Origin of the sequence: Nocardioides gilvus (assembly GCF_003194605.1) — a bacterium.
Taxonomy (GTDB): Bacteria; Actinomycetota; Actinomycetes; order Propionibacteriales; family Nocardioidaceae; genus Nocardioides; species Nocardioides gilvus.
The window spans coordinates 459,085-569,030 of sequence record NZ_QHKY01000001.1 but is presented as its reverse complement, the minus strand read 5'-3'; the positions used below and the strand labels follow the sequence as shown (position 1 = coordinate 569,030).

General features: G+C 68.5%; 121 protein-coding genes, 6 tRNA genes and 1 other RNA gene (2 of these 128 only partly in view). 79 read left to right on the top strand and 49 right to left on the bottom strand.

Annotated elements, in window-relative coordinates:
- On the bottom strand, positions 1-481 hold the beginning of the coding sequence (locus tag DNK52_RS02775) for a recombinase family protein (protein ID WP_110239280.1). Its footprint begins 920 nt before the window's first position; 481 of the gene's 1,401 nt are visible here — the first part of the coding sequence; it begins with the start codon at positions 479-481; its stop codon lies off the left edge, out of view.
- Positions 482-503: 22 nt separating this feature from the next.
- Between DNK52_RS02775 and DNK52_RS02770 the strand changes: the two genes are divergently transcribed.
- From DNK52_RS02770 to DNK52_RS02740, 7 genes are all read left to right on the top strand, one after another.
- On the top strand, positions 504-1,133 hold the full coding sequence (locus DNK52_RS02770; protein ID WP_239455344.1) for a CpaF/VirB11 family protein: 630 nt from the start codon (positions 504-506) through the stop codon (positions 1,131-1,133).
- Entirely contained in the window at positions 1,133-1,987 is an 855-nt protein-coding gene (locus DNK52_RS02765) for a type II secretion system F family protein (RefSeq protein ID WP_110239276.1), read from the top strand. The genes DNK52_RS02770 and DNK52_RS02765 overlap by 1 nt, the downstream gene beginning before the upstream one ends.
- Entirely contained in the window at positions 1,984-2,952 is a 969-nt protein-coding gene (locus DNK52_RS02760; protein ID WP_110239274.1) for a type II secretion system F family protein, read from the top strand. Before DNK52_RS02765 ends, DNK52_RS02760 begins: the two co-directional genes overlap by 4 nt.
- A 73-nt stretch (positions 2,953-3,025) precedes the next feature.
- Complete coding sequence (locus tag DNK52_RS02755) at positions 3,026-3,229, top strand: hypothetical protein (protein ID WP_110239272.1); 204 nt, start codon at positions 3,026-3,028, stop codon at positions 3,227-3,229.
- A gap of 40 nt (positions 3,230-3,269) precedes the next feature.
- Positions 3,270-3,635, top strand: coding sequence for a TadE/TadG family type IV pilus assembly protein (locus tag DNK52_RS02750; protein ID WP_239455343.1), 366 nt, complete (start codon positions 3,270-3,272; stop codon positions 3,633-3,635).
- 68 nt (positions 3,636-3,703) lie between these two features.
- Positions 3,704-4,114, top strand: coding sequence for a hypothetical protein (locus DNK52_RS02745; protein WP_239455342.1), 411 nt, complete (start codon positions 3,704-3,706; stop codon positions 4,112-4,114).
- A gap of 35 nt (positions 4,115-4,149) precedes the next feature.
- Entirely contained in the window at positions 4,150-4,557 is a 408-nt protein-coding gene (locus DNK52_RS02740; protein ID WP_239455341.1) for a pilus assembly protein TadG-related protein, read from the top strand.
- Between the two features lie 268 nt (positions 4,558-4,825).
- On the opposite strand, the gene DNK52_RS02735 is transcribed toward DNK52_RS02740, so the two are convergent.
- From DNK52_RS02735 to DNK52_RS02720, 4 genes are all read right to left on the bottom strand, one after another.
- Positions 4,826-5,131, bottom strand: a complete 306-nt coding sequence (locus tag DNK52_RS02735) for a DUF3618 domain-containing protein (protein WP_204163340.1) — start codon at positions 5,129-5,131, stop codon at positions 4,826-4,828.
- A gap of 84 nt (positions 5,132-5,215) precedes the next feature.
- A complete protein-coding gene (locus DNK52_RS02730) occupies positions 5,216-5,686 on the bottom strand; it encodes a phage holin family protein (RefSeq protein WP_110239265.1) in 471 nt (156 codons plus the stop codon).
- The gene (locus tag DNK52_RS02725; RefSeq protein WP_110239263.1) at positions 5,683-6,237 is read right to left on the bottom strand and encodes a hypothetical protein; all 555 of its coding nucleotides are present in this window, start codon (positions 6,235-6,237) and stop codon (positions 5,683-5,685) included. The genes DNK52_RS02730 and DNK52_RS02725 overlap by 4 nt, the downstream gene beginning before the upstream one ends.
- Before the next feature lie 117 nt (positions 6,238-6,354).
- Positions 6,355-7,581 (bottom strand): CaiB/BaiF CoA transferase family protein, encoded by a 1,227-nt coding sequence (locus DNK52_RS02720; protein WP_110239261.1) that lies wholly within the window; start codon positions 7,579-7,581, stop codon positions 6,355-6,357.
- 117 nt (positions 7,582-7,698) lie between these two features.
- On the opposite strand from DNK52_RS02720, the gene DNK52_RS02715 reads away from it, so the two are divergent.
- The 9 genes from DNK52_RS02715 to ssrA all read left to right on the top strand — a co-directional run bounded on the left by DNK52_RS02715 (position 7,699) and on the right by ssrA (position 14,923).
- Positions 7,699-8,181, top strand: coding sequence for a CAP domain-containing protein (locus tag DNK52_RS02715; RefSeq protein ID WP_162598565.1), 483 nt, complete (start codon positions 7,699-7,701; stop codon positions 8,179-8,181).
- Between the two features lie 42 nt (positions 8,182-8,223).
- On the top strand, positions 8,224-9,345 hold the full coding sequence (gene prfB / locus DNK52_RS02710; protein ID WP_110239257.1) for a peptide chain release factor 2: 1,122 nt from the start codon (positions 8,224-8,226) through the stop codon (positions 9,343-9,345).
- A 103-nt stretch (positions 9,346-9,448) separates the two neighbouring features.
- Positions 9,449-10,138 (top strand): cell division ATP-binding protein FtsE, encoded by a 690-nt coding sequence (ftsE, locus tag DNK52_RS02705; RefSeq protein WP_110239936.1) that lies wholly within the window; start codon positions 9,449-9,451, stop codon positions 10,136-10,138.
- Positions 10,139-10,263: 125 nt separating this feature from the next.
- Positions 10,264-11,175: a permease-like cell division protein FtsX gene (gene ftsX, locus DNK52_RS02700; protein ID WP_110239255.1), complete on the top strand. Its 912-nt coding sequence runs from the start codon at positions 10,264-10,266 to the stop codon at positions 11,173-11,175.
- 58 nt (positions 11,176-11,233) lie between these two features.
- Positions 11,234-12,490, top strand: a complete 1,257-nt coding sequence (locus DNK52_RS02695) for a peptidoglycan DD-metalloendopeptidase family protein (RefSeq protein ID WP_162598564.1) — start codon at positions 11,234-11,236, stop codon at positions 12,488-12,490.
- A gap of 42 nt (positions 12,491-12,532) precedes the next feature.
- On the top strand, positions 12,533-13,012 hold the full coding sequence (smpB, locus tag DNK52_RS02690) for an SsrA-binding protein SmpB (protein WP_110239251.1): 480 nt from the start codon (positions 12,533-12,535) through the stop codon (positions 13,010-13,012).
- Positions 13,013-13,016: 4 nt separating this feature from the next.
- Positions 13,017-13,916 carry an amidohydrolase family protein gene (locus DNK52_RS02685; RefSeq protein ID WP_239455340.1) on the top strand — a complete coding sequence of 300 codons (900 nt, stop codon included), beginning with the start codon at positions 13,017-13,019 and terminating at the stop codon, positions 13,914-13,916.
- A gap of 30 nt (positions 13,917-13,946) precedes the next feature.
- A complete protein-coding gene (locus tag DNK52_RS02680; protein WP_110239249.1) occupies positions 13,947-14,441 on the top strand; it encodes a thioesterase family protein in 495 nt (164 codons plus the stop codon).
- 112 nt (positions 14,442-14,553) lie between these two features.
- Positions 14,554-14,923, top strand: a transfer-messenger RNA (tmRNA) gene (ssrA, locus tag DNK52_RS02675).
- A gap of 120 nt (positions 14,924-15,043) precedes the next feature.
- Here ssrA and DNK52_RS02670 read toward each other — a convergent pair.
- Positions 15,044-15,964: a hypothetical protein gene (locus DNK52_RS02670; RefSeq protein ID WP_110239247.1), complete on the bottom strand. Its 921-nt coding sequence runs from the start codon at positions 15,962-15,964 to the stop codon at positions 15,044-15,046.
- Between the two features lie 136 nt (positions 15,965-16,100).
- Complete coding sequence (gene arsM / locus DNK52_RS02665; RefSeq protein ID WP_110239245.1) at positions 16,101-16,910, bottom strand: arsenite methyltransferase; 810 nt, start codon at positions 16,908-16,910, stop codon at positions 16,101-16,103.
- A gap of 90 nt (positions 16,911-17,000) precedes the next feature.
- On the opposite strand from arsM, the gene DNK52_RS02660 reads away from it, so the two are divergent.
- Positions 17,001-17,348: an ArsR/SmtB family transcription factor gene (locus DNK52_RS02660; RefSeq protein ID WP_110239244.1), complete on the top strand. Its 348-nt coding sequence runs from the start codon at positions 17,001-17,003 to the stop codon at positions 17,346-17,348.
- On the opposite strand, the gene DNK52_RS02655 is transcribed toward DNK52_RS02660, so the two are convergent.
- The gene (locus DNK52_RS02655; RefSeq protein WP_110239242.1) at positions 17,345-17,746 is read right to left on the bottom strand and encodes an Rv3103c transmembrane domain-containing protein; all 402 of its coding nucleotides are present in this window, start codon (positions 17,744-17,746) and stop codon (positions 17,345-17,347) included. The two genes, DNK52_RS02660 and DNK52_RS02655, sit on opposite strands and share 4 nt — an antisense overlap.
- Entirely contained in the window at positions 17,743-18,627 is an 885-nt protein-coding gene (locus DNK52_RS02650) for a mechanosensitive ion channel family protein (protein WP_239455339.1), read from the bottom strand. The genes DNK52_RS02655 and DNK52_RS02650 overlap by 4 nt, the downstream gene beginning before the upstream one ends.
- Positions 18,628-18,766: 139 nt before the next feature.
- On the opposite strand from DNK52_RS02650, the gene DNK52_RS02645 reads away from it, so the two are divergent.
- The 5 genes from DNK52_RS02645 to DNK52_RS02620 all read left to right on the top strand — a co-directional run bounded on the left by DNK52_RS02645 (position 18,767) and on the right by DNK52_RS02620 (position 23,444).
- Positions 18,767-19,207, top strand: a complete 441-nt coding sequence (locus tag DNK52_RS02645) for a hypothetical protein (protein WP_110239238.1) — start codon at positions 18,767-18,769, stop codon at positions 19,205-19,207.
- Positions 19,208-19,253: 46 nt separating this feature from the next.
- Positions 19,254-19,670, top strand: a complete 417-nt coding sequence (locus tag DNK52_RS02640) for an organic hydroperoxide resistance protein (RefSeq protein WP_110239236.1) — start codon at positions 19,254-19,256, stop codon at positions 19,668-19,670.
- 46 nt (positions 19,671-19,716) lie between these two features.
- Positions 19,717-20,709: a YihY/virulence factor BrkB family protein gene (locus DNK52_RS02635; protein WP_239455338.1), complete on the top strand. Its 993-nt coding sequence runs from the start codon at positions 19,717-19,719 to the stop codon at positions 20,707-20,709.
- A 265-nt stretch (positions 20,710-20,974) separates the two neighbouring features.
- Positions 20,975-22,825: a glycoside hydrolase family 16 protein gene (locus DNK52_RS15945; RefSeq protein ID WP_162598563.1), complete on the top strand. Its 1,851-nt coding sequence runs from the start codon at positions 20,975-20,977 to the stop codon at positions 22,823-22,825.
- A 223-nt stretch (positions 22,826-23,048) separates the two neighbouring features.
- Positions 23,049-23,444 carry a hypothetical protein gene (locus DNK52_RS02620; RefSeq protein ID WP_110239230.1) on the top strand — a complete coding sequence of 132 codons (396 nt, stop codon included), beginning with the start codon at positions 23,049-23,051 and terminating at the stop codon, positions 23,442-23,444.
- Positions 23,445-23,579: 135 nt separating this feature from the next.
- Here the strand turns inward: DNK52_RS02620 and DNK52_RS02615 are convergent, their stop codons facing one another.
- Positions 23,580-26,660 (bottom strand): efflux RND transporter permease subunit, encoded by a 3,081-nt coding sequence (locus tag DNK52_RS02615; RefSeq protein WP_110239228.1) that lies wholly within the window; start codon positions 26,658-26,660, stop codon positions 23,580-23,582.
- A 141-nt stretch (positions 26,661-26,801) separates the two neighbouring features.
- On the opposite strand from DNK52_RS02615, the gene DNK52_RS02610 reads away from it, so the two are divergent.
- The 3 genes from DNK52_RS02610 to DNK52_RS02600 all read left to right on the top strand — a co-directional run bounded on the left by DNK52_RS02610 (position 26,802) and on the right by DNK52_RS02600 (position 30,171).
- Positions 26,802-28,205 carry a M15 family metallopeptidase gene (locus tag DNK52_RS02610; protein ID WP_110239226.1) on the top strand — a complete coding sequence of 468 codons (1,404 nt, stop codon included), beginning with the start codon at positions 26,802-26,804 and terminating at the stop codon, positions 28,203-28,205.
- Positions 28,206-28,309: 104 nt separating this feature from the next.
- Entirely contained in the window at positions 28,310-29,068 is a 759-nt protein-coding gene (locus DNK52_RS02605; protein ID WP_110239224.1) for an SDR family NAD(P)-dependent oxidoreductase, read from the top strand.
- A 104-nt stretch (positions 29,069-29,172) separates the two neighbouring features.
- Entirely contained in the window at positions 29,173-30,171 is a 999-nt protein-coding gene (locus tag DNK52_RS02600; RefSeq protein ID WP_162598562.1) for a DUF3048 domain-containing protein, read from the top strand.
- Positions 30,172-30,181: 10 nt separating this feature from the next.
- Here the strand turns inward: DNK52_RS02600 and DNK52_RS02595 are convergent, their stop codons facing one another.
- Positions 30,182-30,925, bottom strand: coding sequence for a TetR/AcrR family transcriptional regulator (locus DNK52_RS02595; protein ID WP_110239220.1), 744 nt, complete (start codon positions 30,923-30,925; stop codon positions 30,182-30,184).
- A 161-nt stretch (positions 30,926-31,086) separates the two neighbouring features.
- On the opposite strand from DNK52_RS02595, the gene DNK52_RS02590 reads away from it, so the two are divergent.
- The 6 genes from DNK52_RS02590 (at position 31,087) to DNK52_RS02565 (ending at position 35,703) form a co-directional block, all read left to right on the top strand.
- Entirely contained in the window at positions 31,087-31,605 is a 519-nt protein-coding gene (locus DNK52_RS02590) for a hypothetical protein (RefSeq protein WP_110239218.1), read from the top strand.
- Positions 31,606-31,816: 211 nt separating this feature from the next.
- On the top strand, positions 31,817-32,401 hold the full coding sequence (locus DNK52_RS02585) for a YqgE/AlgH family protein (protein WP_239455337.1): 585 nt from the start codon (positions 31,817-31,819) through the stop codon (positions 32,399-32,401).
- Positions 32,402-32,418: 17 nt separating this feature from the next.
- Positions 32,419-32,691, top strand: coding sequence for a DUF3039 domain-containing protein (locus tag DNK52_RS02580; RefSeq protein WP_110239214.1), 273 nt, complete (start codon positions 32,419-32,421; stop codon positions 32,689-32,691).
- Positions 32,688-34,496: a DEAD/DEAH box helicase gene (locus DNK52_RS02575; RefSeq protein ID WP_110239212.1), complete on the top strand. Its 1,809-nt coding sequence runs from the start codon at positions 32,688-32,690 to the stop codon at positions 34,494-34,496. The genes DNK52_RS02580 and DNK52_RS02575 overlap by 4 nt, the downstream gene beginning before the upstream one ends.
- A gap of 19 nt (positions 34,497-34,515) precedes the next feature.
- Positions 34,516-35,004, top strand: a complete 489-nt coding sequence (locus tag DNK52_RS02570; RefSeq protein ID WP_110239211.1) for a PaaI family thioesterase — start codon at positions 34,516-34,518, stop codon at positions 35,002-35,004.
- Positions 35,005-35,061: 57 nt separating this feature from the next.
- Complete coding sequence (locus DNK52_RS02565; protein ID WP_110239209.1) at positions 35,062-35,703, top strand: IclR family transcriptional regulator; 642 nt, start codon at positions 35,062-35,064, stop codon at positions 35,701-35,703.
- 30 nt (positions 35,704-35,733) lie between these two features.
- Here DNK52_RS02565 and DNK52_RS02560 read toward each other — a convergent pair whose 3' ends face one another.
- On the bottom strand, positions 35,734-36,333 hold the full coding sequence (locus tag DNK52_RS02560; RefSeq protein ID WP_239455336.1) for a LysE/ArgO family amino acid transporter: 600 nt from the start codon (positions 36,331-36,333) through the stop codon (positions 35,734-35,736).
- A 70-nt stretch (positions 36,334-36,403) separates the two neighbouring features.
- Here DNK52_RS02560 and DNK52_RS02555 point away from each other — a divergent pair, with 70 nt between their 5' ends.
- The gene (locus tag DNK52_RS02555; RefSeq protein WP_239455335.1) at positions 36,404-37,315 is read left to right on the top strand and encodes a LysR family transcriptional regulator ArgP; all 912 of its coding nucleotides are present in this window, start codon (positions 36,404-36,406) and stop codon (positions 37,313-37,315) included.
- A gap of 18 nt (positions 37,316-37,333) precedes the next feature.
- On the opposite strand, the gene DNK52_RS02550 is transcribed toward DNK52_RS02555, so the two are convergent.
- The 5 genes from DNK52_RS02550 to DNK52_RS02530 all read right to left on the bottom strand — a co-directional run bounded on the left by DNK52_RS02550 (position 37,334) and on the right by DNK52_RS02530 (position 41,177).
- Positions 37,334-38,083 carry an amino acid ABC transporter ATP-binding protein gene (locus tag DNK52_RS02550; RefSeq protein WP_110239205.1) on the bottom strand — a complete coding sequence of 250 codons (750 nt, stop codon included), beginning with the start codon at positions 38,081-38,083 and terminating at the stop codon, positions 37,334-37,336.
- The gene (locus DNK52_RS02545; RefSeq protein WP_110239202.1) at positions 38,080-38,895 is read right to left on the bottom strand and encodes an amino acid ABC transporter permease; all 816 of its coding nucleotides are present in this window, start codon (positions 38,893-38,895) and stop codon (positions 38,080-38,082) included. Before DNK52_RS02545 ends, DNK52_RS02550 begins: the two co-directional genes overlap by 4 nt.
- A 63-nt stretch (positions 38,896-38,958) precedes the next feature.
- On the bottom strand, positions 38,959-39,729 hold the full coding sequence (locus DNK52_RS02540; RefSeq protein ID WP_110239200.1) for a transporter substrate-binding domain-containing protein: 771 nt from the start codon (positions 39,727-39,729) through the stop codon (positions 38,959-38,961).
- Positions 39,730-39,820: 91 nt separating this feature from the next.
- Positions 39,821-40,609 (bottom strand): enoyl-CoA hydratase, encoded by a 789-nt coding sequence (locus tag DNK52_RS02535; protein ID WP_110239198.1) that lies wholly within the window; start codon positions 40,607-40,609, stop codon positions 39,821-39,823.
- Positions 40,602-41,177: a nicotinamidase gene (locus tag DNK52_RS02530; RefSeq protein WP_110239196.1), complete on the bottom strand. Its 576-nt coding sequence runs from the start codon at positions 41,175-41,177 to the stop codon at positions 40,602-40,604. Before DNK52_RS02530 ends, DNK52_RS02535 begins: the two co-directional genes overlap by 8 nt.
- Before the next feature lie 439 nt (positions 41,178-41,616).
- Here DNK52_RS02530 and DNK52_RS02525 point away from each other — a divergent pair, with 439 nt between their 5' ends.
- Positions 41,617-42,264, top strand: a complete 648-nt coding sequence (locus DNK52_RS02525; protein WP_110239193.1) for a hypothetical protein — start codon at positions 41,617-41,619, stop codon at positions 42,262-42,264.
- A gap of 141 nt (positions 42,265-42,405) precedes the next feature.
- Here the strand turns inward: DNK52_RS02525 and DNK52_RS02520 are convergent, their stop codons facing one another.
- On the bottom strand, positions 42,406-43,728 hold the full coding sequence (locus tag DNK52_RS02520) for a nicotinate phosphoribosyltransferase (RefSeq protein ID WP_110239932.1): 1,323 nt from the start codon (positions 43,726-43,728) through the stop codon (positions 42,406-42,408).
- Positions 43,729-43,770: 42 nt separating this feature from the next.
- Here DNK52_RS02520 and clpS point away from each other — a divergent pair, with 42 nt between their 5' ends.
- Together clpS and DNK52_RS02510 are read left to right on the top strand one after the other, a co-directional pair.
- Positions 43,771-44,064, top strand: a complete 294-nt coding sequence (gene clpS / locus DNK52_RS02515) for an ATP-dependent Clp protease adapter ClpS (RefSeq protein WP_239455334.1) — start codon at positions 43,771-43,773, stop codon at positions 44,062-44,064.
- On the top strand, positions 44,064-44,648 hold the full coding sequence (locus tag DNK52_RS02510) for a DUF2017 domain-containing protein (protein ID WP_110239189.1): 585 nt from the start codon (positions 44,064-44,066) through the stop codon (positions 44,646-44,648). Before clpS ends, DNK52_RS02510 begins: the two co-directional genes overlap by 1 nt.
- Here DNK52_RS02510 and DNK52_RS02505 read toward each other — a convergent pair.
- Entirely contained in the window at positions 44,638-45,447 is an 810-nt protein-coding gene (locus DNK52_RS02505) for a glycosyltransferase family 2 protein (protein WP_110239187.1), read from the bottom strand. The two genes, DNK52_RS02510 and DNK52_RS02505, sit on opposite strands and share 11 nt — an antisense overlap.
- 22 nt (positions 45,448-45,469) lie before the next feature.
- Here DNK52_RS02505 and DNK52_RS02500 point away from each other — a divergent pair, with 22 nt between their 5' ends.
- The 3 genes from DNK52_RS02500 (at position 45,470) to DNK52_RS02490 (ending at position 47,212) form a co-directional block, all read left to right on the top strand.
- Positions 45,470-45,892: a M67 family metallopeptidase gene (locus DNK52_RS02500; protein WP_110239185.1), complete on the top strand. Its 423-nt coding sequence runs from the start codon at positions 45,470-45,472 to the stop codon at positions 45,890-45,892.
- A 68-nt stretch (positions 45,893-45,960) separates the two neighbouring features.
- Complete coding sequence (locus DNK52_RS02495) at positions 45,961-46,239, top strand: MoaD family protein (RefSeq protein WP_110239183.1); 279 nt, start codon at positions 45,961-45,963, stop codon at positions 46,237-46,239.
- 22 nt (positions 46,240-46,261) lie between these two features.
- A complete protein-coding gene (locus DNK52_RS02490; RefSeq protein WP_110239181.1) occupies positions 46,262-47,212 on the top strand; it encodes a PLP-dependent cysteine synthase family protein in 951 nt (316 codons plus the stop codon).
- 33 nt (positions 47,213-47,245) lie between these two features.
- Here the strand turns inward: DNK52_RS02490 and DNK52_RS02485 are convergent, their stop codons facing one another.
- Positions 47,246-48,334: an alkaline phosphatase family protein gene (locus tag DNK52_RS02485; protein WP_162598561.1), complete on the bottom strand. Its 1,089-nt coding sequence runs from the start codon at positions 48,332-48,334 to the stop codon at positions 47,246-47,248.
- A gap of 169 nt (positions 48,335-48,503) precedes the next feature.
- On the opposite strand from DNK52_RS02485, the gene DNK52_RS02480 reads away from it, so the two are divergent.
- Genes DNK52_RS02480 through DNK52_RS02470 form a run of 3 tightly spaced genes read left to right on the top strand, consistent with a single transcriptional unit; the run spans position 48,504 to position 51,033 of the window.
- On the top strand, positions 48,504-49,268 hold the full coding sequence (locus DNK52_RS02480; protein WP_110239179.1) for an MBL fold metallo-hydrolase: 765 nt from the start codon (positions 48,504-48,506) through the stop codon (positions 49,266-49,268).
- Between the two features lie 44 nt (positions 49,269-49,312).
- Positions 49,313-50,227, top strand: coding sequence for an ABC transporter ATP-binding protein (locus tag DNK52_RS02475; RefSeq protein WP_204163339.1), 915 nt, complete (start codon positions 49,313-49,315; stop codon positions 50,225-50,227).
- On the top strand, positions 50,224-51,033 hold the full coding sequence (locus DNK52_RS02470; protein ID WP_110239175.1) for an ABC-2 transporter permease: 810 nt from the start codon (positions 50,224-50,226) through the stop codon (positions 51,031-51,033). The genes DNK52_RS02475 and DNK52_RS02470 overlap by 4 nt, the downstream gene beginning before the upstream one ends.
- Positions 51,034-51,120: 87 nt before the next feature.
- On the opposite strand, the gene DNK52_RS02465 is transcribed toward DNK52_RS02470, so the two are convergent.
- Positions 51,121-52,827: a hypothetical protein gene (locus DNK52_RS02465; protein WP_110239173.1), complete on the bottom strand. Its 1,707-nt coding sequence runs from the start codon at positions 52,825-52,827 to the stop codon at positions 51,121-51,123.
- A gap of 185 nt (positions 52,828-53,012) precedes the next feature.
- Here DNK52_RS02465 and rph point away from each other — a divergent pair, with 185 nt between their 5' ends.
- Positions 53,013-53,741, top strand: coding sequence for a ribonuclease PH (gene rph, locus DNK52_RS02460; protein WP_275426133.1), 729 nt, complete (start codon positions 53,013-53,015; stop codon positions 53,739-53,741).
- A 10-nt stretch (positions 53,742-53,751) separates the two neighbouring features.
- Positions 53,752-54,372 carry an RdgB/HAM1 family non-canonical purine NTP pyrophosphatase gene (rdgB, locus tag DNK52_RS02455; protein WP_275426127.1) on the top strand — a complete coding sequence of 207 codons (621 nt, stop codon included), beginning with the start codon at positions 53,752-53,754 and terminating at the stop codon, positions 54,370-54,372.
- Positions 54,373-54,442: 70 nt separating this feature from the next.
- Here rdgB and DNK52_RS02450 read toward each other — a convergent pair whose 3' ends face one another.
- Together DNK52_RS02450 and DNK52_RS02445 are read right to left on the bottom strand one after the other, a co-directional pair.
- Positions 54,443-55,333 carry a bile acid:sodium symporter family protein gene (locus DNK52_RS02450; protein WP_110239167.1) on the bottom strand — a complete coding sequence of 297 codons (891 nt, stop codon included), beginning with the start codon at positions 55,331-55,333 and terminating at the stop codon, positions 54,443-54,445.
- A gap of 94 nt (positions 55,334-55,427) precedes the next feature.
- Positions 55,428-55,509: transfer RNA gene (locus DNK52_RS02445), tRNA-Leu, on the bottom strand.
- 18 nt (positions 55,510-55,527) lie between these two features.
- Between DNK52_RS02445 and DNK52_RS02440 the strand changes: the two genes are divergently transcribed.
- Positions 55,528-56,490, top strand: a complete 963-nt coding sequence (locus DNK52_RS02440; protein ID WP_239455333.1) for an ATP-binding cassette domain-containing protein — start codon at positions 55,528-55,530, stop codon at positions 56,488-56,490.
- Positions 56,487-57,287, top strand: coding sequence for an ABC transporter permease (locus tag DNK52_RS02435; protein WP_110239165.1), 801 nt, complete (start codon positions 56,487-56,489; stop codon positions 57,285-57,287). The genes DNK52_RS02440 and DNK52_RS02435 overlap by 4 nt, the downstream gene beginning before the upstream one ends.
- A gap of 5 nt (positions 57,288-57,292) precedes the next feature.
- On the opposite strand, the gene bcp is transcribed toward DNK52_RS02435, so the two are convergent.
- A complete protein-coding gene (gene bcp / locus DNK52_RS02430) occupies positions 57,293-57,763 on the bottom strand; it encodes a thioredoxin-dependent thiol peroxidase (protein ID WP_110239163.1) in 471 nt (156 codons plus the stop codon).
- A gap of 90 nt (positions 57,764-57,853) precedes the next feature.
- Between bcp and DNK52_RS02425 the strand changes: the two genes are divergently transcribed.
- A complete protein-coding gene (locus DNK52_RS02425) occupies positions 57,854-58,105 on the top strand; it encodes a DUF3618 domain-containing protein (protein WP_110239161.1) in 252 nt (83 codons plus the stop codon).
- Between the two features lie 25 nt (positions 58,106-58,130).
- Here the strand turns inward: DNK52_RS02425 and DNK52_RS02420 are convergent, their stop codons facing one another.
- From DNK52_RS02420 to DNK52_RS02405, 4 genes are all read right to left on the bottom strand, one after another.
- Positions 58,131-59,777 (bottom strand): ATP-binding protein, encoded by a 1,647-nt coding sequence (locus DNK52_RS02420; RefSeq protein ID WP_110239159.1) that lies wholly within the window; start codon positions 59,775-59,777, stop codon positions 58,131-58,133.
- A gap of 171 nt (positions 59,778-59,948) precedes the next feature.
- Positions 59,949-60,215, bottom strand: coding sequence for a metal-sensitive transcriptional regulator (locus DNK52_RS02415; protein ID WP_110239157.1), 267 nt, complete (start codon positions 60,213-60,215; stop codon positions 59,949-59,951).
- On the bottom strand, positions 60,215-60,628 hold the full coding sequence (locus DNK52_RS02410) for a DUF302 domain-containing protein (protein ID WP_110239155.1): 414 nt from the start codon (positions 60,626-60,628) through the stop codon (positions 60,215-60,217). The genes DNK52_RS02415 and DNK52_RS02410 overlap by 1 nt, the downstream gene beginning before the upstream one ends.
- A gap of 151 nt (positions 60,629-60,779) precedes the next feature.
- A tRNA-Lys gene (locus tag DNK52_RS02405) sits at positions 60,780-60,852 on the bottom strand.
- Between the two features lie 287 nt (positions 60,853-61,139).
- Between DNK52_RS02405 and DNK52_RS02400 the strand changes: the two genes are divergently transcribed.
- A complete protein-coding gene (locus tag DNK52_RS02400; RefSeq protein ID WP_110239153.1) occupies positions 61,140-63,257 on the top strand; it encodes a sensor histidine kinase in 2,118 nt (705 codons plus the stop codon).
- Positions 63,258-63,343: 86 nt separating this feature from the next.
- On the opposite strand, the gene DNK52_RS02395 is transcribed toward DNK52_RS02400, so the two are convergent.
- Both DNK52_RS02395 and orn read right to left on the bottom strand, forming a co-directional pair.
- A tRNA-His gene (locus tag DNK52_RS02395) sits at positions 63,344-63,419 on the bottom strand.
- Between the two features lie 40 nt (positions 63,420-63,459).
- Positions 63,460-64,107 carry an oligoribonuclease gene (gene orn / locus DNK52_RS02390; protein WP_204163338.1) on the bottom strand — a complete coding sequence of 216 codons (648 nt, stop codon included), beginning with the start codon at positions 64,105-64,107 and terminating at the stop codon, positions 63,460-63,462.
- A gap of 138 nt (positions 64,108-64,245) precedes the next feature.
- On the opposite strand from orn, the gene DNK52_RS02385 reads away from it, so the two are divergent.
- From DNK52_RS02385 to DNK52_RS02365, 5 genes are read left to right on the top strand one after another with little or no spacing between them, the layout of a single operon-like run.
- The gene (locus DNK52_RS02385; protein WP_110239151.1) at positions 64,246-64,797 is read left to right on the top strand and encodes a MauE/DoxX family redox-associated membrane protein; all 552 of its coding nucleotides are present in this window, start codon (positions 64,246-64,248) and stop codon (positions 64,795-64,797) included.
- The gene (locus DNK52_RS02380; protein ID WP_110239149.1) at positions 64,724-65,497 is read left to right on the top strand and encodes a DsbA family protein; all 774 of its coding nucleotides are present in this window, start codon (positions 64,724-64,726) and stop codon (positions 65,495-65,497) included. Before DNK52_RS02385 ends, DNK52_RS02380 begins: the two co-directional genes overlap by 74 nt.
- Positions 65,497-65,751, top strand: coding sequence for a hypothetical protein (locus tag DNK52_RS02375; RefSeq protein WP_162598560.1), 255 nt, complete (start codon positions 65,497-65,499; stop codon positions 65,749-65,751). The genes DNK52_RS02380 and DNK52_RS02375 overlap by 1 nt, the downstream gene beginning before the upstream one ends.
- Positions 65,752-65,758: 7 nt before the next feature.
- Complete coding sequence (locus DNK52_RS02370) at positions 65,759-66,811, top strand: adenosine deaminase (RefSeq protein WP_239455332.1); 1,053 nt, start codon at positions 65,759-65,761, stop codon at positions 66,809-66,811.
- A 5-nt stretch (positions 66,812-66,816) separates the two neighbouring features.
- Entirely contained in the window at positions 66,817-67,389 is a 573-nt protein-coding gene (locus tag DNK52_RS02365) for a sugar O-acetyltransferase (RefSeq protein WP_204163337.1), read from the top strand.
- Between the two features lie 15 nt (positions 67,390-67,404).
- On the opposite strand, the gene DNK52_RS02360 is transcribed toward DNK52_RS02365, so the two are convergent.
- Positions 67,405-67,740 carry a YnfA family protein gene (locus DNK52_RS02360; RefSeq protein WP_110239145.1) on the bottom strand — a complete coding sequence of 112 codons (336 nt, stop codon included), beginning with the start codon at positions 67,738-67,740 and terminating at the stop codon, positions 67,405-67,407.
- Between the two features lie 87 nt (positions 67,741-67,827).
- On the opposite strand from DNK52_RS02360, the gene DNK52_RS02355 reads away from it, so the two are divergent.
- Complete coding sequence (locus DNK52_RS02355; protein WP_110239143.1) at positions 67,828-68,085, top strand: hypothetical protein; 258 nt, start codon at positions 67,828-67,830, stop codon at positions 68,083-68,085.
- 49 nt (positions 68,086-68,134) lie between these two features.
- Here DNK52_RS02355 and DNK52_RS02350 read toward each other — a convergent pair.
- Positions 68,135-68,207 (bottom strand) — tRNA-Arg (locus DNK52_RS02350).
- 200 nt (positions 68,208-68,407) lie between these two features.
- Here DNK52_RS02350 and DNK52_RS02345 point away from each other — a divergent pair.
- Positions 68,408-69,376: an epimerase gene (locus DNK52_RS02345; protein WP_110239141.1), complete on the top strand. Its 969-nt coding sequence runs from the start codon at positions 68,408-68,410 to the stop codon at positions 69,374-69,376.
- Positions 69,377-69,398: 22 nt separating this feature from the next.
- On the opposite strand, the gene map is transcribed toward DNK52_RS02345, so the two are convergent.
- The gene (map, locus tag DNK52_RS02340; RefSeq protein WP_110239139.1) at positions 69,399-70,175 is read right to left on the bottom strand and encodes a type I methionyl aminopeptidase; all 777 of its coding nucleotides are present in this window, start codon (positions 70,173-70,175) and stop codon (positions 69,399-69,401) included.
- A 156-nt stretch (positions 70,176-70,331) separates the two neighbouring features.
- Between map and DNK52_RS02335 the strand changes: the two genes are divergently transcribed.
- Entirely contained in the window at positions 70,332-70,865 is a 534-nt protein-coding gene (locus DNK52_RS02335) for a hypothetical protein (protein ID WP_110239137.1), read from the top strand.
- Between the two features lie 23 nt (positions 70,866-70,888).
- Here the strand turns inward: DNK52_RS02335 and DNK52_RS02330 are convergent, their stop codons facing one another.
- Positions 70,889-71,452 carry a DUF2231 domain-containing protein gene (locus DNK52_RS02330; protein ID WP_110239135.1) on the bottom strand — a complete coding sequence of 188 codons (564 nt, stop codon included), beginning with the start codon at positions 71,450-71,452 and terminating at the stop codon, positions 70,889-70,891.
- A 164-nt stretch (positions 71,453-71,616) separates the two neighbouring features.
- On the opposite strand from DNK52_RS02330, the gene DNK52_RS02325 reads away from it, so the two are divergent.
- Positions 71,617-72,474, top strand: coding sequence for an SDR family NAD(P)-dependent oxidoreductase (locus DNK52_RS02325; RefSeq protein ID WP_110239133.1), 858 nt, complete (start codon positions 71,617-71,619; stop codon positions 72,472-72,474).
- On the opposite strand, the gene DNK52_RS02320 is transcribed toward DNK52_RS02325, so the two are convergent.
- The gene (locus DNK52_RS02320) at positions 72,446-73,474 is read right to left on the bottom strand and encodes an ABC transporter permease (protein ID WP_110239131.1); all 1,029 of its coding nucleotides are present in this window, start codon (positions 73,472-73,474) and stop codon (positions 72,446-72,448) included. The two genes, DNK52_RS02325 and DNK52_RS02320, sit on opposite strands and share 29 nt — an antisense overlap.
- 153 nt (positions 73,475-73,627) lie before the next feature.
- Between DNK52_RS02320 and DNK52_RS02315 the strand changes: the two genes are divergently transcribed.
- The gene (locus DNK52_RS02315; RefSeq protein WP_204163336.1) at positions 73,628-74,158 is read left to right on the top strand and encodes a TetR/AcrR family transcriptional regulator; all 531 of its coding nucleotides are present in this window, start codon (positions 73,628-73,630) and stop codon (positions 74,156-74,158) included.
- Between the two features lie 30 nt (positions 74,159-74,188).
- Here DNK52_RS02315 and DNK52_RS02310 read toward each other — a convergent pair whose 3' ends face one another.
- Positions 74,189-75,019 (bottom strand): SDR family NAD(P)-dependent oxidoreductase, encoded by an 831-nt coding sequence (locus DNK52_RS02310; RefSeq protein WP_110239127.1) that lies wholly within the window; start codon positions 75,017-75,019, stop codon positions 74,189-74,191.
- A 128-nt stretch (positions 75,020-75,147) separates the two neighbouring features.
- Between DNK52_RS02310 and DNK52_RS02305 the strand changes: the two genes are divergently transcribed.
- The 4 genes from DNK52_RS02305 to DNK52_RS02290 are packed head-to-tail and all read left to right on the top strand — an operon-like array spanning position 75,148 to position 78,579.
- Entirely contained in the window at positions 75,148-76,149 is a 1,002-nt protein-coding gene (locus DNK52_RS02305) for a Bug family tripartite tricarboxylate transporter substrate binding protein (RefSeq protein ID WP_110239125.1), read from the top strand.
- Positions 76,150-76,163: 14 nt separating this feature from the next.
- Entirely contained in the window at positions 76,164-76,664 is a 501-nt protein-coding gene (locus tag DNK52_RS02300) for a tripartite tricarboxylate transporter TctB family protein (protein WP_110239123.1), read from the top strand.
- Complete coding sequence (locus DNK52_RS02295) at positions 76,664-78,190, top strand: tripartite tricarboxylate transporter permease (RefSeq protein WP_110239121.1); 1,527 nt, start codon at positions 76,664-76,666, stop codon at positions 78,188-78,190. Before DNK52_RS02300 ends, DNK52_RS02295 begins: the two co-directional genes overlap by 1 nt.
- Positions 78,187-78,579: a universal stress protein gene (locus DNK52_RS02290; RefSeq protein ID WP_110239119.1), complete on the top strand. Its 393-nt coding sequence runs from the start codon at positions 78,187-78,189 to the stop codon at positions 78,577-78,579. The genes DNK52_RS02295 and DNK52_RS02290 overlap by 4 nt, the downstream gene beginning before the upstream one ends.
- Positions 78,580-78,606: 27 nt before the next feature.
- Here DNK52_RS02290 and glsA read toward each other — a convergent pair whose 3' ends face one another.
- The 8 genes from glsA to DNK52_RS02250 all read right to left on the bottom strand — a co-directional run bounded on the left by glsA (position 78,607) and on the right by DNK52_RS02250 (position 88,172).
- A complete protein-coding gene (gene glsA / locus DNK52_RS02285; RefSeq protein WP_110239117.1) occupies positions 78,607-79,620 on the bottom strand; it encodes a glutaminase A in 1,014 nt (337 codons plus the stop codon).
- 4 nt (positions 79,621-79,624) lie between these two features.
- The gene (locus tag DNK52_RS02280) at positions 79,625-81,460 is read right to left on the bottom strand and encodes an N-acyl-D-amino-acid deacylase family protein (RefSeq protein ID WP_110239115.1); all 1,836 of its coding nucleotides are present in this window, start codon (positions 81,458-81,460) and stop codon (positions 79,625-79,627) included.
- A 42-nt stretch (positions 81,461-81,502) separates the two neighbouring features.
- Positions 81,503-82,468: a hypothetical protein gene (locus DNK52_RS02275; RefSeq protein ID WP_162598559.1), complete on the bottom strand. Its 966-nt coding sequence runs from the start codon at positions 82,466-82,468 to the stop codon at positions 81,503-81,505.
- A 168-nt stretch (positions 82,469-82,636) separates the two neighbouring features.
- The gene (locus DNK52_RS02270; RefSeq protein ID WP_110239111.1) at positions 82,637-83,977 is read right to left on the bottom strand and encodes a uracil-xanthine permease family protein; all 1,341 of its coding nucleotides are present in this window, start codon (positions 83,975-83,977) and stop codon (positions 82,637-82,639) included.
- Between the two features lie 109 nt (positions 83,978-84,086).
- Positions 84,087-84,728, bottom strand: a complete 642-nt coding sequence (locus tag DNK52_RS02265; RefSeq protein WP_110239109.1) for a hypothetical protein — start codon at positions 84,726-84,728, stop codon at positions 84,087-84,089.
- Positions 84,729-84,759: 31 nt separating this feature from the next.
- Positions 84,760-85,437: an enoyl-CoA hydratase-related protein gene (locus tag DNK52_RS02260; protein ID WP_110239107.1), complete on the bottom strand. Its 678-nt coding sequence runs from the start codon at positions 85,435-85,437 to the stop codon at positions 84,760-84,762.
- Positions 85,438-85,483: 46 nt separating this feature from the next.
- Positions 85,484-86,662 carry a 23S rRNA (uracil(747)-C(5))-methyltransferase RlmC gene (gene rlmC / locus DNK52_RS02255; protein ID WP_110239104.1) on the bottom strand — a complete coding sequence of 393 codons (1,179 nt, stop codon included), beginning with the start codon at positions 86,660-86,662 and terminating at the stop codon, positions 85,484-85,486.
- 31 nt (positions 86,663-86,693) lie between these two features.
- On the bottom strand, positions 86,694-88,172 hold the full coding sequence (locus tag DNK52_RS02250; protein WP_338036716.1) for an aminopeptidase P family protein: 1,479 nt from the start codon (positions 88,170-88,172) through the stop codon (positions 86,694-86,696).
- 73 nt (positions 88,173-88,245) lie between these two features.
- Here DNK52_RS02250 and DNK52_RS02245 point away from each other — a divergent pair, with 73 nt between their 5' ends.
- The 5 genes from DNK52_RS02245 to ettA all read left to right on the top strand — a co-directional run bounded on the left by DNK52_RS02245 (position 88,246) and on the right by ettA (position 95,272).
- The gene (locus DNK52_RS02245; RefSeq protein ID WP_110239102.1) at positions 88,246-89,367 is read left to right on the top strand and encodes a PrsW family intramembrane metalloprotease; all 1,122 of its coding nucleotides are present in this window, start codon (positions 88,246-88,248) and stop codon (positions 89,365-89,367) included.
- On the top strand, positions 89,364-91,100 hold the full coding sequence (locus tag DNK52_RS02240; protein WP_239455331.1) for a dynamin family protein: 1,737 nt from the start codon (positions 89,364-89,366) through the stop codon (positions 91,098-91,100). Before DNK52_RS02245 ends, DNK52_RS02240 begins: the two co-directional genes overlap by 4 nt.
- A gap of 147 nt (positions 91,101-91,247) precedes the next feature.
- A complete protein-coding gene (locus tag DNK52_RS02235; protein ID WP_110239100.1) occupies positions 91,248-92,903 on the top strand; it encodes a YfjP family GTPase in 1,656 nt (551 codons plus the stop codon).
- A 150-nt stretch (positions 92,904-93,053) separates the two neighbouring features.
- Positions 93,054-93,536, top strand: a complete 483-nt coding sequence (locus tag DNK52_RS02230; protein ID WP_162598558.1) for a single-stranded DNA-binding protein — start codon at positions 93,054-93,056, stop codon at positions 93,534-93,536.
- Positions 93,537-93,589: 53 nt separating this feature from the next.
- Positions 93,590-95,272, top strand: a complete 1,683-nt coding sequence (gene ettA, locus DNK52_RS02225; RefSeq protein ID WP_110239096.1) for an energy-dependent translational throttle protein EttA — start codon at positions 93,590-93,592, stop codon at positions 95,270-95,272.
- A 145-nt stretch (positions 95,273-95,417) separates the two neighbouring features.
- Here the strand turns inward: ettA and DNK52_RS02220 are convergent, their stop codons facing one another.
- The gene (locus DNK52_RS02220; RefSeq protein ID WP_110239094.1) at positions 95,418-95,912 is read right to left on the bottom strand and encodes a MarR family winged helix-turn-helix transcriptional regulator; all 495 of its coding nucleotides are present in this window, start codon (positions 95,910-95,912) and stop codon (positions 95,418-95,420) included.
- A 97-nt stretch (positions 95,913-96,009) separates the two neighbouring features.
- Between DNK52_RS02220 and DNK52_RS02215 the strand changes: the two genes are divergently transcribed.
- Entirely contained in the window at positions 96,010-96,882 is an 873-nt protein-coding gene (locus DNK52_RS02215) for an acyl-CoA thioesterase (RefSeq protein WP_110239092.1), read from the top strand.
- Positions 96,883-96,917: 35 nt separating this feature from the next.
- On the opposite strand, the gene DNK52_RS02210 is transcribed toward DNK52_RS02215, so the two are convergent.
- Both DNK52_RS02210 and DNK52_RS02205 read right to left on the bottom strand, forming a co-directional pair.
- Entirely contained in the window at positions 96,918-97,292 is a 375-nt protein-coding gene (locus DNK52_RS02210; protein ID WP_110239089.1) for a globin, read from the bottom strand.
- Positions 97,293-97,350: 58 nt separating this feature from the next.
- On the bottom strand, positions 97,351-98,388 hold the full coding sequence (locus tag DNK52_RS02205; protein ID WP_239455330.1) for a mechanosensitive ion channel family protein: 1,038 nt from the start codon (positions 98,386-98,388) through the stop codon (positions 97,351-97,353).
- A gap of 92 nt (positions 98,389-98,480) precedes the next feature.
- On the opposite strand from DNK52_RS02205, the gene DNK52_RS02200 reads away from it, so the two are divergent.
- Together DNK52_RS02200 and DNK52_RS02195 are read left to right on the top strand one after the other, a co-directional pair.
- The gene (locus DNK52_RS02200; RefSeq protein ID WP_110239087.1) at positions 98,481-98,858 is read left to right on the top strand and encodes a hypothetical protein; all 378 of its coding nucleotides are present in this window, start codon (positions 98,481-98,483) and stop codon (positions 98,856-98,858) included.
- Entirely contained in the window at positions 98,836-99,228 is a 393-nt protein-coding gene (locus tag DNK52_RS02195) for a DUF5130 family protein (RefSeq protein ID WP_239455329.1), read from the top strand. The genes DNK52_RS02200 and DNK52_RS02195 overlap by 23 nt, the downstream gene beginning before the upstream one ends.
- Before the next feature lie 74 nt (positions 99,229-99,302).
- Here DNK52_RS02195 and pepN read toward each other — a convergent pair whose 3' ends face one another.
- Positions 99,303-101,879, bottom strand: a complete 2,577-nt coding sequence (gene pepN / locus DNK52_RS02190) for an aminopeptidase N (protein WP_110239083.1) — start codon at positions 101,877-101,879, stop codon at positions 99,303-99,305.
- A 42-nt stretch (positions 101,880-101,921) separates the two neighbouring features.
- Here pepN and DNK52_RS02185 point away from each other — a divergent pair, with 42 nt between their 5' ends.
- On the top strand, positions 101,922-102,560 hold the full coding sequence (locus DNK52_RS02185) for a mycothiol-dependent nitroreductase Rv2466c family protein (protein ID WP_110239081.1): 639 nt from the start codon (positions 101,922-101,924) through the stop codon (positions 102,558-102,560).
- Between the two features lie 9 nt (positions 102,561-102,569).
- Here the strand turns inward: DNK52_RS02185 and DNK52_RS02180 are convergent, their stop codons facing one another.
- Positions 102,570-103,268: a GOLPH3/VPS74 family protein gene (locus DNK52_RS02180; RefSeq protein ID WP_110239079.1), complete on the bottom strand. Its 699-nt coding sequence runs from the start codon at positions 103,266-103,268 to the stop codon at positions 102,570-102,572.
- A 55-nt stretch (positions 103,269-103,323) separates the two neighbouring features.
- Here DNK52_RS02180 and metG point away from each other — a divergent pair, with 55 nt between their 5' ends.
- The 9 genes from metG to tig all read left to right on the top strand — a co-directional run.
- Positions 103,324-105,129, top strand: a complete 1,806-nt coding sequence (gene metG / locus DNK52_RS02175) for a methionine--tRNA ligase (protein ID WP_110239077.1) — start codon at positions 103,324-103,326, stop codon at positions 105,127-105,129.
- An 85-nt stretch (positions 105,130-105,214) separates the two neighbouring features.
- Positions 105,215-105,781, top strand: coding sequence for an LURP-one-related family protein (locus DNK52_RS02170; RefSeq protein WP_110239924.1), 567 nt, complete (start codon positions 105,215-105,217; stop codon positions 105,779-105,781).
- 8 nt (positions 105,782-105,789) lie between these two features.
- Complete coding sequence (locus DNK52_RS02165; RefSeq protein WP_110239075.1) at positions 105,790-106,695, top strand: alpha/beta hydrolase; 906 nt, start codon at positions 105,790-105,792, stop codon at positions 106,693-106,695.
- Between the two features lie 14 nt (positions 106,696-106,709).
- Positions 106,710-107,216: a ribose-5-phosphate isomerase gene (locus DNK52_RS02160; RefSeq protein WP_110239073.1), complete on the top strand. Its 507-nt coding sequence runs from the start codon at positions 106,710-106,712 to the stop codon at positions 107,214-107,216.
- Positions 107,209-108,039, top strand: coding sequence for an Fpg/Nei family DNA glycosylase (locus DNK52_RS02155; RefSeq protein ID WP_110239071.1), 831 nt, complete (start codon positions 107,209-107,211; stop codon positions 108,037-108,039). The genes DNK52_RS02160 and DNK52_RS02155 overlap by 8 nt, the downstream gene beginning before the upstream one ends.
- A gap of 29 nt (positions 108,040-108,068) precedes the next feature.
- Complete coding sequence (locus DNK52_RS02150; protein WP_110239069.1) at positions 108,069-109,163, top strand: PP2C family protein-serine/threonine phosphatase; 1,095 nt, start codon at positions 108,069-108,071, stop codon at positions 109,161-109,163.
- Positions 109,164-109,247: 84 nt separating this feature from the next.
- A tRNA-Gly gene (locus DNK52_RS02145) sits at positions 109,248-109,321 on the top strand.
- A 45-nt stretch (positions 109,322-109,366) separates the two neighbouring features.
- Positions 109,367-109,442: transfer RNA gene (locus tag DNK52_RS02140), tRNA-Pro, on the top strand.
- A gap of 229 nt (positions 109,443-109,671) precedes the next feature.
- Positions 109,672-109,946, top strand: the beginning of a protein-coding gene (tig, locus tag DNK52_RS02135; protein WP_110239067.1) for a trigger factor. 1,099 nt of this gene lie beyond the right edge of the window; 275 of the gene's 1,374 nt are visible here — the first part of the coding sequence; the start codon lies at positions 109,672-109,674; the stop codon falls past the right edge of the window.

Below are 109,946 nucleotides of genomic sequence, written 5' to 3'. Positions count from 1 at the left end.
TCCCGCCCCCGTGCGGGCGACCTGCCTCGGCAATCTCCTGCATCTTGCGGCGTCCGCGTCTGCGCTTGCTGTCGCTCTCGTTGGCGGCCACGGCCGCAAGCACGCGAGCCATCAACATCCCGTCTCCGGTTCCCAGGTCGAATTCGCCGTGGACCGTCCGTAGGTCTGCGACTCCAGCGCGCGCGCAGGTTCGGGCGAACTCTTCGAGTTCGATCGGGCGTCGGTGTAGCCGGTCGATGTGCCACACGATGATCGCGTCTCTGATGCCTTCTTGCAGGTCTTCCAACATTCGCTCGTAGGCCGGGCGTCGCTTGCCGGAGTACGCGCTGATGTCGTCGTCGACGTACTCCTCGGCCACCGTCCAGCCCATCCGCTCCGCCTCGGCTCGGCAGTCCGCGAGTTGCCGCTCGATACCGAGACCCGCTCCCTCGCGGTCCTGTGAGATGCGGGCGTAGATCGCAACGCTGGTCCGTGTGGTCATGAGGTGACACTAAGGCATGGTGGTGAAGACCACCCTGCTGAACTGCCTGGCAGCGGCGATCCCGGGAGGCGACCGGGTGGTCAGCGCCGAAGAGGTGTTCGAGCTGAAATTTCCCCATCCTGACTGGGTGCCGATGCAGACGCGGCAGTCGGGGCTCGAGGGCACCGGCGAGATCCGGCTCCGTGATCTGGTCAAGGAGTCGCTGCGGATGCGTCCCTCGCGCATCCTCGTGGGTGAGGTGCGTGCCGAGGAGTGCATGGACCTCTTGCTCGCGCTCAACTCGGGACTGCCGGGGATGTGTACCCTGCACGCCAACAGTGCGCGGGAGGCCTTGATGAAGATGTGCACTCTGCCGCTCCTGGCGGGGGAGAACATCTCGGCCCGATTCGTCGTCCCCACCGTGGCGAGCTCCGTCGACCTGGTGGTCCACCTCGGTCTCGATGCGCGAGGTGTGCGAAGGGTCAACGAGATCGTCGCAGTCCCGGGGCGGGTCGAGGCAGACATCATCGAGATAGAGCCGATCTTCGAGCGCCGCTCCGACGGGCTCGTCTGGACGGGCGGACTTCCGCACCGCCTCGAACGCTACGAGCGGGTCGGCGTCGATGTGCACAGGTTGCTCAACGCGGGTCCCTCACGCCTCGGTGCGTCCTGATGGGGGCCCTGATCGGCCTGGGGGTCGGAGTGGGAGCCATGCTGATCTGGGCTGCCTTTGCGCTGCCGCGCAGCCCTCGTCCTGACGACGTCAACGCGGGCCGGCTCCAGCACCTTCTCGAGCGTGCTGGGATGGCCCACGTCTCGGTCACCAGCCTCACCGGTCTGTCCCTGCTGTTCGGTTTCATGGCCCTGGTCGTGGTCCAGGTCGTCTCGCGCACCTTCCCGGTCGCCCTGGTCTTCGGGCTCATGGCTTCCACGACTCCGTACGCGACCGTACGTCGTCGTGCTCGGGTGCGGCAGCAGGAGTTCGCACAGGTCTGGCCCGAGGCAGTGGACAACCTCTCCTCGGCGGTGCGGGCCGGGATGTCCCTGCCGGACGGGCTGATCAGTCTCGCCACCACCGGGCCTGAACCACTGCGTGACGCCTTCGCCCAGTTCGGGCTGGACTACCACGTCACCGGCAGGTTCGGGGAGTCGCTCGACCGTCTCAAGGTGCTTCTCGCTGACCCGGTGGGGGACCGGATGGTCGAGGGGTTGCGGGTCGCGCGCGAGGTGGGCGGGGGTGACCTCGGGCGTCTGCTCCGCAACCTCTCCCACTACCTGCGGGAGGAGGAGCGCACCCGATCGGAACTCGAGGCACGGCAGGCCTGGACCGTGAGCGGGGCCCGTATGGCGGTGGCGGCTCCTTGGATCGTGCTGCTCATGATGTCGTTCCAGTCCGACGTGATCACCCACTTCGCGTCGGCAGCCGGTGTCCTGGTGCTGATGGTCGGCGCGGCCGCCTGCTTCGGCGCATACGCGCTGATGACCAGGATTGGTCGACTACCCGTCGAACGCAGGATTCTCGCGTGAGTCCCGCGATGCTCGGTGCCGTCCTCGGCGTGCTCGCCGCTGGTGGTCTGCTGTTGGCCGGGTCACGGGTGGTGGCGATCCGCCGTACGTCTCTGGAGACCAGGGTCTTGCCCTACGTCCGGGAGGCAGCGCGTTCCGGGTCCCCCGCTGCGACTCGTCTGCGGGGTGTCTCGTCCGCGGCCGCGCCGCTCTCCGCTTCTCCGTTGGCAGCCGCGACGGGCATCTTCGGGCCGGTGCTGCGGCGCAGTGCCGACGGGGTCGAGAAGGTGTTGGGTGGGTCCGCCTCGGTGGCGCGACGCCTCGACCGGGCAGGTCTCGGACTCACCGTGCACGAGTTCCGCATTGAACAGGTGGTGTGGGGGCTGGTGGGCTTCGCCGTCGGTTCCGCCTGGCAGATCCTTGCCGCCCTGCGCGGCGGCGGTGGCGTGGTGAGCGGGTTGTTGCTCTGTGCCTGCGCCTTCGTCACCGGGGTGGTCCTGCGAGACCAACGCCTCACGGCTCAGGCAAAGGCACGTGACCGGGCCATCCTGACCGAGTTCCCGGTGCTGGCCGAGCTGCTCGCCCTTGCCGTGGCGTCGGGCGAGAGCCCGGTCGCGGCGCTGGACCGAGTGGTCCACCGGAGTCGCGGTGAGTTGGCCGTCGATCTGGGACGAGTGCTCGGTGAGATCCGTACCGGGGAGCCTGTGGGACAGGCCTTCGAGCGACTGGCCGCAACCAGTGGGGTGCCGATCGTGGCCCAGTTCGCCCAGGGGATTGCCATCGCGGTCGAACGCGGAACGCCGTTGGCCGATGTGCTGCACGCCCAGGCCGCCGACGTACGTGAGGCGGGGCGGCGGGCGTTGATCGAGTCAGCCGCTCGCCGTGAGGTCTTCATGCTCGTCCCGGTGGTCTTTCTCGTTCTGCCGGTCGTCATCCTCTTCGCCCTGTTCCCGGGGGCCGTTGGCCTCCGCCTGACCGCACCGTGACCACCCCGTGAGCGCACGAGCTCTCTCAAGTCCCAGCACGCCACAGACCATCGAACCCGTTCCGGGAGGAACCATGCCCATGCTGCTCCTGACCCACATCCGTCTCCAGGTCGCCCTTCTCGATGCCGTCGGTCGGCGTCGCGACGAACGCGGGGACGTGCCCGGATGGGTGTTGATCGTCGTCATGAGTGTCGGGATCGTGGCCGCGCTCGGGGCGCTGGCCGAGGACCAGCTCACGGTCATTCTCGAACGCGCGCTCAGCAGCGTCGGCAGCTGAGGTGTCACCGAGCAGACGTCGCACCGAGAGAGGCTCGGCGGTGGTCGACTTCGTCCTCGTCACGGTCCTGCTCGTGCCGTTGGTGCTCGGAATCATGCAGGTCGCCCTGGTGATGTACGTCCGCAACACCGTGGCGCTTGCCGCCTCGGAGGGGGCGCGGCACGCCGCCGCCTGGGAGTCGACCCCGCAGGAGGGCCTGGACCGCGCTCGCGACCAGTGGGCTGCAGCCATTTCGTCCCGATTCGTCACTGGGAGTCGCATCGAGACGGTGGACGTGAATGGTGTGGCGGTCCACCGCGTGGTGGCTGAGGTGGTGGTCCCCGCGCTCGGCCTCGGCGGACCAACGGTCGAGTTCGAGGTCTCGGGCAGCGCACTGGTTGAGCCCGACCCGGTCGGTGCGCCGTGAACCGTCTCCTCGCCGGGTGGCGAGTTCGCTCAAGTGCAAGGCGCCGGGACGAACGCGGCAGCGGGATCGTGGAATTCGTCTGGTTGGGGATCGTGCTCCTGGTGCCGATGGTCTGGATCGTGATCTCGGTCTTCGAGGTGCAGCGTGGAGCCTTCGCAGTGAGTTCTGCGGCACGCGCGGCCGGCCGGGCGTACGCGTTGGCCCCCGACGAGGAGACGGGGCTGGCGCGGGCCCGCGAGGTCGCCCGCTTCACGCTGACCGACCAAGGTGGCGATGACATGCCGCTCGAGGTCGAGGTCGACTGCAGTCTCGGACCGGGCAACTGCCTGGCTGGCACGTCGGTGATCACCGTGACCATCACTTCGCACGTCCAACTGCCCCTCTTCCCCGAGGTGCTGCGGGGAGGGGAGACGGGCTTCGCGCTCGAGTCCAGCCATACCGTCCCGATCGGCCAGTACGTCCAAGGGAGAGTGGAGTGAGAAGACCGCGGGGCCCAGCCGACGAACGAGGCAGCGTGGCTCTCCTCATCATCGGGTTCGCCCTCCTGCTCCTCCTGCTGGTGGCCGTCGTCGTCGATGCGTCGGCGGCCTACCTCCAGCGGCAAGGGCTCACGAGCATCGCCGACGGTGCCGCTCTCCAGGGTGCCGACCTGGGTTCGGTGAGTGCGTACACCGAAGGGCTTCCGCAGGGGCGTCTGGGTCAGAGCGCCGCCGCCGTGGATGACGCCGTGGGGGAGTACCTCCTCACCATCGGCGCCTACGAGACCTACCCCGGGCTCAGCCACGAAGCGCGGGTGGACCCCGCGGACGGTGTCGTGACGGTGATCGTGCGGGCCCCTCTGGAACTACCGTTGACCGTCCCTGGCGTGGACGATCCCGTCATCGTGGCGACGGGTCGGGCGGCAGTCACCGTGCTGCGCTGAAGTGCCCGCGTCGGAGGGTCAGCGCCCGACGACGGCGCGCCAGGACTCCGGCTCGGGAGACCCTTCGCCAGCCGTGAGCAGCAGGAACAGGCTCAGGGCCAAACAGGTCGCCGTGACGACGCTTCGTAGGGTGCTCAAGGGTCCTCCAGGAGGGAACGGAGACGACGGTGCAGGCATGCTTGGATCGTCGTCGCCGGAGTAGTACCCAGAACAGAGTGCAACTACTCACTTCTCCCAGAACCGGTCTGACCTCGCTCGAAAAGGATGGTCAGTGACGGCGGCGCCACATCTTGACCACCACCACGGCGAGCAGCCCGGCCACCACAGCGCCACCGAAGGCCAGGGCAGCGGGACGAGGCTGGCCATTGGCGTCGAGCACCTTGGCCAGGGCCCGCTCCTTCGCGTCCTGGGCCCCCGCGGTGGCCCGCGCCTTCACGTCGAGCTTTGCCTGGAGTTGGTCGACCGTGTCGGCCAACCTCTCCCTGGTCTGCTCGATGTCGCGCTGGACCGCCTCCATCTGCGGGTCCGCGTCACCGTCGGTGGTGCCGTTGCCGTTGCCGTTCACGTCCGTCATCACTGCACTCCTGAGGTGGGGCCGAAGGCACGGTGGGTCGTCTCGGGTGGGCCGCAGTCCGGCCCGCGCCGCTCGGTGGTGGGCTCAGTGGTGGGCGCCGGGGTTGCGTACGGCATCGACGTCCTCCTTGACGCTGGCGACCGTCTGGGTGGGCAACGGCGGAGCAGCCGCCTCAACGCGCTTCTTGCCCAGGAGCGCGGCGACGCCGGCCACCAGGAAGAGCACGACGGCGACGATGAGCGCTGCCAGCCAGGCGTCCACCACCAGCGCCAGGGCCAGCACGATCGCGGTGAGCAGGGCCGCAAGGCCGTACAGGGCGATCACCCCGGCCGCGCCGAACATCCCGATCCCGACACCTGCCTTCTTCGCCTTGCCGGAGACCTCCATCTGGGCCAGGCGCAACTCGTCACGGACCAGTTGCGTCACTTCGCTGGACAACTGCGAGACCAGCTGACCGGTGGTCGAGTCCTGGGCTGCGGTGCCCGGCGTCAGTGGGGATGCAGCCCCGGCGGCACTCGCACGGGTGACCTCCACAGGGTCCTCGGGGCGGTTCATTCCGGGCTACCTCCGGGGACGCCCGGCTTGGCGACCGGGTGCGGCGGGAGCTTGTCGGAGGGGCTGTTGACGCCGGAGTCGGCGCCACCGCTGCCGGGGACCGGGCTGGGAGCGGGGGAGGGAGCAGCGGCAGGCGCGTCGACCCCTCCGTGCGTCCCACCCAGGGACACCTCTTCGGGAGTCGGGACGTCCGAGCGGGTGTGCGACCCACCCGCACTGGAGCCGGAACTGGAGCTGGGCGAGGAGTGCGAGCCGGTGCTGGAGGCGGAGTCGTTCTGATCGTCATCGGACTTGCGGCTCACCTTGTCCGCAATGGTCGAGCCGACCGCTCCGGCCTTCTTCGTCACCGTGCCGGCCACGGCTGATCCGGCTGCGCCGGCCTTCTCCTTCGCGAGGTGCTGGGCCTCGTCGGCCTTGGCCTGCACGCGGGGGTTCTGCCACACGTCCTGGGCCTTGCCGACGATCTGCTGGTAGCGCTGGCGCCCGGCCTTCGCGCCCAGGACGTAACCGGCACCCATTCCCAGCACGAATGCGATCCTCTTGGCGGCCATGTTGGTCTCCTGACGTCTGTCGCCGGCGCGGTCAGGGTGACCACTGTGGCGAAGGGCTGACGTCTCGATGCCCCGGTGAGCGCGAACTTATGCCTCCCGCGCCCAGATTTCGGGTCGTCACCGCGTGAGGAGCGTCGCGATCTCGTCCTCTCCGAGCCCCAGCAGGTCGCGGAAGACGTACTCGTTGTCGGCGCCGAGGTCCGGACCCACGTGGTGGACCGGGAGCGACTTCTCACCGAGCACCGGCACGATCCCCGGGAAGGCGACGTGACGGGTCTCGCCGGCCACGTCGACCGGCAGGTGCTGCACCATGTCGCGGGCCAGGAACTGCTCGTCGGTGATGATGTCGGCCCCCGTCATGATCGGTCCGGCCGGGACGTCGGCCTCGTCGAGGACCGCGAGCGCCTCGGCCCGCGTACGACCGCCGGTCCACTCACCGATGGCGTCGTCCAGCTCGTCGCGCCGCTCCCAGCGCCCCTTGTTGTTGACCAGGTCGGGGTCGGCGGCGAGGTCCTCGCGGCCGATCGCACGCATGAACTTGGGGAAGAGGTTGTCGGCGTTGCCGGAGATCACCACGTCGCCGTCCGAACACGGGTAGGCGTTGGACGGGGCGATCCCCTCCATCCGGCCTCCGGTGCGTACGCGCGGCACACCGTGGGCCGACACGTCGGGCACGAGCGACTCCATCATCGAGAAGATCGCCTCGTGCAGCGCCACGTCGACGTGCTGGTCAACGGGCGACGGGGGCTGCTGGCCAGCGGCCCTGGCGACACCGCGCTGGTGCAGCGACATCACCACGCCGAAAGCGGCGTAGAGGCCCGCGATGGAGTCTCCGATGGAGACCCCGACGCGGGCCGGCGGACGGTCGGCCTCGCCGACGAGCTCACGCAGACCGCCGTACGCCTCGGCCACCGCCGCAAAACCGGGGCGCGCCGACATCGGTCCGGTCTGGCCGAAGGCGGAGATCCGCGCAACCACCAGTTCTGGGTTCAGCGCGGCCAGTGTCGCGGCGTCCAGGCCCCACCGGTCCAGGGTGCCGGGACGGAAGTTCTCGATCAGGACGTCACACTTCGCGAGGAGTGCCTTGGCAGCCCGCAGCCCTGACTCAGTGCGCAGGTCCAGCTCGACAGAGCGCTTGTTGCGGTTGATGGTGCGGTAGAGCATCGAGGTGTCCCCGGCGAAGAGTCGCCAGTTGCGCAGCTCGTCGCCCGTACGCGGCCGCTCGACCTTGATCACCTCGGCGCCGAAGTCAGCGAGCAGGCGGGCCGCCGTGGGGGCCGCAATGAAGTTGCCCAGCTCCAGCACGCGGACACCGGCCAGGGGGAGGGAGGAAGGGGCGCTCATGGTCGCGCACTCTAATCGTCGGCGATGATCCTGGAGGCTCGCGCTCAGGGTCGCGGCGACGTATCGTCGGCCCGAAGCCCTGCACGCCCCGCCTCGCGACCCTCTCGGGAGCACGCCGTGACGACCCTCCGCAGCATCCTCGCCAGTGCCTTGGCAACGACCCTCACCGTCGGTCTCCTCGCCTTCGGCCTGAGCGCCCTGACCGCGGCTCCAGCGCAGGCAGCGAGCCCGGCCTCCAAGTACGGCACGGCCGCCGAGAAGGCGACGAACAGGCAACGTGCCAAGCACGACCGGGTGAAGCTCAAGGCCAGCAAGTGCCTGAAGAGGTACGCCAAGAGCCACGCCCGCAAGATGGCCAGGAAGCGCGCCATCTGGCACCAGGACCTGGGCAAGGTGTTGAGCGCGTGCGACATGCGGATGGTCGGTGAGAATGTCGCCGCCGGATACCGGACCGGTCGCTCCGTGGTCAACCAGGGGTGGATGAAGTCCCCCGGGCATCGCGAGAACATCCTGCGCAGGGAGTACCGCCGCAGTGAGGTCGCAGCCGTGAAGGGCGAGGACGGTCGCTGGTACGCCGCGCAGCTCTTCGGCCGGTACTGATCCGCTTCGACACCGTTGCGACCCGCGCCGTAGGGTGAGGGCGTGGCTGGTACCGACTTCGACGCAGAGATCCGCACGCTCAACGCGACCATGAAGACCATCGGTCAGGTCCTGGACCTCGACGCGATGCGTACGGAGATCGCGGACCTCAGCGAGCAGGTGGGATCCCCTGACCTGTGGGACGACCAGGAGAACGCGCAGCGCGTCACCGGCCGTCTCTCCACGCTCAACGGCGAGTTGGAACGCTTCACCTCGCTGACCGACCGTATCGACGACCTCGAGATCATGGTCGAGATGGCCACCGAAGAGGGTGACGAGGAGTCGCTCGCCGACGCCCAGATCGAGTTGGACCGGATCAAGAAGTCGGCCGAGTCCCTGGAGATCCGCACCCTGCTCAACGGCGAGTACGACGCCCGCGAGGCCCTGATCAGCATCCGCGCCGGCGCCGGTGGCGTCGATGCCGCCGACTTCGCCGAGACCCTGATGCGGATGTACATCCGCTGGGCCGAGCAGCACAAGTACGGTGTGGATGTCTTCGAGACCTCCTACGCCGAGGAGGCCGGGCTGAAGTCCGCGACCTTCGCCATCCGGGCTCCGTACGCCTACGGCACCCTGTCGGTCGAGGCCGGGACGCACCGCCTGGTGCGGATCAGCCCGTTCGACAACCAGGGTCGTCGCCAGACCTCGTTCGCTGCGGTCGAGGTGGTCCCGGTGCTCGAGCAGACCGACGAGATCACCATCCCCGACGAGGAGATCCGCGTCGACGTGTACCGCTCCGGAGGACCGGGTGGTCAGTCGGTCAACACCACCGACTCTGCGGTGCGTCTGACCCACATCCCCACCGGCACGGTCGTGAGCTGCCAGAACGAGAAGTCTCAGCTGCAGAACAAGGCCTCCGCGATGGTCGTCCTCAAGGCCAAGCTGCTGGCTCGCAAGAAGGCCGAGGAGAAGGCCCACCTCGACGAGATGCGTGGCGACGTGCAGGCCAGCTGGGGTGACCAGATGCGCAACTACGTGCTCAACCCCTACCAGGTCGTCAAGGACCTGCGCACCGGGTACGAGTCGGGCAACCCGAGCTCGGTCTTCGACGGCGACCTCGACCCGTTCCTGGAGGCCGGCATCCGCTGGCGGCGGGGCGCCGAGAAGGCCGAAGCCGCGAACTGACCCCCCGCCGGGTCGGGTCGCCGCGCCCCCGACGGCGCCAGGCTCTGACGTGCCCCGGCGCGCGTCCCCGAGGCGTTTCGTTGCTCGGCTAATGTCGATCAACGTGATTCGCTTCGAGAAGGTCACCAAGGCCTACCCCGGCCACCCCCAACCCGCGCTCGACCAGGTTTCGGTCGACATCGACAAGGGGGAGTTCGTGTTCCTCGTCGGTTCCTCGGGTTCGGGCAAGTCGACGTTCCTCCGTCTGGTGACCCGTGAGTACCGCCCCACGTCCGGTCGTGTCTACGTGGCCGGCAAGGAGATCAACCGGCTCGCCAACTGGAAGGTGCCCCGGCTGCGACGTGAGATCGGCGCGGTCTTCCAGGACTTCCGTCTGCTGCCCAACAAGACGGTCACCGAGAACGTGGCCTTCGCGCTGCAGGTGATCGGTCGCTCGCGCGCGGACATCAAGACGTTGGTGCCCGAGACCCTGGAGCTGGTCGGTCTGGACGGCAAGGGCGACCGCATGCCCGACGAACTCTCCGGCGGCGAGCAGCAGCGCGTGGCGGTGGCGCGCGCCTTCGTCAACCGGCCCCAGATCCTGATCGCCGACGAGCCCACCGGCAACCTCGACCCCACGACGTCGGTCGGCATCATGAAGCTGCTCGACCGGATCAACCGCACCGGCACGACCGTCCTGATGGCCACCCACGACGCCGGCATCGTCGACCAGATGCGCAAGCGCGTCATCGAGCTCGAACACGGACGTGCGGTCCGTGACCAGGCCCAGGGCGTCTACGGCTCCCAGGCCTGAGACCCAGGCCTGAGACCCAGGCCTGGGTCCCGGGCCCCAGACCCCCACGGCTCGGCTGAGCACCCACCCCCCGACCCCACGTTCGTCCGCTCGACACAGCGGCAATCGAGAGGCACTTTCTTCCCATGCAGTTGCGATACGTCTTCTCCGAACTCGGCCAAGGACTGCGCCGCAACCTGTCGATGCACCTGGCCGTGGTCCTGACCCTCTTCGTCTCCCTGACCCTGGTGGGGATGGGAGTGCTGCTCAACCAGCAGGCCAACAAGGCGGCCGACCACTGGGGCAACCAGCTCCAGATCACGGTGTGGCTGTGCAAGGCCGACGACTCGAACGCCGCCTGCACCGGTGAGGTCACCGATGCCCAGCGCGACGCGGTCATCGCGGTCGTCGAGGAGAACCCCGAGGTCTCCGGGCACCACCTCGAGTCGCGTGAGGAGGCCTTCGAGAAGGTCAAGGAGCTCGTCGGTGCGGAGCGCTTCGAGGGCCCCAACCCGGCGGCCACCGCAGAGGACATGCCGGAGTCGATCTGGATCGAGCTGGAGGATCCGGACGAGTACAAGGGCATCACCTCCGCCGTCACCGGGCTCGACGGTGTCTCCGGGATCCGGGACATGCGCCAGACGCTCAAACCGATCTACGGGTCGATCAACGCGCTGCAGTGGGGAGCGCTTGCCACCGCCGGATTCCTGGTCATTGCTGCCCTGCTGCTGGTCGGCAACACGATCCGACTTGCTGCCTTCGCCCGGCGCAAGGAGATCGGCATCATGCGGCTCGTGGGCGCCTCCACGTTGTACATCGCCCTGCCCTTCCTGCTCGAGGCGCTCGTCACCGCTCTGGTCGGAGTCACCCTGGCTGCGGGTGCGTTGGGGGGCTTCATGTACTTCGGGATCCACGAGCGCGCCGGTGACGCGTTGAAGTTCATGCCGTGGATCGGCATGGAGGAGTACGGCGTAGCAGTGCTGTGCGTCGCGTTGCTCGGTCCGCTGCTGACGATCCTGCCGACACTCGTGTTGACCCGGAAATACCTCAAAGTCTGACGTGGCCGAGTTACGGTCGAGGCGTTCACTTCCCCGGAACACAAGAAAGCTGTGCGCTGTGCGCCCCTTCCCCCGTTCAACGCGTCGACGCGCGGCTTCTGCTGTCGTCGCCGCTGCCCTCGTGGCCACCGTCTTCGGTGTCCCGACGGCTGGTGCTGACGACCTGAAGGACAAGCGCAACCGCGTCAAGAAGGACATCCGCTCCGCCCAGAGCGACCTGCACTCGTCGAGCGAGGCGATGGCCCGCGCGAATGCCCGACTGAACGCCGCGCAGCGCCAGCTCGCCGGCGCCCAGGTCGCCCTCGCGGCCGCGGAGGCGAAGGTCTCCGTCGCCGAGCGGCGTGACGTTGAGATGCAGGCAGAGCTCGACCGAGCCAGGACGGAGCTCCGCGCAGCCCGCAAGGCACTGCGTGAGGGTCGGGCGAAGATGGTGGTGCAGCGCACCCAGGTCGCTGCGACGATCACTGACTACTACCAGCAGGGTGACCCCGCGTTGATCGCGTTCGCCTCGTTGATGGATGCCCAGTCGCCAGCCGACCTGACCCGGCAGAGCGAGATGCGTGACGCCATCGTCGATCGTGAGGCGAACTCGTACCAGGAGCTGCTGGCCTCGAAGGTGATCCTGGACGTCAACGAGACCCAGGTGGAGCAGGCCAAGGACGAGGTGGCGGTGAAGCGCCAGGCCGCTGCCGACCACCTCGACGCCATGGAGCGCCTCGAGCAGGAGGCGACCTCGGCCAAGGCCGCCGTCTCGGAGCTGGTCAGTCAGCGGGCCTCGGCGAGTGCGTCCGCGGCGCGGGCCAAGGCAGCTGATCAGCGTGAGCTCGGCAAGCTCAAGGCCGAGGAGGACAAGATCGCCACGATGCTGCGTCGTCGGGCGGCGAGGCAGCAGGCCAGCAGGAGCGCCGGCAGGTCGGCAGGGGTGCTGTCGTGGCCAGTCCGGGGTGCGCGGCTGAGCTCTCCGTACGGTTTCCGTGAGCACCCGATCTACGGCTACTGGGGCATGCACGACGGCCAGGACTGGGCCGCAGACTGCGGCAGCCCGCTCTACGCGACCGCCAGCGGGACGATCGTCTCGAAGTACTTCAGCTCCGTCTACGGCAACCGCCTGGTGCTCGACCACGGGATCCTTTCGCGCGTCGGTGTGGCCAGCGTCTACAACCACGCGACCAGCTACACCGTCGGGGTCGGTGCCAGGGTCCAGCGTGGGCAGGTCATCGGGTACGTCGGCAGCACCGGCTGGTCGACCGGCTGCCACCTGCACTTCTCGGTGCTCGTCAACGGCCGGACGGTCGACCCGCGCAAGTGGTTGTGACCCTGCGGCAAATCAGTTGCCCCCTGTTGAGAGGATGGGCAGATGGCCAAGGAGCAGGGCACCAAGCTGATCGCCCAGAACAAGAAGGCGCGGCACGACTACCACATCGAGACCACCTGGGAAGCTGGCATCGTGCTGGTCGGCACCGAGGTGAAGTCGCTGAGGCAGGGGCGCGCCTCCCTGGTCGACGGTTTCGCCGAGATCGACAACGGCGAGGCCTGGCTGCTCCAGGTCCACATCCCTGAGTACTCGCAGGGCACCTGGACCAATCACGCGTCGCGACGCAAGCGCAAGTTGCTGCTCAACCGGCACGAGATCGACAAGATTGAGCGCAAGTTGTCCGACCAGGGCTACACGCTCGTGCCGTTGTCGCTGTACTTCAAGGACGGTCGGGCCAAGGTCGAGCTCGCGTTGGCCAAGGGCAAGAAGTCGTACGACAAGCGCCACACCTTGGCCGCGAAGCAGGCCGATCGGGAGAAGGTGCAGGCGGTCCAGCGTCGCCTGAAGGGTTACAAGGACTGATCCGTTGATCGGCCCCGAAACGCACCCTGACGCCGCGGCGGTGGCGGCCTGGACCGAGCGACTCGGGCTGCCGGGTCTCTTCGACGTCCACACCCACTTCCTGCCGCCGCGGGTGATGGAGAAGGTCCGCGCCCAGTTCGACTCCGCCGGCCCCCTGATCGGGCGGCCCTGGCCGTTGCGCTACCGCGACACTGACACCGCGCTCGCCCAGGTGCTGCGTGACTTCGGCGTACGCCACTTCAGTGCCCTGCCCTACGCGCACAAGCCGGCGATGGCGGAGTTCCTCAACGACTGGGCAGCTGAGTTTGCCGCCCGTACGCCCGAGGCGCTGCGCTGCGGCACCTTCTTCCCCGAGCCGGGAGCCGCGGCGTACGTGGGCCGGCGCATCGACGAGGGCCTGGAGCTGTTCAAGGTGCACGTGCAGGTCGGCGCGTTCCACGTCACCGACCCACTGCTGTACGAGGCCTGGGGGGTCGTGGCCGAGGCCGGTACGCCGGTGGTGCTGCACGCCGGCAGTGGCCCGATCCCGACCGAGCACACCGGGCCCGGTCCGGTCGCGGAGCTGCTGCGTCGCCATCCGCGGCTGACGCTGGTGATGGCCCACATGGGAGCGCCGGAGTACCGCGAGTTCCTCGAGATGGCCGAGACCTACGAGCGGGTCCACCTGGACACCACGATGGCCTTCACCGACTTCTTCACCGAGATGGGTGGCGCCTTCCCTCCCGACCTGTTGCCGCGGCTGGAGGCGCTCGGGGAGAAGGTGCTCCTGGGCTCCGACTTCCCCAACATCCCCTACCCCTACGTGCACCAACTCGACTCCTTGGAGGCGCTCGCGCTCGGTGACCACTGGTTGCGTGCGGTCTGCTGGGACAACGGTGTCCGACTCTTCGGACGCGGTGGCTGACGACCCGTCCGGGCGTGTGAGAATGCCGAGGTGGTCGCACCTACTTATGAGCAGCTCTCCGCGCTTCCTGCCTTCTGCGAGCAGGTCGTGCCCCAGGGCTTCGAAGACATCAACGGACACCTGAACATCCGGCACTACGTCGGCATCGCGAGCGAGGGTCTCGACGAGTCACTCGTCGACCTCGGCATCCCGATCCAGTGGCCCAACATCGCGGGCCAGGCGGTCTTCACCGCTGAGCACCACATGTCCTACCCGCACGAGCTGCGTACGGGCGACCGGCTGTCGGTGCGCGTACGTCTCGTCGGCCGCTCCGACCGCGCCGCGCACGTGCTGGTCTACCTGCTCGACGAGACCCACCAGCGCGTGAGCTTCGTGATGGAGGAGATCTGCCTCCACGTCGACCTCGAGACGCGCAAGACCTCACCCTGGCCCGAGGACGTTGCCAAGCTCCTCGACGAGAAGGTCGCCGAGCACGCTGCGCTGCCCTTCGAGGCCGACCTCTCCGGAGCCATGAAGCTGCGCTGAGGCGCCCACACACTTCTCGACGCCGTCGGCGGGGCCGGGGCTGGAATAACCAGTCGTGGTCCGTCGGTTGTGGCGGGTAGACTGCGAGTCAGTTCGATTTGAAAACTCAAGAGGGGCTGATCGGTTTCGACTTGGGACGTTAGTTCCAGGGGAAGCGGGTCGAGAAGCCAGCGTTATCTCGTTAACGATCGCTGGAAAACCATAGTTGCCGACAACAATCGCAACGACTTCGCTCTCGCTGCCTGAGCAGTGATCGAAGGGTCTGACCGGGCATCTGTCCTCGTCCCGGACCCAGGCCTCATCTAGAGGACTTGCTGTTCACTCATCGTCAGGAGGGGTGGACGGGACTTTTTCCTGACTGAGCCCGTCGGTGACGTGTCTGTGCGAGCACCGGGGCCGAGAAAAGCGACTCACTGACTACACCCGTAGAAGACCTGGATCGGCGCTCGAGGACCGGGGTTCGATTCCCCGCAGCTCCACCAGCACCATCTGCGACACAGCCCTCTTGGACAACGACGAAGACCCCCGCCTCGGCGGGGGTCTTCGTCGTGCATCTGTCTGCTCAGGTGGCGAACATGGCGGGCGCGGCGCCGCGCTCAGGTTCAGGCGCAGCCCAGCGCATCCGGTGCTTCCTCCACCATGCGCTGCAGTTCCTGGCCGGAGACACCGTCAGCGATCTGGTCGGTGTACTCCCACACTAGGTTGGCGCCGCCATCGTCCTCGGTCTCCTCCAACGCGGACCAGGAGTGTGCGGTCCCTGCGGCCTCCCGGGCCTTCGTCACGCGGGCCTCGTCGCCGGCTGCGACAGCACCGGCGTACTCCTCCACCCAGGCGCAGGTGACCGCGACCGTGACGTCGTCGATCACGCGCAGGCGCATCAGTTCGCTGGTAGTGACGGAGGAGGCGTCGAACCCGACGGGGGCCGGGACATCGGAGAGGATCTCAGCGATCGCCTCGGGTCGTTCCGACGGCAGGACGGCGTGCTCGGGGAGCTGGGCCTCGAACTCGGCACGACTCACCAGTCGGAGCTGGGAGAGGAGGTCGACGAAGGCCGCGCGCGGCAGGCCCATCACACGAATCTCGAGGGTGAAGCCGCCCTCGACCGGGCGAATGACGGTGTGGTCCTCGTCGTCGTAGGCCCACATCAGCGACTCCTTGCCCAGGACATCGAGCGTGGCGGCCGGCCCGATGTCCTGACGGTCGGCCACGTAGTCGTCGTAGTCCTCCGCGAGGCGCCAGTGGACGGCGAGCTCTCCGTCCTCGCTGTTGTACTCCAGCTCGCCGCCGTACTCCGGGTCGTCCTCGAAGTCGGACAGGACCCAACTCGCATCCGTCAGCACCGCCCGGCCGCGCTCCTGCGCCGACGCCTGGGCCTCGTTCGGGTCGGAGGGGCCGTCACGGGTGACCCAGAAGCCTCCGACGACGAGCGCGCCGACGACCAGGGCCGTGGTGCCTGCAACCAGCCAGCGGGTCCGTGAAGGGTGGTCGCTCGCGGCGGACGGGTGTTCTTCGGGGGTGGGCACAGTGTTGTCCTCTGCTCGTGGTGGAGGTGAGTGTCAGAGAGTCAACCGTCGTGTTCTGTGGCGGTGATGCCCTCCGTCAGGGCTCAACTCTGCGCCCCGCGGCCGGGTTGTCGTATCGGTCCAGGTACTCAGTTGTTCACGACGTGATCGGTTTGGTGGCCCGCACGATCGCGCCGTGCATCCCCGGCGCCGCCTCGTGGGTGAACTCGACCTCGGCCTCGACGAACCCGGCCTCGCTGAGTCCGTCGAGGTACTCGCTGCGGGAGAGGGCGCCGGCGATGCAGCCGACGTACGAGCCGCGCTCAGCTCGGTCCGCGGGCGAGAGGTGGTCCTCGGCGACGACGTCGGAGATGCCGATCCGGCCGCCGGGGGTCAGCACCCGGTACATCTCGGCGATCACCCGGGGCTTGTCGACGGAGAGGTTGATGACGCAGTTGGAGATCACGACGTCGATCGACGCATCCGGCAGGGGGACGTCCTCGATGGTGCCCTTGAGGAACTCGACGTTGCTCGCCCCCGCCTTCGCTGCATTGGCCCGGGCCAGGTCGAGCATCTCGTCGGTCATGTCGACGCCGTACGCGAAGCCGCTCTCCCCGACCCGGCGCGCGGAGAGCAGCACGTCGATCCCGCCCCCGGAGCCCAGGTCCAGGACGCGCTCGCCCTCACGGAGGTCCGCGACGGCGGTCGGGTTGCCGCACCCCAGCGAGGCCGCGACGGCGTCCGCGGGGAGTGACTCCTGGTCGTCGTGGGCGTAGAGGGCGGCGCCGAACGACTCGTCGACCGTGACGTCGCCGCTGCAGCAACTGGACGTGCTGACGTCGTCGACGACCTGCAGGGCGTCGTTGAGCTCGGTGTTGGTCGCGCCGCGACCGACCGCGCTGGCTGCCTCGGCGTAGCGGGCGCGCACTTCCTCGCGCAGATGGTCCGGGCTCTTGGTGCTGTCCATGGCGAAACTCCTCGGGTGGTCGGGGTGGGTCAACACATCGAGACTTGTCGATGCATCGACGATTGTCAATATGTCTGGCAGGATGAGGGCATGTCTCCGCGACCCGCCTTGCCCGTCCTTCACGAGACGACCTGCTGCTCGACCGTCGCCGGCGGTGAGTTGCAGGTGGAAGAGGCTGAGCACCTGGCGCACGTGTTCAAGGCGTTGGGGGACCCCACCAGGGTCCGACTGCTCTCGCTCATCTCCGCCGGGAGGGAACGGGAAGCGTGCATCTGTGACCTCACCGAGGCCGTCGGGCTCGCCCAGCCGACGGTCTCGCACCACATGAAGGTGCTCGTCGATGCCGGACTCGTCGCCCGGGAGCAGCGTGGACGATGGGCGTTCTACCGCCTCGTCGACAGCACTCTTGCCGTCCTCAGCAAGGCATTGCGGCCCTAGTTGGCGCCCTCAGGGGTGGGGGACCCGGTGGGCTCCGGTGCCCCCGGCTCCGGGTCGTCCTCGGTCGGAGTCGGCGAGGGGGAGGGGGAGTCGGTGCGCTCCGGCGCACGGCTCGGTGACCCGCTCTCCGAAGGCTCACCCGGAGAGGCGGTGGGACTGGGGTCCCCGGTCCGGGGGGTCGCTGTGGGTGAGGGGCGGGGGCTGGGCTCGGGAGTGAGGTCGGGCTCGGTGGGGGCAGGGTCAGCCGGTTCACTCCGCCGCGGCGTCTCGCCGGGGCCGGGGTCCGGCTCCGGGGGACGGACCAGGCTGTAGGTCACCAGCGCCGCGATGAAGATGACGGTCAGGACCACGGTGGAGGGACGGGGGGCCCAGGAGGGCCACTTGGGGCGCCGACTCATGGCGTCCCGGTCGGTTCGCCGGTGGACAGTTGGGCCGAGGTCCTGATGCCCTCGGCCAGCAGGGCGCGGGTGATCATGGCGCGCAGCGTACGTCCGACCACGAACTGCTTGCCCGGCAGCGTGCGAGCCACGACCCGCACCTTGAACTGGTCGACCTCGATCGACTCCACGCCCATCACGGCCGGCATGTCGAGCAGGAGGGCGCGCAGCGTCTCGTCCGCGTACGCCGCCTCCCCGACGTCGCGCAGCACGTCGTTGACGTGGTTGACGTCCACGGTCACCGGGATCGGGACGTCGATGACGGCTCGGGCCCAACCGCGCGACAGGTTGGTGGTCTGCACGATCTGACCGTTCGGCGTGATGACCACCTCGCCGGCCGGGGTGCGGACCGTGGTGGTGCGGAGGCTGACCTCCTCCACCGTGCCGATCACCGCGGTGCCGACACCCAGCACCTCGAGCCGGATCAGGTCGCCGTAGCCGTACTGGCGTTCAGCGAAGAGGAAGAAGCCGGCCAGGAGGTCCTGCACGATCCGTTGCGCCCCGAACCCGAGGGCGACGCCCGCGACGGTGGCGGCGGGGATGATCGCGCTCAGTGAGCCACCCAGGATCTGGACGATGTACAGGACCGCGACGACGTAGATCCCCACCACGGCGATCCAGCTCAGCAGCTGGATGAGCGCATGGTTGCGTTTCGCCTCTTCGGAGCGCACCAGGTTGTCGGTGTCGGGCTCGCGGTGCTCGATGCGAGTGGTCCACGCCCGGGCACCCCAACTGACGGCGCGCGCCAGGAGCATGGAACCCGTCACGAGCAGCAGAATCTCGAGGCCGGTGCCACGCATCCACAACGTCAGGTCGGAGAGGATGGCGGTCTCCACAGTCACGCCAGCCACCGTACCCGGCGGAGGGGAACGGTCGCGGGTGCACATCCCCGCAGAAAAGTTCTCGTCGCAGGGGTTTGAAGATGCCGCATACGGGGCACACGCTGATCGAGCGTCTGTCCTCTTCCTCTCGGGAGTCTCCGTGATCTACCTTCTCGTCGCCATGTTGGTCGCTGCTGCGGCTGCTGGAGCATGGCTCGTCGTCGGCTCGGCCAAGGCGTCGCGCAGTGCGACCCGGACTGCGGAGCGAGCCCCCGAGGTGGAGGCCTGGGCAGCGGCTGAGTCACCTCAGGTGATGGTCGCGAATCACTCGTCGAGTCCTGTCCACGAAGTACGCGCGTTCGTGGCGCTCGGTCGTCGTCGCCGTCCCACCTGTGTGGGATGGATCCGCACCCTTCCCCCCACCGGTGACGAAGCCGCACGGGTCGCCCTCACCGCCGACAGTCGGGAGAGTTGGTTGCGCTGGCGCGATGGGCAGGCCCGACAGCCTGTCGACGTCGCGGTCGAGGTGACCTTCCGCGACAACGCGGGCCAGCACTGGCGGCGTGACCGGTCCGGAGCCCTCACGGCCATCGAGGGCTGACGATCGGCGATTGGCCGGTTGGGACGTGCGTTTACAGTCGAGCGGTATGACACCTCTCTACACTGCTACTGCTGTCTCCACCGGTGAGGGCCGCAACGGCCACGTCGAGACCACGGACGGCCTGCTCGTGGCCGACGTACGGACCCCCGAGGCGATGGGCGGGCCGGGCGGAGCCACGAACCCCGAGCAGCTCTTCGCTGCGGGATACGCCGCCTGCTTCCACTCCGCCCTCAAGTCCGTGGCCAAGAAGTCCGGTGGTGACACCTCGGAGTCCGAGGTCGTGGCCGACGTCTCGATCGGTGACAACGGCGAGGGTGGGTTCGCCCTTGCCGTCGAGCTCGAGGTGACTCTCCCGAAGATGTCGCGCGAGGACGCCGAGAAGGCCGTCGAGAAGGCGCACCAGGTGTGTCCCTACTCCAACGCGACCCGCGGCAACATCGAGGTCAAGCTCACGATCGCCTGACCCGTCCCTGACCTGTTCTTGCGCCCACGCCCGGTACCCTCCGAGCGTGGGCGCAATTTCGTCGGTGGACGGCTTTCAACGGCGGCATGCCGTCATCGGGTTTCCCTTGGCGGTGGTCTACAAGTACTTCGACGACCAAGGTCCCTACCTGGCGGCGGCGCTGACCTACTACGCGTTCATCGCGATCTTCCCGCTCATGCTGCTCGGCACCTCGATCCTCGGACTGGTGCTCCAGGGGCAGCCGCAATGGCAGGAGTCGATCCTCGACTCCGCGCTGGCACAGTTCCCGATCATCGGGGACGAGCTGGGGCGTCCCGACGGGCTCCAGGGATCGATCTCCGGTGTCGTGATCGGTTCCCTCGTCGCCCTCTTCGGCTGCCAAGGGCTCGGGCAGGCCCTGCAGAACACCCAACACACCGCTTGGTCGGTGCCCCGCAACTCGCGCCCCAACCCGGTGTACGCACGCGTCAAGACCGTCGTCCTGCTCGTCACGGCGGGACTGTCGCTGCTCACGGTGTCGGTGGTCTCGACCGTGGTCAGCACCACTGACCTGCTCGCCGACTCGGTGCCGGGGGTGGTCCGCTACGTCGTCCCCGCCCTCACCATGGTGGTGATCGGCTCCTTCCTGACCCTGCTCTTCCGGTTCTCGGCCACCGGGCAACACTCCTTCGTGCGGGCTGCTCCGGGCGGGTTCACCCTCGCCTTCATGTGGCAGGGGCTGCAGCTGCTCGGTGCGTCGTACGTGAACAACGTGCTCGTCGGCACCAGCGCGATGACCCAGACCTTCGGTCTCGTCCTCGGGCTCATCGGCTTCCTGTGGATCGGCGCAGTGATGGCGGTGCTGGCGATGGAGATCAACGTCGTGCTGGCTCGCCGCCTGTGGCCTCGCGCCCTGCTCACCCCCTTCACCGACAACGTCGAGCTCACCGAGGCGGATCGTCGCGCGTACACCGCCTACGCCCGGATGCAGCGCCACAAGGGATTCGAGACCGTGGCGGTCTCCTGGGAGGAGAACGAGGGGGACAGGGCCCGGGGCTGACCCGTGTTGCGCGCCACGGTGCCGCAGAGTGAGTGCGCGGGGTGGTGTCTGGCAAGACTCTGCCGGTGTGATAAAACACCCGTCGGCCTTCTTTTGCTCAAAATTAGGTAGACAGGGCGGTCCTTACCCTATTCTGGGTACACCCCCTGACGCACGTGTGGCGCATCTGGTCGCGGAAGGTCGCGGAAGACAGGGGACAACGTGAACGCCCGTTCCGGGCGCTTCTCGGCACTGCGTCTCCAGTCACCCCTTCCAGGAGCCTCCCGTGAAGAACCCGTCCCCCTCATCCCGGCTGCGTTCGCGCTCCTGGGCCGTCGCCGCCGTGGCTGCGATGGCAGTGTCGCTCGCGACCCTGCCTGCCGTGACCGCACAGGCCGCGCCTGCCAAGAAGGTCAGCGCCACCGTCAAGATCTCCAAGCTCGGGACCCAGAAGGCGAACGTGGCCTTCAAGGTGCGCGGCAAGGTCAGCACCAAGCGCGTACGCCGCGTCGCCCTGCAGGTGAAGAAGGGCAACAAGTACGTCACCATCAAGCGCGCCAAGACCAAGCGCACCGGCAGGTTCGTCTTCACCAACGTGAAGCGCGCCAAGACCTCCAGGATCCGCGTCGTGGCGTCACGCAAGGTGATCGGCCCGAAGAACCGGCGCAAGATCCTGCTCCGCTCGGTCTCCCGCTCCGTCAGGGTGAAGGTGACCACGACGGCCGCACCCGCGCCTGTCCCGAGCGCCCCCACCACGGAGGTGCGTTGGGCCCGGCTGGACAAGGTCGCCAACGCACAGTTGCCCAACACCGCGTTCACCGTCTCCGGCGCGGTCTTCTCCGCCCGTGTCCGCACCGTGCACATCGAACGGATCGTCGGGAAGACCCAGGAAGTCATCGCCAAGGGCACCTCCCGCGCGGACGGCACCTTCACGGTGTCCGGCGTCAAGCTCAGCTCGAGCGCAAAACTGCGGGTCGTGGCTCCGGCGTTCCGCATCGCCACCGGCAAGTACGGCAACTCCACCCGGGTGATCGACCGCGCCGAGTCAGCGGCCGTTGACGTCAAGGTGACCAACCAGTCGGCCTCCATGGTCGCCCTGCCGCCGATCGCGTCTGCGGGCGCCAGCGCCTCCGCTCCCACCGAGGGTGCTGTGGTCTCCGCGAAGTTCACCCCCGCTCGCCCCGGACGTCTGGTCAACCTCGAGAAGTCGGTGAACGGTTCCTGGGTCACCGTCTCCACCAAGCCCCAGGATGACTCCGGCCACGCCGTCTTCCAGGTCGCGGGTACCCGGGACAGCTACCGTGCCACCGCCGTCACCCAGAGTGACGCCCCCGCCATGACGACGAACTCGGCCGCCACCAGGGGTTGGGCCGGCAACGTCGACTTCGAGGACACCTTCGACGGCAACGCCCTCGACCCCAAGAAGTGGAAGCACCTGCACCGCCCGCTCGGCACCGGTCTCCGCGGATGCGCCCAGCCCAGCAGGGACACCTTCTCGGTCGCCAACGGCGTCCTGCGGATGGGAGTCAAGAAGGACCCCGCCCGTGCAGGCCAGACCTGCATGGCCAACGTGGACGGCAAGAAGGTCCCCATGCCGTACATGCTCAACACCCAGATCGGCACCGAAGGCCTCTACGACTTCACCTACGGCTTCGCTGCCGCACGGGTGAAGGTCCAGAAGACCAAGGGCATGCACTCGGCGTTCTGGGCTAAGCCCGTCAACCCCGAGGTGAACGGCCAGCCGCAGTACGGCACCGAGATCGACGTCTTCGAGTACTTCGGTCGCGGTATGTACAAGGAGAACGGCGTCGCCGCGTTCATCCACGCCCCGAACGCCGCGGGCACGGTCATCAAGACCGGAGCCCAGGTGCCCGAGACGGGTCTGATGCGCGACGGCAAGGCTGAGCTGTACGAGGAGTACCACGTGTACTCGGTCGAGTGGAACGCCTCGCAGTACATCTTCCGCATCGACGGCCGGGAGTTCCTGAGGATCAAGAAGGACGTCTCCAAGGCGCCGGAGTACCTGATCCTCTCGATGCTCACCTCCGACTGGGAGTTGCCCGACCTCTTCGACGGCGTCGACGGCAACATCAAGGACACGGCCACGGTGGACTGGGTCCGGGTCTACAAGCCTTGATCACGCAGTACTGAATCTCCGCTCGAGCCAAGGGCCCGTCAGACTTCTGACGGGCCCTTGGTCGTCGGTGGCGACCCGAGCACATGGACCGAGTTGGTCCGAGGAACCTAAGAGTCCTTTCATGCACGTCTCACTCTGGGCTCATGGCCGCGGCCCATGCTTTGGGTCACGCCCCACCCGCTGGGGAGGGACACCACAGGTTCACCCGACGAGAGGACTTCTCATGCTGAACATTCGCAAGGCTGCAGCCACCCTGGGCGCCACCGCGCTCCTCGCCACGCCCATCGTGGCACTCTCCGCGACCCCGGCCGTCGCCGCGGACCGTGAGCTCCGCTGCCACGGCGCCGAGGTCGACTTCGAGGTCGACAAGGAGCGCAAGGGCAACCGCGCCGGCTTCGAGGTCGACATCGACGTCGACGACGCCCGTCCGGGCAGCAAGTGGCGCATCAAGCTCCGTCACGACGGCAAGCTCGTCCACTCCAAGGTCTACACGGCGGACCGTGACGGGGAGATCGACGTCAACAAGTGGCGCAAGAACACCAAGGGCAAGGACCGCTTCAAGGCGGTTGTGAAGCCGGCTGGCGCCAAGGCCTGCACCAGCGTCATCACCCGCCGCTGACCCTCGCCTGACCCTGCCTGACCTGCCTGACCTGTCGGCATTGGTCTGCAACGCAGAGGTCCGACGGAACACCGACGGCGCACATGCTCAGCATGTGCGCCGTCGGTCATTTCGTCGTCGTGCGTGCGGCGAAGCTCAGGCGGCAGGGCCTGCCTCCGCAGTTGCCTTCGTACGCTTCGCCTCACGCTTGGCCGTCTTCTTGTCGGCCCGCTTCTCCTTGCGCCGCTCCACGAGGAGGTAGAGCACGGGCACCAGGATCAGCGTCAGCACGGTGGAGGAGAGCAGCCCGCCGATCACGACGATCGCCAGCGGTTGCGAGATGAAGGCGCTCCCGCCGGTCAGGCCCATCCCCATCGGGGTCAGCGCCAGGATGGTGGCCAGCGCCGTCATCACGATGGGACGAAGTCGCTTGCCGCCACCGTCGTACAGTGCCTCGGTGATGCTCGCGCCTGCGTCGCGTCGCTGGTTGACCAGGTCGATCAACACGATTGCGTTGGTCACCACGACCCCGATCAACATCAAGGCGCCGATCAGCGATGCCACCCCCAGCGGGATGCCGGTCAGGAGGAGCAGCAGGATCGCGCCGGTGGCAGCGAACGGCACCGATACCAACAGGATCAGCGGCTGCACGAGCGAGTTGAACGTGCCGACCATGACCATGTAGACGATCGCGATCGCTACGACGAGCGCCAATCCCAACTGGGCGAATGCCTCGGCCTGGTCCTCAGCGACGCCACCCAGGGAGACGTCGGTGCCCTCGGGCAGGTCGATGCCCTCCAGGGCCGCGTTGATGTCGGCAGTGACGGCACGCAGGTTGTCCGAGTCGGGATCGACGGTGATGGTCACCGTACGGTCGCCGTCGAGACGGGTGATGGCCGCGGCCACCAGCTCCTCCTCGACCTCCGCCACCTGGCCGAGTTGTCCGGCAGGCCCGGCGGGCAACTGCCGGAGCTCGTCGACGGAGGTCGGCTTGGCGCCGTTGACCAGCACCACGTCGAGCGCCTCGTTGTCGATGGTCACCCGGCCGGCGGGGGGTTGGAACAGGGTCTGGGCGAGTGCGCCGCCGACCATGGCCGAGGTCAGGCCTGCGCGCTCGGCCTGCTCCCTGACGCGCACCGCGAGGATGGGCTGGGCGGGGGAGGAGTCGGAGGTGACCTCGCCGATGTCGTCGATGGTGTTCAGCTCCTCCTCCACCTGCTCGGCCGCGGCGACCAGGTTGTCCTGGTCGGTCGCGGTCACCACGACCTCCAGGGCGGAGGAGAAGCCGCCGTCACCGGTGGCCACGGTGATGTCGCCGTCGGCGTCGCCCAGGGCTGTACGGACCTCGGTAGCCTTGGCGTCGGCGTCGACCTCCTCGTCCAGGGTCAGGGCGAAGGAGGTGCTGCCGCCGCCCATCAGGGCCATCAGGCCGCCGCCACCGACGGTGGTCTGGACTGTCTCGATGCCCTCGACGTCACCGAGCAGGTCCTCGACCGCACGCGCGGCTTCGTCCTGACGGCCCAGGCTGGCGCCCGCCTCGAGGTCCTGGCTCACCGTCAGGGTGTTCTGACCGGTGGCGCCCAGGAAGTTCGTCTTCAGCAGCGGCGTCATCGCCAGGGTGCCGAGGAACAGTACGAACGCGAGGGCCACGACGATCCACGGCTTCCCGAGTGACCAGCGCAGCGTCGGGTCGTAGAGACGACGCAGCCAGGACTTGTCGTCCTTCGCGTCGGCCTCGGTCTGGAGTTGGGCGGCCTCGGCCGGGGTGGCCGTCTCGGGTGCCTTGAGGAACCAGTAGGCGAGGACCGGGATGATCGTCAGGGCGACGAGCAGGGAGGCGATCAGCGCCAGTGCCACGGTGATGGCGAAGGGCCGGAACAGCTCTCCGACCTGGCCGCCGACCACGCCGATGGGCAGGAAGACTGCGGCGGTGGCGATCGTCGAGGAGGTGATGGCGCCCGCGACCTCGCGGACGGCGGTGGTGATCGCTGCGACCTTGCCCTCGCCGTAGCCGAGATGTCTCTTGATGTTCTCGATGACCACGATCGAGTCGTCGACCACCCGACCGATCGCCACGGTCAGGGCGCCCAGGGTCAGGATGTTCAGGCTGTAGCCGCCGACCCAGAGACCGATCAGGGTGACCAGCAGGGACAACGGGATCGAGATCGCGGTGACGATGGTCGAGCGCAGCGAGTGCAGGAAGAGCAGGATCACGAAGACGGCGAAGACAAGACCCAGACCGCCCTCGGTGGCGAGGTCCTCGACCGACTTCTCGATGAACGGGGCCTGGTCGGTGGCCACCGTGAACTCGGTGCCGTTGCCGATCGCCTCCTCGAGCTCGGGGAGGAGGTCGTTGACCGCGTGGGAGATGTCGACGGTGTTGCCGTCGGGGGTCTTGGTGATGCCCAGCGACAGGCTCGGCTCGCCGTTGGTGCGGGCGTACGACGTCGTCTCCGCCTCGACGATCCGGACCGTGGCCAGGGACGACAAGGGGGCGGTGCCTTCACCTGCGGCGACCGGGATGCGCTTGAGCTGGGCCAGGGTGGTCGGCGTCGAGCCCACCTGGACCGACAGGGTGCGGTCCTCGTCGGTCACGCTGCCGGCCGGGACCATCTTCGCGGCGTCGAGCGCGCTGGAGATGTCGGCGCCGGAGACTCCTTGGGCCACGGCACGCGGCTTCAGTGAGAGCTCCACCCGGTTGGTCGGGGCACCGGTCAGCTGGACCTCGCGGACCCCTTCGACGTCGCCGAGCTCGAGCATGGCGACCTGGTCGAGTCGATCGGTCAGCTCCGCGGCGGGGAGGTCGGAGGTGACGGAGAGCTGCATCACCGGGAACTGGTCGAAGTCACCCGCGAAGGTGGTGGGCTCCGCGCTCTCGGGGAGCGTACGCAGCCCGGCGAGCTCGGACTCGACCTGCTGCACGGCACGGTCCAGGTCGGTGCCGTACTCCAGCACGACGGTGACCATCGAGGAGCCGGCCGAGGAGGTGGAGTTCATCGACTCCAGCCCGTCGAGGCCACCGAGCGCCATCTCGACCGGGATGGTGATCTCCTGCTCGACCGCCTCGGGGGAGGCGCCGGCGTACGGAGTCACGACGCCGACCACGGGGAACTGGAGGTTCGGGATCAGCTCCAACTTGAGCGAGCCCAGGGAGATGAAGCCGAAGACGGCCACGATCACGGTGGCCAGGGCCACGAAGGCGCGATTGCGCAGGGAGAACGAGGCGAAGTTGCCCACGGAGAGGGTGCTCCTGTCGAGGAGGTGACGTCATCGGCACGACGGCGCTCGTGCCGGGCGAGTGTAGCGAGTGCACCCAGCGAAGGGGGCTGAAGCGGCGAGCCTCTGGATTCTGGGCTGAAGGTGGGTGAGGATCGAGCGATGCGGCGAACTCTCTCAGTCCTTCTCGGGGCCGTCCTGATCGCGTTGCCGGTGCCTTCGATGGCGGCAGAGGACGCGAGGACGGCGACCGGGACCTCAGTCTCCAGCACCTCTGCCCGCTCGGGGGAGACGGCCCCGCTCGCTGTCCTGGTGACCGACCCGTCCGGTGCCGGGCTGGCGTCGCGCACTGTGCGGCTGGCCCGGTGGTCCGGCACGCAGTGGGAGGCGTTGACGACCGTCAGGACCGACGCTGCCGGCCGGGCGTCTGCGCCGATCGTGGTGGATCGCGACCCCCAACTCAACCGGGTCCGCGCAACTCACGAAGGCGACGCGTCGTACGCGCCCTCGACCGGTGAGCACCGGGTGGCTCTCGTGCGCCGCTCCTCCACTCTCGCCCTCACGGCCCCGGCCGAGGTGGCCGACGAGTCGAGAGTGCAACTCAAGGTCCGCTGGAGTGCCGACGACGGCAGCGCGGTGAGTGGGCCCGTGGTCATCGAGCGCAGGTCGAAGAAGGGCGGACGGTACGACGGCTGGAAGCCCCTGACGACGGTGCGGACCGACGCCGAGGGGCGGGTCGACGTGCTGCGGCGTCCGCGCTGGAACACCAGGTGGCGAGTTCGTGCTGCCGCCGTCGCCTGGGCCGAGGGGAGTCGCAGTCCGGTGCGGGCGACCCGCAACGTGGCCCCCGGGAAGGCGGTCGTGATGCCCAAGGGCGCGCCTCGTCCGCGGATCAAGTTGCCGGCCCAGCGACGCGCCATCGGCAAGGGAGCCAACGTGGTGGTGACCAAGATCCCGCGCAAGGTGTGGAGATCGATGGTGGGACGCTCCTGGCGCAAGGGGTGCCCGGTCGGACGCTCCGGCCTACGACTCGTACGCACCAACTACTGGGCCTTCGACGGCTACCGGCTCCGCGGGTCGATGGTGGTCGCGGCCGGGGTGACGAGCAACTTCGTCGGCGTCTTCACCGAGATGCACCGCGAGAAGGTCCCGGTGCGGGCGATGTACCGCGTCGACAGGTTCGGTTGGTCGAAGAAGCTGGGAGGAGCCGACGACTACCGCTCCATGGCTGCCGACAACACCTCGGTCTTCAACTGTCGCCGCGTCGTCGGCAACCCGAGCGCCCGTTCGCCGCACTCGTACGGACGCTCGCTCGACCTGAACCCTTGGGAGAACCCGTTCCGCTCCAGGCACGGCGTGGTGCCCAACCGGTGGTGGACCTCGCACGACCACCCGCGGGTGGCCTGGCGTAGTCGCAGCCACAAGGTCGTCAGGATGATGGCCAGGCACGGTTTCCGGTGGACCTACGGCACCGGGGACGCCCACCACTTCGACGCGATTGCGGGTCACCGGCCGCTGAAGAAGTTGTTGGAGTCGAGGGCCTGTACCACCGACATCTGTCACTGATCGGCTCGCGGGCGGCTCGCGGGCGCGCCCGCGCCGTGGGCCCTAGAGTGATCGGCGAGGTCACAGGGAGATGCCCGTGGCCGTGCACCAGGAGGGGTTGAGCCATGGGTCGTTTCGACGGTCGAGTCGCAGTCATCACCGGAGCCGCGCGCGGGATCGGTTTCGCCACCGCGCAACGTTTCTGTGCCGAGGGGGCCAAGGTGGCTGTCATCGACCTCGACGAGAGCGCGGCCGCCGACGCCGCTGCCAGGCTCGACGGCGAGGCCATCGGCATCGGCTGTGACGTCTCCGACGCGGCTGCGGTGGAGGCCGCCTTCGAGCGGATCGTGGCCGAGCTCGGCGGGGTGCACGTGCTGGTCAACAACGCCGGCGTGACCCGCGACAATCTGCTCTTCAAGATGTCCGAGGACGACTGGGACCTGGTGATGGGGGTGCACCTCAAGGGCGCCTTCCTGATGTCGAAGGCAGCCCAGCAGCACTTCGTCGCCCAGAAGTACGGGAAGATCGTCAACCTGTCGTCGGTCTCCGCGTACGGCAACCGCGGGCAGGCCAACTACGCGGCAGCCAAGATGGGGATCCAGGGGTTCACCCGCACCCTGGCGATCGAGCTCGGCCCCTACGGTGTCAACGTCAACGCGGTCGCCCCTGGTTTCATCGCCACCGAGATGACGGACGCCACCGCGCGCCGTCTCGGGATGGACGTCGACGAGTTCCGCGAGCTCAACGCGCAGGCCAACCCGGTGCGGCGTGTGGGGCTGCCCGAGGACATCGCCACAGCGGTCGCCTTCCTCAGCAGTGACGAGGCCTCGTACGTGACCGGTCAGACCCTGCTGGTCGACGGCGGCGCCAAGCTCGTCAGCTGACCTCTTCCGCGCGCTGCCGTGGTCTGCAGGTCGGCGAGTTGTCCCACGCCGACCGAGCGGATCGCGCACACTGGTGGCGTCCAAGTTCCATGATCGGAGTCAACGTGCGTTCCCGTTCCCTCAGCCTCACTGCCGTCCTTCTCTCCGCCTCCCTCCTCCTCGCCGGGTGCGGAGGATCGGACGAGGAGAAGGATGAGCCGAAGGCCGACACGCCAGCCGTGGTCGAGCCCCAGACCTGGCCCCTCACCGGTCTCGAGGCCGAAGAGGGCAAGGACGTGGCACTCACCCGCCCCGTCTTCGTCGTGAAGATCGACAACTCGGGCAAGGCGGGGGCGCAAGTTGGCCTGAGCAAGGCCGACCTCGTCTTCGAGCAGATGGTCGAGGGACGTACGACGCGTCTGGCCGCGTTCTTCCACAGCAAGGCTCCCGGCGTCGTCGGTCCGGTGCGCTCGATGCGTGCCAGCGACATCGGCATCGTCTCTCCGGTGGGTGCCCAGATCGTCACCAGTGGCGCTGCCGGCCAGACCATCGACCGGGTCCGCAAGGCTGGGATCACCTTCCACGAGGAGGGCGCGGCCGGGTTCTACCGCGAATCCTCGCGGTCGGCTCCGTACAACCTGATGGCCAACCTGAAGGACCTCGCGAAGGCTGAGGAGATCGAGGCGACCCGCCCCGACGACTACTTTGCTTGGGGCACTGCCGCCGATCTTCCGGCCGGGAAGCCTGCGACGAGCCTGCGCGCCAACTTCGGCAACCACACCACCGCCTGGTCGTTCTCCAACGGCGGCTGGGTCAACGAGACGAGCAACGCTGCCCAGGGCGACGAGTTCGCCGCCACCAACGTCCTGGTGCTCCGGGTGAAGGTCCGCGACGCCGGGTACAAGGACATGGCTGGTTCGTCGGTGCCCGAGAGCATCTACGAGGGCAAGGGCGACGCGACCCTCTTCCACGACGGCAAGGTCATCGAGGGCACCTGGACCAAGGACGGCCTCGACGGCGCAGTGACGCTCGAGGCGGGTGGCAAGGAGTTGAAGGTGCCGGCCGGGAAGACGTGGGTCGAGCTCCTCCCCGCCGTCGACGCCGAGCTGACCTTCGCCCCCTGACGCCCACAGCTCAGGCGCTGCGGCCCCTGTCCCGGGATCCTTCCGGGGCGGGGGTCTCGTCGTCCGTCTGATCGCCGAGGACGGGGAGCACCGCTGCTTCGAGTGACTCGTGCGTGGTGCTGAGGTGGCGTACCGCGGCCAGCAGGAGCCCCACGGAGGTCTCGATCCTGATCGTCTCCTCCTCCGGCTCGGCGCTCGTGGCCAGTGACTGGCCCGCAGAGTTGAGGGCGCCGAAGAAGATCCGGCTGAAGGTGTCGATCATCTCCTCGGGGACGTCCCAGTCACCTGAGGTGAGGGTTGCCCGCACCAGGTGGCGTACGGGGGAGAAGGTGGACCGCTCGCTGTCCGGCGGCCGTGCGGAGCCCAGCACGGCCGCACCCTCCTCCACCACGATGCGGCGGTACTCCGGCTCCCGCGCGATCTCCAGAAAGGTCTGCAGACCGTGCGTCGCCGCCTGCCACGGGTCGCCGTACTGGCCCAGCACGGCGTCGATGCGGCGTACTGCGTCGGTCTCGATGGCCTCGTGCACCGCGAGGAAGAGGTCCTGCTTGTTCGTGAAGTGGTGGTAGAGCGCACCCTTGGTGACCCGGGCGCCGGCCACGATCGTGTCGAGCGAGGTGGCCGTGTAACCGTGGTCGGTGAAGTGTCGACGCGCGGTCTCGACCAGGTCACGCTTCGTGGCCGTCGAGAACTCCTGACGACGGTTGGTCGCGGTCGCTGGGTCCTGCGGCGTCGTCTCATCGATGGATGCCATTGAGGGAGTCTAGAACCGACCGGCGGTACGCCACGTGTTCGGCGTCACTCTCCGATGACCTTGGGTTTGTCCTCCGCGCGCCGTACCCTCGGTATGTCAACGCGGACGCCGTCACGGTGGCCGTGTGCCACACCGCACGCTGATCACGAGGGGAGAGCGCCATGACCTGGAACTCGCCTCGCCGTGACGAAGTCCTGCGTGCAGTGGTCGAGGAGGCCGACCGCCGACTCGACGGCGTCGTCCCGATGGACGTGGCCGGGGTCCAGCAGACCTTCCGTGACGCCGACACCTTGGCTGACGTGTTGTACGTCCGCTGGCAGGCAGCGTTGGCCGCCGAGGTCGAGCGGGCCCTCAGTGAGGGGCCGGACGACCCGGAGGCCGCGGTGGTCCGCGCCTGGCGACGTACGATCCGTGCGCTCCCCGGCGTCCGCATGGTGCTCGACACCCATGCGGAGCAGGCGAGTGGCGCGCGGTCGGAGAAGATCCAGCGTCGCCGCGCCCGTCAGCACCAGTGGTTGGCGCAGCAGGCAGGTCTGGCTCCGCTCATCCCAGGTGTGGACGAGGAGGCGGTCCTGCTCGGGGCCGATCTAGAGGAGGCGGGCCGGCGCTACTACGTGCCGGGCCAGCGCCCCGTACGACCCCCGTTGCTGAAGCGACTCAGGGCGGCCCTGGCTGCCTGACGGTTCATTCCGTCCCACGATCTGACAGCCCCGATCCGGCACAGCGCGGTCTCCCCACCGCGTCTCCCTCCCTCCCAGCGTGCCGGAGCCGGGGCTGTCTCCATTTCTTTCGGCTCGCCTGTGCGGCAGGGCGCACCCCGGGATGGTGGCGTCTGACCCGGGTTCGCGCACACCCTCCCGCCAGGTCGGTGGTGTGGGCCATGATGGGGACATGGATCTTCGGCCCGGCAGCATGCCCGTCACTCCGGTGGCGGCCGGTGTGCTGCTCGTGGCCCAGCCCGAGATGGACGACCCGAACTTCGCCGACACGGTGGTCCTGGTCCTGGACGTCGATGACGAAGGGGCGTTGGGGGTGGTCCTCAACCAGCCCTCCCCGTTGATGGTCGCCACGGTCTTCGAGCAGTGGCGCGACCTCGTCGACGAGCCCGAGGTGCTCTTCCGGGGAGGTCCGGTGGGGACCGACGGGGCGCTGGCCCTGGTCCTGCTCCGCGACTCGGGTGCTGCCCCCGCCGGCGTACGCCCGGTCCTGGGGCCGCTGGGCGTCCTCGACCTCGACTCACCGGTCGAGACGGTCGAGGAGCTCGTCGTGGGGCTGCGGATCTTCGCCGGCTACGCGGGTTGGGGCGCCGGTCAACTGGAGTCCGAGATCGAGGCCGGAGCCTGGTACGTGGTGCCTGCCGATCCTCACGACCCCTTCGTGCCCCACATCGCGGACCTGCCCAGGGCCGTGTTGCGTCGACAACCCGGAGAGTTGGCGTGGCACTCCACGCGTCCTGTGGATCCCGAGCTCAACTGACCTAGACTGGAGCGATCATGACCAAGATCGGATTCTCGCCCTCTGGCTCGACGCTCGAAGACCGTCGCGTCCTCCCCACCGAGGACGGCGACCACGAGCGCTACTCCCACTACGTCCCCAAGGACAAGCTCACCGAGGCCATGGTCATGGGCACCCCCGTCATCGCCCTGTGCGGCAAGGTCTGGGTGCCGAGCCGTTCCCCGGAGAAGTATCCGGTCTGTCCGGAGTGCAAGGAAGTCTGGGAGTCGATGAACCCCGGTGGCGGCAAGGGTGGGGGACCTGACGCGTGACGGAACGGCCTGACGCCGCCTCCGTGACTGCAGCACTTCCTCCGGCGTGGCCGGAGCGTGCCGCCTGGGGCACGGCCACCTCGCTGCGCGCCTGGCAGACCGCGGCCATGACGAGGTACTTCGCGGACCAGCCGCGGGACTTCCTCACCGTGGCGACCCCGGGGGCCGGCAAGACGACGTTCGCCCTGTCGGTGGCCGCCGAGCTGCTCGCCCGTCGGGTGATCGACCGGGTCACCATCGTGACGCCGACCGACCACCTCAAGACCCAGTGGGCCAAGGCTGCGGAGCGCGCCGGCATCCCGATCGACCCGACCTACTCGGCCGGCAAGGGCAAGATCTCGAAGGAGTTCCTCGGGATCGCCGTGACCTACGCCGGCGTCGCGGTCAACCCGCTCGCCATGCGCATCCGCACCGAACGCTTCCGCACCCTGGTGATCCTCGACGAGGTCCACCACGCCGGCGACGCGCTGTCGTGGGGAGAAGGGATCCGGGAAGCGTTCGACCCGGCGGCCCGACGTCTCGCGCTGACCGGCACGCCCTTCCGCTCCGACATCAACCCGATCCCGTTCGTGCGGTACGCGCCGGGACCGGACGGCGTGCCGCAGTCGGTGGCCGACTACACCTACGGCTACTCCGAGGCGCTGGCCGACCACGTCGTGCGTCCGGTGCTCTTCATGGCCTATTCCGGTGAGATGAGTTGGCGTACGAGTGCGGGCGACGAGATCTCGGCGCGCCTGGGCGAGCCGCTGACCAAGGACATGAACCAGCATGCGCTGCGTACGGCCCTGGACCCGCAGGGCTCCTGGATGCCGTCGGTCCTGGAGGCCGCTGACAAACGGCTCAGCGAGGTGCGGCGCCACGTCCCGGACGCCGGTGGCCTGGTGATTGCCACCGACCAGGAGTCGGCGCGCGCCTATGCCAAGATCCTGCGTCAGCTCACCGGGACACTGCCCGCGGTCGTGGTCTCCGACGAGAAGCTCGCGAGCAAGAAGATCGACAAGTTCGCCGACTCCGACGACCGTTGGATGGTCGCGGTCCGGATGGTCTCCGAAGGCGTCGACGTGCCGCGGCTCGCAGTGGGGGTGTGGGCGACGACCACGTCGACGCCCCTCTTCTTCGCCCAGGCGGTGGGTCGCTTCGTACGTGCCCGCAGACGTGGAGAGACAGCGTCGGTCTTCCTGCCGTCGGTGCCCAACCTGCTCACTCTGGCGGCCGAGCTCGAGCTCCAGCGCGACCACGTCCTGAAGCGGCGAGTGCGCGACGACGGCGACATCTTCGCCGCGGAGAACGATCTGCTGGCCCAGGCCAACGCCGAGCAGGGTGCCTCCGACGACCTGCTCGGCAGCTTCGAGGCGCTCGGCTCCACCGCCAACTTCGACCGGGTGCTCTACGACGGCGGCGAGTTCGGTCATGCCGGTGAGGTCACCGTGGGCTCCGACGAGGAGATGGACTTCCTCGGGATCCCCGGACTCCTCGACCACGACCAGGTGCGCGACCTGCTCCACTCACGACAGAGCGAGCGGGCCAAGAAGCAGAAGAGCGCGCTGGCCGCCCGCTCGGCCGAGGCGAAGACCGTGACGGAGTCGATCGACAACTACTCCACCCACGAGCAGTTGGCGGTGCTGCGCCGCGAGCTCAACGGTCTCGTCGCGGCCTGGTACCACCGCACCGGGCAGTCGCACGGCATCACCCATTCCGCGCTCCGCAAGTCGTGCGGCGGTCCGGCTGCGGCCGTGGCCACCGCCGAACAGCTCCACGCCCGCATCAACACCATTCGGGACTGGGCGGTCAAGAAGACGTCCTGAGGCGTGGCAGGCTTGGGCCATGACCGAGACCCAACCCGACCTTCAGGCCGACCCCGAGGCCACCGACGTCACGGACGCACTCGCCCGGCTCGACGGCTACGAGCAGTTGAAGTTCGTGAGCGATGGCCTGATCGAGGTGCCGATCGCGACCACGCTGGGCATCGACGCCTTCGAGCTGGAGCGCGGCTCGGTCACGGTCCGCCTCACCCCGGTGAAGGCGAAGCACTACAACCCCATCGGGTCGATGCACGGCGGGGTCATCTCGACGTTGCTCGACACCGCGGCGGCCTGCTCGGTCCACTCGACGCTCGCGGCAGGGGAGGGATACACCTCCCTGGACCTCAACGTGAAGTTCCTGAAGGCCGTGACCGAGGAGTCCGGTCAGTTGCGCTGCGTGGGCAGCGTCGTGCAGCGCGGACGGCGTACGGCGCTCGCCGAGGCGCACCTGTACGACTCCGCCGACCGCCTCGTCGCCCACGCCACGTCCACCTGCATGATCTTCGGCTGAGGCGCCTGCCCCACGTCGTCCTTCCCGCGTCGCTGCGTGATCGCTAGATTGACGCGCATGGCAGCAGAGACCTCGCAGACCTTGTTCCGGGGGATCCGGGTGATGCAGGTGCTGGCCGAGGTGCCGGAGGGTCTCACGGTAACGGCCCTGGCCGCCCGCCTGGAGGTGAACCGGACCGTGGCGCACCGCCTCGTGGCCACCCTCGAGCAGGCCGGTCTGGTCCGTCGCGGTGCCGAGGGGCTGCTGCACCTGGGCATGGGCGTCCTCAAGATCTCGGGCGCAGTGCAGCCGCTCCTGCGGGACCGTGCGACCCCGGTGCTGCGCCAACTTGCCGAGACCGTCGGTTGCACGGCGCACCTCAACATCTCCGACGGCACGGAGGCGGTCGCCCTGGTGGTGGTCGAACCCTCCTGGACCGACTTCCACGTGGCCTATCGGGTGGGTGCCCGCTTCCCGCTGGAGCACGGCGCCGCCGGCAAGGCGATCTGCTTCATCCGCGACGGCGACACCACCACCCCCTACGCGGCCACCACCGGCGAGCTCCAGTCGGGTGCCCATGGTCTGGCTGCCCCCGTACGAGGGGTGGCCGGCCTCGAGGCCTCCGTCGGCATCGTCACCCTGGGCGGGCCGGTCGACGAGTCGGTGGTGGCCCCGCGCGTGGTCGCCGCGGCGCGGGAGGTCTCCGCGCGACTCCGCTGAAGGGCTGGGTCCCGGCCGTCGGGGGTTGGCTCAGTGGGTCAGCAGGGTGACGCCGAGTGCACCCATGACCAGCGCGATGCTGCCGTCGAGGACTCGCCACGAGTGCGGGCGGGCGAAGAACCCGCGCAGGAGGCGTGAGCCGTAGCCGAGCGAGAAGAACCAGGTCGCCGACGCGATCCAGGTCCCCACCAGGAACCACCACCGGTCGACGCCGAAGCTGTTGGCCACGGTGCCGAGCAGGACCACCGCGTCGAGGTAGAAGTGCGGGTTGAGCCACGTCAGGGCCAGCGCGGTGAGCACTGCTGTCCGCATGCTCATGGCGCTGCCGTCGCCGGCGTCCAGGCCGCTGGGGCGCCAGGCGCGCAGGGCCGCATGGATGCCGAAGCCGATCAGGTAGACCCCGCCGAGGATCTGCGCGACGGGCAGGACGCCGGGCCGACGGTCGACGAGGGCGCCCAGCCCGGCCACGCCGGCGGTGATCGCCAGCAGGTCGGAGGCCAGGCAGGTGAGCACGATCGGGAGCACCTGTTCACCGCGGATGCCCTGGCGCAGGATGAAGGCGTTCTGGGCGCCGATGGCGACGATGAGGGCGAGACCGGTGAGCATCCCGGTGAAGACAATGTTGAGCACGATCAGACGCTACGCCGCGCGCAGTGTTCAATCCAGCGAAGTATTTTCACGAATCATTAGAATGTCTGGTGTGAATGACATCACCCAGCTGGACCCGGTTGCGCTGCGGACCCTGGCCGTCGCCGTCCGCGCCGGGACCTTCGAGGCAGCCGCCCGCGAGCTCCACGTCACCCCGTCTGCGGTGAGCCAGCGCATCAAGGCGCTGGAGACCCGGGTGGGCCGTGTCCTGGTGCATCGGGTCAAGCCCCTGGCGGCCACCGAGGCCGGTCACGTACTCGTCCGGTTGGCCGCCCAGACCGAGATGCTCGAACGCGAGGCGTACGCCGAGTTGGTCGACGACCCCGACGCCGAGGACGCCCCGTACGCCGCGGTGCCACTCGCGGTCAACGCGGACGCCCTCTACGCCTGGCTGATCGACGCACTGGTGCAGGTGCAGGCACGCCACCGGGTGACCTTCGAGGTGCTGCGCGACGACCAGACCCGGACCAGTGACCGGCTGCGGCGCGGTGAGGTGATGGCGGCGGTGACCTCCGACCCGACTCCGGTGCCGGGCTGCAAGGTCGTACGCCTCGGCGCGATGCGCTACTTCGCCGCCGCGACCCCGGCCTGGGTCGCCACGCACCTGCCCGACGGCCCCACCGGCTCGGCCTTCGAGCGCGCGCCGATGATGGCCTTCGACCGCAACGACACCCTCCAGCACGACTTCCTGCGCAAGGTCACTCGGCGTCGCCTCGCGCCACCCGTCACCTGGATCCCGTCGGTGCACGAGTTCGACGGGGCGGTACGTCGCGGGATGGGGTGGGGCATGCTGCTCGAGCGCAACGGACGCGCCGACGTCGACCGCGGGAAGTTGGTCGACCTGGTCCCGGGCAAGCACGTCGACGTGCCGCTCTACTGGCAGCGGTGGAGACTCGAGTCACCCGTCATGGAGGACCTCACTGCCGCAGTGACCACGGCGGCCAGGGAGTGGCTCGCGCGCTGAGTGCGACGTACGAGAGCCTCAGAGCACCTTCGACAGGAACGCCTGCGTACGTTCGTGCTGCGGGTTGGCGAGCATCTCGGCCGGGTCGCCTTCCTCGACGATGACGCCGTCATCCATGAAGACCAGCTTGTCGCCGACCTCGCGGGCGAAGCCCATCTCGTGGGTCACCACCATCATCGTCATGCCTTCGTCGGCGAGCTTGCGCATCACCTCAAGCACGTCGCCGACCAGCTCCGGGTCGAGCGCGGAGGTGGGCTCGTCGAAGAGCATCATGTCGGGGTCCATCGACAGCGCCCGGGCAATCGCCACGCGCTGCTGCTGGCCCCCGGAGAGGTGAGCCGGGTAGGCGTCCTCCTTGCCCTCGAGGCCGACCTTGGCGAGGTTCTTGCGCGCGACCTCGACGGCTTGGGCCTTCGACCGCTTGAGCACCTTGCGCTGGGAGACGACGAGGTTCTTCAGCACCGTCATGTGCGGGAAGAGGTTGAACTGCTGGAAGACGATGCCGATCCGCGTACGCACCTGGTCGAGGTCGGTCTCCGGGTCTGTGATGTCGATGCCCTCGACGACCACCTGGCCCGAGTCCGGCTCCTCGAGTCGGTTGACGCACCTGAGCAGCGTCGACTTGCCGGAGCCGGACGGGCCGATCACGCAGACCACCTCGCCCTGGTCGACGTGGAAGTCGATGCCCTTGAGGACCTCGTTCTTGCCGAACGACTTGTGCAGGTCGCGGATCTCGATCGCGGCCACCGTCGTGTCGTCTGTCTTCATCGGGCCCTCTGCTGTCGTCGTTCCATCCACGAGACCAACTGGGTCAGCGGAAGCGTGATGACCAGGTAGAGCATCGCTGCCTGGGTGAAACTGGTTGACGTGCCAGCGGTTGCGCCCTGCACCGTCATGGCGTTGGCCATCGTGGCCAGCTCGCGTTGGTCGATCATCATGCCGGCGACGAAGAGCAGCGAGGTGTCCTTGAGGAGCAGGACGAACTCGTTGGTCAACGGCGGGATGACGATCCGGAACGCCTGGGGAAGCACGACCGTGATCATCGTCCGCCCCGAGCTCATGCCGAGCGAGCGGGCGGCCTCGGTCTGCCCCTTCGGGACCGCCTGGATGCCGGCTCGCAGGGTCTCGGCCATGTAGGCGCCACCCACCAGGATCAGTGCGACCAGGCCGGCCTGGATCGAGCCACCGGGCCACTGCCAGTTGAAGGCGATCGGGACCCCGAAGGCCAGGGTGAGGACCACCACGATGACCGGCAGGCTGCGGAAGAACTCCACCACGGACGTGCCCATCCACCGGTAGAGCCGCAGCGGCGAGAGGCGCATCAGGGCCAGGACGACAGCCAGCGCGAGACCGCCGCCGAAGGCGATCACGGTGTACTTGATCGTGTTGAAGGCGCCGATCGTGATCAGGTCGGGCCAGGTGCCCCACTCACCAGCCCACGGGCGTCCCATGCCTTCAGGAGCGAAGAAGTTGGCTCCGATGGCCGCCCAGTCGGTCCTGAAGTACAGGAAGGCTGCCACGCCGAGCAGCACCAGGTAGAGGGGCACATGGGTGAGGCGCTGCTTGGTCGATCGCTTCACGTTGCTCAGTTCTCGTCAGGGGTCCCGGGCCAGTTCCGGCCCGGGACCCACCTGAAGTGGATGTCAGTCGAAGTACTTGGCGTAGACCGTGTCGTACTCGCCCGAGTCACGCATCTCCTGGAGTGCCTCGTTGACGTCCTCGACGAGCTCGGTGTTGCCCTTCTTCATCGCGAAGCCGTACTCCTCGGCGCCGTCGTACTCCTCGACGATGACGAAGCCGCCGTCATCCTGGTGAACGCGGTTGGGGCCGATGTCCTGCAGGAGCGCGTCGACGGTCTTGGCCTTCAGGGCCTGGAACATCTTGCTGTCTCCCTCGAAGGCCACGATGTCGGCGCCCGTGGCGTTCTCGTTGGCGTACGTCTCACCCGTGGTGGAGGACTGGACGCCGATCTTCTTGCCCTCGAGGTCCGCGAGCTCCTTCACGGGAGAGCCCTCGGGGACCAGGAGCGTCTGCGCCGAGGTGAAGTACCCGTCCGAGAATTCCATGTTGGGCTTGCGGTCGTCATTGATGGTGATGGCGCTGGCAGCCAGGTCGCACTGGCTGGCGTTGAGCGCGCTGGCGCCGTCGATGGCGGTGAAGCTGGTGGGGACGACGCTGAGCTCGAGGTCCATCTCGTCGGCGATGTACTGGACGATGTCCATGTCGAACCCGGTGTAACCCGACGGGGAGTCAGGGTCCTCGATCTCGAACGGCGGGTAGGGGACCTCGGAGCAGACGGTGAGTTTGCCGGAGGAGACCAGGTTGCTCTCGTCGTTGTCGTCGGAGTCGGAACCGCAGGCAGCCAGGGAGAGAGCCAACGCGGCGATGGCGAAGGGAGTCAGGATGCGTTTCATGCGCGCAATCTACCCGCGAGTTGCCCAACGGAGCAGCACTGTGTCGATCATTCGTGTCGCGCCTCGGAGCCGGCGAAGACGCTCGGAGAAGTCAGTCCCCGGTGAAACCCGGGCGTCGACCCTCGATGAAGGCCCTGATCCCCTCGCCCGCGTCGTCGGTGCGCAAGAGCAGTGACTGCCCTCGCATCTCGGTCTCCAGGACCTCCGCGAGATTGCCGAGCGTGGCGGAGTTGACCGCCTTCTTCGTCGCGGCCAGGGCCAGGGGAGCGCCGCGCGCCAGACGACGTACGACCTTCTCCGTGGTGGCCTCGAACTCCTCGGCGCTCGCGGCCAGGTGCGAGACCAGGCCTGCGTCGTACGCCTCCTGCGCACTGAGCGGCTCGGCCAGCAGCGCCATCCGCATCGCCCGGGCCCGTCCGACAGAAGCTGCCGCGGTGGCTGACGAACCGCCGTCGGGCATCAGTCCGAGTCGGGTGAATGCCAGGAAGAACGAGGCGTCGGGGTGCGCGATCGCCAGGTCGCAGGCCAACGCGATCGCGCAGCCGACCCCGGCCGCCGGGCCGTTGACCGCCGCGACCACCGGCTTGTCCAACGCGACGATCGCGCGGATGGCACGGTTCGCCCGCTGCAGCGAGGTGTGGTCGAGGTGGTCGATCGCGTCGGGGGCCGAGAGGTCTGCGCCGGCGCTGAACGCGTAGCCGGCGCCGGTGAGGAGCACCACCCGGACCGTCTCGTCGGTCACTGCCTGCTCCAGGACCTCGGAGAACCGGTCCGAGGAGTCGGCGCTGACGGCGTTCAACACCTGTGGGCGGTTGAAGGTCAGGCGAAGCACTCCGTCGGACGGGTCGATGAGCAGTTCGTCGTCGGCGTGGTCAGGCAAGGATGACTCCGGCGTCGTCGAGCTCGGTCAGCGCAGCGCGCGTGGTGTCGGGGGCGACCCCGGCCGACAGGTCGAGCAGCACCCGGGTCCTGAAGCCGAGCCGTGCCGCGTCGAGCGCGGTGGCGCGTACGCAGTGGTCAGTCGCGAGCCCGCAGACGTCGACCTGGGCGACGTGGTGCGTACGCAGCCACTCGGCGAGTGAGAGCCCGCTGTCGTCCGCACCCTGGAAACCGGAGTACGCCGCCTCGTGGCGGCCCTTGAGGAAGATCGCGTCGAAGGCCGCGGCATCCAGGTCGGGGTGGAACTCCTCGCCGGGCGTGCCGACCTCGCAGTGCACCGGCCAGGAGTCGACGAAGTCGGGCTCGGATGACCAGTGCGCTCCCGGGTCGATGTGGTGGTCGCGGGTGGCGACCACGTGGGTGTAGTGCGGAGTCTGGCGGTCGCCGCTGCGCCAGCGCTTCATCAGGTCCGCGACGCGCGCGGCCACCTCGGCCCCTCCCGTGACGGCCAGGGAGCCGCCTTCACAGAAGTCGTTCTGCACATCAACGACGATCAGGGCGCGCGTCATGTCCCAAGGCTAGTGGTCGTGTCACGCCTTGGCGGGGGAGCGCGCAGGCAACTGTCGGGTTGATGTCGCCTTGTGACCGTTTGGCTCCATCAAGTCACCAGTTGGTGGGCCGTTTGCACAGGCAGCGTCCGCCTCCGGAACAGGGACTGCCAGATCGCGCCACGCTCAGGGGATGGACGTACGTCTCACACATGACGGTCAGCGCGCTGGCCAGGGGTGGATCCGGGTCACCCGTGGCGCTCATCGGCTGACTTCGGCACCCGACCCCTTCCTCGCCGAACTCCGGTCCTGGGCGGCGGTCCTCCCACCTCAGGCCTGTTTCACCCATCTCAGCGCAGCGCGTCTTCTCAACCTCTGGTTGCCTCCGCTGCCGCCATCCGTCCCCATCGTGGTGCATCTGCCGCCGGGCGTGCCCCGTCCACAACGCCCAGGACTGCGGGTGATCAGGAACGAGGCGCTTGCTCCGCCGCTCCTCGTCGGAGGCCTGCGAGTCGCCGGCGTCGCGGACGTACTACTGACGTTGTGTCGAGATCTTTCCGAGCTCGATGCGCTCGTCGTGGTCGACTCGGTATTGCACGGGGACCTCATCGACCGGCAAGGGCTCGAGGAACGGAGCCGGGCTCGTCGGCGCGGGGCTCCTCAGCTGCGCAGGATCCTGCCCTTCTCCGACGGCCGCAGCGAGTCTGCCTGGGAGACAGTCCTACGGGAACTGCATCACTCGGTGGACGCGCCGGTGACACCCCAGTTCGAGGTGTTCGACGAGGAAGGGTCCTTCGTGGCGCGAGGAGACCTGCGTCTGGACGGCCTGAAGGTGCTGCACGAGTACGACGGGAGTCACCACCTCGACGTCGATCGGCAGCGCGACGACCTACGCCGTGCCCGTCGTCTGATCGCAGCCGGCTGGACCCGTCGGGGTTATACGTCGCACGATCTCCTGTTTCGCGCTGCCGGGGTGTTGCGCGACGTGGACGCGACGCTCGGCCGCCCCCACGACTCCTCCCGTTTGGCGGGATGGCACCAGAGGATCCGCGCTTCCGCTGTCACGCCAGCCGGCCGCGCGGCGCTGGCCGACCGCATCCAGAGGTGACCTCGTACGCAATTGGCGGGTTGATGTCGTCCCGGCCGCGTCAGTCGACATCAACTTGCCAGTTGCTGCCGTACGGCCGGGTTTCGGTGCCTGGCGGGCGTACGGGGCGGTCCCCGGCCGGGCCAGACCGGACAGGCGCAGTCAGTCGAGGTGGATCGTCGGGATGACCGGCTCCCCGCGGCTCAGCTGACGGGCCTGCAGGGGGAGCTCGGCCCGGCTGGCGAGGTGGCGCTCGCGGGAGGCACTGAGCGGTTCGCGGCCGACGACCTCGCCGTCACGCACCAGGGGGACCAGGAGCGTACGGTCGTCGCCGTCGTCGACGGGCGCCTCACCGATGCCGACCACCTCGGCCTCGGCCCTGCCGCGGGAGTTGCGCCGGCGCAGGGCGTACTTGCGACCACCCACCGAGCCCTTGTCCTTGGCCTTCTTGGCGACGGGGACCATCTCACCGTCAGCGCCTTCGCGGCTCACCAGCTTGTAGACGAAGCCGCAGGTGGGGTGGCCCGACCCGGTGACGAGTTGGGTGCCGACGCCGTAGCCGTCCACCGGCGCCGCGGCCAGGGCAGCGATCGCGTACTCGTCGAGGTCGCTGGTGACGGTGATCCGGGTCTTCGTCGCCCCCAACGAGTCGAGTTGCGCGCGCACCTGGTGGGCGAGCACACCCAGGTCGCCGGAGTCGAGACGTACGGCACCCAACTCGGGGCCGGCGACCTCGACGGCCACCCGCACCGCCTCAGCGATGTCGTAGGTGTCCACCAGCAGCGTCGTGTCCCGGCCCAAGGAGGTCACCTGTGCGACGAAGGCGTCCCGTTCGGTGTCGTGCAGCAGCGTGAAGGAGTGGGCCGACGTGCCGGCGGTCGGGATGCCGTGACGCTGCCGGGCGGCGAGGTTGGAGGTGGAGGCGAAGCCGGCGACGTACGCGGCCCGGGCGGCGGCCACGGCAGCCTCCTCGTGCGTACGGCGCGAGCCCATCTCGATGCACGGGCGGCCCTCGGCGGCCCACGTCATCCGGGACGCGGCCGAGGCGATCGCGGAGTCGTGGTTGTAGATCGACAGGAGCAAGGTCTCCAGCAGCACGGCCTCGGCGAAGGAGGCCTCGACGACCACCAGGGGGGAGTAGGGGAGATAGACCTCGCCCTCGGGGTAGCCCCAGATGTCGCCGGTGAACTCATAGTCGGCCAACCAGGCCAGCGTCTGCGCGTCGACGACCCGGCCCTCGTCGAGGACGGCCAGCACCTCATCGTCGAAGCGGAACCGTTCGAAGGCGTCCAGCGCCCGGCCCACGCCAGCGACGACGCCGTAGCGGCGCCCCTCGGGCAGGCGGCGCGGGAAGAGCTCGAAGACCGAGCGGCGTTGGGCGGTGCCGGACTGCAGCGCCGCCTGCAGCATCGTCAGCTCGTAGTGGTCGGTCAGCAGGGCCGTGGATGTCCCCGCTGCCGCTGGCCCCAGTGCTCGCTCGCTCACGCCGACCACTGTGCCATGGTGGGTCTGTGTCACGATTGTGACGTGTCCGCTCCCAGCCCCGTCGAGGTCGACCCCGACCTCTCCGTAGAGGAATTCCTCCGTGCCGACAAGGCGTGGGTGACCGTGGTCTGGAACGACCCGGTCAACCTGATGTCCTACGTGACGTACGTCTTCCGCACCCACTTCGGCTACTCGAAGTCGAAGGCCGAGAAGTTGATGATGGAGGTCCACGAAGAGGGCCGCTCAGCCGTCAGCACGGGCGGGCGCGAGGAAATGGAACGTGACGTGCAGGCGATGCACGAGTACGGTCTCTGGGCCACGATGGAGCGCGCCTGATGTCCGGCTTCACCCGCCACCGCAAGAGCGGTCAGGTGCTGGCCAACTTCACGGGTTTCGAGGCCGACCTGCTGCGCAGCCTGGCCTCGCAGTTGGTCGAGCTGCTGCGCGACGAACAACCCGAGACCCCGGCGGAGCCCGATCCGCTGGCGGCTCTCTTCAACTTCTCGGGTCCGGTCGACGAGCCCCTCGACCCCGTCCTGCTGCGGCTCTTCCCGACGGCGTACGCAGAGGACCCTGAGGCTGCGGGCGAGTTCCGGCGCTACACCGAGCCGGCTCTGCGCGAGGGCAAGGAACACTGCGCGCGTGCCGTGGTCGAGGCGCTCGAGGACGGAGGTCTCCCTCCCGAGCTCGAGGAGGACGACCTGATGATCGACGTCGAGCTCGCCCCCGACGACGCCGCGCTCTGGCTGCGCGCCCTCAACGACCTCCGTCTCGCGTTGGCGACCCGCCTCGAGATCGAGGAGGGTGACGAGGACTTCTGGGAGGCGCTGGACGAGGAGGACCCGCGCACCCACGCCCACGACATCTACGAGTGGTTGGGCTACCTGCAGGAGACCCTGGTCGCGGCGATCACCGCGTGAGGTGGGGCGGCTCGACCGCCGACGTACGTGGCTCCTGCGGCATCGTGATCGGGTCGTGCACGCTGTAGGGCAGCGGCGGGTACATCTTCTGCTCGGGGAGTCGGAAGTGCAGGAGGCGAGCCACCGACGGGTCGACGCGTTGCGCTCTTCCCTTGGTGATGCGGTGGACGCTGACGAACGGGGTCGCCACCCGGTAACGGGCGATCGTCTTGACGCGTCGGGCCCAAGCCGGGTGCTCGTAGGAGCGCAGGTCCTCGATCGACCAACGCATGGTGTGCTGCTCGAGCACGGGTCGCGACGGATCGTGGTCGGTGGTGTCGACGTTGAGGCTCATCAGGCAGAGCCTCGGGGCCTCGGCCGTGCGCAGCAGGCTCCGGATCGATCCGCCGCCGGGCAGGTGGATGAACTCGTCCACGTCGATGAACGCGACCCAACCCCTGCGGTCCTTCACGACCGCCTCCATGATCGGCGCGATGTTCTCGAACTGCCGCTGCGAGGTGGAGTCGTTGATCGGCAAGGGGGTCGCGGCGAGCATCTCCGCGTTCTCCTTTCGCCAGGCCAGGACCCGCTGGTACCGCTCGGAGTAGCCCATGCCGTCGTAGTACTCGCCGCGCTCGGGGCGCTCGTGCACGTGCACCTGAGCCTCCACGTCGAGGCCGGCCAGCACTTCGCGCGAGTCGTCGACGACGCCGTCGAGGACGATGTGGAACTCCTCGAATCCCAGGCGGGAGTGGTACGTGACCCACTCGGCCAACCGGGAACCGTCCCCGCGGGACTGGGTGACGATCGTCAGTGGCATGCGGTCATCCTAGGATGAATGCGTGTTGACCATCAGACGCAGCATCCGCGACGCGATCGTCGCCCACGCCCGTCGGGACCACCCGGACGAGGCCTGTGGGATCGTCGCCGGGCCCGAGGGCAGTGACGAGCCGGTGCGTCTGGTCGAGATGGTGAACGCGGCCGGGAGTCCGACCTTCTACGAGTTCGACTCCGGCGAGTTGTTGGCGCTTTACAAGGAGATGTGGAAGAACGACGAGGAGCCGGTCGTCATCTACCACTCCCACACCGCCACCGAGGCCTATCCCAGCCGCACCGACATCGGGCTGGCCAGTGAGCCCGGCGCCCACTACGTCCTGGTCAGCACCCGCGAGCCGGACGACGCCGACGTGCCTGCCGAGTTCCGGTCCTACCGGATCGTGGACGGCGAAGTGACCGAGGAAGAAGTCAGGCTCGTCGAGGGTTGAGTCCCTGACCACCTGCACTGTCCGCACCGCACCCCACCGCCCCCACCGCACCGACGAGGAGTCCCGCCATGGCCATCGAGGTCAAGATCCCCACCATCATGCGCACGTTCACCGGAGGCGAGAAGGCCATCACCGGCGAGGGCGCCACCATTGCGGCCCTGATCGAAGACCTCGAGGCCAAGCACCCCGGCATCGCCGACCGGATGGTCGAGGACGGGGCCCTGCGCCGGTTCGTCAACATCTACGTCAACGACGAGGACGTCCGTTTCCTGGGTGGGCTCGAGGCTCCGCTCTCCGACGGCGACGAGGTCGTCGTCCTGCCGGCCGTCGCCGGCGGAAGCCACTGAGACCGGGACGGTCCCACCACCGATGACGCGCTTCGACAACCTGCTCGACTCGGTCGGCGGCACCCCCTTGGTCGGCCTCCCGCGTCTCTCGCCCAGCCCTGAGGTACGTCTCTGGGCCAAGCTCGAGGACCGCAACCCGACCGGCTCGATCAAGGACCGCCCGGCCCTGAAGATGATCGAGATGGCCGAAGCCGACGGCACCCTCACCCCCGGGTGCACGATCCTCGAGCCGACCAGCGGCAACACCGGCATCTCCCTGGCGATGGCGGCCAAGCTCAAGGGCTACAAGATCGTCTGTGTGATGCCGGAGAACACGTCCGAGGAGCGCCGCCAGCTCCTACGGATGTGGGGCGCGGAGATCATCTCGTCGCCCGCGGCCGGAGGCTCCAACGAGGCAGTGCGCGTCGCCAAGGAGATCGCTGAGCAACACCCCGACTGGGTGATGCTCTACCAGTACGGCAACCCCGCCAACGCGCTCGCCCACGAGCAGGGGACCGGCCCGGAGCTGTTGGCCGACCTGCCGGAGATCACCCACTTCGTCGCCGGTCTGGGCACCACCGGCACCCTGATGGGCGTCTCGCGCTTCTTCCGCGCAGCCAAGCCCGACGTACGCATCGTGGCCGCTGAGCCGCGCTACGGTGAGTTGGTCTACGGCCTGCGCAACCTCGACGAGGGCTTCGTCCCCGAGCTCTACGACGCCGATCTGATCGACACCCGCTTCAGTGTCGGCCCCCGCGACGCGGTCAAGCGCGTACGCGAACTCCTCGAGCAGGAGGGCATCTTCGCCGGCATCTCCACCGGCGCCATCCTGCACGCCGCAATCCGTCAGGGCCAGGCTGCCGTCAAGGCAGGGGAGAGCGCCGACATCGCGTTCGTGGTCTGTGACGGTGGATGGAAGTACCTCTCGACCGGCGCCTACGAGGGCACCCTCGACGACGCCGAGGACCGGCTCGACGGTCAGCTCTGGGCCTGATCCCGTCCCGGCCCGGACCGCTGGACGTTCGGGTCAGCGGGCAAGCCGGATCTCGCCTCCGGCGTTGAACTCACTCCCGGGGACCGGGTCGAGCCCCAGCAGACCCAGGACCACGTTGGCGGCGTCTCCGTTGCGCACCGGCGGCTTCTCGGCGTCGTACGAGGGCTGCGTACGCCCGGGGTCGGCGAGTGCGTCACTGAGGTCGTACAGGTCGGCGTTGCGCGCAACGCCGGGACCGCGCACCATGAAGGGCACGCGATAGTTGGCGAGCACGTCGGTGTCGCCGTGGTTCATGTCCTGGCCCCCGTGGTCGGAGGTCAGGACCACCGTGAGTCGGCCCTTGACCTCTGGGTGGCCCTTGACGGTCTTCATCACCTCACCGACGCGGGTGTCGGCCCTGCGTACCGCGGCGAGATACCGCTTGCTCATGAACCCGTGCTCGTGACCGGCGGCGTCCGGGCTCCAGAGATGGAGGAAGCGCACCTCCCGGTCGCGCTCGCGGAGGTCCTTGCGCAGCGAACGGACCAGTCTCTTGGTGTTCTCGTCCACTCGCACCAGATCGAGGGCCTTGGGCCACGAACGACTCCACAACCTGAACTTCTTCTTCTGGACGAACATGGCGCTGCTGCCGTCGGCCTTGTCGACCACGCTGAAGACGGAGTCGATCCGCCCGCGGGCAGCGCCGCGGACCGTGCCCGGCTTGCCGCTGAGCTTGTTCCAGGCGATCCCGTGGCCGCCCTGGGCCCGATCCACCCGGCGTCCGGTCACCATGCTGGTGTGGTTGGGCAGGGTCACCGTCTCCTCGACCGCGGTCCTGGCATTGAGGGTGGACGCGCCCTGTCGCATGAGGCGGTGCAGGTGAGGAGTCTTCTTACGGCCGAGTTGCTCCAGCGCACTCGGGTTCAGACCGTCGATCGAGATCAGCAGGACGCTCTCCACCGGCTTCACCCGTGTGGACGGCGACCGCTCCGCTGCAGCGCCGCGCTCTGTTGGTGCACTTGAAGAAGGGTCTTCGTCGATCAGGTCGCTGGGCGACCACGGCGACAGCGAGGTCAACCCGATCACGAGCAGCCCGACGGCCAGGACGGTGAGGAGTGCGGGGGTGTGCAGCCGAGTCTTCACTCCCGCCAGACTACCCACGCGTGCGTGCTTCCAATCACAGGTGAAGGCTGGGCGACAGGGGTGTGCACGTGAGATGGATCGCCCCGGGCTGTCATCGGCGCTGCAAACCCCTAATCTTGCTGAGGACCAAGTCTTGGTGTGCTCGGTCCCGCCCCCGAAGAGGAGAGACATGAGGCTCACAGTCGTTGGTTGCTCCGGGTCCTATCCCGGTCCCGACTCGCCGGCCAGCTGTTACCTGCTCGAGGCGGACCACGAGGGACGTACGTGGCGCGTGCTGCTGGACCTCGGCTCGGGCGCACTGGGGGCCCTGCACCGGTACGTGGACCCGCTCACCATCGACGCCGTCTTCCTCTCGCACCTGCACGCCGACCACTGCCTGGATCTCTGCGGCTACCACGTGATGCGCAAGTACCACCCGACCGGGCCGCAGCCGCGGATCGGTGTGTGGGGGCCCGTCGGGACGGCCGACCGAGTGGCGCGCGCGTACGACCTGCCCCTGGATCCCGGCATGACCGAGGAGTTCGACTTCCACGTCTGGGGTGCTCCGGTGCAGATGGGCCCGTTCACGGTCGAGGCGGTCGAGGTGGTTCATCCCGTACCGGCCTTCTCGCTGCGGGTCACCTGTGGTGGCCGGGTCCTGGCGTACACCGGTGACTCCGGCCCCTGTGACGCCCTCGGCCATGCGGCGCGCGGCGCCGACCTGCTGCTGGCGGAGGCATCCTTCGAGGAGGGCACCGACAACCCTGCTGACCTGCACCTCACCGGCCGTGAGTGCGGGGAGCTCGCGTCGAGCGCAGGAGTGCGTCAGTTGGTGCTGACCCACGTGCCGCCGTGGCACGATCCGCAGGTGGTCCTCGCCGAGGCGAAGGACGTGTACGACGGCCCCCTCGCCCTCGCCCGGGCCGGGGACGTCTACGAGTTCCCCGCTCTCTGAGCCAGGCCTCGTGCTGGCAACCCACTCGTGAAAGGGTGGGGCCCATGATTTCTGTCCAAGGACTGACCAAGACGTACGGCGGTTTCACGGCCGTCGATGACGTGAGCTTCACCGCCGAGCCCGGTCGCGTCACGGGTTTTCTGGGGCCCAACGGCGCCGGGAAGACCACGACGATGCGGGTGCTGACGGGGCTCACGACCGCCAGCCGCGGCACCGCCACCATCGGCGGGATGCGTTATTCCGACATTCCGAACCCGGGCCTCCACGTGGGGGTCCTGCTCGACGCCTCCGCCCAGCACGCCGGACGGACCGGTCGTGAGGTCCTCACCCTGTCGGCGAAGGTCATGGGCCTGCCGGCCCGCCGCGTCGACGAGATGCTGGAGCTGGTCAGTCTCACCGGGAGCGAGTCCAAGCGACGCGTCCGCAACTACTCGCTGGGGATGCGTCAGCGTCTCGGCATCGCCAACGCACTGCTCGGCGATCCCTCGGTCCTGGTCCTCGACGAGCCGGCCAACGGACTGGACCCGGCCGGCATCCACTGGATGCGTGGCCTGCTGAAGACGTTCGCCGACCAGGGGGGCACGGTGCTGCTCTCCAGTCACCTGCTCCACGAGGTCGAGATCATCGCCGACGAGATGGTGATGATCGGGAACGGGCGGATCGTGGCCCAGGGCACCAAGCAGGACATGCTCGCCCAGGCGGGAGGTCACGGTTGCTTCGTGACCGCTGAGGACGGCGCCCAGTTGCGCCGTGCGCTGGACGGCTCCGGGCTTGCCTACGCGCAGGCCGGGGAGGGCTTCCGGGTGGAGGCCCAGCCGGTGCAGGTGGGTCGTCTCGCTGTCCAGGCCGGGATTGTCCTCATGGATCTCCGCGCCGCCGACGGCGGGCTGGAGCGGCTCTTCCTCGAACTCACTGCACCGACTCAGCGTGAACAACTCACCGAAGGAGCCCAGGCATGAGTGCCGTCGCGCCCTCCCGTACGTTCGATGTCAGCGGCACCTCGAAGGTGCCCTTCTCACGGCTCGTCTCCGTCGAGATGCGCAAGATGGCCGATACCCGTGCGGGTCTGTGGCTGCTGAGCATCATCGGCCTCATCACCATCGCTGTCATCGTCATCTTCTTCTTCGTGACGAGCGGCAACGCCGATGACAGGACGTTCATCAACTTCCTCAACATCACCAGCACGCCCCTCGGCTTCCTCCTGCCGGTGCTGGGCATCCTCCTGGTGACCGGGGAGTGGGGTCAGCGGACGACGCTGACCACATTCGCCCTCGAACCGTCGCGGATGAAGGTGATCGCTGCCAAGACGGTTGCAGCGCTGGTGTACGGAGTCGCCACCCTCCTCCTGGCGGTGCTCGTCGCAGCGGTGGCTGCCTCGATCGGTGGAGCGACCGATGCCTGGGGCGGTGACGAGATCGTCGAGTCCGCCAAGATGTTGTTGGTCATCGTCATGAGCATCCTTCAAGGGGTCGCCTTCGGGCTGGTGGTGCTCAACTCGGCCGGCGCCATCGTGCTCTTCTTCGTCCTGCCGATCGCCTTCAACCTCGTGGCGAACCTCTGGGGCTGGCTCAATGAGCGTGCCATGTGGTTGGACCTTGCGACGGCGCAGACCCCGCTCCTGGGGATGGACCCGGCGACGGGCATGCCGCTCTCCGGCAACCTGACGGGTGAGCAGTGGCTGAATCTGGCTTCAGTGACCGCTCTGTGGATCGTGGTCCCCTTCGTGATCGGCCTCGTGCGCGTCCAGCGCGCTGAGATGAAGTGATCTGACACTCGCACCACACGACGAAGGCGCCTCGGACCACTGGTCCGAGGCGCCTTCCTCATCTCCGGCCCGGCTGCCCGGGGGCGCTCAGCGCTTCCGGGGCTTGACCTTCTTGCGGAGCTTCACCTTGACGGTCTGCTTGGCGTAGCCACTGCGGGTGACGGCGACCTTGACCGAGATCTTCTTGCGGGCCATCTTCTTGGTCAGGCGCAGGCGGGGTTTGGTGCCCGCCTTGCCCTTGATCTTCTTCTTGCCTGCGTACCACCGGTAGGTGGTCTTGGCGGGCTGAGCTCGCCAGACCCCGGCCTTGACGCGCAGCGCGGAACCGACGCGCGCCGTGCCTGCGACCTTGGGCTGCTTCACCCGGGTGAACTTGAGCCGGGGGGCGCCCGGGTCCCGGCCACCTTCGGTGTGGTCGACGATCCAGACCGGGTCCTTCGTGCCGGCCACGTCCTCGGTGATCTGCAGGAGCGGGACCAAGGGGTCCGGGACCTTGCCCCGCAGCGGCGCGCGGCTCCTGGGGTCCGGCCGCCAGGTGGCCTGGAGACCCACGTTCGCGTGCTGGATCTGGAGAGATCCCGGCGTGGACTCGTCGTCGATGCAGTGGAACTCGGGCTCGTCCGGGGGCCACGCGAAGAACCAGTTGGTGCGGGGAGCGCACAACGCGTCCGCGACCCATTCCCTGCTGGAGAAGCCGTTGCCGTCCGGAGCGGTGAGTCGCTTGAGCATGCCGGGACTGTCGGCGTAGGAGACCATCAGGGAGCCGCGACGGTTCTGCACGGACCGCAGCGGGATGTCGGCGCGGGTGTCGCTGTCGCCGTCAGGGTGCGCGATGTCGCGGGCCTCCTCCAAGCGGTCCAGGGCCCTCCCGGAACGGCCGGGGTGGTAGAGGAACAGACTGGGGTAGCGCACCTGGTCGACGGCGTCACGGTTGGTGAAGATCAGCGCCGCCGCGCCGTTGTCGTTGACGGCGACGAAGGGCGGGTGCGGCGAGGTGACGGCCTGCTTCGGGCCGAGGTTGCTGTAGCGCTGCCAGCTGTTGGAGCGAGCGGGCTCCAGCACGGACCAACTCGCCTCCGCGCGATTGGACGCGGTGTTCTTCACCAGGTGGACGAGGTGCACCTGCGGGCCGTCGGAGTTGAGGCTCAGCTTGCCCTTGATGGCGCTGTGCTTCGTCGTGGCGGCGCCGACCATCGTCGGGGACTTGAAACCCGCACCGGCATCGATCGAGACGTACGGGCGGGTGACGCCCTTCTTCTTCACGGTCCAGGCCACGGCGTCCTGCATGGGGCCGGCGGAGACGTACGGACCGTCCTGGGCCTTGACCGAAAAGGTCTTGCGAGCACTCAACTTGGTGCCGCTGAGACGACGCACCACCACCGCACGCTTCTTGCCCCGCTTCTCGTACCACCCGACCAAGAGCGCACCGTTGGAGTCGATGTCGGTGGTGTGACGCAGAGCAGTGGCGCGTCGGTCGCTGATGCGGACCGCGCGACCCCATGAGGCCCCACGCTTGACCCTGGCCCAGATCTCACTCCTGCCGGACTTCGACCTGACCGACCACGACACGGCGACCGTGCCCCCGTGAGCGCTCTCCTTGACGGTGACCTGCGTGGCGCCCGGCGCCAGGGCGACCAGTTTCGCCGGGCGCAGGACGGCGTCCATCCCGGGGATCGCGTTGGGTTGCACGACAGGGGTTGCCTGAGCGGCGATCCCCGGTGCGAGCAGGGTGAGTGACAGTGCCCCCACGGTGGCGATGGCCAGTCGTGTGCGCAGGCGTCGCTTGACGTGCATGAGTGTCCTCCCAGACGACCCCGTCGGGCCTTGACTCGAGGGTAAGCCCCGGCACCGACCAAGAGGCCCTGATCCGCGATGAACTCTCAACGCGTGGACCGCCTAGGCTCGGACCCATGACTGTCCCGACTTCTTCCGGCCCCACCTCTGCTGGCCCCACCTCTTCTGGCCCCACCACTTCCGGCCTGACCCTGCGTGCGGACGGCCGTGCCGACGACGAGCTGCGTGCCATCACCTTCACCCGCAACTGGCAGGACCACCCGGCCGGCTCGGTCCTGGTGGAGTTCGGCCGCACCAAGGTGCTGTGCGCAGCCTCGGTGAGCGAGGGTGTGCCGCGCTGGCGCAAGGGGTCCGGACTGGGCTGGGTGACGGCCGAGTACGCGATGCTGCCCTCAGCGACGAACACCCGCTCGGCCCGGGAATCGGTCAAGGGCCGTATCGGGGGACGAACGCACGAGATCTCGCGCCTCATCGGCCGGTCGTTGCGGGCCGTGATCGACGACAGGTCGCTGGGTGAGAACACCATCCAGATCGACTGCGACGTTCTCCAGGCCGACGGCGGGACCCGCACGGCCGCGATCACCGGCGCCTACGTGGCCCTGCATGACGCTGTCGAGCACCTGCGCTCGATCGGAGCGCTCAAGGGTGAGGCGCTCACCGGCTCCGTGGCCGCGGTCAGCGTCGGCATCATCGACGGGATCCCGCGCCTGGACCTCCCGTACGAGGAGGACGTGCGCGCCGAGACCGACATGAACATCGTGATGACCGGCGACGGCAAGTTCATCGAGGTGCAGGGCACCGCAGAGGGCGCCCCCTTCGACCGGGCCGAGCTCGACGCGCTGCTCGTGCTGGGGGAGAAGGGGTGCGCCGACCTGACCGGTCTGCAGCGCATCGCCCTGGACCTGGAGGCCTGAGGTGTCACCGGTGGATGCGGCTCCTCGCGTGTTCCTCGCGTCGCGCAACGACAAGAAGATCGAGGAGATGAAGCGGATCCTCTCCGAGTTCGTCCGCGGCATCGAGGTCCTGGGCCTCGACGACGTCGACGACTACGAGGAGCCGGCCGAGGACGAGGCGACGTTCGAGGGCAACGCGCTGCTCAAGGCCCGCGCCGGAGTCGCTGCCACCGGGCTGCCGAGCATCGCCGACGACTCCGGGCTCTGCGTCGACGCCCTCAACGGCATGCCGGGAGTCCTGTCGGCGCGCTGGGCCGGGCGAATGAAGAACGACGCCGCCAACAACGCCCTGCTGCTGGAGCAGTTGCACGACGTGCCGACGGCACGTCGCGGCGCGCACTTCGAGTGCGCCGTCGCCTGGGTCATGCCCAACGCCACGGAGCGGGTCGTCGAGGGGCAGATGCGCGGCCGGGTGCTCCGCGAGACCCGTGGCGCCGGGGGGTTCGGCTACGACGTCCTCTTCGTCGCCGACGAGTACGCCTCTGCCGGCCTCACCACGGCCGAGTTGATGCCGTACGAGAAGGACCGGATCTCGCACCGGGGCCGCGCTCTGCGGGAGTTGGCTCCCCTGGTGGCCGCCGACCTCGCCTGAGGCAGACGTACGCGACGGGGCGGGAGGGCCGAGCGCCCTCCCGCCCCGTCGCGGTGAATCGTCGGTTCCCTCAGGCGGCGGCGACCCGGTCGGGGGCCGGGGCGGTGTCCCGGGCGACCTGCCGCGAGACCCAGCGGCCCCAGATCGCCGCGAAGACGAACATGAGGATCGCGTAGACGGCGGCCGGCACCGACATCTCGGTGTAGCCCAGGACCTCGACCGCGATGAAGATCGCCAGGGTCGCGTTGTGCACCCCGATCTCCATCGACGACGCGATCGCCTGCGGGCCGGGGACACCCAGCGCCTTGGGGACGTAGTAGCCGACCACCAGGCTGCTGGCACAGAAGATTGCGACGACCAGGCCGATGTCGGCGATGTACCCGCCGATGTTGGCCCGCTCGGCGCCGACGACGCCCACCACCAGGATCAAGAGGATGAGCGCCGAGCCGATACGCACGGTCTTGTCCATCCGGAGCGCGAAGTCAGGCTTGAGGGCTCGGACCAGCATCCCGATCGCCACCGGGATGATGATCAGCGCGAAGACCTCGAGGATCTCGCTCAAGGGCATCTCGACGTCGTCGCGCCGGCCGTACCAGGTGAGCGCTGCGCCGGCGATCAGCGGCAGGGTGACGATCGCGATCAGTGAGTTGACTGCGGTGAGGGTGATGTTGAGTGCCACGTCACCACCGAAGAGCCTGCTGAAGAGCGCCGCGGTGGTGCCCCCGGGGGAGGCCGCGAGCAGCATCATGCCGATCCCGAGCGTCCAGTGGAGGTCGAAGACGATGATCAGGCCGAAGCAGACCAGCGGCATCACGATCAACTGACAGGCCAAAGCGATCACAGCTGCCTTCGGCTGACGTCCGATCCGTTTGAAGTCGGTGACCGTGAGATCCAGCCCGAGGCCGAACATGATGAGGCCCAGAGCGATCGGAAGGCCGATTGTTGCCATTGCAGAGTCCATGGCCGGACCCTAGGGGTGTGGTGGGTCACACGGGAAGCATGGTCCAAAAATTAATTACCGGCGGGTTGCGACTCGACTCTCCAAGGGTGCAGCGTGCCAGAGGAGGGACTCGAACCCTCACGCCCTAGAGCACAGGAACCTAAATCCTGCGTGTCTACCAATTCCACCACTCCGGCCTTTGGAAGAGTCTAGGTATGCCGACCCCCAACACCCCGCCAGGGATGCCGATCCGCTTCCGTGGACTCACCAAGACCTTCGGCCCGGTGCGTGCCGTCGACGGGGTCGACCTCGACGTGCTACCTGGCCGGGTCACCGGTCTGCTCGGCCCCAACGGCTCCGGCAAGACGACGATGCTTCGCATGCTGCTGGGCCTGGTGCGTCCCGACGCGGGCAGCGCCATGATCGGCGACCGGCCGTACGTGTCCATCCCGCGCCCGGGCACCGTGGTGGGCGCCTCGCTCGAGGCGAGCTTCCACCCGGGGCGCAAGGCGGTGGACCACCTGCTGACCCTGGCCCCCGCGATCGGCGCCTCTCGTGCCCGCGTGGACGAGGTGCTGGGACTGGTGGGGCTCTCCGATGCGGCCGGTCGCCGGGTGGGCGGGTTCAGCCTGGGGATGCGTCAGCGTCTCGGCCTGGCCGGGACGTTGCTCGGCGACCCGGGGGTGCTGGTCCTCGACGAACCTGCCAACGGCCTCGACCCGCAGGGCATCCTCTGGCTGCGCGACCTGCTGCGTCACCTGGCGCGGGAGGGGCGCACCGTGCTCGTCTCCAGCCACATCCTGGCCGAGGTGCAGGCCACGGTCGACGACGTGGCGGTGCTCTCGCGCGGCAGCCTGGTGCACGCCTCGAGCCTGGCCGAGATGGTGCATCTGGCCGACTCCCACGTCCGCGTCGCAGGACCGGACATGGAGGCGCTGGCTCGTCTGGTCACCGAGCGCGGCTGGGTCCTGGAGGACGTCGCCGGGGGCTGGGTCGTACGTGGCGCAAAGGCCCCCGAGGTGGGTGCTGCTGCTTTTGCCGCGGGTCTCGAGTTGCACGCCCTCGAGTCGGTGGGGGCCAACCTGGAGGAGACCTTCCTGAGGATCGTGAGCGGTGAGGTCCCGGGCAGCGTGCGTGCGCTCGAGGACGGCCGCGACGCTGCGGGGGCCGCAGCATGAGGGCGGCGCTGGTCTCGGAGTTCCGCAAGACCGTGTCGACCCCGTTGTGGTGGGTGCTCGGCCTGACGGCCTTCGGCTACATGGCCATGACGGCGGGCCTGCTCGGGTTCGCCACCACGATGCCGGTCGAGCAGGGAGGCATGGAGATGACCGGTGGCGGCGTCGACGTCGCTCGCTCCCTGTACTCCCTGCCGGTCTCCCTGGGCTACGTCTTCCCGCTGGTCACCGGGGCGCTCGCGGTGACCACGGAGTTCCGCCACCGTACGCTCACCGCCACCCTGCTGGCCGAGCCGAACCGAACCACAGTCATTGCCTCCAAACTTGTCGTCCAGGGCGGGGTCGGGGCCTTCCTGGGGCTCTGCGGAGTGGCCGGGGCGATGGTGGCGGCGGCCGGCGCCCTGGTCATCGCGGGGGAGCCGACGATGCTGGGGGAGCCCAGCGTCTGGGGGACCGCCGCACTGGCGGTCGTGGCACTGGCGCTGTGGGGGATGGTCGGCGTCGGGTTCGGTGCGCTGGTCCCCAACCAGGTCGCCTCGATCGTGCTCATCCTCGCGTTCACCCAGTTGATCGAACCGTTGCTCCGCATCGGCCTGGCACTGTTGGGCGACGGATTCGCCCAGGTGGGCCTGTACTTCCCCGGCGCGGCCGCCGAGGCGTTGAGCGGCGCCAGCCTCTACTCCTCGATCGGTGCTGCGGAACTCCTGCCCCAGTGGGCAGGTGGAGTGGTGATGACGGCGTACGCCCTCGGCTTCGCGCTGCTGGGTCGCCTGCTGACCTTCCGGCGCGACGTCACCTGAACTCCTCAGTCGAGCTCGAGGTCGCGGCGCAGTTTGGCCACGTGACCGGTGGCCTTGACGTTGTACTGCGCGACCTCGACCCTGCCCTCGGGGTCGACGACGACGGTGGAACGGATGACGCCCTCGACGACCTTGCCGTAGAGCTTCTTCTCCCCGAAGGCTCCGTACGCGGTGAGCGTCGAGCGCTCGGGGTCGGAGAGCAGGGTGATGGTGAGGCCGTCGCGCTCGCGGAACTTCGCGAGCTTCTCCGGCTTGTCGGGGGAGATGCCGACGACCTCGTAGCCGGCTGCCTTCAACGAGTCCAGTGAGTCGGTGAAGTCGCACGCCTGCTTGGTGCACCCGGGAGTCATCGCGGCGGGGTAGAAGTAGATGATGACGCGTCGACCGCGCAGGTCGGAGAGGCTCACCTGGTCGCCGGTGTCGGAGGTGAGGGTGAAGTCGGGGGCGATGTCGCCAACGGCGAGTCGCTCGCTCATGGGTTCTCCTTGTGGCTGGTTCATGACGGGTGCACGGATCGTGGATCGGCTCCATTCCACCATCCACCACGACATTGGTAGTGTGCCGGAGTGACCACAGACGCAGCCGCACTTGAACGTGAGATCGAGCAGACCCGCGAGCGTCTGGCCGACACTCTGGACCAACTCCTCTACCGGGCTCACCCGAAGACGATCGTCAGTCGCGAGGTCACGAGCATCAAGTCTCACTTCGTCGACCTGGACACCGGTGCCCCGCGCACCGACAACATCCTGAAGACCGCTGCGGGCGTCGTAGGCGTCATCGTCGTCCTCGCGGTCATCCGCAAGATCGCCCGCGACTGACCGGTCGCCGGGGCGTGACCACGCCTCAGCAGGGTAGGTAGACGCGGAAGGTCGTCCCCACGTCGAGCGTGGAGGCGACCTCGACCTGACCGCCGTGTGCCTCCACGATCGAGCGCACGATGGACAGGCCGAGTCCGGTGCCCTGGATGTGGCGCTCGGCGGCCACCTTGGACCGGAAGAACTGCGAGAAGAGCCGGTCGAGGTCCTCCTCGCCGATGCCGTAGCCGGTGTCCGCGACCTCGATGATCGCCCAGGCGCCCTCGCGGGCCAGTCGCACCGTCACTCGCCCGAGCGGGGGAGTGAACTTCACGGCGTTGGACATCAGGTTGAGCAGGACCCGCTCGAGCTTCTCCGCCTCGCCCTGCACCACGACCTGGTAGGTCGGCAGGTCCATCTCGAGGCTGACCTGGGCGGGTCGCAGCCGGGGCAGGATCGCCTGCTCGGCCGCTCTCACCACGGGGACCAGGTCGAGGGGTGTCCGCATGATCTCCATCTCGGCCGACCGAAGACGGGACAGGTCCAGGAGGTCGTCGATCAGCGAGAGCAGGCGGCGGCCGTTGTCGCCGATCCGGATCGTGGCTTCGCTCTGGTCGGGGGAGAGGCCTCCGAAGTCGCCGTCCTCCAGCATCTCCGTGTAACCGATGATGTTGGTGATGGGGGTGCGCAACTCGTGGCTGACCGTGGAGACGAAGGCGTCCTTGACCCGGTCGACCTCACGCATCTCCTCCAGCGCGTGTCGTTCGGCCTCCAACTCCTCGAACACGGTGTTGAGCTTGTTCTCCGCGACCTTGTCCGCGGTGGCGTACGCCTCTCGCTCACCGTCGGCACGGGTGCGCGCTGCGCTGAGGCTCAGCGCCACCACCGTCACTGAGCAGGTGATCAGGAAGACCTGGACGTAGAGCGTCTCCAGGTCGGGTGGCAGGTCACGGCCATGGGTGCTGAAGGCGAACGGGCCGCTGTCCCGCGCCGTGAAGATGGTCGTGATCAGCCTGACCACGATGAGTTGGACCAGCGTCTCGATCAGGGAGAGGCGCAGCCCCGCCCAGCCGAGGATCGCCAGCACCACGTACGCGAACTCCGGGGTGGAGGTGGTGGAGAAGATCAGCATCGTGAAGCCGACGAGCAGGCACCACTGCACGATCCGTTCGGGGAGACCGGCCAGGACGGTGTACTCGTGGTGGCGCATCACTAGCGGCAGCCACAGGACCAAGGAGGCTGTCTGGTTGATGAAGGAGGAGACCAACAGGGCAGTCGGCTCCTCGACACCCGTCAGGAGGCCGACGACACCGGCGATCACCGCCACGATCACTCCGCCGAGGACGGCGGCGACGACGACCCGGACCAGGTCGCTCTCGGTGCGCATCCGGAGAGGGCCTGAGGTGGCACGAAGAATGCGAAGGGCCAGCCCAGCAGAGAGGATTCCAGCTACGGCAAAGGCCAGCGACAGGGGAAAGCTGACGCCGAGGATCCACAACGAAGCGCTGGTGGTGACGACGGCGGCGATGCCGAACCACCGCCGTGCAGTGCCGTGCACCTGGAGCAGGGCGACGGCCAGGAGGCCGAGGGGATACAGACCGAGCCCGGCTGCTTCTTCACTCGTCTGGCCATGGGTCAGGGCTCCGAGGAGGGAGGCGGCCAGCAGGAGCAGGACCGCACGCAGGGCGCCAGACATGCCAGCCTTTCTCGTGAGGAGTACTCGGAGCGGAGGCTGAGAGCCCGCGCGTGCGACATTCTCGCGCGAAATGGGGACAAGTGTGGGCGATTGGTCAGGTGTTGGCCGTTCTCACCGGACAGAGAGGTCTCCGAGGCGGCCATCCCCGCCGAACCCGACGGCGGTGGGTCGTCAGGCCAACGCCAGGAAGAGCTTCTCCATCTTCTTGACGTCCGCGTCGGCGAGGCCGTCGTCGGTTTCGGCGAGGCACTGTTGGAGCCCGGTGGCCACGATGGCGTAGCCGGCGCGGGAGAGTGCCTTGTTGACGGCCGCCAACTGGGTGAGGACGGATTCGCAGTCCGAGCCCTCCTCCATCATCCGGATGACGCTGGCGAGGTGGCCGTTGGCGCGCTTCATCCGGGTGATGATCGCCTTGATCTCGGTCGGTTCGAGGTCCATCAGTTGTCCTTCTCCAGTCGTGCCAGGGCAGTGGTCAGTCGTTCGCGCGCGTCGTCTGCGACCTCGCGCAGGGCATGGCCGGCAGCGTCCGCGCCCGCGAAGGAGATCATGGCGTCGGGGTTGAAGGCCTCCACCACGGTCGTGTTGTCGTCGACGCTCCGGACGACCACGTTGCAGGGCAGCAGGGCCGCGATCGAAGGCTCGACCTCGAGCGCCTGGTGGGCAAGTTGCGGGCGGCAGGCGCCGAGGATGATCTGGGGCGCCACGTCGACGTCGAGCTTGGCCTTCAGCGTCGCCTTGAGATCGATCTCGGTGAGGATCCCGAACCCAGCGTCGACGAGGTGTCCTCGCACGGCCTCGACCGTCTCGTCGTAGGGGCGTTGTACCGTCGCAGTGATCGTGTAGTCGGCCATCGGGCACCTCTCGCTCGTACGCCTGTCCAGTCTTGTGACCGGAGTTCGATCCCCACTGTACAACCCCCCTGGGGGATGCTGCACTGCGCGAAGGGGCTTCCGACACAAAAAACCGCAGGTCACGTAGTGTGACCTGCGGTTTTTCACTGTGTACGCCATCACGGACTCGAACCGCGAACCCGCTGATTAAGAGTCAGCTGCTCTGCCAATTGAGCTAATGGCGCCCGTCGCACAGCCGTGGCCGTGCAACGAGAAAAGATTAGCACCGCCCGCAAAGCCCTCCAAATCAGGGCCCAGGAGGTGGGGTCACCCGCCGTGCGCAGGCCGACCCGCCCTTGAGGACACCCTTGAGGACAGGGTGGGCCTAGTCATTTCGGGCCATACGGACGCCCGCGTGGGCAAGGTAGGACGCGTAGGCGGGGTCCGTCCGCCAAAGCCACACAATCGGGAAGATCGGCCTCTAGGGTCCGAAGGACGTAATGGGAGCGATCGACAGTTGGGAGGGCTCGGGATGGCTGCACGCCCGCGTCTGGGGTTCTTCCTGCTGACGGGTCTGATCGTCGTGGTCTGCTGCTACGTCCTGATGACGCAGCCGGAGCCGGGGGTGATCACCGAGGCATTCCCCGTCGGTCTGCTCGCCGGGGTCTGGCTGGTCGTCAGTCGCCGTCACTGGTCCAAACTGTTGCCCTTGGTGGTGGCCTTCTCGAGTTTGGTCTACCTGGCCAACGGGCGAGAGCTCGCAGTGGCGCTGGGGTGGGGCCTCGCAGCCGGTCTCGGCGCTCACGTCACCGCCCGCGGCCTCACCCGCGGCGCCAACCATCGTGCAGCGCTGCTCTCCGAGGATGACCTGCGATCGTTCATCACCTACAGCTTTGCCGGAGCCGCCGTGGCCGCGGTCGTGACCACCGCGACGACCCTGGCCACGGGCCACGCCCAGTGGTGGGTCACTGCGCTGGGTGTCTTCACGGCTCACTTCGCGACCTACATGGTGCTGCTGCCGCACTTCATGGGACGCCCGCGCTTCCCGGGGGTGGCTCCGCTCGGTGAACGAGTCATCCAGTGGTTCGCCACCGTCATCTTCACCGTCCTCGTCTTCTCCGTGCCGATCCCGGGGCCGACGGTGGCCTTCTGCATCATCCCCTTCATCGGGTGGTCAGCCTTGCGTGCGCCGATGCGGGAGACCTTGGTCCAGCTGCTCGTCGTGGTCGTCATCACCCACACGATGACCATCCGCGGGCTCGGCCCCTTCGCCATCCCGGCGGGCGTCGGCCAGGTGGAAGCCGATCTGCGCAGCGTCCTCTTCGCCGTCTTCGTCTGTGCCCTGGCCCTGGTCACCATTCCCTTCTCGTTGGCCGTGGGCATCCAGCGCCGCGAGTCGTGGCAGGCCCGTCAGGAGCAGGCCCGCGTACGTCAGTTGGTGCAGAGCGCCTCTGGAGTCGCGATCATCGGCACCGACCGTCACGGCTACATCGACCTCTTCAACCCGGGCGCCGAGCAGATGTTCGGCTACAGCGCGAGCGAGGTCGAAGGGCTGGTGCCCAGCATCTTCCTCACCCAGGGTGAGATCCAGCGACTCGCGACGAAGTTCGGCTGCGCGGCCAACTTCGCCGACGTGGCCTCCACGTTGGCCGCCAGTGACACCGAGAGCCTCGACGTCGAGTTCCTGGGCAAGGACAACAGCGTCCTGACACTGCAGTTCTCGATGTCCCAGGTCGTGGACGCCGAGGGCCGGGTGCAGGGATACGTCAGCACGGGAGAGGACGTCACCGCGCGGGTGAAGCGTGAAGCGGCGCTCGAGGAGGCCTTGGCGCGTGAACGGCTTGCCGTGGAGAACCTCAGGGAGGTCGACCAGGTCAAGGACACGCTGGTCTCGGGCGTCAGCCACGAGCTGCGTACGCCGATCACGAGCATCCTGGGCTACCTCGAGATGCTCGAGGACGGTGGTTTCGGCGAGCTGGCCGAGGCCCAGCTGCGCGCGTTGCAGAGGGTCCGGGGCAACAGCAACCGGTTGATGGCACTGATCGACGACCTGCTCACGCTCTCGCGCATCCAGGACGGTTACGTCGACCTCGACCCGCGGGACATAGATCTGCGGGACGTGGTCGAGTCCGTCCGCGAGGAGATGGCGCCGGAGATGTTGGCCGCCGGGCTCAACTTCCGCGTCGACCTGCCGGTCGAGCCCGTGCAGGTGCGAGGCGATGCCGAGCGGCTCTGCCGGGCCCTCGTCAACATGGTGGGCAACTCTGCGAAGTTCACCGATCGGTTCGGCAAGGTCGAGGTCGCGCTGCGCTGCGAGGACTCCTGGGCGGTGGTGGCGATCGAGGACAACGGGATCGGGATCCCCGAGGCGGAGCAGGGAGAACTCTTCGAGCGCTTCTTCCGCGCCACGTCCGCCCACGAACGCGCCATCCAGGGAAGCGGCCTGGGGCTCTCCATCGCTCGCGCGCTCATCGAGTCGCACGGTGGACGGATCGAGGTGGAGTCGGTTGTCGAGGAGGGAACCACCTTCCGGGTGTGGCTGCCCCTCGAGAGCGCTCCGGCCGCCGCCGCGCCGCTGGTGACCGCGCCGCAGAGGAATGCGGACCGACCGGGAGTGGTGGCCCAGCGGCAGGTGGCGGACCACCACTGATCGCGTACGGACCTTGCACAGCCAGCCGCCGGAGGACACGAAACGCACGAAGCCCCTGATCTCGGATCAGGGGCTTCGTACATCACTGGGGTGAGTAACGGGACTTGAACCCGCGACATCCGCCACCACAAGGCGGCGCTCTACCAGCTGAGCTATACCCACCATGCGACTTGCTGACAAGTCGTGGTGAAGCATAGATGAATCAGTCAGACGATGTGGAATCGGGGGTCGAGCCCGTGGCTCCGGTGAGGCTGCCGACGTACTTCGCGGCGATCTTCTTGGCGCTGGCGGAGTCCGGCCCGGGAGGCTCCACGAAGACGGCCTCGCGGTAGTAGCGCAGCTCCTCGATGCTCTCCTGGATGTCGGCGAGCGCGCGGTGGTTGCCGCCCTTGGTCGGAGCCGAGAAGTAGGCGCGCGGGAACCAGCGCTTCGACAGCTCCTTGATCGAGGAGACGTCGATGTTGCGGTAGTGCAGGGCGCCCTCGAGGGCCTTCATGTCGCGGGCCAGGAAGGCTCGGTCGGTGCCGATCGTGTTGCCGGCCAGTGGGGGACGGGTGCCCTCGGGACAGTGCTCGCGGATGTAGGCGAGCACCAACTCCTCGGCCTCGGCCATCGTCACGCCGTCATCGAGCTCGTCCAGCAACCCCGACTTCACGTGCATGTCGCGCACGAAGTCGATCATCTGGTCGAGGGCTTCTGCCGGCGGCTTGATGATGACGTCGACCCCCTCGCCCAGGACGTTCAGGTCGAAGTCGGTCACCAGGGCCGCCACCTCGATCAGCGCGTCGTTCTCGAGGTCGAGCCCGGTCATCTCACAGTCGATCCACACCAGTCGGTCATTCACGTGCATTGACACTACTCGCCGGCCGTTGCCCACCAGCCGGACCGTCGCTGATGAGACGTCACCCACACTTCCGGTGCGACTCAGCCGCCTCTCAGTGGGCTGACCTAGGGTGAGGCTGTGCGCTCTTCTGGACAGGACCGGGGTGTGACTCCCTGGATCGGCACCGCGGCCCGTCTGGCGACGGGCGCCGTGTGGCTGGTCGCCGGCGCCATCAAACTCCCTGACCCGTACGAGAGCATCACTGCCGTACGGGCGTACGAGATCCTCCCCGAAGCGGTCGTGCCGCTGGTGGGCCACGCGCTCCCGATCGTCGAGGTGGCGGTCGGTCTCCTGCTCATCCTCGGTCTCCTCACCCGTGCCGGCGCCATGGCCTCCGCGGTCCTCTTCGCGATCTTCGTCATCGGCATCGCCTCGGTGTGGATGCGCGGGATCGAGATCGACTGCGGCTGCTTCGGTGGCGGGGGAGCCAAGGAGGGCGCGTTCGAGGAGTACCCCAAGGAGATCGCGCGAGATGTGGCGCTGCTCCTCGCCTCCCTCTGGCTGGTGTGGCGTCCGCGCACCCGACTCGCTCTCGACAACCTGCTCTTCCGCCCACTCGGGCGCGACCCGGAAAGGAACGACGATGGCGAACCAGCCCAAGAAGAACGCCTCAGGCAATCGCGCGCAGGAGAAGGCAGCCACAGCAGCGCGCCGTGACGCCCGCCGTGAGAAGGCAGCCGTCCAGGCAGCCAGGCTGAAGGCGGAAGCGGCCGCCCGCAAGCGCAAGGACCGCCTGATCGTGGGCGGCGTCGTTGCCGTGGTGCTCGCGCTGATCATCGGGGGTGTCTGGTTCCAGATCTCCCGCAACTCCGGCCCCGTCGAGACGCCCGCCAACGCGTCGAGCGAGTACGGGTTCTCCGTGGGTGAGGACGACGCCCCCACCGAGGTCGAGATCATCGCCGACTACCTGTGCCCGGCGTGCGCCAGTTTCGAGGGGGCGACCGATGAGCAGCTCGCCGCTGCCGTGGAGGCAGGCAAGGCCAAGGTGACCTACTTCCCGGTCGTGATCCTCGACGACTACGGCGACTACTCCGCGCGAGCCGCCAACGCCGTGGGGGTCGTGCTCGACACTGCCGGTCCCGAGGTGGCCCTCGAGTTCAACCGCAACCTCTTCGCCGAGCAGCCGGCCGAGGCGGGCAACAAGCCCGATGACGACTGGTTGATCGACCTGGCCGTGGAGTCGGGCGCGAAGGAGGCCGACATCCGTGAGGGGATCGAGGACAGCCAGTTCGAACGCTGGATCAAGGAGGGCACCCAGGAGGCGCAGCGACGTGGGATGAAGGGGACCCCGACTATCTTCATCGACGGAAAGATGGTCGACCCTGCTGCCGCCGCCACCCAGATCGCGGCGCTCTGATGCACGTCTCTCGGGTGCAGCGGTGGGTTGCCTCTGCGTTGATCCTCACCACTGCGCTGCACTTCGTCGGCGGGTTGATGATCCTGGCCGTGACCAAGGGGACGGCCGACGCGTTCTGGGTCCTCACCATCATCTCTGTCGTGGTCTCGCTGCTCTCGATCATCGGGGTGAGGATCCTCAACGAGGCCCGAGTACTGACCCCGTGGCTGCTCTTCGCCGCGGGACCCGTCGTGATCGCCTTCTGGTTCCGTTGAGGCTCGGGTGAGCGAGACGATGGCAGCCTTCGTCGCGGGGCTGCCCAAGGCTGAGTTGCACGTCCATCACATCGGCTCGGCCTCGCCCGAGATCGTGGCGGAGCTCGCGGCACGCCATCCGGGTCGCGTGCCCAGCGACCCGGACGCGTTGCGCGAGTTCTTCCGGTTCGCCGACTTCGACCACTTCATCGAGGCGTACCTGGCGGTGGTCGACCTGGTGCGCGAGCCGGAGGACGTACGCCTGCTCACCTACGAGATCGCCCGCGAGATGGCGCAGGGGCAGAACATCCGTTACGCGGAGCTGACCTGTACGCCCTACACCTCGGTGCTGCCGCACGAGCCGGACCGGGGCATGGCGATCGAGGCCTACACCGAGGCCCTCGAGGACGCCCGGGTCGCGGCCGAGCGCGACTTCGGCCTGGTGCTGCGGTGGATCTACGACATCCCCGGCGAGGACGGCATGCCCGCTGCCGACGAGACGCTGCGTTTTGCCCTGGACCACGGCCCGAGCAGCCTGGTCGGCTTCGGCCTGGGCGGGCCCGAGGTCGGAGTGCCGCGTCGGATGTTCCGTCGTCACTTCGAGGCGGCCCGCGCTGCCGGGTTGCGTTCGGTGCCCCACGCGGGCGAGACCACGGGCCCAGAGGGAGTCTGGGACGCCGTACGTCTCCTCGGTGCTGAGCGGATCGGTCACGGCACGAACGCTGTCGGCGATCCGGCGTTGTTGGCGCACCTGGCCTCCGAGGGGATCGCGCTCGAGGTGTGTCCCACCTCCAACGTGGCCACCGGCGCGGTCTCCTCGCTCGCCGCGCACCCGATCGCGGCCTTCCGCGACGCGGGTGTCGTCATCACCGTCAACTCCGACGACCCGCCGATGTTCAACACCACTCTCAACCGCGAGTACGAGATCGCCGCCGATTTGCTGGGACTTGACGACGCAGGCGTCGCCGATCTGGCGCTGGCGGCGGTGACGGCTTCCTTCGCCCCGGAGCAGGTCAAGGGCGACCTGCGGCGCGCGATCGCGGACTGGACGTCGGACGCAGCCACCGGGACGGCAGACTGAGGGGCATGTCCAGTGCTTCGAACCCGTTGATCCCCACCATGCGCGACCGGATGTTGGCCGGACGGCCGTACGTGGCGGACGGGACCGTCGCCACCCTCACCGACCGGGCTCAGCGCCTCGCAGCTGCGTACAACGCCGCGGATGCTGACCCGGCAGCGCGGCGCGAGAAGTTGGTGGAGATGCTCGGGTCCGTGGGGGAGGACGTCGAGATCCGACCGCCCTTCCACGTCGATCTCGGCACCAGGATCACCGTGGGGGACCGGACCTTCGCGAACTTCGGTCTGGTGGCGTTGGACATCGCGCAGATCACGATCGGTGCCGACGTACAGATCGGGCCCAACGTCCAGCTGCTGACTCCGCTGCACCCCCTCGACGCCGAGCAGCGACGGGGGAAGTGGGAGAGCGCCGCCCCGATCACCATCGGCGACAACGTGTGGCTCGGCGGTGGTGTGATCGTGTGCCCCGGCGTGACGATCGGTGAGAACACCGTGGTGGGCGCCGGGTCCGTGGTCGTCAGCGACCTCGAGCCCGGGATCCTGGCCGTGGGCAATCCGGCGAAGATGATCCGACGGCTCTGAGGGGAGTCGCCCGGGTCAGGCGGTGCGTGGGGCGTACATGATCACGGCCACGCCCACCAGGCAGATCATGGCGCCGGTGACGTCGTAGCGGTCCGGCTTGAAGCCGTCCACCGTCATGCCCCACAGCAGAGAACCGGCCACGAAGACCCCGCCGTACGCGGCCAGGATGCGGCCGAAGTTCGCGTCGGGCTGGAGCGTGGCGACCAGGCCGTACAGTCCGAGCGCGATGACCCCGGCTCCGATCCAGATCCAGCCGCGGTGTTCGCGCACCCCCTGCCATACCAGCCAGGCCCCGCCGATCTCGGCGACGGCGGCGACGGCGAAGAGGGTCAGTGAGCGCGCGATGTCCACGGGGCCATTGTGGGGCACTCAACGCATCCGGCCGCGGGATGTGGCCGATCTCTCCGTGACAGGTCCGACTTGGCTAGGTTGCGCACCATGAACATCCAAGGACCCGCCACCAGCCCTGTCGTCGCCTACATCCCGCTCGGGGTGGGGTTGGCGATGATCGCCGTCAGCAACCTCGTGCAGTACCTGCAGATGCACTCGCTCGGGGAGTACGGAGGGTATGAACTGCTGACCATCGTCTCGACGGTGAACAGCCTCGGGATGGTCATCGGAACCCTGGGCGCAGTCGCCGTGGGGATCCGGATCGGGCTGCTCAGCCTGCGTCCCGCGGGCGGTCCGCAGCTCTGAGGCGCACCCACGCCGGACCCGTTCGAGCGGATGCGGCAGTGGTGCAGGGTGCCCCCGGAAGGATTCGAACCTTCGACCGGCGGATTAGAAGGCCGCTGCTCTATCCCCTGAGCTACGGAGGCGGGGGGTCGGGAGTTTGGTGCCGCACAGAGATCTGGGCGGCGTCCAGGGCTCCACACGGTCGAACTCATGATCCGAGCGGGAGTCTAGCGGCGACGGGACGCAGCCCTCCTGCCGAGGGGAAATTCGTACACCCGTCCGCATGTTGAGCAAATGCTCAAAGAATCGCAGGGGAGAGGTCCCTGGCCTCTAGGGTCACCGCATGACTCAACGTGCACGAGCCGTCGTGGCCGGCTGGAACGGTTTCATCGGACATCGCCTGGTCGAGGACCTGGGCCGCCGCGGCTACGACGTCGCCCGCGTCGGACGGTCGGGCCCGGACGGCTCATGGTCCGACCCCGAGGGCCTCGTACGACTCGTCGACGGCGCCGATCTCGTCATCAATCTGGCTGGCAAGAGTGTGGCGTGCCGCTACACGGACAAGAACCGGGACGAGATCCTGAGCTCGCGCGTCGACACCACGCGAGCGGTTCGTGAGGCCATCGCAGCCTCTGCCGCACCTCCCGCGCTGTGGCTCAACGCGAGCACGGCGACGATGTACCGTTCCGCTCTGGACCGTCCGCAGACCGAGTCCGAGGGTGAGTTCGGGGCGGGCTTCTCCGTGGACGTAGCCCGCAGTTGGGAGCGAGAACTCTTCGCCGGAGAGCTCCCGGCCACCCGACGGGTGGCCCTTCGGATGGCGATCGTGTTGGGCGGACCTGCCTCTGACCTCCTCGCGCGGACCGCCAAGTGGGGCATCGGGGGCGCGCACCACGACGGCTGGTGGCCCCAGCACCGGCGCTACCGCGGCATCGGCGAGCAACCCACCCAGGATCCGGTCTCGGGATCCCGGTCGCGAGGCAGGCAGAAGTTCTCCTGGATCCACATTGACGACGTGCTGGCCGCGGTCGAGTTCCTGCAGGAGCACGACGAGATCGAGGGGCCGGTCAACCTGTCCTCGCCGAACCCGAGTGACAACCGCGCGCTGATGGCCGAGCTGCGTCGAATCAAGGGCATGCCGGTCGGTGTCCCGACCCCACGCTGGGTGCTCGAGGCGGGGATGTGGGTCCTGCGCAACGAGTCCGAACTCCTGCTGAAGAGCCGCTGGGTACTGCCCGAACGACTGACCGCAGCCGGCTTCCAGTTCCGGTGGTCGGAACTGTGCCCCGCCCTGGTGGACGTGGTGGGCTGAGCGTCTACTGGTCCCGCTCAGCTCAGTGGGCGGTCGGCAACGTGAGGATCTCGGCTCCGTCGTCGGTGATGAGGACGGTGTGTTCGCTGTGGGCGGTCCGGCAGCCAGTGACGCTGCGCAGCGTCCATCCGTCGGGGTCGGTGACCAGTTCGGCCGTGTCCGCCATCACCCACGGCTCGAGGGCGAGCATCAGCCCGGTCCGCAACTTGTATCCGCGGCCCGGTCGGCCGGAGTTCGGGATGTGGGGATCCTGGTGCATCGTCGACCCGATCCCGTGCCCGCCGAAGTCGGTGTTGATCGGATACCCCGCCTCGCTCAGCACTGTGCCGATGGCGTGGGACAGGTCGCCGATCTTCGCACCGGGACGAGCGGCGGCGATTCCGGCGGCGAGCGCACGCTGCGTTGTCTCGATCATGGCGACGTCCTGCGGTGACTGTGACTCGCCGACGATGAAACTGATGGCCGAGTCGGCCGCGACGCCACCCTGGACGACGGCGAGGTCCAGGCTCAGCAGGTCGCCGTCGACGAGGCGGTAGTCACGCGGGAGGCCGTGGAGCACGGCGTCGTTGACACCTGTGCAGATGTAGTGCCCGAAGGGTCCGCTCCCGAAGGAGGGCGCGTAGTCGACGTAGCAGGACTCCGCGCCGGCCTCCAGGATCATCTCCTTGGCCCAACGGTCGATCTCGAGCAGGTTGGTGCCCGGCACGCAGCGACTTTTCAGGGTGTAGAGGATGTTGGCGACCAGGGCTCCGGTCAGCCGCGCCTGCGGCCACCGGGTGTGACTCAGAATCTCGATCATGCGTCGTCCTCTCGTCGGCCCCGTCACCCCGGACCATGTGTCTGCAATGTCGATCCTCCCACGCGGGCGACCGGCGCTCGAGGCGGGCGACGAGGGCGTGCTGGTGGTGCGGACACCGCGCCCGATGCTCCGAGGCTCAGATGGCAGGCTGGAGGCGTGACCCCCGACCCGTTGCTCAGTTCCTGGATCGTCGAGGCGCTCGGCGCGGCCGGTCGCACAGCCTCGCCACTCACGGTGGCCAAGGAAGTGTGGTCGCGCCACGAGCAGGAGCTGAAGTCGGCGGGGGACCTGCTCTTCACGTGGCAGCTCGATCTCCGGGCGACCGCCAAGGACATGGTCGCCGACGGCACCCTGTCGCTCGACGAGGGCGGTGACTGGCGGTTGTCGCCCGGAGTCTCTGCGCCCCCGTCGGCCCGCCGCACCTGGAGCGAGCACGAGGTCGAGGTCGCCGTCGACGGGTACCTCTCGATGTTGAAGTCCGAGATGGAAGGCCTGCCGCTGCGTCGGGCCCAGGTGCTGGCCGAGGTCCTGGCCAACACCTCGCGTACTGCCGACCAGGTCGACGCGATGATGTCCAACATCTCCGCGGTCGTCCAGGAGCACGGGCTCACGCCTCTGACCGCCTTCCGGCCACGCTCCAACGTCCCTGCGGGCGTACGGCCGGTGGTCGCCGCGGCCCTCGAGCTGTGAGCCGGGAGCTGGTCAGGGACGCCTCAGACGGCGACGGCTGAGTCTGCGAAGGCGGGGTGTCGGCTGCCGACCTTGCGGGCAGCCGCCAGGTGCCCGCCGAGGTAGGCACTCGCTCCGGCCACGCCGGCGCCGACCAGGGCGAGGCCCGCCCCGAGGTGGTGGCGGCCCTTCGTACGTGCGACCCACGAGCCGCCGTACGCGCTCGCGGCCACCGCGACGGAAGCCGCGTGGACCAGCCCCACCCGCTTCTCCCGCTGTGGCGCCTCGGCCCACTCGGCCCAGCCCGTCCAGGCAGTCGGACCGACTGCGAGCAGACCGACGCCGACCAGTCGCTGTGCAGCGGGCGCCGACTCCCGCCCGCCCACGAGGTCGAGCACCGTCGCCGAGGTCCAGGAACCGATGACCACGTCGGTGAGCAGCGGGTGCAGGGCATGGCCGAGCCAGTCGCCGCGCAGGAAGGACCCGCGCGCCCCGGTGCCGAAGGTGGCCCGGATCGTGGGCTCGATCGCCGTCACCGGGCGGTCAAGCCCTCGGTACTCCTCGAGCTGACGAATCCAACGGACGATTGTCGGTGCGGTCGGACTCATGGGGGATCTCCTGAGCGTGCGTCGTCGACGCTTCCTGGTTGTGTGTCTTGGCGTTCCACCGTGCCGCGGCGCTCGTCCGTGGTCAAGAGCGTGGTCAAGGGCGCGGTGGGTGACTACGGTGTGCACACCAACGGCACTCCACCAACGGCACTCAAGGAGACACAGTGAAGTCACTCGCAGGTAAGGTCGTCGCGATCACCGGAGCGGGTGGGGGCATGGGACGCGAGATGGCCGTCCTGGCAGCGGGCCGTGGCGCCCGGCTGGCTCTCTCCGACTGGGACGCTGAAGGCCTCGAGGCCACGCTGGCCCTGGTCCGGGATCTCGGTGCCCAGGTGCGGGGCGACGTCCTCGACGTCTCCGACCGGACAGCGTTCGCGGCGTGGGTCGAGAAGGTGGTCGAGGAGTTCGGTGGGGTCAACATGGCGATCAACAACGCCGGGGTCTCCATGAGCGGCGACTTCTCCGAGCTGTCGTACGAGGACCTCGACTGGATCGTGGGCATCAACCTCTACGGCGTGCTGCACGGGACCAAGGAGTTCCTGCCCCACCTGATCGCGTCCGGCGACGGTGCGCTGGTCAACATCTCCAGCCTCTTCGGCTTGATCTCCATGCCCGGCCAGGCGGCGTACAACGCCACGAAGTACGCCGTGCGCGGCCTCACCGAGGCGATCCGCGAGGAGATGCTGGTGGCGCGACACCCGGTCACGGTGACCTGTGTGCACCCCGGCGGGATCAAGACCGGAATCAGCCGGAACGGCCGCAAGACCAGCGGCCAGGACGCCGCATCGCTCGACGACATGTTCGACACCCGGCTGGCGCGGACCACTGCGACCAAGGCTGCCGAAGTGATCATCGACGGTGCGTTGAGCGGCAAGGCCAGAGTCCTGGTCGGCGGAGACGCGCACCTGCTGCACGCAGTGGGCAAGGTGCTCGGCTCGCGTTACCAGGACCTGATCGCCCTCGCGGCGCCACGGGTGATGGGCCGCTCCAAGGTCAGTCCCGGGTCTTCGCCGCGCGCTTGATGCCCGTTGCGGTGAGCAGTGCGCCGACGAGGATCCAGGCGGCGAGCGTGAGTGCCGGGACAGTGGCGCCGGCTCCGCCGAAGTAGGCCGCTGAGCGCACCAGGGCACCGGTGGCACCGGGGGGAAGTAGCTGACCGAAGGTGCCCAGACCGGTCGGCAACCAGGCGCCCGTGGTGCCGATCCCGGCCAGCGGATTGCCGAGGAACATCATCGTCATGGCGCCTGCGGTGAAGCCCTTGCCCCCGAAGAGCTTCTGCAGCCCGGCGAGGGGGAGTGCCAGTGCCGCGATACCCAGGGCCATGGCGCCGGCCACGGGCCAGAACGCCGCGGTGACGCTGCCGAACCAGTACTGGAGGACAGCAGCCACCAGGACTCCGCCCAAGCCTGCGAAGGCGACGATCCCGGCGAGCCGCAAGGTGTTGCTGCGGGGGAAGAGTGAGGCGAAGGCCACGACCGGCACGATGCCGCCGAAGACCAGCGGGAAGGCCAAACCGCCGACGCCGATCCCGGTGGGGTCTTCCTGGGGCAGAGGGACGACGTCAGTCACGGCGAGCGGCCGCTCGTACGAGGCGGCCATCTGGGTGGCTGTGGCGGTGAGGGTCCCGGAGATCGCCGTCGACCCGGCGCTCGCCACCATGGCGTGGATGGCGTCGTCCTTGATGACCAGGCCGCCCACCACCTCGCGGTCACGGATCGCCTCGTCGAGTGCTTCCTCGTCCGCGAACGTCACGACGTCATAGGCGTTGCTGTCCAGGGTGGTCAACGACTCCTGTGCCTGGGCGATGGCGGAGGGCGTGCCGACCAGTCCGATGGGGAGATCGTGCGGTCCACTCTTGAGCGAAGGGAGGATGAAGAGCGCCAGGAGCAGTACGAGGATCGCGCCCAGGCCCCCGACCATGCCGACGAGTGCGACGGCAGGGTGCGGAGTCTTCGGGCTGGGGGCCGGCGGGCTGCTCTCGCCTGCGTCGGGAGCAGATGGGGTGAGGGCGGTGGTCGCCATTGGATCACCTCTTTCTGGAGGGTTCTTCTCCGTTTATACGGACGATAATCCTCCGGTTATGATTCCCTCGCAAGATCAACAGGCCAACAGCGATCGAGATCACAGGGGTGCCGGAACATGCGGGCAGACGCAGTGAGACGCCGAGAGGCCATCGTGAGGGCCGCTCGCCGGCTCTTCGCCGAGGCAGGCGGAAGCATCGCCCTGGACGCGGTCGCCGAGGCCGCCGGAGTGGGCATCGCCACGTTGTACCGCAACTTCGAATCACGCGAAGCGCTGGTGGAGCAGGTCGCCCTGGCGATCCTGTCCGACCTCGATGACGCCACCGCCGAACTGGCCGAGCACCTGCGCGACGAACCCGGACCAGCTTGGCAGGCCTACGTGGTCCGTCTGGTCGAGCTCGACCTGGGCGCCCTCGCCGCGGCGCTCTCCGTCGATCTGGCTGGGGGACTCTCCGTCCTCGTGCAGGACGCGCAGACACACTCGTTGACCCAGGTCGAGGAGGCACTGAATGGCGTACGGGAAGCGCGCCTGGTCCCGGCAGATCTCGAGGCCCTGGAGTTCATCGTGGCGATCGGGATCGCCACCCGCCCCCAACCGTTGGCCGTCACACGTGCAGCCCCGCACATGGTCGAGCGGTTGGTCGGACTCGTGATCGCGGGCCTCAGGGCTGAAGCGACTTCGTGACCGGGTGACGTCAGCCCCGCACGCCACCAGTCACTCGGTGACGCCGAGCATTCGGACGGATTCGTCCCAGAGCTTGCGCGCCACGTCCTCGTCGTAGGCCACCCGACTCGTGCGGGCCACCTTCTGCTTCTCGTAGTAGGCGCCCGGCTCCCAGTCCACCATCGGAGTGCCCTCAGCCAGCCAGATCAACTGCGAGGCCCCCTTCTGCGGCGAGATGGTGAAGAGGTTCTTGACCACGGGGGTGTGGTAGACGAAACGGAGGACTGATCCGGTCTCGTTGGCGAAGTTGGTGCCCACCACGCCGGGGTGGAACGCCACCGCGGCGATGCCCTGGGTGGCGTAGCGGCGATGCAGCTCGCGGGTGAAGAGGATGTTGGCGAGCTTGCCGTTGCCGTACGCCTTGTGCGGGGAGTAACTGCGCTCGTTCTGCAGGTCGTCGATGTGGAAGTCGCTGAAGACGCGTGCTGCCTGGCTGGAGGTCTGGATCACCGTGGCCTGACTCGAGATGAGTTTGGGCATCAGGAGGTGGGTGAGCAGGAAGCCAGCGAGGTGGTTGACCTGGAAGGTCTTCTCGAAACCGTCGCCGGTCACCATGCGCTCGCCCATGATCCCGCCGGCGTTGTTCGCCAGGACGTCGATGCGCGGGTACTCGTAGAGCTCGGCGGCGAGCTTGCGGACCTGGTCGAGGTCCGCGTAGTCGGCCACGTGGAACGGGACGTCGAGCTCGCGACCCACCGCTTCGGTCTTGCGGGGGTCCCGGCCCACCAGGACCACGTCTTCGCCGCGCTTCTTGAACTCGCGCGCGGCTGCGGTGCCGATGCCGTCGCTGGCTCCGGTGATGACGATCGTCCTGCGGCTCATGGGGCCTTCTCACGCTCGAGGGATGCGGCGTGGCCGATGGTAGCGACCGGGTCCAGTTCACGGGTCCAGGTGCGGGTCCAGAAGTCAGGGGGTCGACAGCCCTCCGGGGATGGGGTCAAGATGTGGGGATGTCGCCGAGGGTGAACCGATGCCGCCCCATCGCTGCAACTCTGGGCGCGTTGCTGCTCGTCGCGAGTCCTCTGGCCGGGTGCGGCGTGACCCGTGGGGACGACAACCGGGACCTGCTGATGATCATCCCCAACAGCCCCGGCGGCGGCTACGACCTGACCGGTCGCGCAGCGGTCCAGGTGATGGAGAACGAGGAGATCACCGGCGGGAGCATCACGGTCGACAACATCGTCGGCGCTGGTGGGGCGGTCGCCATGACGTCGTTGATCGGACGGGCGGGCGACGAGAACACGCTGATGACCGTCGGGCTCGGAGTGGTCGGCTCGACCTACTCGTTCGGCAGTGAGTTCGGCGTACGTGACGCCACCCCCATCGCCCAACTCATGAGCGAGCCCGAGGGGATCCTCGTCCCGGCGAACTCGCCCTTCAGGACCCTCGACGACCTGGTCGAGGCCTGGACTGCGGACCCGGGATCGATCGCGATCGGCGGAGGATCCTCGCCCGGCGGCCCGGACCATCTCTTCCCGATGCAGTTGGCCGCGGAGATCGGGATCGACCCCAACGACGTCAACTACGTCGTGTACGACGGCGGCGGTCCCCTGACGAGCGCCCTGCTGGGCGAGAAGATCGCGGTCGGGTTCTCCGGGGTCGCCGAGTTCGAAGGATCCGTCCGCAGCGGTGACCTGCGGGTGCTGGGGGTCTCGGGGGAGGAGCGGTACGGCGAGGGGACCTTCGCCGACGTGCCCACGTTGACCGAGCAGGACGTCGACCTGGTCTTCATCAACTGGCGTGGCGTGCTGGCGCCTCCCGACATCAGCGACGAACGAGCCGCGGAGTTCATCGAGTTCTTCGAGCAGATGCACGCCAGCCCCGACTGGACCGAGCAGGTGGAGAAGAACGGATGGACCGACGACTTCAGGACCGGTGAGGAGTTCGGCGAATTCCTCGGCGAACAGGACGAACGGGTCTCGGGGACCCTCGACGAGCTGGGGTTGTTGTGAGCCAGAGGAGTCACGTGGACACGGCGGTCAGGCCCCGCCAGTCTGACCGCGCGCAGTACGGGTTGGCCCTGGCCCTGGCCCTGGTGGGTCTCTACACCGCCTTCGACGCGCGAGGACTCACCGTCGGGTTCGGCGATCCTGTCGGGCCCCGGGTCTTCCCGTACGTCATCGGCGCCGGAATGATCCTGCTCGCGGTGCTGCTCGTCATCGCCGCCGCCCGGGGCGACGTGCCGGAGGCCGAGGCAGGGGAGGACGTCGACCTGACCACGCCCCCGGACTGGATCACCGTGGTCAAACTCGTGGCGATCATGGTGCTCAACCTGCTGCTGGTCAACGTGCTCGGGTGGGCGATCACGGGCGCGTTCCTCTTCGCCGGCGCGGCCTGGGCACTGGGGAGTCGTACGGTCCTGCGCGACCTCCTCGTCGGGATCGTCCTGTCGGTGGGCAGTTGGTACTTCTTCTACTCCGGACTGGGCGTGCCTCTGAGCCCGGGCATCCTCGACGGGATCCTGTGATGGAGACCTTTGACCTGTTGATGGGCGGCTTCGCTGCAGCCCTCACCTGGGAGAACCTGGCCTTCGCCTCGATCGGGGTCCTCCTGGGGACCCTGGTCGGGGTCCTGCCCGGCATCGGGCCAGCCATGGCACTGGCCTTGCTGCTCCCGGTGACCTACGGACTGGACGCCACGCAGGCGCTCATCATGTTCGCCGGGATCTACTACGGGGGGATGTACGGCGGCTCCACCACGTCCATCCTCCTCAACACCCCCGGCGAGAGCGCCTCGGTGATGACGGCCATCGAGGGCAACAAGATGGCCAAGGGGGGCAGGGCCGCCCAAGCCCTGGCGACCGCGGCCATCGGCTCGTTCATCGCCGGCACGATCGGGACCCTGCTGGTGGCCTTCTTCATGCCCACCCTGGCCGAGCAGGCGGTCAAGATCGGTGCCCCGTCCTACTTCGCGATCATGATGCTGGCGATGGTGCTGGTCACCAGCGTCCTGGGCTCCTCCAAGCTGCGCGGCTTCATCGGTCTCTTCATCGGGCTCACCGTCGGGCTGGTCGGGCTGGACCAGTCGACCGGGCAGGCCCGTCTGACCGCTGGCGCGTTGGAGTTGGCCGACGGCATCGACATCGTGGTCGTCGCGGTCGGGGTCTTCGCCATCGGAGAGGCGCTGTGGACTGCCGCCCATCTGCGTCGCAGGCCGCTCGACGTCATCCCGGTCGGTCGCCCCTTCCTGGGGCGCGAGGACTGGGGTCGTTCCTGGGCGCCGTGGTTGCGCGGCACCGCGCTCGGTTTCCCCTTCGGGGCGCTGCCGGCCGGTGGAGCCGAGACCCCGACCTTCCTGTCCTACATCACCGAGCGCAAGCTGGCGGCCCGCAAGGGACGCTCCGACGAGTTCGGCCACGGCGCGATCGAGGGCGTTGCGGGTCCGGAGGCTGCCAACAACGCCAGTGCCGCGGGCATGTTCGTCCCACTGCTCGCCCTCGGGTTGCCGGTCACCGCGACCGCCTCGATCCTGCTCGCGGCGATGCAGAAGTACGGGATCGTCGCCGGCCCCACGCTGATGACCGACCAGTCCGACCTGATCTGGACGCTGCTGGCGAGCCTGCTCATCGGGAACACCCTGCTGCTGGTGATCAACCTTCCGCTCGCGCCCGTGTGGGCGAAGTTGTTGCGGATCCCGCGTCCGCAGCTCTACGCCGGCATCCTCTTCTTCGCCTCCCTGGGGGCCTACAGCGTCAACCGGAACGCCTTCGACCTCGCCCTGCTCCTCGTCTTCGGGGGAGTCGGCTTTGCGATCCGTCGCTTCGGGATCCCGGTCCTGCCGTTGATCCTCGGCGTGATCCTGGGGCCGCTGATGGAGGTCAAACTCCGCGAGGCCCTCGACGTGTCGGGCGGAGACGTGAGCGGGCTCTTCAACGAGGCGATCGCGATCTTCGTCTACGTCCTGGTGGTCCTGGCGGTCATCGTCCCGATCGTCCTGGCCCGGCTGAAGCCGCCGGCCGAACTCGTACCCGAGATGCAGGAGGTGGACCGGTGACGGTGGTGGTGGGGTACATCCCCAATGAATACGGAGAGGCCGCGTTGATCGCGGGGATCGATGAGGCGCGTCGGCGTCGAACCGGGATCGTGGTCGTCAACGCGACCCGCGGCGACACGCTGGTCGACGAGCGCTTCATCGGCGCCGCCGGCGCGAGCGAGGTGCAGGAACGGCTGGCTGCCCTCGATCTGGTCCACGAGTTTCGCCAGACCATGGGCGGCGACATCGCCGAGGACCTGCTCACGGTCGCGCGCGAGGTCTCCGCCGAGGTGATCGTGATCGGGGTGCGCCACCGCACCCCCGTGGGGAAGATGCTGATGGGAAGCGTGGCGCAGAAGGTGTTGCTCGACGCCCCCTGCGCGGTGCTGGCGGTCAAGCCCGAGCGGTGAGCGGCCTGGGCCTTCGCAGGCGGGCGGTCAGGCCTGCCCGTCGGCGGACTGGGGCGAGTAGGGCCCCGAGGCGAAGATGTTGAGCCCCAGCGCGCGGGACAGATGAGCGGTGGCCTGTTCGCCTCGTACGCTGTTGCCGGCGCTGCCCAGACGGGGCGAGAAGACCCCCATGCCGCCCTTGCCGGGCGCGATCGTGACGATCCCGCCGGAGACCCCGGACTTGCCCGGCAGACCCACCCGGAAGAGCCACTCGCCCGACTTCTCGTACATCCCGGTCGATGCCAGCACGGCGAGGGTGTCGCGGCAGACCTGTTCGGAGACGACCTGCTCCCCGGTCACCGGGTTGACCCCGCCGTCGGCCAGGGTGGCGCCCATGACCGCGAGGTCGTGGGCGCTGACCCGCAACGAACACTGCTTGGTGTACAGGTCAACCGTGGCCACGGGGTCCTCGATCCGACCGTAGCTCTCGAGCAGCCGGGCGATCGCCTCGTTGCGCTGGTTGGCTCCCGCCTCGGAGCGGTGGACCTCCTCGTCGAGCTCAAGAGGTCGACCGGCAAACGCGGAGAGCCCCGTGAGGATCCTGTCCCACTGCTCGTCCGGGGTGTCCCCGGTGACCTGGGCCGTGGTGGCCAGGGCACCCGCGTTGACCATCGGGTTGAGGGGGTGGCCGTCGTTCAGCTCGATCGCCATCACCGAGTTGAAGGGGAGACCGGTGTTGTTCACCCCGACCTTCTCGTGCAGGACATCGGGCCCGTACGCCTCGCTGACCAGTGCGTAGACGAAGGCCTTGGAGATCGACTGGATCGAGAACTCGAACTCGGCATCACCGGCGTCATGACAACCACCGTCGACGTGGGTGACGCAGATGCCGAAGAGGTCGGGGTCGACCTCCGCCAACGAAGGGATGTGGTCGGCGACGTCACCGTCATCGTTCGCGCGCGCCTCCTCGTACGCCTGCGCCACCGCTTCGGCGACCTCCGCGCGGTCGGGGAGCAGTCCGGTGGCGACGCGTTGTGCGACGTGTTCGATCCCAGAAGTCATGTGTTCATACTGCGTGACGGGTGGGTGAGCTCGCCTCGCTCCCGTGGGTCGACACGTCGCGTTCCACCACTCGCCCGGCCACCTTGTGGCCGGCCGGCAGGAAGGAGCCGGTGCCGAACTCGGTGCCGAACCCGGGCTCGAAGTCACCCTCTCCGTAGACCACTCGACCCGAGATGATCGTCGCGTACACGGCTGCGTCGTTGCGGTTGACCATGCGGTGGATCCCGCCGAGCTCCTCCAACGGAGCCTCGGCGTAGTCGTTGACCGACCCGTCCAGACCGGCCGGGTCGATGACGACGATGTCGGCGCGGTCGCCCTCGGCGATCCGACCGGCGTCGAGGCGGTAGAACTCGCCCAGCTCACCGGTGAGTTTGTGGATCGCCTTCTCCAGCGGCATGAATGGCCTGCCCGCCTGCTCCGCCCGGTGCACCCGGTCGAGGAGGCACACGGCGAAGTTGTAGAACGCCATGTTGCGCAGATGGGCCCCGGCGTCCGAGAAGCCGATGGTGACGCCCGGGGTGTTCACCAGACGGTTGGCGACCTTCTCGCGCGCGTTGGCGATCACCGTCGTCCACCGGAAGTCCGTGCCGTGCTCGACGACCAGGTCGAGGAAGCAGTCGACCGGGTGCACCTCGCGCTGGCGGGCGACGTCGCCGACCGTACGGCCGACCAGTGTCTCGTCGGGGCACTCGGTGATCCGGGCGTCGTCGAAGTCACGGTGCCAGACCCGCGGGCTGAAGCGCTTCTCGAAGTCCTCGCGGAACCAGCGTCGGTAGGCCTCGTCGGCCAGGAGATCGTTGCGTCCCATCTCCTCCCTGAGGTGCAGGGCCTCGCGACCGCTGCCGAACTCCTCGAAGACCACCAGGTCGATCCCGTCCGCCCAGACCTGGAAGGTGGTGGGGAGGTGCTGCCACACGAACTTGCCGCGCCCGACCCGGTTGGCCAGGAAGGCGATCGGGGCGAAGATCCGGTTGACCCACGGCTCGGCGAGGGTGTCGGCGGCCGCGAGCAACGAGACCCGCAGCGGCTTGCGGAAGAGACCGACGGAGGTCGCGGCGTAGAAGGCGACGTCGACCTTCGTGTTCAGGTTCGGCACACCCTGCAGCACGCCGTCACGGCGTCGCAGCAGGCGGCTGATCCGGCGGAACTCCTTCCAGCTGGCGTGGGTCGAGGGGAGCGTACGGGAGCGGTAACGGTCACCGTCGAGCTTGTCCCAGGGGTTCGTCATCGTGGAGACGCCCATGAAGCCGGTGTCCATGGCCGCGGAGATGCGGCGGTCGATCTCCTTCATCTCGGAACGACTGGCCTTGTGTGCCGGGTCGGTGGAACGGCCCAGACCCATCACGGAGGCTCGCACGTCGGAGTGGCCGAGGAAGGAGGCGACGTGCGGGCCGAGGGCCAGCTCATCGATCGCCTTTGCCCACTCCCCGGGCGTCGACCACGTCTTGTGCTCACGCATGGCGGCGAGCACGGCGTCGCGCGGAAGTGCCTCCACGCGGCTGAAGAGATCGGCGACGTCGAGGGGGGCGCTGTAGACGGCCGAGATCGAGCAGTTGCCGACCAGCACCGTGGTGACCCCGTGGCGTACGGACTCACCCAGGGTCGGCGCCACCACGAGCTCCGCGTCGTAGTGGGTGTGGGTGTCGACGAAGCCCGGCATCACCCACCGGCCCTCGGCCTCCACCACGCGGGTGCCGTCCCCGATCGGGAGGGGGGTGGCGCTCACCGCGGCCACCTGCCCGTCGCGGATCCCGACGTCGGCTCGACGACCGGGTGCGCCGGTCCCGTCGAAGTACGTCCCGTTGCGGATGACCACGCCAAAGGGGTCGAACTTGCTCACTGCGTCTCCCTCGCTCGGTTGCTCGGGTCAATGTAAGCCAGATCACACTGGATTGGAGGGTGCGCCGTCGTTCCATCGGTCCCAGGTCTGGATCGCCCAGAAGACGGCGAGCCAGAAGAGCAGCCAGATCTCCACGGCCAGCACCCAGTAGTCGCCGTGCTCGGTGAGGTGCGACCAGGCAGCGACGCTCCCACCCACCGCGACGGCTCCCACCGACATCGTCACGGCGAGTCCCATGTAGACGTGTCCCCACTGGACGTCGGGAGTCTCGTCGAGCATCGGGATCCCGTACCGCTTCTCCCGGGCGATCACCACGATGGCGCCGATGATCAGCACGAACATCAACGAAGCGGCCGTGAAGTGGGCGACGGCGTAGAAGGTCTCGGGCAGGAAGATCCAGGTGCCCGCCGCCAGGAGGAAGAGTGCCCAGGCTCCGGCCAGCGGCCACCAGTACCCGTGTGGATCCCTGCTGACCCACGGCCACGGAGGGTCCTGCCGACGGCCGTACCACCCGATGGCCGCGAGCAGGGTCAGCATGAGCCCCAGGACGATGAAGTACGACCCGACGTTGTTGACGACCGCCGCCTTGCACGCCTCGTTGAGCGTGGACGGCGTCGGGTCGATCTGGATCTCGTCACCGGAGCGGGCGAGCAGATCGCACCTGGCGAGGTTCCTGGTCGGCACGAACGCCACGATCGGTGCGAGCATGCCAGCGACGTTGAGGAGCCCGTCCTCGGCCGAGGTCTTGCCCCACAGGACGATCAGCACGAAGCCGAGGGTGACCAGCGTGCCGACGAAGATCGACTGCACCGGGGTGTAGTAGTAGGCGCTGATCGAGTCGAGCACCTCGTTGTCGCCCTGGAGGTTGTGCCACGTGACGGAGACGGTCAGCATGCCGAGCATGGCGAGCACGCCCAGACGCAGGAACCGGTACGTCCGCAACGCGACCAGGGGTGGCGGCCTCCGGTCCGTGGGAACCGCGCGGGCCTGAGCTCCGAGACCGGTCATGAGCCTCACCTGATCCATCCGTGTCGTGTCCGCCGAGCCGGGACGCGAAGGGGGTGTGGGTGAGACTCTTCCGCCCGGGCGCAGCCGGCGCCAGTGCAGAACAGGGGAAATGCGCGGTGCCACCCGGTCGGAGGACCGGGTGGCACCGTCAACGCGAAGTGGAGCCGATCAGCTGGAGGAGACCTGCTCGACCTTCTCCGGCTCTCCGCCGCGCACCTTCTCGAGGCCGGCCATGAGGTGGAAGAGCAGCAGGACTGCTGCGGTGCCGATGGCGATGCCGCCGAGCTTGATGTCGCCGAAGACGAGCACGTCGTTGCCCATGCCCATCGCGAGGATCAGTGCCACGGCGACCGGGAAGAGGTTGCGCTGCAGGCCGAAGTCGACGCGGTCGTCGATCCACATGCGTACGCCGATCAGGCCGATGATCCCGTAGAGGGCGAGGGTGGCGCCGCCGATCACGCCGTTCGGGATCGTGAACAGCAGGGCGCCGATCTTGGGCGACATGGCCAGCAGGATCGCGATGATGCCCGCGACCCAGTAGGCGGCGGTCGAGAAGACGCGGGTGGCGCTCATGACGCCGATGTTCTCGCCGTACGTGGTCGTCGCGGATCCGCCGCCCAGGCCGGCGATGACGGTCGCGGCGCCGTCGGCGAAGAGCGTCTTGCCGGTCATCTCGTTGAGCGAGTCGTCCTCGACGAGGTGCGCCACCGAGCGGACGTGGCCGACATTCTCGGCGACGAGCACGAAGACCACTGGCAGGAACATCGGCAGGACCGACCAGTCGACGCTGGGGGTGGTGAACTCCGGGAAACCGATCCAGTCGGCGGCCTTGACGGCTGTGAAGTCGAGGATGCCGAGGGCTCCCGCGAACAGGTAGCCCACCACGAAGCCGAGCAGCACCGCGATGCGACCGATGAGGCCACGGAAGACCGAGGCGATGACCACGATTGCCAGCACGGTGACGCAGGCGAGCAGGACGCTCTCGTTGTCGGCCGGCTTGCCGCCGGGCATGAACGAGCCTCCGGCGTCGAGGTTGATGACGTTGTTCCACGAGGCCTGCGCCAGGTTGAAGCCGATCAGGGCGACGATCGCACCCATCACGACGGGAGGCATGAGGGTGTGGATCCACCCGGTGCCGACCGCGTTGACCACGAGACCGACGATGGCCAGGGCCGCGCCGGTGACCACGATGCCGAAGAGAGCCGTGCTGAAGTCGTCGCCGTTGGATGCCGCCAGGACCGGGGCGATGAAGGCGAAGGAGGAGCCCAGGTAGCTCGGCACCCGGTTGCGGGTGATCAGCAGGAAGAGCAGCGTGCCGACGCCGGAGAAGAGCAGGGTCGTGCTCGGCGGGAAGCCGGTGATGATCGGCACCAGGAACGTGGCGCCGAACATGGCGACGACGTGCTGGGCGCCGAAGCCGATGGTGCTCGGCCAGGAAAGTCGTTCACCGGGCTTGACGATGGCACCGGGGGCGACGGATCGACCGTCGCCGTGCTTGGTCCAGGACAAGAAATCCTCCTGCGGAAGTCATGGGCCGTCTCGGGGAGAGAGGGCTGGCTGAGCCTAGACGACCGAGATCACCGCGTGGTTACAGCCACGGGCGAGTGCGGCTCAAGGATCAGTCGCAGTTGTCGCAGGTCTTGTGACCCGCGGCCAGCACCATGAAGCAGCGCGGACAGACCTGCTCGGCCGGGGGGACGTACTTGGGGGTGGCCGGCGGCTTCGGCGCCGCAGGGGCCCGGGTGGACGTACGCGGTGCTCGCGTCCCGCTCTGGGAGCCGGCGGTCGCCCCCGTCGTGCGGGCGGCCCGACGTGCCGGTTCGCGCGTCGGAGGAAGCGCGGCGACGCCCCCACCTTCAGGCAGGTCGGCGCCGTGCAGCCGGTAACACTCGAGGCGCTCTTCGGCGGCGTGCATCTCGGGGTCCAGGACCTCGTCACCACGCACTTCGGAGACGGTGTCGGCGTACCAGTCACTCATTCGCCCGTGCGGTCCCACGACCAGCGCACCGAGCAGTGGTTCATTGCGTCGACGGCAGTCCTTCGCGACGCGGAAGAGCACGTCACCCATCCACTGACTGGGAGCCTGACGCTGCCGGATCAGGGTCTTCTCCTGCAGCGCGACCGCGAGGTCGGCGACGGAGATGACGGCGTGGTAGTCGGCTGCGACGTCGGCGAGGAGGTGTCGCGCAGCAAGCGCGAAGGTGTCCCTGACTTCTTCGATTCCGATGGTGCGGGCTTCGATCCAGGGGGTTTCACTCACAGTTGTGGAGTCTACGGCCCGTGGGCCGAAATCAGATGCTGACGTCCGCCCGCTGGGGTGTGAGCAGCGTCGCAGCAGCATCGGCGAACATGACCTGCTTGATCCGGCCGAGGGTGGTGCGGTCCTTGCCGGCCAGCGGGGCGACGAGCCCAGCGGCGGTCTCCACCAGGGACTCCAAGGGTGCCGTTGCGTCGACGATCCCGCGGGCCTGCGCGTCAGTAGCGCCGTAACGACGGCCCGTGGTCATGGACTCGATCGCCGCCTGCGGGGTCAGCTTGGCCTGGATCAGGGCGGCCATGCCTTCGGTGAAGGGGATCAGGATGTCGACCTCGGGGAAGCAGAAGTAACCGCGGTCGTCGCGCATCACTCGGAAGTCGTGGGCCATGGCGAGCATGGCTCCGCCTCCGAAGGAGTGGCCGTTGACGGCGGCGACGGTGGCGACCGGGAGGGTGAGCACCTTCGCGAACATCGCGTGGATCCTGTCGACGTACGGCGCCAACTCACCCGGGTTGGCGGTGACCCACTCCAGGTCGAGGCCGTTGGAGTAGAACTTGTCGCTGCCGACGGTGACCAGGACGGCGGGTTCGCTGCTGGAGGCGATCTCGTCGAGCGCGGCGTCGACCTCGGCCAGCCACCGGGGTGAGAAGCGGTTCTCGTCGGAGCCGAGGTCGAGGACCCAGACCGGACCGTTCTTGGTGAACTGGGGCATCGCACTCTCCTGAAGATCGGGCCTGAAGATCGGGTGGTGGCTGATGTTACCGGTCGGTAGTGGAAATGTCTGCGGAGGTGTCGTGGCGTGCCATCAGGACCAGCACCTCGTAGTGCGAGCTCTGCGGGAACATGTCGAGCATCCGAGCCCTGACCATGCGCATCGACCCCATCGCCGCCAGGTCGCGAGCCAGTGACTCCGCGTTGCAGCTGGAGTAGAGGACGTACGGTGCCGTCGACTCCTCGATCCATCGCGCCAGCTCCGCGCCGATCCCGCGTCGGGGCGGGTTGAGGACCACCAGGTCAGGAGCAGTGGATTGGGCCAGCGCCCATTCCGTGGCGTCCGAGGCGACGAAGTCGAGACCCGGGCGGCCTTGCTCGGCCGCTGTCGTGCGGGCGCTCTCGATCGCCTCGGCGCTGATCTCGACCCCCCTCACCGTGCGGCCCGGCGCAGCCAGGTGCAACGCAAACCCTCCGACGCCGCAGTACAGGTCCCAGATCACCGAAGCCGGGCCCCCGTGCCCGTTGCGCGCGAGGGCCTCGTCCACCCAGCGACCCGCCTGCTCGTAGAGCATCGCGGCGACCTCGGTGTTGGTCTGGAAGAAACTCTGCGGACGCAGGTGCAGGGCGACGTCGTTGACCTGCATGGTCAGGGTCTCCCCGTGCAGCACGATCTCCTCGGGACCCTCCAGGACTGCCTTGTGCTCGGGTTGCAGGTTGACCGAGACCACCTCGAGCCCGGGGAGGGCGGCGAGGAGTGACGGCAGGTGCTTCCTGATCCGCAGCAGCGACTCGGTGGAGCGGAGGACGAAGCGTGCCATGAGGGCACCGGAAGGCGCCTCGGTGACGATCAGGTGCTTCAGCTCGCCGCGGCGAGCTCCCACGTCGTACGGGGTCAGCGAGGCGGTGGTGATGAAGGCGGCCAGCACCGGCAGCGCGGCTTGGAGTGTGGCGGAGTGGAGGCCGCAGTCGCGCAGGTCGACCCCGAGCCCGTCGGCGTCGAGGATGCCGAGCGTGGGGTCCGTGACGGTGCCGCCGACGACCATCTTGGCCTTGTTGCGGAAGCCCGACTCGCGCCCGGTGAAGGGTGCGCTCCAGTCGGGACTCCCCAGCGGGTCGAGGAGGTCGCGCAGTCGCTGCTGCTTCTCCTGCACCTGACGGGTGTGCGGGATCGGCAACAGGGTGCACGAACGACAGCGTCCGGCGTCGAAGTGGGCGCAGTCCATGTCAGCAACGGTCCATGTGGCAGCGGACGACTCAGCCGCGAAGCTGTGCCATCCACTCCTCGACGGCCTCGGGCGAGCGGGGCAGCGCGACGGAGAGGTTCGCCGCGCCCTCGGCGGTGACGAGGACGTCGTCCTCGATCCTGATGCCGACTCCCCGCAGCTCCTGGGGCACCAGCAGGTCGTCGTTCTGGAAGTAGAGGCCCGGCTCCACGGTCAGGACCATGCCCTCGGTCAGGTCGCCCCGGGCGTACGACTCGGGGGCGGCCTGGGCGCAGTCGTGCACGTCCATGCCGAGCATGTGGGAGGTGCCGTGCAGGGTCCAGCGGGCGTAGACCTTCGAGTTCGGGTCCAGGGCCTCCTCGGCAGGCACCGGCAACAACCCCATCCCGTCGAGGCCGTGGGCGAGGACCGACATCGCGGCCAGGTGGGGCGCCTGGAACGCGGCACCGGGACGCACGGCGTCGATGCCGGCCTGCTGGGCGTCGAGCACGAGCGAGTACAGCTCCCGCTGCAGCGGCGTGTACGTGCCGGAGACCGGGATCGTGCGGGTCACGTCGGCGGTGTAGAGGTTGGTGTTCTCCACTCCCATGTCGAGCAGGAGCAACTCGCCCGGGGTGACCGGGCCGCTGTTCTCGATCCAGTGCAGCGTGGTGGCGTGGGAGCCGCCGCCGACGATCGAGTCGTAGCCGATGTCGTTGCCCATGGCCCGGGCGCGTCGGAAGAACGTCCCCTCGATCCAGCGCTCCCCGAACTCCAGCACGCGGTCCCACTCGCGCACCGAGTCCTCGAAGCCGAGCGTCGTGATGTCACACGCCTGCTGCAGCTGCTCGACCTCCCAGGCGTCCTTGACCAGACGCATCTCGGAGACGACGCGGGCGAGCTCGGCGTCGCGGGTGGGGTCGGCCTCCACGAGTCGGTCGACGGCCCCGGAGACGCCGCGGTGCACCCGGGTCGTGGCGGATCCTGCGAGCGCACCGGTCAGGCGGTCGACGTGGCGCACCTCGATCCCGAGGGAGGACGACATCTCCGCGAGTGAGGGACGCTTCCCGGCCCAGAGTGCGCCGTACTGACGGTCCCGGAAGAACTCGTCGGTGTCGCGCGAGGAGCGCGGACGGGCGTAGAGCACGGCACTCGTGTCCGGCTCGATGACCAGCACGGCGTCCGTGGTCTGGTTGCCGGAGAAGTACGTGTGGGCGGTGTCCGGGCGGAACCGGTAGTCGGTGTCGTTGGAGCGCATCTTGAAGGTGCCCGCCGGGAGCACGAGGCGCTCGCCGGGGAAGCGTGCAGCCAGGTCCGCGCGGCGAGCTGCTGCGTACGGGGCCACCGGATGCTGCTCCACGTCGCTGCCCACCTCGGCCCACCCGGTGCGCATGAAGGCTGCGTACGCCGGGGGCACCGCAGGGTCGTGCGACTGGGTGCCCGAGCCGGACTGGGAGTCGGACTGGGAGCCGGACTGGGAGCCGGACTGGGAGGTTGGCTGATCGGCGGCGACATCCTTCAGTTCACTCACGCCTCAACTGTACGGGGACGTCGAGGTCCAGCGGATACGTCGAGCACCCCGGACCCCCGATAGGATCCGGGCCATGGCCGGTCACCATCGCGAGAGCGTCGTCTTCACGGTCGTGGTCTCCCTGTTCGCCCTGCTCGGCGCGGCCGTCGTCATCGTCGTCATGGCGCTCTCGGGTGCCCCGCGCGAGCTGGTCCTTGCCGGGGTGCTCGCCTTCCTGCCGGTCGGTCCGCTGGTGGCCTGCTACATGTGGCTGGATCGCTACGAGCCTGAACCCCGCATGCTGCTGGCCATGGGGCTCGTGTGGGGTGCCTGCGTCGCCACCGCGGCCGCGATACTGCTGCAGGGCATCGGGGGCATCGTGGCGGGGGTGGGGGAGACGGCCCTGATCGCGGTCGCGGCCCCGATCACCGAGGAGGCCACCAAGGGCGCCTTCCTGCTCCTGATGCTGTGGTGGCGACGGGGCGAGCTGGACGGCATCCTCGACGGGATCGTCTACGCCGGCATGGTCGGCATCGGCTTCGCCTTCGTCGAGAACATCCTCTACCTGGCAGCCGCCTACAACGGCACCGACGGGATGGGGCCCGGTGGCACCGAGGCCCTGACGTCGACCTTCATCATCCGATGCCTGGTGAGTCCCTTCGCGCACCCGCTCTTCACCGCCTTCATCGGCATCGGGGCCGGGATCGCAGTGGGCAGCCGCACGCGGGGAGGGCGTTTCCTCGCGCTCTCCACTGGGTATGCGATGGCAGTGTTCACCCACGCCCTCTGGAACAGCGCCGCACTCGGGCTCACCGGCAACTTCGTGGTCGTCTACGTCACCTTGATGGCCCCGCTCTTCCTTGCGGTCAGCGTCTTCGCGGTGTGGCTGCGCCGTTCCGAACGCCGGATGCTCACCGCAGCGCTGCACGACGCGGCAGCCCGTGGACTCCTGCCGGCGAGCGACATCGGATGGCTGGTCAACCTCGGCTCACGACGGGTCGCCCGGCGCCATGCGCGTGGGCTCGGCGGCGAGAGGGCGCAGGAGGCCATGGAGGAGTACCAGCAGGCAGCCGTTGAGCTCGGCTTCCTGCACCACCGGTACCTTCGAGGTACCCCGCCCCCGGACTTCGCGGCACGCGGCCAGTCCTTTGTGGTGCGGCTCAACGCCGTGCGTCCCTACATCTCCTTCCCCGGACAGGTGGTCCCCACGCGATGAGCACGAAAGAGTCGACTGAGCCCAGCGTCGAGAGCACCCAGATGCTGACGGCTCTGATCCAGTTGCGTGGCGCGCTCCAGGCGGCGACGCTGTCGCTGGAGACTCCCGGCGTGCAGGAGAACCGCAAGGCGCGCGCCGAGATGGTCGCCCAGCTCGAGGACTACGTCATCCCGCGGCTCATGACGATCGAGGCCCCGATGCTTGCCGTCGTCGGCGGATCGACCGGTGCCGGCAAGTCGACCCTGGTGAACTCGCTCGTCGGCACCCGCGTCACCACCCCCGGTGTGCTGCGCCCCACGACCATGTCACCGGTCCTGGTCCACCACCCTGACGACGGCCACTGGTTCGGGCAGGACCGTCTGTTGCCCGAGCTCGAGCGGGTCGCTGCGGCGACCAACGACCCGAGCGCCCTGCAGTTGGTGCCGTCCGAGGCCGTGCCCCAGGGGTTGGCGATCCTGGATGCCCCCGACATCGACTCCGTCGAGGAACGCAACCGCACGTTGGCGGCGCAGTTGCTGGCGGCGGCGGACCTGTGGCTCTTCGTGACGTCGGCGGCGCGCTACGCCGACCAGGTGCCGTGGGAGTTCCTCAAGGCCGCGTCCGAGCGCTCTGCCGCCGTGGCGATCGTGCTGGACCGCACGGCTGACGAGGCGCTGGAGACGGTGGCCACCCACCTCGCTCGGATGCTGGCCGCGCGCGGACTCAAGGACTCGCCGCTCTTCACCGTTCCGGAGCGGCCGGTCACCGACGACGGACTGCTGCCCGCTGACGCGGTCCGCGAGATCCGCGACTGGCTTGAGTCGCTGGCCGCTGACGCCGAAGCGCGGGCAGGCGTGGTGCGACAGACGTTGGACGGTGCCATCCGCACGGTCGGACGGCGTACGCACCTGATCGCCGACGCGGAGGCCGAGCAGGCCGAGGTCCTGAGCCGGTTGCGGGTCGAGGCGGAGAAGGCGTACGACGCCTCACTGGCCCAGGTGCTGGAGGCGACCGCCGACGGCACCCTGATGCGCGGCGAGGTGCTGATGCGCTGGCAGGAGTTCGTCGGGACCGGCGAGCTCCTCAAGTCGTTGGAGAACAGGGTCGGATGGTTGCGCGACCGGGTCGTCAACGCCGTCAAGGGCAAGCCCCAGCAGGCCGAGCGAGTCACGGTCGCCGTCGAGTCGGGTCTGGAGACCCTGCTCCTGGAGCATGCCGAGGCCGGGGCGGAGCGCGCGCACGCGGCCTGGCGCTCCTGGGCCTCGGGCGAGGCGCTGCTGGCGGGCGCCGACCAGGACCTCTCCCGAGCCTCTCGTGACTTCCGGCGCAAGGCCGAGCGCGCCGTACGTGACTGGCAGGCTGACGTCCTGGACATGGTGCGGACCGAGGGTGCCGACAAGCGCAGCACAGCCCGTTTCCTGGCCTACGGCGTCAACGGACTCTCCGTGGCGCTGATGGTCGTGGTCTTCGCGCACACGGGTGGAGTCACAGGTGCCGAGGCCGGGGTCGCCGGCGGTGGTGCCGTACTCGGCCAGAAGCTCCTGGAGGCCGTCTTCGGCGACCAGGCCGTACGCACCCTCGCGGCCCGCGCCCGCCGCGACCTCGAGCGTCGGGTCCACGAACTCTTCGAGGCCGAGCGGCGCCGCTACCTCGATCTGGTCGACTCCCTGGGAGACCCCGGCGGCAGCGCCCTGACACTGCGCCAGGCAGCGCGCCGCATCGACGACCTGCGGTTCCTCCAGACGAGCAACTGACGCGATTCAGGACCGCTTCCGTGTGGTTGCCCGGGTGCGGCTCGGCTCGGGGTGGTTCACCTCGGGACCACCGGTGGTTCTGTTGAGAGTGATTCACCTCTATCCTGAGGGGGCAGTCCACCCCCCAATCCTTCCCCAGAGGACACGATGACGTCGCTTCTCGAGGGTGCCAAGAAACTGGTCACCCGTGGTACGGACATCGGCGCACGCGTCGAGGGTCTCGAGAGGGCCGTCGAGGCGGCGCGGGGTCGGGTCGACGACACCGTGCTGGAGGAGACCTCCGCCCTGGTGAACCGTACGGCCACCCGTCTGCGGATCTCCGCTGACCACACCGTCGTCGCCCTCGCCGGCGCGACCGGCTCGGGCAAGTCGACCACCTTCAACGCCCTCACCGGCGTCGACCTGAGCGCCGTGGGTGTACGCCGCCCCACCACGTCCTGGGCCACCGCCTGCGTGTGGGGCTCGGAAGGCGCCCCCGAGCTGCTCGACTGGCTCGGCATCCCGCCGCGCCACCAGGTCACGCGCGACTCGATGCTGAGCGTGGGGGAGAGCAAGGACGAGCTCGACGGCGTCATCCTCCTCGACCTGCCCGACCACGACTCCACCGAGGTGTCGCACCACCTCGAGGTCGACCGCCTCGTGCAGCTGGCCGACATGCTCATCTGGGTCCTGGACCCGCAGAAGTACGCCGACGCCGCCATCCACGACCGCTACCTCAAGCCGTTGGCCGGCCACCAGGAGGTCATGCTGGTCGTGCTCAACCAGATCGACCGGGTGCCCGAGGACCGTCGCGAGGCGATGGTCGAGGACGTACGCCGCCTGCTCGTCGCTGATGGACTCACCGGGGTGCCGGTCGTCGCGATCAGCTCCCGCGAAGGCTGGGGTGTGGCCGCGCTGCGCTCCGAGATCGCTCGCAAGGTGGCCTCCAAGAAGGTCGCCAAGCAGCGACTCGAGGCCGATCTGCGCGCCGCGGGTCAGCGGCTGGAGTCGGTGACCGGCACGGGGCCGGTCCCCACCCTCTCCGGTGATCGCATCGAGGCCCTCGAGGACGCCTTCGCCGAGGCCGCCGGTGTGCCCACCGTCGTGAAGGCGGTGGAGGACTCCACGCGCCTGCGTGCCAATCGAGCCACCGGCTGGCCGGTCACGGCGTGGTTCTCCCGTTTCAAGCCGGACCCGTTGAAGCGGCTCCACCTCAACCTGGGGAGCGACGCCAAGGCGTTGACCGGAGCCGCCCGCACGTCCGTGCCCACCACGACACAGGTGCAGCGTGCCCGCGTCGACAGCGAGGTGCGGGCCCTGGTCGACGACGTGACGAAGGGGTTCAAGCAGAACTGGTCCCACGCCGTGCGCGGCGCCTCGGTCTCGCGGCTGCCCGACCTCGGCGACCGACTCGACCGGGCGCTGGCCACGACTGACCTCGGAGCAGACCGGATCCCGGTCTGGGCCGGGCTCGTCCGGGCGCTGCAGTGGATGCTGATTGTTGCCGCGGTCGTCGGCGCGGCGTGGCTGGCGCTGCTCGCGTTGGGGACGTACGCGCGGGTGCCGGAGCCCCCGACCCCTGAGTGGGGCGGTTGGCCGCTGCCGACGCTGCTGCTCGGCGGCGGGATCCTGCTGGGCATCCTGCTCGCACTGCTCTGTCGTGTGCTGGTCTCGATGACAGCCAGGCGACGAGCGCAGATCGCCGACCAGCGGCTTCGCAGCGCCATCGGCGAGGTCTCCCGGGAGCTCGTGATCGAGCCGGTCAACGCCGAGCTCCAGGCCTATGCCACCACCCGTGAGGGCATCGCAGCAGCCGTGCGCTGAAGGGTCCTCGCGCCACCGCTTCTCCACAGTCCTGCTCACCCAAGGTCTGTGCACAGCGAGCTCCGAGGTACGCGACCCCGTTCGGTGATCGACGTCAGGCTCGTGCTCAGTGCCGGACCGTGGTGGTCCGCCGGGATCGAGGAGTGCGCGATGAACGACAGCATGATCACCTTCAGCGGATGGGTCGGCTCACGGGTCGACGTCGTACAGGTCGGCGAAGGGGTTGCCGTGGCCACCTTCCGGGTCGGGAGCACCCCGCGACGCTTCCGGGACGGGCGCTGGGAGAACGGGGAGACCCTCTGGTACTCGGTGAAGACCTGGCGCTCGCTCGCCACCCACGCAGCTGCGTCCCTGCGGGTCGGGGACCCGGTGGTGGTCACCGGTCGTCTGGTGGCCGAGACCTGGACCAAGGACGACGGCACCGTGCAGACCCGTCACGTCGTGGTCGCGGTGACGATCGGGCACGACCTCAACCGCGGCACCAGCACCTTCACCCGCCTCCCGCAGGCCGAGGCCGCAGCGACGGCGCAGCCCCCGGTCGGGGGAGCGGTCGAGGGTGACCGAGAGGCCGAGGAGGACGAGAGCGACACCGGTGAGGCGCAGGCGGGCGACGATTCGCGTACGGCGGCCTGAGCGGCCCTCGCCGATGGGCCACCCACCCGCTCCGCCCGGTAGGCTCACTGACCATGGCTGAGTACGTATTCACCTTGCGCAATGTGCGCAAGGCCCACGGCGACAAGGTTGTCCTCGACAACGTCACCCTCTCTTTCCTGCACGGCGCGAAGATCGGCATCGTCGGCCCCAACGGCGCCGGCAAGTCGTCGCTGTTGAAGATCATGGCCGGTCTCGACCGACCCAACAACGGCGACGCGATCCTTGACCCCGGCGCCACGGTGGGCATGCTCCAGCAGGAGCCGCCGCTCACCGAGGGCAAGACGGTCCTGGAGAACGTCGAAGAGGCCGTCAGTGAGCTCAAGGGCATGATGACGCGTCTCGAAGCCGCGTACATGGAGATGGGCGAGCCCGACGCCGACCAGGACGCTCTCATGGAGGAGACCGGCAACCTGCAGACAGCGTTGGACAACGCGAATGCGTGGGACATCGACAGCCGTCTCGACCAGGCCATGGACGCCCTGCGCTGCCCTCCGCCGGACACGATCGTCGACACGCTCTCCGGTGGTGAGCGGCGTCGCGTCGCGCTCTGCAAGCTGCTCCTGCAGCAGCCCGACCTGCTCCTCCTCGACGAGCCCACCAACCACCTCGACGCCGAGTCGGTGCAGTGGCTGGAGGGGCACCTGAAGAACTACCCGGGCGCCGTCCTGGCGATCACTCACGACCGGTACTTCCTCGACAACGTCGCCGAGTGGATCGCCGAGGTCGACCGCGGGTCGATCCACGGCTACGAGGGCAACTACACGACCTACCTCGAGACCAAGAAGGACCGGCTCAAGATCGAGGGGCAGAAGGACGTCAAGCGCGCCAAGATGCTCGAGAAGGAGCTGGAGTGGGTCCGCTCCAACGCCAAGGCCCGCCAGACCAAGAGCAAGTCGCGTCTGGCCCGCTACGAGGAGTTGGCCGCCGAGGCCGACCGCGCCCGCAAGATCGACACCGCTGACATCAACATCCCGCCGGGCCCGCGGCTCGGGGACGTCGTGCTGGAGGCGGAGCACCTCTCCAAGGGGTTCGAGGGCCGCACCCTGTGGAACGACATCAACTTCTCGCTGCCCCGCGCCGGCATCGTCGGCGTGATCGGCCCCAACGGCGTCGGCAAGACCACCCTCTTCCGGATGATCACCGGGGAGGAGACGCCGGACTCGGGCAAGATCACCGTCGGCCAGACCGTCAAGATCTCCTACGCGGACCAGAGCCGCGGTGGCATCGACGCGAACAAGAACGTCTGGGAGGTCGTCTCCGACGGTCTGGACTTCATCAAGGTCGCCAACTTCGAGATGAACAGCCGTGCCTACGTCGCCTCGTTCGGCTTCAAGGGCCCCGACCAGCAGAAGAAGGCCGGTGTCCTCTCCGGTGGTGAGCGTAACCGTCTCAACCTGGCGCTGACGCTCAAGATGGGCGGCAACATGCTGCTCCTCGACGAACCGACCAACGACCTCGACGTCGAGACCTTGTCGGCCCTCGAGGACGCACTGCTGGAGTTCCCGGGCTGCGCCGTGGTCACCTCCCACGACCGGTGGTTCCTCGACCGGGTCGCCACCCACATCCTTGCCTGGGAGGGCACGGAGGAAGACGGCGGTCGCTGGTTCTGGTTCGAGGGCAACTTCGCTGCCTACGAGGAGAACAAGATCGAGCGTCTCGGCATCGACGCCGCCCGCCCGCACCGCGTCACGCACCGCCGCCTGACCCGCGACTGAGCGGTCCAGGACGCCGGAACGAACGAAACCCCCGACCAGTTGGTCGGGGGTTTCTTCGTGCACTCACCGTGCACACATCTTGCGCACGCCCCGGCTCCCGTGCTCCGGCAGACCGGGTGGAGGGAGGGGTGCGTGCGGTGGGAGCTCAGCCCTCCCGGAGTTCCATCGCCGGGTGATGGCCGATGAGGTGGTCGGCGACGACGTTCATCACCCTCCCGGCGGTCTCGAAGTCCTGGGCGGAGACGAGGTCGACGAGGTTGGCACGCACGCCTCTCACGTGGACGTGGGCGGCCTCGGAGAGCAGCTTCTGGCCCTCGGGGGTCATCTTCGCCACCACTCCACGCCCGTCGTCGGGCGACGCCGAACGCGCGACGTACCCGGCCCGTTCCATGCGGTCGATGGTGTGGGTGACCCGGCTGCGGCTGTGCGCCAGCGCATCGGCCAGGTGCGCCATGCGCATCGACTGCCCTTCTCGCTCGGAGAGCCGGACGAGGATCTCGTACTCGGTGAGCGAGATGTCGAAGGACTTGCGCAGGTCGTCGTCCAGACGGTCGAGCAGCAGGGTGTGGCCCAGCAGGAAGGCGCGCCAGGCGCGTTGTTGGCCCTCGTCGAGCCAGTTGGTTTCCGCCTGATCGGTCATGGAGCCGACATTAGCGTGCAGCGGGGCCGGTGTGCGCGCACCCCGCGCCCCAGATCCCGGCCTCGGCGCGCGCCGGCTCCAGTGAGACCATGAGTCGGTGCGCCACGTCTACGAATGCCCTGTCCGTTGGGCAGATCTCGACATGCTCAACCACGTCAACAACGTCACCTACGTGGACTACCTCCAAGAGGCCAGGGTCGACATGTTGCGGACCCACGCGCCGGACACCCGCGCCCACGACCTGGCGGGCGGCCCGACCGAAGGGCTCGTGGTGGTCAAGCACGACATCACCTACCTGGCGCCCATCCCGCGCCGCACTGAGCCGATCAAGATCGAGTGCTGGATCACCGAGCTGAGGGCGGCATCGGTGACCATGGCGTACGAGATCTTCGACGACGCGGGCGACGAACGTGTCGTCCACGCCCGCGCCAGCACCGTCCTGACCCCCTTCGTCTTCGCCGACGAGCGCCCGCGCCGCCTGACCGCAGACGAGAAGGACGCGCTCAGGGTCTTCCTCGAGGAGGCTCCGGCTCCCGCCACGCCGCGCACCGCGCCCCGCCACCTCGCGCAGGGGCACTATGCCCTGCAGGTCCGGTTCTCCGACGTGGACGTCTTCGGTCACGTCAACAACGTGAAGTACTTCGAGTACTACCAGGAGGCGCGGATCCCGCTGATGGGCCATCTCTCCGAGGGCATCCCCGCCAACGGGATCGGTGTGGTGGTGGCCCACAAGCAGGTCGACTACCTCAAGCCGATCTTCTTCCGGGCCCGGGCCTATGACGTGTGGAGCTGGATCTCGCACGTCGGCAGCCGTTCGGTGACCATCGAGTCGCAGATCAGCGACGGGGACACGATCTTCAGTCGGGCCAAGGTCGTCATGGTCTTCTTCGACCCCCGCACCCAGCGCAGCGCGGCGCCGTCGGACCTGCTCCTGGAGCGCCTGCGCGAGTTCGCGTCCCGCGAAGGCTGAGGAGACCCGGTCCGGGACCGGCGCTCAGGTGTGGCTCACTCCGGCGTGTTGACCATGAACTGCGCCGCGTGGGTGACGTACTCCCAGAACTGCTTGTCCTGCTCAGTCGTCAGGTCCACGGCATCGAGGCCGGCACGGAAGTGCTTGAGCCAGTGGGTCGCGGAGTCGGGGGTCACGGCGAACGGCGCGTGCCGCATCCGCAGTCGCGGGTGCCCGCGTTGCTCACCGTAGGTCGACGGTCCGCCCCAGTACTGGGCGAGGAAGAGGGTGAACCTGTCCGCCGCAGGGGCGAGGTCCTCCTCCTCGTACATCGGTCGGAGCACCTCGTCACCAGCCACGCCGGCGTAGAACGTGTTGACGATCGTACGGATCGTCTCCATGCCGCCGATCTCGTCATAGAACGTGCTCATGCCCCCATTGTGCCCGGCGAGTGGCTGCTCGCCACGGCTGGGGAGGGGGCGCTGAGGTTCAGCCCCGGGTCGACTCCTGGCCTGCGTCCGCCGTGGAGCCGGTGGCCGCAGCGGCCTCGGGCACGAACTCGACGTAACGGGTGTGCGGGATCACGATCCCCTCGTGCTGGAAGCGCGCCTTGATGCGCTGTCGGAGCTCGCGAGCGACCGCCCACTGCTCCATCGGAGCGGTCTTGACGGAGACCCGGACGACGACACCGTCCGCCGTCATGTTCTCCACTCCGGGGACCTCTGGCGCCTCGACTATCCGTCCGCGGTACTCCTCGTCGCGCCACATGTCTTCGGCGATCTCCTCGAGGACGCGTCGCACCGTGACCAGGTCGGCCTGGTAGGCGACGGTGACGTCGAGCACTGCTCGCGCCCAGTTCTGGCTCATGTTGCCGACCCGGAGGATCTCGCCGTTGCGGACGTACCAGACGGTGCCGTTGATGTCGCGCAGCCGAGTCACCCGCAGGCTGACCGCCTCCACCGTCCCGGACGCCTCGCCGAGGTCGACGACGTCACCGACGCCGTACTGGTCCTCGAAGATCATGAAGATGCCGGAGAGGAAGTCCTTCACCAGCGCCTGGGCGCCGAAACCCAGGGCGATGCCGACGATCCCGGCGCTGGCGATGATGGGCGCGATGTCGAACCCGAGCTCGCTCAGCGTCATCGTGCCGACCACCGCGACCATGACGCCGCTGATGATCGACTTGAGCAGACTGCCGATGGTCTGGGCCCGCTGGGTACGCCGCGTGGCGGCAGCCGCGTCGGCGGGGGACTGCTCGGCGCCGCGTCCCAACTTCGGATGCCCCGGACGCACCAACTTGTTCGGGAGCATGGGCGTCCTGGCCCGGCTGACGATGCGGTCGACACCGCGGTGCAGGAGCCACCGCACCAGCAGCGCCACCAGCACCAGGGCAGCGATCACCAGTGGTGTGCCGATCATGATGTCGGCACCGGTGGCGACCCGCTCGCTGCCGGTCAGTCGCATCGCGACGTCGTACACAGTCTGGTCGGCGGCGCGCGGGAAAGCGGTCGTGGCGAAGGCAGACATGGGTGCCAGTATTGCGTCCGGGTGGTTGGTCCGAGAGGTCGAGGTGCGATCAGGTGGTCGGCTCGCGACACCGGGAGGATACTCTTGTCGCCGTGACCACCAAGACTTTCTCCGTGACCACCGGCCCCGTCCGCCTCGTGCGCTCGTCGCTGCGGCTCTTCGTGCCGCTGGGGATCCTCGGTTCCGTCCTGCTGGCCGCCCCGGCCCTGGCGGAGCGTCCCGAAGCGTGGGAGACCCCGGAGAGCGTGGGGTTCCTGGACTTCTTCCTCCTGGTGCTGGTCTTCCCGCTCGTCGCCACGGCGGTGATCACGCTCCTCACGATCCTCCCGGCCCTGGTGAAGGGCGAGAAGCTCTCCCCGAACGCTGCTCCCATCGAGGACCAGTGGCTCGGTGGGCCCAAGGGTGGCAAGGCCGAGCTCGAGGGCAGCGACGCGGCCAAGAATGCCGGTGGCGCCAGTGGCCAGTGGTGAGCTGACCTCACGCGAGCGCGCCGAGCTCGACCGGGTGATCCGCTCGGCCGAGCAGATCAGTCGCGTTGAGTTCTCGGTCTTCCGTGGGATCAGCCAGGGCGACCCTCGCGTCTTCGCGGGCTCCCTGCACGCTGCTCTGGCCGCCCCGGATCGTTCGATCCTGATCATGGTCGACCCCGTCGCCAGGGTCGTCGAGGTCGTGACCGGCGCCGAGGTGCGGCGTACGCTCAGCGACCGGACGGTGGAGATGGCGGTGCTCGCCATGCAGAGCGAGTTCGCGCAGGGCAACGACGTCGGCGGGATCACCCGCGGCATCAACCTCATGGCTGAGCACGCGCGCGCCCCGCGCACGATGCACGTGCGCCCCTGACCTCAGCGCTTCCAGCCAAGCAGCCGGCCCCGCCACCTCCTCGGAGGGGCGGGGCCGGCTGCGTGTGCGGGGTGTCAGGCGCGGGCGTCCCGCTCCTGGGCGTCGCAGGCCTGGGCGGCCAGGGCACGCGCCACGTCGGCGCGGCCCTCACGGACGTAGCGCTGCGCCTGGACCGGCGCGGAGGTGTTCTCCAGCCATGCATCGACTCGCTCCACCATCGCCGGGGACGCCGCCGCATGGGGGAAGCCGTAGTTCAGGACCGTCGCAGCCTTGTGGAACCCCAGCACGTCGACCAGGGTCTCGGCGGCGTCCAGGTACTTGTCCACGTAGGGCTCCACGACCTCGAGCTGACCGTGGCGGAAGATGGAGAGCACCATCTCGCGTGAGGTCTCGTTGGGGGTCGCGGGGTCCAGGATCGCCGCCCACCCGGCCGCCTTGGCCGCGGCAGTGGGTTGGGCGACCCGGGCCGCCGCCGCGGACTCCTTGCCGGAGATCGTGTTGTCGCGTTCCAGCTCCGCGGTGATCTCCGCCTCGCCGAACCGACCGGCAGCCGCCAACGAGGTGATCAGGCTCCACCGCAGGTCCTGGTCGACCGCGAGACCCTCGACGGTGAAGGAGCCGTCGAGAAGGCCGGCCACGTCGGCCAGGGCCTGGTCGCTGTGGGCCGCCGCGGCGTAGCTGCGCGCGAACGTGAGCTGGTGGTCGCTACCGGGCTCCGCCGCGAGCAGCAGACTGCGCAGGCCCGCCTCCCACTCGGCCTTCAACTCCGGGCGCCGGGCAGGGTCGGAGTAGGAGTGCACGGCCGTCGCGGCCGTGGCCGGGATCCGGGTGACTCCCCAGGCGTCGGTCTCGGTGCCGATGTTGGCGAGCACCAGACGTACGAAGTCGCTCGCCGGCATCTCCGCGTCGCGGGTCATGTCCCACGCCGCGCCCCAGACGAGGGCGCGGGGCAGCGACTCCTCGAGGGTGGAGAGACCCTCGGTCGCGGTCTTCAGCGACCGTTCGTCGAGCCGGATCTTGGCGTACGCGTGGTCCTCGTCGTTGAGCAGCAGCAGGTCGGGCTGCTTCTTGCCGACCAGTTCGGCCAGCGCCGTCTCGGCACCGTCGATGTCGACCTCGACGTACTCGCGGCGCACCAACTTGGTCTCCGAGCCCCTCGGTACCGCGTCGTAGAGGCCGACGCCGAGGCGGTGGCGTCGCAGCGTGGGCTGCTCGGCGGCGGCGCTCTGGAGGACCGCGAAGGAGGCGTACGTCCCGTCGTCGGCGAGGGTGAACTGCGGACGCAACGTGTTGACGCCGGCGGTCTGCAGCCACTCAGCAGCCCAGCCCTTGAGCTCACGGCCCGAGGCCTGCTCCAGCGCCGCCAGCAGGTCGTCGAAGGTGGCGTTGGCGAACTGGTGGTCCTTGAAGTACTGGCGCAGGCCAGCGAGGAAGGGGTCGAGGCCCACCCACGCGACCAGTTGCTTGAGCACGGATGCGCCCTTGGCGTAGGTGATCATGTCGAAGTTGACCTCCACCGCAGCCAGGTCGACGTTGTCGGCGGCGACCGGGTGGGTCGAGGGCAGCTGGTCGGCGCGGTAGCCGGTCTGCTTGCGGGCGTTGGCGAAGCCGGTCCAGGCATCGGTGAACTCGGTGGCCTCGGCCTCGCACCAGTAGCAGGCCCACTCGGCGAACGACTCGTTGAGCCAGAGGTCGTCCCACCACTGCATCGTGACCAGGTTGCCGAACCACATGTGGGCCATCTCGTGGGTGATCACCGAGGTGCGGAACTCGTAGAACGAACGCGGCTGGCGACTGCGCGGAAGGTACTCGTCACGCAGGGTCACGCAGCCGGCGTTCTCCATCGCACCCATGTTGTACTCCGGCACGTAGAGCTGGTCGTACTTGCCGAAGGGGTAGGGGAAGTCGAACTTCTCCTCGAAGAACTCAAAGCTAGCCTTGGTGGTGGCGACGAGGTTCTCGGTGTCCATGTACTCGACCAGCGACTGGCGGCAGTAGTGGCCCAGCGGGATCGTGCCGAACTTGCCCTCGTAGGTGTCGAGGACCTCGTGGTACTCGCCGGCCACGATGGCGGTGATGTAGGTCGACATCGGTTGCGTGGGCTCGAAGTGCCACACGGCCTTGCCGCTCTGTCCCTCGACGGCGACCGGCTCGGGCGTGGGGGAGTTGGAGACCACCTTCCAGGCCTCCGGGGCGGTCACGGTGAAGGTGAACACCGACTTCAGGTCGGGCTGCTCGAACGTGGTGAAGACCCGTCGGGCGTCCGGCACCTCGAACTGGCTGTACAGGTAGACGCGGTCGTCGACCGGGTCCACGAAGCGGTGCAGGCCTTCCCCGGTGTGGGTGTAGGCGCAGTCGGCCCTCACGACCAGGGTGTTCTCGCTGGCCAGGTCGTCGAGTTGGATCCGGCTGTCGGCGTAGACGGCTGCCGGGTCCAGGGTGCGCCCGTTCAGGACGATCTCGTGGACCTGTGCGTCGACCAGGTCGGCGAAGGTGCTCGCGCCGGGGGTGGTGGCGGTGAAGGTGAGGGTGGTGGTCGAGCCGAAGGTGCTGTCACCTGTGGTGAGGTCCAGCTCGACTGCGTACGAGGTGACGTCCAGGAGGGCGGCGCGGGTGGCGGCCTCGTCCCGGGTGAGGTTGGTTCCAGGCATGGGTCGATCATGTCACTGACATGGCTCTGGTTCACTAAAGGGATGACCACTCCGCAGACGCAGAACGCACCCACCAAGGACGTCGCCGACTTCTGGTTCGACCCGCTGTGCCCCTTCGCCTGGATCACCTCACGTTGGATTCTCGAGGTGCAGCAGGTCCGTGACATCGAGGTCGTCTGGCACGTGATGAGCCTGGCCTACCTCAACAAGGACAAGGACATCCCCGACGAGTACCGGGAGATGCTCAAGCCGGCCTGGGGTCCCGTCCGGGTCTGCATCGCTGCCGAGCAGCGTCACGGTCGCGAAGTGCTCGCCGACCTCTACACCGCCTTCGGCACCCGGATCCACCTCTCCGAGGAGAAGCCCGAGCTCGACCGGGACCTCGTCGTGGCCGCGCTCGCGGAGGCCGGGCTGGAGCCCGACCTGGTCGAGGCCATGGACGACGCATCGCTCGACGAGGCGGTGGCGCGGTCCCACCACGAGGGGATGGACCAGGTCGGGGACGACGTGGGCACACCCACCATCGCGATCAACGGTGCAGCCTTCTTCGGCCCCGTCCTCTCCAAGGCGCCGAAGGGCGAAGAGGCAGGTGAGCTGTGGGACGGCTGCGTCGCCGTGGCGAAGTTCCCGTACTTCTACGAGTTGAAGCGCTCCCGCACCGGGGACCTCGACTTCACCTGAGCCGAGAGGTCAGCTGCCCCCGGCAGCGGCGGCGGTGGTCGAGGCCATCACGGCGGCGGTGATCGCAGCCTGCGAGGCGGCCACCGCGTCGCGCACGGCCTTCGCGGCCCACGCGCCCTCCGCGATCGCCTTGGCCCGCTTCTTCACCTGTCCGTTGCTGAGCGCTCCTCGATCGACCACCTTGTGAGCGTGGTCGATCGAGGAGAGCAGGGCGATGAGCGCCGCGGTCCGGGGGTCGGGGCTGAGGCCGGTGACCAGACAGTCCTGCAACTGCTGGCGCACCTGCTGCTCGCGCCGCAGGTCGGCGGCGGGCCAGGTGGTGCTGGGGAAGAGGCCCAGGATCTTGGTCTCACGACGTTCCAGGATGCCCCGGGCAACCAGACGGTGCTGCAACTCCTCGCGGACGCCCTTGCCGAGGCGGTTCACCAGGTCCTGGGCGCTGCGTGGCTTCTCGGCGACCGTCGCCCAGGCGTGGCTCAGGAGCGGGTCGGCCGTGGCGCCGGTGACTCCTTGACGGGCGTGGACCTTGGCGGCCTGCCACACGCTGCGCTTCTCCTCGACCTCGACGGCCTCGTCCAGGGCAAGCTCGACCAGCAGCGCTCCGCCGAAGAGGGGGCGGGCGTAGGAGGAGGCAGCGAGACGTCCCTTCTGGTCGTCCATCAGGAGCAGAAGAAGGTCCTCGGCGATCAACGTCTTGGGCTGGCTCATGGCACCGAACCTAACCGGAGCGTCACGCTCACGCGAGCATCACTAGGATCAGCCCATGAGCAAAGTTCTCTCCGCAGTCGCCTGGCCGTACGCCAACGGTCCGCGCCACATCGGTCACGTCGCCGGTTTCGGCGTGCCGTCCGACGTCTTCAGTCGGTACATGCGCATGGCGGGTCACGACGTGCTCATGATCTCCGGCTCCGACGAACACGGCACCCCGATCCTGATCGCGGCCGACGAGGCCGGGGTCACCCCGCAGCAGTTGGCCGACGAGAACCATCGGCTCATCGTCGAGGACCTCGTCGGTCTCGGGATCGCGTACGACCTCTACACCCGCACGACGACCGGGAACCACCACGCGGTGGCCCAGGAGCTCTTCCGCGGGGTGTACGAGAACGGCTACTTCCTCGAGCAGACCATGTACGGCGCCATCTCTCCGTCGACGGGCCGCACCCTCCCCGATCGCTACATCGAGGGCACCTGCCCGATCTGCAAGGAGCCGGGCGCCCGCGGAGACCAGTGCGACGCCTGTGGCAACCAGCTCGACCCCCACGACCTGATCGACCCGGTCAGCCGGATCAACGGCGAGACCCCGGAGTTCGTCGAGACCCAGCACCTCTTCCTCGACCTGCCGGCGCTGGCTGATGCCCTGGGGGAGTGGCTCGACGAGCGGGACGCCTCGGGCACGTGGCGTCCCAACGTCATCAAGTTCTCCAAGAACATCCTCTCCGAGATCCGCCCGCGCGCGATGACCCGCGACATCGACTGGGGGATCGCCGTGCCGCTCGACGGGTGGCGCGACAACCCGACCAAGAAGCTGTACGTCTGGTTCGACGCCGTGATCGGCTACCTGTCCTCCTCGATCGAGTGGGCCCGGCGCAGTGGGGACCCCGACGCGTGGCGCCAGTGGTGGAACCCCGCGGCTGAGGGGGACGCGCAGCCGCTGTCCTACTACTTCATGGGCAAGGACAACATCACCTTCCACAGCCAGATCTGGCCGGCCGAGCTGTTGGCCTACAACGGTCAGGGCGCCAAGGGTGGTGCCGCCCACACGTACGGCCAGCTGAACCTGCCGACCGAGGTGGTCTCGAGCGAGTACCTGACGATGGAGGGCAAGAAGTTCTCGTCGTCGAAGAAGGTCGTCATCTACGTGGCCGACATGCTCGAGCGCTACCAACCGGACGCCTTCCGCTACTTCGTGGCGGCCGCGGGCCCGGAGAGCCAGGACTCGGACTTCTCGTGGTCGGAGTTCGTCCAGCGTACGAACTCCGAGCTCGTCGCCGGCTGGGGCAACCTCGTGAGCCGCACCGCCACCCTGGTCGCCAAGAACTTCGGCGAGATCCCGGCGCCGGCGGCGCTGGCGTCGGCCGACGAGGCGATCCTGGCCTCGACGCTGACGGCGTTCGACACCGTCGGTGACCTGATCGGTCGCAACCGGATGCGCAACGCGATCAATGAGGCAATGCGCACCGTCGCCGAGGTCAACAAGTACGTCACCGACTCCGAGCCGTGGAAGATCAAGGAGGACCCCGAGCGTCTCGGCACCGTCCTCTTCGTGATGGCCCAGTGCGTGCAGGACCTGAACACCCTGCTCAGCCCGTTCCTGCCCTTCACCGCCAACCAGATCGACGAGATTCTCGGAGGCACCGGCGACATCCAGCCGCTGCCGCAGATCGAGAAGGTCGACGACCTCGACCTCGAGGGGCGCTCCTACCCGGTCATCACCGGTGACTACACCGGGATCCGGTCGTGGGGCCGCCACGACGTCACCGTCGGTACGCCGATCGAGAAGCCGACGCCGGTCTTCACCAAGCTCGACCCCGCACTGGTCGACGAGGAGCTGGCTCGCCTCGGTCTGTGAGGTGACGACGTACGCCCCCGGGCCTGCTGTCTGCGCTGTGAGTGGCGGGCTCGCGGCAGCCGCTGGCGGACATATGCTCCTCCTCATGTCCAACCACATGTACGTGCCGCGCTTCTTCGTGCGCCAGAAGATCACCCTGATGGTCAACCGCTTCGAGATCCACGCGGCGGACGAGTCCGGAGCCCCGGGGCAGTTGCTGGGCTTCGCCGAGCAGAAGCGGTTCGCGTTCAAGGAGCAGGTCACCTTCTTCACCGACTCGACGAAGACTCGTCCGGTCTTCGGGTTCAAGGCACGCCAGGTGATGGACCTCAACTCCGGTTACGACGTCACCGACGAGTCCGGGGCGCAGATCGGCTTCTTCCGCAAGGACTTCGCGCAGAGCCTGCTCCAGACCACCTTCCACGTCGAGGGCCCCGGTTTCACGGGCTCGGGCAAGGAACGCTCGCTGCCCATCGCGCTGCTCCGCCGCGTCGTCGACATCCCGCTGCCGATCCACTTCGAGTACGCCGACTCCACGGGACAGCCGTTGATGAGCGTCGAGCGCAAGTTCGCGGTGCGGGACAACTACGACGTCAAGGTCCCTGACCAGCGGGTCGACTTCCGGGTCGCGGCCGCGATCGCGGTCGGCATGGACGTCCTGATGGGGCGCTGAGCCAGGCCATGGTGTTGCATCCGCAGGCCGCGGCCGCCATGGCGGCGCAGGAGACGGCGCCGAAGGTGACCGACCCGGGCTTCGACGTCGTCGCCACGCGTGCGGCCGACCGCGAGGCCGCCCTGGCCGAGCCGCGGGAGGAGGTCGAGCACGTCGTCGACCTCGACGCCGATGGGGTGCTGGTCCGACTCCATCGCCCGGCGGCCGGTCCCGGTGGGCCCGCCGGTCTCGTGCTGCACCTGCACGGGGGCGGCTTCGTCCTCAACGACATCGACGTCCACGACGCAGCGGTGCGTCGTCTTGCCAACCGCAGCGGCCTGGCGGTGCTGAGCGTGGCGTACCGCAAACCCCCCGAGCACCGCTTCCCGGCGGCTCCTGATGACGTCTCCACCGTCGTACGGTGGCTCGCCGCGGGCGGTCTCGCGACGCTCGGACTGCCCGATGACGTGCCGCTCTTCGCGCATGGTGACAGTGCCGGGGGCAACCTCGCCCTGGTGGCGGCCCTGCGTCACCCCGGACGATTCGCGGCGTTGGCCCTGATCTACCCGTTCCTCGACCCGCAGATGGCGGGAGACTCCTACGCCGACGCGCTGGCAGGCTTCGACCGAGGGCAGGCCGAGTGGTACTGGCAGCAGTACGCCGCCTCACCCGCCGACCTGAGGGACCCCGACCTCGCCCCGCTGCTCAGCGACGGCCTGGCCGGACTGCCACCGACACTGGTCGTCACCGCCGAGCACGACCCCGTGCGTGACGAGGGGGAGTTGCTCGCCACTCGGCTGGCCGAGCTCGGCGTCGAGGTGGTCGCGACCCGCTACCTGGGGCTGGTGCACGGGTTCTGGCGACACCCACAGGTCTTCGCCGCGGCCGAGCCGTTGACGCGTCAGGTGGCCGGTTTTCTCAGGCAGCACGTCTGAGGGAGAATGGGGCCATGCGCGTTCACATCGGCTCCGACCATGCTGGCCTCGAACTGAAGGACCACCTCCTCAACTGGTTGGTCGACAACGGCTACGAGGCCGTCGACCACGGCCCCTTCGTCTATGACGCCCTCGACGACTACCCGGTCTTCTGCCTGCGCGCCGCCGAAGGCGTCGCCGCTGAGCGTGCCGAAGGGCTCGACAGCCTCGGCATCGTGATCGGCGGCTCGGGCAACGGCGAGCAGATGGCTGCCAACAAGGTGCAGGGCATCCGTGCGGCGCTGGTCTGGTCCGAGGCGACCGCGGCGTTGGCCAAGGAGCACAACGACGCCAACGTGGTCTCCGTCGGCGGGCGCCAGCACACCTTGGAGGAGATGACCCGCTTCATCGAGGTCTTCCTGACGACGCCCTTCAGCAACGACGAACGTCACGTGCGTCGTATCGCGCAGATGTCCGACTACGAAGTGACCCGCGAGTTGCCGCCGCTCCCGGAGTCCGCCCTGCGCGGGCCGGATGCCTGAGGGGCACACCCTTCGCCGGCTCGCCGGCCACCTGAACGAGGCCTTCGCCGGACGATCGGTGAGGGCCTCGTCCCCGCAGGGGCGCTTCGAGGTCGAGGCCCGCACCCTCGACGGGGCGGTGCTGCTGGAGGCGGACGCGATCGGCAAGCAGCTCTTCATCGAGTTCACCGGTGAGCGTTTCGTCCATGTCCATCTCGGGCTGATCGGCGGTTTCGACGTCACCACCGGGGTCTCCGAGGTGCCGGCACCGGTCGGGGCCGTACGACTGCGCCTGCAGACCCACGACGCCTACGCCGACCTGCGGGGGGCGACGCGCTGCGACCTGGTGGGCCCGGAGACCTTCGAGCGCGTACGAGCCCAGCTCGGCCCCGACCCGCTGCGCCCCGACGCCGACGTCGAGGCGGCTTGGCGCAAGGTCCGGGCGAGTGCACGCAGCATCGGTGACCTGTTGATGGACCAGACGGTGCTCGCCGGGGTCGGCAACGTCTACCGCGCGGAGGTGCTCTTCCGGCAGCGCATCCATCCGCTGCGCCTCGGCCGGAACCTCACCCGCAAGCAGTTCGTCGCGATCTGGGACGACCTCGTGGTCCTGATGGGCGAGGGCGTGGTGTCGGGAAGGATCGACACCGTACGTCCCGAGCACAGCCCCGAGGCCATGGGCCGGCCGGCTCGCAAGGACGACCACGGCGGCGAGGTGTACGTGTACCGGCGCACCCAGATGCCCTGTCTGGTGTGCGGCAGGCCGGTTCGGAGCAGCGTGTTGGCGGGCCGCAATCTCTTCTGGTGCGCCAAATGTCAGGTGGCACCGCGTGGACGTGACTAGGGTGAGGACCTGTCGGAGCGAGGTAGAGGATGCCTGAACTGAACTCGGTGTTGTCTGCGCCCGCGCGCAGGCTCAGAATCCAGTGGCAGCAGGCCGCCCGCACCGGGTGGACCCTTGAGCTGGTCGGGCTGATCTGCCTGACGGTGATCATGGCCTACGTGATCGTCAGCTTCCCCGTGTGGGCGCCGCTGATGATGCTGGTGCTCCCCATGTCGATCGGGAGCCTGGTCCTCGGTCCACGCGAGCTTCCGTGGTTCGTGGTCTTCGTGCTCCTCGTGCTCGCCTTCACCACGTCGCAACGAGACAACCTGGACGCGCGCTCCGCGACGACTGTGGCGATGATCTTCGCGCTCGGCTTCATCATCCTGATGGCCTCCTTCCGGCGCTCACGCCTCGGGGTGGCCGGCCTCAGGGGTGAGTCCATGCTGGTCGACCTGCGGGACCGGATCCTCAAGCAGGGGCGTATTCCGGAGCTGCCCAGCGACTGGCACGCTGCCTGGGAGTTGCGCTCGGCCGGTGGCACCGCCTTCTCCGGTGACTTCGTGGTGGCCTCGCGCGCCCACTCCAACCGTCTGGAGCTGGTGGTGGTGGATGTCTCCGGAAAGGGGGAGCAGGCGGGGACTCGCGCCCTGTTGCTCTCCGGTGCCTTCGGTGGGCTGATGGGGGCCCTCCCGCCGTCGGACTTCTTCCCTGCCGCCAACGCCTACCTCCTTCGCCAGGACTGGGAGGAGGGGTTCGCCACCGCGATCCACCTCTCGATCGAGCTGGACACCGGTGACTACGAGCTCCGTTCGGCCGGTCATCCTCCGGCGGTGGCCCACGACGCCGGCTCAGGCCGCTGGAACGTCCTCGAGATCGACGGTCCGGTCCTGGGACTCATCCCGGACGCAGAGTTCCCGGTGACTCGAGGGCGGATGCGCCGGGGGGACGCGATCATGCTCTACACCGACGGCCTGGTCGAGTTCCGTGGTCGGGACATCTCGATGGGCATCGACCGCATGCTGGGGCAGGCCGACCGGGTCCTGCGTGGTGACTTCGAGGACGGCGCAGCCCGTCTGGTCGACGCGCTCGGGGCGCCGGACGACGACCGCGCGCTGTTGCTCCTGCACCGACGTGTCACCTGAGACCTGAGTTGTGAACCGTCACCGGCCGTGTGGCACCATGGTGCCGCACAGATCGACCGGTCAGCACGACGGAGTCCGGTGCGCGCGGATGTAGCTCAATGGTAGAGCTCCAGTCTTCCAAACTGATTACGCGGGTTCGATTCCCGTCATCCGCTCCAAAGAGCCTGAGGGAGCCCGTTCTCCACCCCGTCATGGCCCTTTGACGGGGCGTAGCGTAGTGGCTAGCGCGCCTGCTTTGGGAGCAGGAGACCGCAGGTTCGAGTCCTGTCGCCCCGACCACGTGGTGTCTTCGACACCGCAGGCGGACCCGCACCGGCCCGGGGGATTTCGGCTCGGTGCGCAGTGACAAGTACGCTGGTCTGCGGACCAATGTGCCTGAGGCATGCCCTGCGCCTGACCCGTGCCTGCGCTGTGTGCCTTCGGCGTCGGTCCCCGTGATCGTCGATCCCTGTGATCACCGCCCGACTGGGCACCCAGACCTGCACCACCATCGATAAGGAGAACACCTGTGAAGAGCGCCGTCGAGAACTTGAACCCGACCCGGGTCAAGCTGACTGTCGAGGTGTCCTTCGAGGAGCTCAAGCCAAACCTCGACGCGGCTTACAAGAAGATCGCCCAGCAGATCAACGTCCCCGGCTTCCGTCGCGGCAAGGTCCCCGCTGCGGTCATCGACCGCCAGGTCGGGCGCGGCCCGGTGCTGGACGAGGTCCTGAACGCGATGGTCCCCGAGAAGTACATGGAGGCCATGCAGGCCGAGGAGCTCGAGCCGCTCGCCCAGCCCGA

Coding starts and splice junctions, on each gene's coding strand:
- DNK52_RS02765 (WP_110239276.1), top strand. CDS start 1,133: ATGGGGGCCCTGATCGGCCTGGGGGTCGGAGTGGGAGCCATGCTGATC.
- DNK52_RS02755 (WP_110239272.1), top strand. CDS start 3,026: ATGCCCATGCTGCTCCTGACCCACATCCGTCTCCAGGTCGCCCTTCTC.
- DNK52_RS02735 (WP_204163340.1), bottom strand. CDS start 5,131: ATGACGGACGTGAACGGCAACGGCAACGGCACCACCGACGGTGACGCG.
- DNK52_RS02730 (WP_110239265.1), bottom strand. CDS start 5,686: ATGAACCGCCCCGAGGACCCTGTGGAGGTCACCCGTGCGAGTGCCGCC.
- DNK52_RS02725 (WP_110239263.1), bottom strand. CDS start 6,237: ATGGCCGCCAAGAGGATCGCATTCGTGCTGGGAATGGGTGCCGGTTAC.
- DNK52_RS02720 (WP_110239261.1), bottom strand. CDS start 7,581: ATGAGCGCCCCTTCCTCCCTCCCCCTGGCCGGTGTCCGCGTGCTGGAG.
- ftsX (WP_110239255.1), top strand. CDS start 10,264: ATGCAGTTGCGATACGTCTTCTCCGAACTCGGCCAAGGACTGCGCCGC.
- smpB (WP_110239251.1), top strand. CDS start 12,533: ATGGCCAAGGAGCAGGGCACCAAGCTGATCGCCCAGAACAAGAAGGCG.
- arsM (WP_110239245.1), bottom strand. CDS start 16,910: ATGGACAGCACCAAGAGCCCGGACCATCTGCGCGAGGAAGTGCGCGCC.
- DNK52_RS02660 (WP_110239244.1), top strand. CDS start 17,001: ATGTCTCCGCGACCCGCCTTGCCCGTCCTTCACGAGACGACCTGCTGC.
- DNK52_RS02655 (WP_110239242.1), bottom strand. CDS start 17,746: ATGAGTCGGCGCCCCAAGTGGCCCTCCTGGGCCCCCCGTCCCTCCACC.
- DNK52_RS02640 (WP_110239236.1), top strand. CDS start 19,254: ATGACACCTCTCTACACTGCTACTGCTGTCTCCACCGGTGAGGGCCGC.
- DNK52_RS02620 (WP_110239230.1), top strand. CDS start 23,049: ATGCTGAACATTCGCAAGGCTGCAGCCACCCTGGGCGCCACCGCGCTC.
- DNK52_RS02610 (WP_110239226.1), top strand. CDS start 26,802: ATGCGGCGAACTCTCTCAGTCCTTCTCGGGGCCGTCCTGATCGCGTTG.
- DNK52_RS02605 (WP_110239224.1), top strand. CDS start 28,310: ATGGGTCGTTTCGACGGTCGAGTCGCAGTCATCACCGGAGCCGCGCGC.
- DNK52_RS02595 (WP_110239220.1), bottom strand. CDS start 30,925: ATGGCATCCATCGATGAGACGACGCCGCAGGACCCAGCGACCGCGACC.
- DNK52_RS02590 (WP_110239218.1), top strand. CDS start 31,087: ATGACCTGGAACTCGCCTCGCCGTGACGAAGTCCTGCGTGCAGTGGTC.
- DNK52_RS02585 (WP_239455337.1), top strand. CDS start 31,817: ATGGATCTTCGGCCCGGCAGCATGCCCGTCACTCCGGTGGCGGCCGGT.
- DNK52_RS02580 (WP_110239214.1), top strand. CDS start 32,419: ATGACCAAGATCGGATTCTCGCCCTCTGGCTCGACGCTCGAAGACCGT.
- DNK52_RS02570 (WP_110239211.1), top strand. CDS start 34,516: ATGACCGAGACCCAACCCGACCTTCAGGCCGACCCCGAGGCCACCGAC.
- DNK52_RS02565 (WP_110239209.1), top strand. CDS start 35,062: ATGGCAGCAGAGACCTCGCAGACCTTGTTCCGGGGGATCCGGGTGATG.
- DNK52_RS02550 (WP_110239205.1), bottom strand. CDS start 38,083: ATGAAGACAGACGACACGACGGTGGCCGCGATCGAGATCCGCGACCTG.
- DNK52_RS02540 (WP_110239200.1), bottom strand. CDS start 39,729: ATGAAACGCATCCTGACTCCCTTCGCCATCGCCGCGTTGGCTCTCTCC.
- DNK52_RS02530 (WP_110239196.1), bottom strand. CDS start 41,177: ATGACGCGCGCCCTGATCGTCGTTGATGTGCAGAACGACTTCTGTGAA.
- DNK52_RS02510 (WP_110239189.1), top strand. CDS start 44,064: ATGTCCGGCTTCACCCGCCACCGCAAGAGCGGTCAGGTGCTGGCCAAC.
- DNK52_RS02505 (WP_110239187.1), bottom strand. CDS start 45,447: ATGCCACTGACGATCGTCACCCAGTCCCGCGGGGACGGTTCCCGGTTG.
- DNK52_RS02495 (WP_110239183.1), top strand. CDS start 45,961: ATGGCCATCGAGGTCAAGATCCCCACCATCATGCGCACGTTCACCGGA.
- DNK52_RS02490 (WP_110239181.1), top strand. CDS start 46,262: ATGACGCGCTTCGACAACCTGCTCGACTCGGTCGGCGGCACCCCCTTG.
- DNK52_RS02480 (WP_110239179.1), top strand. CDS start 48,504: ATGAGGCTCACAGTCGTTGGTTGCTCCGGGTCCTATCCCGGTCCCGAC.
- DNK52_RS02475 (WP_204163339.1), top strand. CDS start 49,313: ATGATTTCTGTCCAAGGACTGACCAAGACGTACGGCGGTTTCACGGCC.
- DNK52_RS02470 (WP_110239175.1), top strand. CDS start 50,224: ATGAGTGCCGTCGCGCCCTCCCGTACGTTCGATGTCAGCGGCACCTCG.
- DNK52_RS02465 (WP_110239173.1), bottom strand. CDS start 52,827: ATGCACGTCAAGCGACGCCTGCGCACACGACTGGCCATCGCCACCGTG.
- DNK52_RS02450 (WP_110239167.1), bottom strand. CDS start 55,333: ATGGACTCTGCAATGGCAACAATCGGCCTTCCGATCGCTCTGGGCCTC.
- DNK52_RS02440 (WP_239455333.1), top strand. CDS start 55,528: ATGCCGACCCCCAACACCCCGCCAGGGATGCCGATCCGCTTCCGTGGA.
- DNK52_RS02435 (WP_110239165.1), top strand. CDS start 56,487: ATGAGGGCGGCGCTGGTCTCGGAGTTCCGCAAGACCGTGTCGACCCCG.
- bcp (WP_110239163.1), bottom strand. CDS start 57,763: ATGAGCGAGCGACTCGCCGTTGGCGACATCGCCCCCGACTTCACCCTC.
- DNK52_RS02420 (WP_110239159.1), bottom strand. CDS start 59,777: ATGTCTGGCGCCCTGCGTGCGGTCCTGCTCCTGCTGGCCGCCTCCCTC.
- DNK52_RS02415 (WP_110239157.1), bottom strand. CDS start 60,215: ATGGACCTCGAACCGACCGAGATCAAGGCGATCATCACCCGGATGAAG.
- DNK52_RS02410 (WP_110239155.1), bottom strand. CDS start 60,628: ATGGCCGACTACACGATCACTGCGACGGTACAACGCCCCTACGACGAG.
- DNK52_RS02400 (WP_110239153.1), top strand. CDS start 61,140: ATGGCTGCACGCCCGCGTCTGGGGTTCTTCCTGCTGACGGGTCTGATC.
- orn (WP_204163338.1), bottom strand. CDS start 64,107: ATGCACGTGAATGACCGACTGGTGTGGATCGACTGTGAGATGACCGGG.
- DNK52_RS02380 (WP_110239149.1), top strand. CDS start 64,724: ATGGCGAACCAGCCCAAGAAGAACGCCTCAGGCAATCGCGCGCAGGAG.
- DNK52_RS02375 (WP_162598560.1), top strand. CDS start 65,497: ATGCACGTCTCTCGGGTGCAGCGGTGGGTTGCCTCTGCGTTGATCCTC.
- DNK52_RS02365 (WP_204163337.1), top strand. CDS start 66,817: ATGTCCAGTGCTTCGAACCCGTTGATCCCCACCATGCGCGACCGGATG.
- DNK52_RS02355 (WP_110239143.1), top strand. CDS start 67,828: ATGAACATCCAAGGACCCGCCACCAGCCCTGTCGTCGCCTACATCCCG.
- DNK52_RS02345 (WP_110239141.1), top strand. CDS start 68,408: ATGACTCAACGTGCACGAGCCGTCGTGGCCGGCTGGAACGGTTTCATC.
- map (WP_110239139.1), bottom strand. CDS start 70,175: ATGATCGAGATTCTGAGTCACACCCGGTGGCCGCAGGCGCGGCTGACC.
- DNK52_RS02330 (WP_110239135.1), bottom strand. CDS start 71,452: ATGAGTCCGACCGCACCGACAATCGTCCGTTGGATTCGTCAGCTCGAG.
- DNK52_RS02320 (WP_110239131.1), bottom strand. CDS start 73,474: ATGGCGACCACCGCCCTCACCCCATCTGCTCCCGACGCAGGCGAGAGC.
- DNK52_RS02310 (WP_110239127.1), bottom strand. CDS start 75,019: ATGAGCCGCAGGACGATCGTCATCACCGGAGCCAGCGACGGCATCGGC.
- DNK52_RS02305 (WP_110239125.1), top strand. CDS start 75,148: ATGTCGCCGAGGGTGAACCGATGCCGCCCCATCGCTGCAACTCTGGGC.
- DNK52_RS02295 (WP_110239121.1), top strand. CDS start 76,664: ATGGAGACCTTTGACCTGTTGATGGGCGGCTTCGCTGCAGCCCTCACC.
- glsA (WP_110239117.1), bottom strand. CDS start 79,620: ATGACTTCTGGGATCGAACACGTCGCACAACGCGTCGCCACCGGACTG.
- DNK52_RS02275 (WP_162598559.1), bottom strand. CDS start 82,468: ATGACCGGTCTCGGAGCTCAGGCCCGCGCGGTTCCCACGGACCGGAGG.
- DNK52_RS02260 (WP_110239107.1), bottom strand. CDS start 85,437: ATGCCCCAGTTCACCAAGAACGGTCCGGTCTGGGTCCTCGACCTCGGC.
- rlmC (WP_110239104.1), bottom strand. CDS start 86,662: ATGGACTGCGCCCACTTCGACGCCGGACGCTGTCGTTCGTGCACCCTG.
- DNK52_RS02245 (WP_110239102.1), top strand. CDS start 88,246: ATGGCCGGTCACCATCGCGAGAGCGTCGTCTTCACGGTCGTGGTCTCC.
- DNK52_RS02240 (WP_239455331.1), top strand. CDS start 89,364: ATGAGCACGAAAGAGTCGACTGAGCCCAGCGTCGAGAGCACCCAGATG.
- DNK52_RS02235 (WP_110239100.1), top strand. CDS start 91,248: ATGACGTCGCTTCTCGAGGGTGCCAAGAAACTGGTCACCCGTGGTACG.
- DNK52_RS02230 (WP_162598558.1), top strand. CDS start 93,054: ATGAACGACAGCATGATCACCTTCAGCGGATGGGTCGGCTCACGGGTC.
- ettA (WP_110239096.1), top strand. CDS start 93,590: ATGGCTGAGTACGTATTCACCTTGCGCAATGTGCGCAAGGCCCACGGC.
- DNK52_RS02220 (WP_110239094.1), bottom strand. CDS start 95,912: ATGACCGATCAGGCGGAAACCAACTGGCTCGACGAGGGCCAACAACGC.
- DNK52_RS02210 (WP_110239089.1), bottom strand. CDS start 97,292: ATGAGCACGTTCTATGACGAGATCGGCGGCATGGAGACGATCCGTACG.
- DNK52_RS02205 (WP_239455330.1), bottom strand. CDS start 98,388: ATGTCTGCCTTCGCCACGACCGCTTTCCCGCGCGCCGCCGACCAGACT.
- pepN (WP_110239083.1), bottom strand. CDS start 101,879: ATGCCTGGAACCAACCTCACCCGGGACGAGGCCGCCACCCGCGCCGCC.
- DNK52_RS02185 (WP_110239081.1), top strand. CDS start 101,922: ATGACCACTCCGCAGACGCAGAACGCACCCACCAAGGACGTCGCCGAC.
- DNK52_RS02180 (WP_110239079.1), bottom strand. CDS start 103,268: ATGAGCCAGCCCAAGACGTTGATCGCCGAGGACCTTCTTCTGCTCCTG.
- metG (WP_110239077.1), top strand. CDS start 103,324: ATGAGCAAAGTTCTCTCCGCAGTCGCCTGGCCGTACGCCAACGGTCCG.
- DNK52_RS02170 (WP_110239924.1), top strand. CDS start 105,215: ATGTCCAACCACATGTACGTGCCGCGCTTCTTCGTGCGCCAGAAGATC.
- DNK52_RS02165 (WP_110239075.1), top strand. CDS start 105,790: ATGGTGTTGCATCCGCAGGCCGCGGCCGCCATGGCGGCGCAGGAGACG.
- DNK52_RS02160 (WP_110239073.1), top strand. CDS start 106,710: ATGCGCGTTCACATCGGCTCCGACCATGCTGGCCTCGAACTGAAGGAC.
- DNK52_RS02155 (WP_110239071.1), top strand. CDS start 107,209: ATGCCTGAGGGGCACACCCTTCGCCGGCTCGCCGGCCACCTGAACGAG.
- DNK52_RS02150 (WP_110239069.1), top strand. CDS start 108,069: ATGCCTGAACTGAACTCGGTGTTGTCTGCGCCCGCGCGCAGGCTCAGA.